This is a genomic window from Methylophaga sp. UBA2012, from assembly GCF_002335235.1.
Lineage (GTDB): Bacteria > Pseudomonadota > Gammaproteobacteria > Nitrosococcales > Methylophagaceae > Methylophaga > Methylophaga thalassica.
In genome coordinates this window covers 166,621-249,748 of the sequence record NZ_DDCG01000014.1, presented here as the reverse complement: position 1 = coordinate 249,748, position 83,128 = coordinate 166,621, and the positions used below count along the sequence as shown (strand labels likewise).

78 protein-coding genes and 1 pseudogene are annotated in these 83,128 nt (G+C 43.8%); 28 read left to right on the top strand and 51 right to left on the bottom strand.

Going from position 1 to position 83,128, the window contains the following annotated elements; all coding sequences use genetic code 11:
* Positions 1-178 precede the first annotated feature (178 nt).
* The 6 genes from B2248_RS11835 to B2248_RS14745 all read right to left on the bottom strand — a co-directional run bounded on the left by B2248_RS11835 (position 179) and on the right by B2248_RS14745 (position 5,396).
* The gene (locus B2248_RS11835) at positions 179-496 is read right to left on the bottom strand and encodes a hypothetical protein (protein WP_273179464.1); all 318 of its coding nucleotides are present in this window, start codon (positions 494-496) and stop codon (positions 179-181) included.
* 60 nt (positions 497-556) lie between these two features.
* A complete protein-coding gene (locus tag B2248_RS11830; RefSeq protein WP_273179462.1) occupies positions 557-2,302 on the bottom strand; it encodes a hypothetical protein in 1,746 nt (581 codons plus the stop codon).
* Between the two features lie 244 nt (positions 2,303-2,546).
* Entirely contained in the window at positions 2,547-2,981 is a 435-nt protein-coding gene (locus tag B2248_RS11825; protein ID WP_273179459.1) for a hypothetical protein, read from the bottom strand.
* A gap of 1 nt (position 2,982) precedes the next feature.
* On the bottom strand, positions 2,983-3,879 hold the full coding sequence (locus B2248_RS11820) for a lipid kinase (protein WP_273179457.1): 897 nt from the start codon (positions 3,877-3,879) through the stop codon (positions 2,983-2,985).
* Between the two features lie 16 nt (positions 3,880-3,895).
* Positions 3,896-4,690, bottom strand: coding sequence for a DUF1206 domain-containing protein (locus B2248_RS11815; protein WP_273179455.1), 795 nt, complete (start codon positions 4,688-4,690; stop codon positions 3,896-3,898).
* Positions 4,683-5,396, bottom strand: coding sequence for a phosphatase PAP2 family protein (locus B2248_RS14745; RefSeq protein WP_337955146.1), 714 nt, complete (start codon positions 5,394-5,396; stop codon positions 4,683-4,685). The genes B2248_RS11815 and B2248_RS14745 overlap by 8 nt, the downstream gene beginning before the upstream one ends.
* Before the next feature lie 191 nt (positions 5,397-5,587).
* Between B2248_RS14745 and B2248_RS11805 the strand changes: the two genes are divergently transcribed.
* Positions 5,588-8,644 carry an autotransporter outer membrane beta-barrel domain-containing protein gene (locus B2248_RS11805; protein ID WP_273179454.1) on the top strand — a complete coding sequence of 1,019 codons (3,057 nt, stop codon included), beginning with the start codon at positions 5,588-5,590 and terminating at the stop codon, positions 8,642-8,644.
* Between the two features lie 145 nt (positions 8,645-8,789).
* Here B2248_RS11805 and B2248_RS11800 read toward each other — a convergent pair whose 3' ends face one another.
* Positions 8,790-9,881, bottom strand: coding sequence for a M23 family metallopeptidase (locus tag B2248_RS11800; protein ID WP_273179452.1), 1,092 nt, complete (start codon positions 9,879-9,881; stop codon positions 8,790-8,792).
* A gap of 179 nt (positions 9,882-10,060) precedes the next feature.
* Positions 10,061-10,783: a hypothetical protein gene (locus B2248_RS11795; RefSeq protein ID WP_273179450.1), complete on the bottom strand. Its 723-nt coding sequence runs from the start codon at positions 10,781-10,783 to the stop codon at positions 10,061-10,063.
* A 231-nt stretch (positions 10,784-11,014) separates the two neighbouring features.
* Between B2248_RS11795 and B2248_RS11790 the strand changes: the two genes are divergently transcribed.
* Entirely contained in the window at positions 11,015-11,647 is a 633-nt protein-coding gene (locus tag B2248_RS11790) for an SDR family NAD(P)-dependent oxidoreductase (protein WP_273179449.1), read from the top strand.
* 30 nt (positions 11,648-11,677) lie between these two features.
* Here the strand turns inward: B2248_RS11790 and B2248_RS11785 are convergent, their stop codons facing one another.
* On the bottom strand, positions 11,678-13,951 hold the full coding sequence (locus B2248_RS11785) for a bifunctional diguanylate cyclase/phosphodiesterase (RefSeq protein ID WP_273179448.1): 2,274 nt from the start codon (positions 13,949-13,951) through the stop codon (positions 11,678-11,680).
* Positions 13,952-14,147: 196 nt separating this feature from the next.
* On the opposite strand from B2248_RS11785, the gene B2248_RS11780 reads away from it, so the two are divergent.
* Entirely contained in the window at positions 14,148-14,603 is a 456-nt protein-coding gene (locus tag B2248_RS11780; RefSeq protein WP_273179445.1) for a hypothetical protein, read from the top strand.
* 56 nt (positions 14,604-14,659) lie between these two features.
* Here the strand turns inward: B2248_RS11780 and B2248_RS11775 are convergent, their stop codons facing one another.
* The 4 genes from B2248_RS11775 to B2248_RS11760 all read right to left on the bottom strand — a co-directional run bounded on the left by B2248_RS11775 (position 14,660) and on the right by B2248_RS11760 (position 16,969).
* Positions 14,660-15,094 carry a DUF2214 family protein gene (locus B2248_RS11775; RefSeq protein ID WP_273179443.1) on the bottom strand — a complete coding sequence of 145 codons (435 nt, stop codon included), beginning with the start codon at positions 15,092-15,094 and terminating at the stop codon, positions 14,660-14,662.
* A 337-nt stretch (positions 15,095-15,431) separates the two neighbouring features.
* Positions 15,432-15,884 carry a GNAT family N-acetyltransferase gene (locus tag B2248_RS11770; protein WP_273179442.1) on the bottom strand — a complete coding sequence of 151 codons (453 nt, stop codon included), beginning with the start codon at positions 15,882-15,884 and terminating at the stop codon, positions 15,432-15,434.
* A gap of 93 nt (positions 15,885-15,977) precedes the next feature.
* A complete protein-coding gene (locus B2248_RS11765; protein ID WP_273179441.1) occupies positions 15,978-16,415 on the bottom strand; it encodes a hypothetical protein in 438 nt (145 codons plus the stop codon).
* A gap of 17 nt (positions 16,416-16,432) precedes the next feature.
* Positions 16,433-16,969, bottom strand: a complete 537-nt coding sequence (locus B2248_RS11760) for a hypothetical protein (RefSeq protein ID WP_273179440.1) — start codon at positions 16,967-16,969, stop codon at positions 16,433-16,435.
* Between the two features lie 355 nt (positions 16,970-17,324).
* Here B2248_RS11760 and B2248_RS11755 point away from each other — a divergent pair, with 355 nt between their 5' ends.
* Positions 17,325-17,981 (top strand): LysE family translocator, encoded by a 657-nt coding sequence (locus B2248_RS11755; protein ID WP_273179437.1) that lies wholly within the window; start codon positions 17,325-17,327, stop codon positions 17,979-17,981.
* A gap of 31 nt (positions 17,982-18,012) precedes the next feature.
* Here B2248_RS11755 and B2248_RS11750 read toward each other — a convergent pair whose 3' ends face one another.
* The gene (locus B2248_RS11750) at positions 18,013-18,411 is read right to left on the bottom strand and encodes a helix-turn-helix domain-containing protein (RefSeq protein WP_273179435.1); all 399 of its coding nucleotides are present in this window, start codon (positions 18,409-18,411) and stop codon (positions 18,013-18,015) included.
* 75 nt (positions 18,412-18,486) lie between these two features.
* On the opposite strand from B2248_RS11750, the gene B2248_RS11745 reads away from it, so the two are divergent.
* The 3 genes from B2248_RS11745 to B2248_RS11735 all read left to right on the top strand — a co-directional run bounded on the left by B2248_RS11745 (position 18,487) and on the right by B2248_RS11735 (position 21,875).
* Positions 18,487-19,086 carry a class I SAM-dependent methyltransferase gene (locus tag B2248_RS11745; protein WP_273179432.1) on the top strand — a complete coding sequence of 200 codons (600 nt, stop codon included), beginning with the start codon at positions 18,487-18,489 and terminating at the stop codon, positions 19,084-19,086.
* A 112-nt stretch (positions 19,087-19,198) separates the two neighbouring features.
* Positions 19,199-21,358 (top strand): TonB-dependent siderophore receptor, encoded by a 2,160-nt coding sequence (locus B2248_RS11740; protein WP_273179430.1) that lies wholly within the window; start codon positions 19,199-19,201, stop codon positions 21,356-21,358.
* 232 nt (positions 21,359-21,590) lie between these two features.
* A complete protein-coding gene (locus B2248_RS11735) occupies positions 21,591-21,875 on the top strand; it encodes a DUF3144 domain-containing protein (protein ID WP_273179428.1) in 285 nt (94 codons plus the stop codon).
* A gap of 81 nt (positions 21,876-21,956) precedes the next feature.
* Here the strand turns inward: B2248_RS11735 and B2248_RS11730 are convergent, their stop codons facing one another.
* Together B2248_RS11730 and B2248_RS11725 are read right to left on the bottom strand one after the other, a co-directional pair.
* A complete protein-coding gene (locus tag B2248_RS11730) occupies positions 21,957-22,166 on the bottom strand; it encodes a cold-shock protein (protein WP_007144101.1) in 210 nt (69 codons plus the stop codon).
* Positions 22,167-22,502: 336 nt separating this feature from the next.
* Positions 22,503-22,931, bottom strand: coding sequence for a MarR family winged helix-turn-helix transcriptional regulator (locus tag B2248_RS11725; RefSeq protein WP_273179425.1), 429 nt, complete (start codon positions 22,929-22,931; stop codon positions 22,503-22,505).
* A gap of 101 nt (positions 22,932-23,032) precedes the next feature.
* Here B2248_RS11725 and B2248_RS11720 point away from each other — a divergent pair, with 101 nt between their 5' ends.
* Positions 23,033-23,503, top strand: a complete 471-nt coding sequence (locus B2248_RS11720) for a DUF2798 domain-containing protein (RefSeq protein ID WP_273179423.1) — start codon at positions 23,033-23,035, stop codon at positions 23,501-23,503.
* Positions 23,504-23,684: 181 nt separating this feature from the next.
* Here B2248_RS11720 and B2248_RS11715 read toward each other — a convergent pair whose 3' ends face one another.
* A complete protein-coding gene (locus tag B2248_RS11715; protein ID WP_273179421.1) occupies positions 23,685-23,987 on the bottom strand; it encodes a hypothetical protein in 303 nt (100 codons plus the stop codon).
* 146 nt (positions 23,988-24,133) lie between these two features.
* On the opposite strand from B2248_RS11715, the gene B2248_RS11710 reads away from it, so the two are divergent.
* From B2248_RS11710 to B2248_RS11680, 7 genes are all read left to right on the top strand, one after another.
* Positions 24,134-25,084: a FecR domain-containing protein gene (locus B2248_RS11710; protein ID WP_273179420.1), complete on the top strand. Its 951-nt coding sequence runs from the start codon at positions 24,134-24,136 to the stop codon at positions 25,082-25,084.
* A gap of 203 nt (positions 25,085-25,287) precedes the next feature.
* Positions 25,288-28,335, top strand: coding sequence for a TonB-dependent receptor (locus tag B2248_RS11705; protein ID WP_273179418.1), 3,048 nt, complete (start codon positions 25,288-25,290; stop codon positions 28,333-28,335).
* Between the two features lie 80 nt (positions 28,336-28,415).
* The gene (locus tag B2248_RS11700; protein ID WP_273179416.1) at positions 28,416-29,144 is read left to right on the top strand and encodes a Slam-dependent surface lipoprotein; all 729 of its coding nucleotides are present in this window, start codon (positions 28,416-28,418) and stop codon (positions 29,142-29,144) included.
* 75 nt (positions 29,145-29,219) lie between these two features.
* Positions 29,220-30,728, top strand: a complete 1,509-nt coding sequence (locus B2248_RS11695; RefSeq protein ID WP_273179414.1) for a surface lipoprotein assembly modifier — start codon at positions 29,220-29,222, stop codon at positions 30,726-30,728.
* A 12-nt stretch (positions 30,729-30,740) separates the two neighbouring features.
* Complete coding sequence (locus B2248_RS11690; protein WP_273179412.1) at positions 30,741-32,048, top strand: tetratricopeptide repeat protein; 1,308 nt, start codon at positions 30,741-30,743, stop codon at positions 32,046-32,048.
* Between the two features lie 80 nt (positions 32,049-32,128).
* A complete protein-coding gene (locus tag B2248_RS11685) occupies positions 32,129-32,737 on the top strand; it encodes a biliverdin-producing heme oxygenase (protein ID WP_273179410.1) in 609 nt (202 codons plus the stop codon).
* 3 nt (positions 32,738-32,740) lie between these two features.
* Positions 32,741-33,139, top strand: coding sequence for a YbaN family protein (locus tag B2248_RS11680; protein ID WP_273179408.1), 399 nt, complete (start codon positions 32,741-32,743; stop codon positions 33,137-33,139).
* Here the strand turns inward: B2248_RS11680 and B2248_RS11675 are convergent.
* Positions 33,114-33,620, bottom strand: a complete 507-nt coding sequence (locus B2248_RS11675) for a sigma-70 family RNA polymerase sigma factor (protein WP_273179406.1) — start codon at positions 33,618-33,620, stop codon at positions 33,114-33,116. The genes B2248_RS11680 and B2248_RS11675 overlap by 26 nt on opposite strands.
* A gap of 251 nt (positions 33,621-33,871) precedes the next feature.
* Between B2248_RS11675 and B2248_RS11670 the strand changes: the two genes are divergently transcribed.
* Positions 33,872-34,537, top strand: coding sequence for a pyridoxamine 5'-phosphate oxidase family protein (locus B2248_RS11670; RefSeq protein WP_273179404.1), 666 nt, complete (start codon positions 33,872-33,874; stop codon positions 34,535-34,537).
* 37 nt (positions 34,538-34,574) lie between these two features.
* On the top strand, positions 34,575-35,012 hold the full coding sequence (locus B2248_RS11665) for a hypothetical protein (RefSeq protein WP_273179402.1): 438 nt from the start codon (positions 34,575-34,577) through the stop codon (positions 35,010-35,012).
* 91 nt (positions 35,013-35,103) lie between these two features.
* Here the strand turns inward: B2248_RS11665 and B2248_RS11660 are convergent, their stop codons facing one another.
* The 9 genes from B2248_RS11660 to B2248_RS11620 all read right to left on the bottom strand — a co-directional run bounded on the left by B2248_RS11660 (position 35,104) and on the right by B2248_RS11620 (position 45,967).
* Positions 35,104-37,524 carry a TonB-dependent siderophore receptor gene (locus B2248_RS11660; protein WP_273179401.1) on the bottom strand — a complete coding sequence of 807 codons (2,421 nt, stop codon included), beginning with the start codon at positions 37,522-37,524 and terminating at the stop codon, positions 35,104-35,106.
* A 77-nt stretch (positions 37,525-37,601) separates the two neighbouring features.
* The gene (locus B2248_RS11655; RefSeq protein WP_273179470.1) at positions 37,602-38,537 is read right to left on the bottom strand and encodes a FecR domain-containing protein; all 936 of its coding nucleotides are present in this window, start codon (positions 38,535-38,537) and stop codon (positions 37,602-37,604) included.
* Between the two features lie 4 nt (positions 38,538-38,541).
* Positions 38,542-39,054: a sigma-70 family RNA polymerase sigma factor gene (locus tag B2248_RS11650; RefSeq protein ID WP_273179400.1), complete on the bottom strand. Its 513-nt coding sequence runs from the start codon at positions 39,052-39,054 to the stop codon at positions 38,542-38,544.
* Positions 39,055-39,170: 116 nt separating this feature from the next.
* Complete coding sequence (locus tag B2248_RS11645) at positions 39,171-41,606, bottom strand: TonB-dependent receptor domain-containing protein (RefSeq protein ID WP_273179398.1); 2,436 nt, start codon at positions 41,604-41,606, stop codon at positions 39,171-39,173.
* Positions 41,607-41,712: 106 nt separating this feature from the next.
* Complete coding sequence (locus tag B2248_RS11640) at positions 41,713-42,651, bottom strand: FecR domain-containing protein (RefSeq protein WP_273179396.1); 939 nt, start codon at positions 42,649-42,651, stop codon at positions 41,713-41,715.
* Positions 42,652-42,654: 3 nt separating this feature from the next.
* Entirely contained in the window at positions 42,655-43,146 is a 492-nt protein-coding gene (locus tag B2248_RS11635) for a sigma-70 family RNA polymerase sigma factor (RefSeq protein WP_273179395.1), read from the bottom strand.
* 134 nt (positions 43,147-43,280) lie between these two features.
* Positions 43,281-43,742, bottom strand: coding sequence for a TerB family tellurite resistance protein (locus tag B2248_RS11630; protein WP_273179393.1), 462 nt, complete (start codon positions 43,740-43,742; stop codon positions 43,281-43,283).
* 46 nt (positions 43,743-43,788) lie between these two features.
* The gene (locus B2248_RS11625; RefSeq protein ID WP_273179391.1) at positions 43,789-44,916 is read right to left on the bottom strand and encodes a GNAT family N-acetyltransferase/peptidase C39 family protein; all 1,128 of its coding nucleotides are present in this window, start codon (positions 44,914-44,916) and stop codon (positions 43,789-43,791) included.
* Positions 44,894-45,967, bottom strand: a complete 1,074-nt coding sequence (locus B2248_RS11620; protein WP_273179388.1) for a DUF2817 domain-containing protein — start codon at positions 45,965-45,967, stop codon at positions 44,894-44,896. Before B2248_RS11620 ends, B2248_RS11625 begins: the two co-directional genes overlap by 23 nt.
* Positions 45,968-46,132: 165 nt before the next feature.
* Between B2248_RS11620 and B2248_RS11615 the strand changes: the two genes are divergently transcribed.
* Positions 46,133-47,608, top strand: coding sequence for a RimK family alpha-L-glutamate ligase (locus B2248_RS11615; RefSeq protein ID WP_007144126.1), 1,476 nt, complete (start codon positions 46,133-46,135; stop codon positions 47,606-47,608).
* A gap of 66 nt (positions 47,609-47,674) precedes the next feature.
* Here B2248_RS11615 and B2248_RS11610 read toward each other — a convergent pair whose 3' ends face one another.
* Positions 47,675-49,744: a TonB-dependent receptor gene (locus tag B2248_RS11610; RefSeq protein ID WP_007144127.1), complete on the bottom strand. Its 2,070-nt coding sequence runs from the start codon at positions 49,742-49,744 to the stop codon at positions 47,675-47,677.
* 162 nt (positions 49,745-49,906) lie between these two features.
* Here B2248_RS11610 and B2248_RS11605 point away from each other — a divergent pair, with 162 nt between their 5' ends.
* Together B2248_RS11605 and B2248_RS11600 are read left to right on the top strand one after the other, a co-directional pair.
* Positions 49,907-50,797: a DnaJ C-terminal domain-containing protein gene (locus B2248_RS11605; RefSeq protein ID WP_007144128.1), complete on the top strand. Its 891-nt coding sequence runs from the start codon at positions 49,907-49,909 to the stop codon at positions 50,795-50,797.
* Between the two features lie 18 nt (positions 50,798-50,815).
* Positions 50,816-52,195 carry a DegQ family serine endoprotease gene (locus B2248_RS11600; protein WP_273179385.1) on the top strand — a complete coding sequence of 460 codons (1,380 nt, stop codon included), beginning with the start codon at positions 50,816-50,818 and terminating at the stop codon, positions 52,193-52,195.
* Positions 52,196-52,235: 40 nt separating this feature from the next.
* On the opposite strand, the gene B2248_RS11595 is transcribed toward B2248_RS11600, so the two are convergent.
* Positions 52,236-52,823, bottom strand: a complete 588-nt coding sequence (locus tag B2248_RS11595) for a hypothetical protein (protein ID WP_273179382.1) — start codon at positions 52,821-52,823, stop codon at positions 52,236-52,238.
* 214 nt (positions 52,824-53,037) lie between these two features.
* On the opposite strand from B2248_RS11595, the gene gdhA reads away from it, so the two are divergent.
* On the top strand, positions 53,038-54,363 hold the full coding sequence (gdhA, locus tag B2248_RS11590; RefSeq protein ID WP_273179379.1) for an NADP-specific glutamate dehydrogenase: 1,326 nt from the start codon (positions 53,038-53,040) through the stop codon (positions 54,361-54,363).
* Between the two features lie 37 nt (positions 54,364-54,400).
* Here the strand turns inward: gdhA and B2248_RS11585 are convergent, their stop codons facing one another.
* From B2248_RS11585 to B2248_RS11575, 3 genes are all read right to left on the bottom strand, one after another.
* Complete coding sequence (locus B2248_RS11585; protein ID WP_273179377.1) at positions 54,401-55,321, bottom strand: DUF808 domain-containing protein; 921 nt, start codon at positions 55,319-55,321, stop codon at positions 54,401-54,403.
* Between the two features lie 130 nt (positions 55,322-55,451).
* Positions 55,452-55,775 (bottom strand): hypothetical protein, encoded by a 324-nt coding sequence (locus B2248_RS11580; RefSeq protein WP_007144133.1) that lies wholly within the window; start codon positions 55,773-55,775, stop codon positions 55,452-55,454.
* Between the two features lie 234 nt (positions 55,776-56,009).
* The gene (locus B2248_RS11575) at positions 56,010-56,879 is read right to left on the bottom strand and encodes a LysR family transcriptional regulator (RefSeq protein ID WP_273179374.1); all 870 of its coding nucleotides are present in this window, start codon (positions 56,877-56,879) and stop codon (positions 56,010-56,012) included.
* A gap of 101 nt (positions 56,880-56,980) precedes the next feature.
* Between B2248_RS11575 and B2248_RS11570 the strand changes: the two genes are divergently transcribed.
* Positions 56,981-58,159 carry an MFS transporter gene (locus tag B2248_RS11570; protein ID WP_273179371.1) on the top strand — a complete coding sequence of 393 codons (1,179 nt, stop codon included), beginning with the start codon at positions 56,981-56,983 and terminating at the stop codon, positions 58,157-58,159.
* A 30-nt stretch (positions 58,160-58,189) separates the two neighbouring features.
* On the opposite strand, the gene B2248_RS11565 is transcribed toward B2248_RS11570, so the two are convergent.
* The 5 genes from B2248_RS11565 to B2248_RS11545 form a co-directional block, all read right to left on the bottom strand.
* Positions 58,190-58,990 (bottom strand): DODA-type extradiol aromatic ring-opening family dioxygenase, encoded by an 801-nt coding sequence (locus tag B2248_RS11565; RefSeq protein WP_273179368.1) that lies wholly within the window; start codon positions 58,988-58,990, stop codon positions 58,190-58,192.
* Entirely contained in the window at positions 58,990-59,415 is a 426-nt protein-coding gene (locus tag B2248_RS11560; RefSeq protein ID WP_273179366.1) for a hypothetical protein, read from the bottom strand. Before B2248_RS11560 ends, B2248_RS11565 begins: the two co-directional genes overlap by 1 nt.
* A 12-nt stretch (positions 59,416-59,427) precedes the next feature.
* Entirely contained in the window at positions 59,428-59,790 is a 363-nt protein-coding gene (locus B2248_RS11555; protein WP_273179364.1) for a nuclear transport factor 2 family protein, read from the bottom strand.
* Positions 59,791-59,884: 94 nt separating this feature from the next.
* Complete coding sequence (locus tag B2248_RS11550) at positions 59,885-60,223, bottom strand: zinc ribbon domain-containing protein YjdM (RefSeq protein ID WP_007144140.1); 339 nt, start codon at positions 60,221-60,223, stop codon at positions 59,885-59,887.
* Positions 60,224-60,336: 113 nt separating this feature from the next.
* Positions 60,337-62,445: a TonB-dependent siderophore receptor gene (locus tag B2248_RS11545; protein ID WP_273179363.1), complete on the bottom strand. Its 2,109-nt coding sequence runs from the start codon at positions 62,443-62,445 to the stop codon at positions 60,337-60,339.
* Positions 62,446-62,800: 355 nt separating this feature from the next.
* Between B2248_RS11545 and B2248_RS11540 the strand changes: the two genes are divergently transcribed.
* From B2248_RS11540 to B2248_RS11530, 3 genes are all read left to right on the top strand, one after another.
* Positions 62,801-63,316 carry a sigma-70 family RNA polymerase sigma factor gene (locus B2248_RS11540; RefSeq protein WP_273179360.1) on the top strand — a complete coding sequence of 172 codons (516 nt, stop codon included), beginning with the start codon at positions 62,801-62,803 and terminating at the stop codon, positions 63,314-63,316.
* 6 nt (positions 63,317-63,322) lie between these two features.
* Positions 63,323-64,315, top strand: a complete 993-nt coding sequence (locus B2248_RS11535) for a FecR family protein (protein ID WP_273179359.1) — start codon at positions 63,323-63,325, stop codon at positions 64,313-64,315.
* Between the two features lie 72 nt (positions 64,316-64,387).
* The gene (locus B2248_RS11530; RefSeq protein ID WP_273179357.1) at positions 64,388-66,985 is read left to right on the top strand and encodes a TonB-dependent siderophore receptor; all 2,598 of its coding nucleotides are present in this window, start codon (positions 64,388-64,390) and stop codon (positions 66,983-66,985) included.
* Positions 66,986-67,097: 112 nt separating this feature from the next.
* Here the strand turns inward: B2248_RS11530 and B2248_RS11525 are convergent, their stop codons facing one another.
* The 4 genes from B2248_RS11525 to B2248_RS11510 form a co-directional block, all read right to left on the bottom strand.
* Entirely contained in the window at positions 67,098-67,742 is a 645-nt protein-coding gene (locus B2248_RS11525) for a hypothetical protein (protein WP_273179355.1), read from the bottom strand.
* A gap of 55 nt (positions 67,743-67,797) precedes the next feature.
* The gene (locus B2248_RS11520) at positions 67,798-68,160 is read right to left on the bottom strand and encodes a glutaredoxin family protein (RefSeq protein WP_273179354.1); all 363 of its coding nucleotides are present in this window, start codon (positions 68,158-68,160) and stop codon (positions 67,798-67,800) included.
* On the bottom strand, positions 68,157-69,152 hold the full coding sequence (locus B2248_RS11515) for a hypothetical protein (protein WP_273179353.1): 996 nt from the start codon (positions 69,150-69,152) through the stop codon (positions 68,157-68,159). Before B2248_RS11515 ends, B2248_RS11520 begins: the two co-directional genes overlap by 4 nt.
* Before the next feature lie 62 nt (positions 69,153-69,214).
* Positions 69,215-69,580, bottom strand: a complete 366-nt coding sequence (locus B2248_RS11510; protein WP_273179352.1) for a winged helix-turn-helix transcriptional regulator — start codon at positions 69,578-69,580, stop codon at positions 69,215-69,217.
* 190 nt (positions 69,581-69,770) lie between these two features.
* On the opposite strand from B2248_RS11510, the gene B2248_RS11505 reads away from it, so the two are divergent.
* Positions 69,771-70,184 (top strand): ester cyclase, encoded by a 414-nt coding sequence (locus B2248_RS11505; RefSeq protein WP_273179351.1) that lies wholly within the window; start codon positions 69,771-69,773, stop codon positions 70,182-70,184.
* 42 nt (positions 70,185-70,226) lie between these two features.
* Here B2248_RS11505 and B2248_RS11500 read toward each other — a convergent pair whose 3' ends face one another.
* From B2248_RS11500 to B2248_RS11490, 3 genes are all read right to left on the bottom strand, one after another.
* Positions 70,227-71,144 (bottom strand): sensor domain-containing diguanylate cyclase, encoded by a 918-nt coding sequence (locus B2248_RS11500; RefSeq protein WP_273179350.1) that lies wholly within the window; start codon positions 71,142-71,144, stop codon positions 70,227-70,229.
* Positions 71,145-71,285: 141 nt separating this feature from the next.
* A complete protein-coding gene (corA, locus tag B2248_RS11495; RefSeq protein ID WP_273179349.1) occupies positions 71,286-72,239 on the bottom strand; it encodes a magnesium/cobalt transporter CorA in 954 nt (317 codons plus the stop codon).
* A gap of 84 nt (positions 72,240-72,323) precedes the next feature.
* Positions 72,324-73,661, bottom strand: coding sequence for a ferredoxin reductase family protein (locus B2248_RS11490; RefSeq protein ID WP_273179344.1), 1,338 nt, complete (start codon positions 73,659-73,661; stop codon positions 72,324-72,326).
* Positions 73,662-73,867: 206 nt separating this feature from the next.
* Between B2248_RS11490 and bfr the strand changes: the two genes are divergently transcribed.
* Both bfr and B2248_RS11480 read left to right on the top strand, forming a co-directional pair.
* Positions 73,868-74,350, top strand: a complete 483-nt coding sequence (gene bfr, locus B2248_RS11485; RefSeq protein WP_273179338.1) for a bacterioferritin — start codon at positions 73,868-73,870, stop codon at positions 74,348-74,350.
* 1,193 nt (positions 74,351-75,543) lie between these two features.
* The gene (locus tag B2248_RS11480) at positions 75,544-75,870 is read left to right on the top strand and encodes a DUF1820 family protein (protein ID WP_273179336.1); all 327 of its coding nucleotides are present in this window, start codon (positions 75,544-75,546) and stop codon (positions 75,868-75,870) included.
* Between the two features lie 155 nt (positions 75,871-76,025).
* Here the strand turns inward: B2248_RS11480 and B2248_RS11475 are convergent, their stop codons facing one another.
* The 7 genes and pseudogenes from B2248_RS11475 to B2248_RS11445 form a co-directional block, all read right to left on the bottom strand.
* A complete protein-coding gene (locus B2248_RS11475; protein ID WP_273179334.1) occupies positions 76,026-76,877 on the bottom strand; it encodes an AraC family transcriptional regulator in 852 nt (283 codons plus the stop codon).
* Positions 76,878-77,659: 782 nt separating this feature from the next.
* A complete protein-coding gene (locus B2248_RS11470; RefSeq protein ID WP_007144158.1) occupies positions 77,660-78,499 on the bottom strand; it encodes an FRG domain-containing protein in 840 nt (279 codons plus the stop codon).
* Positions 78,499-79,866, bottom strand: a complete 1,368-nt coding sequence (gene glmU / locus B2248_RS11465) for a bifunctional UDP-N-acetylglucosamine diphosphorylase/glucosamine-1-phosphate N-acetyltransferase GlmU (protein ID WP_273179330.1) — start codon at positions 79,864-79,866, stop codon at positions 78,499-78,501. The genes B2248_RS11470 and glmU overlap by 1 nt, the downstream gene beginning before the upstream one ends.
* A 101-nt stretch (positions 79,867-79,967) precedes the next feature.
* The gene (locus B2248_RS11460; protein ID WP_273179328.1) at positions 79,968-80,396 is read right to left on the bottom strand and encodes a F0F1 ATP synthase subunit epsilon; all 429 of its coding nucleotides are present in this window, start codon (positions 80,394-80,396) and stop codon (positions 79,968-79,970) included.
* Positions 80,397-80,413: 17 nt separating this feature from the next.
* Positions 80,414-81,790, bottom strand: a complete 1,377-nt coding sequence (atpD, locus tag B2248_RS11455) for a F0F1 ATP synthase subunit beta (RefSeq protein WP_273179326.1) — start codon at positions 81,788-81,790, stop codon at positions 80,414-80,416.
* 30 nt (positions 81,791-81,820) lie between these two features.
* The gene (gene atpG / locus B2248_RS11450; protein WP_273179323.1) at positions 81,821-82,687 is read right to left on the bottom strand and encodes a F0F1 ATP synthase subunit gamma; all 867 of its coding nucleotides are present in this window, start codon (positions 82,685-82,687) and stop codon (positions 81,821-81,823) included.
* A gap of 14 nt (positions 82,688-82,701) precedes the next feature.
* Positions 82,702-83,128, bottom strand: a pseudogene (locus B2248_RS11445) (F0F1 ATP synthase subunit alpha); the annotation flags it as partial.

The following is an 83,128-nucleotide window of genomic DNA, read 5'->3' as shown; positions in this document are numbered from 1 at the left end:
TACAGACTCTGACCCTATTGATTTCGCAGCCAGAAATAATTGTTGAGAGAATAAAAATAGGCAGAAATTTTTTCATTATGAACTCTAACGATGCCAACACGGGCTGAGCGATAGCGAGGTCCAGCCCAATGCAGCTTTTTGCATTGGGCTACTGTACTTGGCTTTGTTAAGTTTTTTACTATTCGTCATACGGTGTAAAATTAATGTCATAGCCAAAAGGATTGTCTTTTGGTGCTTGCTCAGGCTCTGTTTCGTATATCTGAATTTCGCCTGTAGCCTCGAATCCTATTTGAGCACCGATAACTCTAAGCATATCAGCAGACTCATCCGCATCAGTTGCCCAGGTTTTTATTGCCATTATTGCTGGGCCTTTTTGACACTCAAAGCCATCAGCCAGGTCGCCAACCTGCCCATCACCTAAAGCAGTAAAATGCTTATAAGGTGTAGTTTCTTTTTCATACCTTAGTTTTAACTTCCAGTTTTTTTCGTCTTCCACGATATTCCTACTTGTGAAACTTAACGCCGCGTTCACCGGCTTGTCCGGTGCAACGCTTTGTTAGCCATCAACACACTCAATGAGCATTTTTCGAATCGTCAAATTTTCCAACTTTGCAACAATGGGACTGCTGTTATCAACATGTTCCCTAATGTGCATCCCTTCGTTGTAGATAACACCTAAGAGATACATCGCGTCGTCAACCGACACTCCACTTGACTCTGCCAGCTCCAACTTTTTTCTTGTGCCATTCTCATTCAAAAAATTCGCTTTGACGCCAAGATCCGGCAGTTTCATATAAACCCTTTCCTCTATCCTCACTCTTGCGTGGCAGCAAATAGCAAAAGGGTCATAATCATCTTGATTTGCCAGATACTTTTTCCATTCCGACTCAAGGTGGGCATGAAATATAGCCGATTCTCCCCAGGTTTCCTTAAGCCCTAGCGCCTTGAATTCGTTCCTCAAGTTAACAGCAGATGGCTCGAAATGCAGGTGATGCCGATCCACCCGCGGCTTGATGGATGGATCTGAGCGCTTAAGGATGAGTTTTTTGAAATGATCGTTTATTGAAGGCTGGTACTTCTTGAGGAAGTATACTTTCTGGTCTTTAAACGTGAAATTTTTGAAGTATAGCGGGTTCAGGTGCGTCAGAATTAAAGGGTAAACGCGACCGGCGATTGATTTCTTCTCTTTAATCAAATTGGAGATGTAGTACTGAACCGCCACCAAATTGGCATCGTCTAAATAATCAAAGACCTCGTCGATAATAACTATGCAGTCGCGAGAAGCAGGAGCAGCCGAGACTTTTTGCAACCACGCCGCAAAGCTTAGTGAGTCACGTTGTCCGTTTGAGATATCAACCGCCAATGGAAAATCAACCACAAGCTTTCCCTTATGCTCTTTTGGCTTGATATCTTTCCACGTCGTGTCAAAGGATCTAATGATTGATTCATGGCTATTCTTTTCTGCTAGATAATTGCTGTACCTGCATGCGCTTATGAACTTACTCCTATCCCTGGCATGCAGTTGAAATAGTTGAAATGCGCCTAACAGCTTGTCTAATCGCGTCGGAAGGCTTTTGTTAAAATTGGTCAGTGCGTCAGCGACAAGCCTGATAGGCTGGATTGACTCCAAATCGGCCTCTACGTTGGCTAACGACCAATTCAGAATCTGATCAGTCGTGCCAGTTTGGGCATTAATCTTACCTGCGGCATCATTCAACGCCTTCTGATTACGGACACCTGAAAGTTTTTTGATTTCGGGCTCAAGCTGCAATAGCTTATCGGCCATGTTGTGCTCACCCAAAACAGCGTCGATGCTCTTAAGGATTTTTCCGTTCTTTCCAAACGACTTCCGACATTCTGCAAGGCTATACCCAAATTGCACTTTTTGAGGAATTCGATCAACAAGGACAACTTGATCTATTTCTAGAGACGCCGAAACCGAGGTGAATCCCCCCATATTCCGTTTTGTGGCTTTAGCTCGTAAACGACTGCTTAGAACGTGGACATCGAATTTTGCCAAAATCTGATTTGAGTTTTCATCTGCAACAAGTGTTTCTGTCGCCCCGGCAGTTTCAACGACCATAGTCAACCGAGGTTTGTTTCCTTCAGTTCCGCGATGAAGACTTTCAGTGGGCAACTTGAGTCTTGCTGCGTTCAAGGAAGCAAAAGCAGTTGCGAAAGAACTTTTTCCAAAGCCATTGGGCGCTACTAACAGCGATGGCTTATTGGGAATGATGTCGAGCTCAAACTGCTGATGAGAAATTCCCTTAACGTTTTCGATCGTTATCGTTTTTAGTGTCAAAACTCACTCCCATGCTTCCTTGATGGATAACAGCATGTTTTATGAGGCCACAGGCCTCATAATAAATATTAAACAGGCGGCCTTATAATTCATTTTCGGAAAGTCTAACACGTTGATTATTAATGAAAGTCGTTTTTTATTTAGAGAATTATATGGCCAACAGTTTTTTGCAAAGGGTGAAAAATAGTGTCGGCATATTGTCATCCTCGGGTTCAGCTTTAATATCAAACTGTAGCGTTCTACTCTAATCTCCAGCTAAACGCGCTTTTGAACTTTTCAAATGTTGATTGAGTGCCTCTAGTTGTCGTTTGATATCTGTCGAGTGTTGGCCCAGTGTGGTGGTTTTCACGAGGTTGACGAGTAGCTCGTCCTTTTCAAGGCATTTATTTTCAATGGCACGTTTAGGGTCGTCAGCAAAAAGTTGGGTTAATTTTCCACCTATTTCTTCGATCCATTCTCTATCGGCATCTGGTGTCGATGGCAGGTCGCCCAGTTCTTTAATGACGTGTTGAAATGACTCGATAAACGTCTCGCGTTCATCTGCAATAACAAACAGTGAGTGTTGGATATTTTCTGCTGATAATTGCTCACCCATCGCACGGTAGAAGTCAGCTGTTTGTATGATTAATTTGAGAATTTCCAGGGCATCAGCCTGGGCATCTGTTCGTATTATCGACATATTAATCGGCTCCAGAATCGGTAGGTATGTCCCCGACAAGTGCGTCTATCGCATCAGGGATGATTTCAAATTCGGCAGGGGTTGAGGTTTTAGACTCGCCATCGGCTTCCAGCTCCTTGGGTTTCGAGGTGTGAATGCTAAATTTTTGGGCAGATTGACGCACGATATGATGCTCATTATCCTCCGCTCCCAGACGTAAATTCGGCCCCAATAATAACAACCGCCACCAGGGTCTCGGCTTGATAAAAAACAGGTGAAGCTGACCGTTTAATAAGGTTGATCGCTGATCAACAATATTACCCCCACCGTAATATCGACCATTGCCCACGGCAAGATGAATCACCCGTGTTGAGCATTGCCAGTCATCTGTTTTGATAGCCACTTTAAAGCTTTTGTTTTGTTTGATTGCTTTGAAAAAGGCACCTAAATAAGCAAACACACCAAACCATTTCTTGCTATCGGAGGTCAGTTCACGTGTCACATCCACGCCCAGCCCGATGTGTGCGACATTCACAAAGAAGTGATTATTCACCTTGCCCAGACTGATACGTTCGCGTTTTCCGTCAATAATAACTTGTGCGGCTGCGGATAAATCTTCTGACACCCCCAGCGATCGCGCCAAGTCATTGGCTGTTCCCATCGGGAGAATTGCCATGGTACGTTGATACTTGTAGATTGCTTCGAGTGCCGTACTAATCGTGCCATCACCACCAGCAAGCACTACCACGCCATCGTCACGTTCATAATTTTCAATGAGCTTCACCAAGTGAGACTCGCTTTCGGTTTCCTTAGCAGAGACTTCGATACCAGCAGATTCCAGATGTTGTATGGCTTTTTCCAAACCCTCTTCACTGCCATTTCGGCTGTGGGGGTTAATCAAAATCAAGGCATGCTGCATAACGTATTCCCTGTATTTAAGTCGCTTCATTCTCGATTCGGCGATATATGGCTTCAAGCAAACTATAAAGACCAAAGGCAAATAAACCGATGGCAATTATCATGGTGAGCGTGCTGCCAAATGGCGTTGTACGTAGCCATTCAAGCGCATCGCCAATGCCTTTATTTTCACTGGTGCCAGAGATAAATGCCGAACGCAGAATAATCCAGCCAATAATGCACCAAACCACCCCTCTTGAAATTAAGCCAAACTGGCAGACTTTTGTCATCCAGCCATAATGCGTATCTGGCATCGCCATGTATTTCTCAAACCGAGCTGTAAAACCTTTAATTAAGTGGGCAATCCCTACACCGACCAACACCACACCAATAAAACCAAAGACTAAGGCGGTGATCTCTGATCCCAGATATTCCGTTAGGTTATAAGATGCAGTCTGTCCTGAGGAATCATCTTGATAGGTCAGCAGTAAGGTGACGGTCCAATAGCAAAGAATGCTGTGAGTGATGGCACTGACAATCAACCCCGTTCGTATCATCATGCCCTTCCACGAAGGGCCGTGTTCATCCGTATCTTTGATGCCTTGAGTCAAGCGCCAAATAACGTAACCCACCAATCCGACAACAAGAATCACTAATAACGCCTTACCAAATGGCTGATGCTTTAAATTAAGAATAGCGCCTTTGCTGCTGGCTTCTTCATCTCCCAAACCAAGTACGGATAGAAATGCCAATGCGCCAATAGTGAGATAAATAATGCCTCTCGCGGCGTAGCCCATTCGTGCCAGCAACTGGTAGCCAGTTGAGTTAATCAATGTGCTGACTCACTGGTTCACTGTCGATTTTTTCATGAACAAACTGACGTGACAGATACCAACACATTAGTGCCCACGCCGAGCCAACCGTCCAGCCAGCCACCACATCAGTCGGCCAATGCACACCTAAATAAACTCGGCTGATACCCACCAGTAAGGTCAGTAACACAGAGGTGCAGATGATCAGCAACTTAACTCGCCAACTTGTCTGGAACTGTGCAAGCAAGGCACCAAGTGTGAGATAGGTACTGGCTGACAGCATAGAGTGCCCACTGGGAAAGCTTGATGTATAAACTAAGGTCGCATGCGTGACCAAATCAGGTCGGGCTCGATCAAAGCCGCTTTTCAGCATAAAGCTGGCGAGTAATGCACCACCAGTAGCCAACAGCACCACAAGGGCCAGTTTACGTTTATGAATCAGTAATAAAAAAATCATCACCCAGACACTGAGCAAGGTAAGAACGGTGTTTCCGCCCAATGCCGTGATGTCCTTACCGACTTGCTCCAACCAGGGAGGCCCAAGCAGATCTTCAGGATTATCTGGGTTACGCAATGACAGCAGAATCTTTTCATCCATGGCGAGCGTTTCGCCCTCTGTCACTTCATCGGCCACTTCCATAAACAACCACATTGAGCCAGATATCAGCAACAACACGATCCAAAAAGCGATTTCTCGTCGTCCTAACCATGTCAGTATCTTTTGCATACGCGTCCTTATCACTGCGAAAGTTCAGAATAGATACCCTATATGCAAATATGCACTTCGTCACTAACCTGGATAAAACTTAAACGTGATCGATATTAACAAGGTGATGACAGCGTTTGCGAAAATCGGATAGTCGATCTGCTCTCAAGTGCGTAACGTGAACCAATTTGTTCACTCACAGGTAATCTGCCATGGACCGACACTATCGGTTTATCAGTCAATCAGCTTTCATCAACTCGATTCCTATATCTGAAATCCTCCCACTATCAAACAAAGGACTCAGCGGCTCACATAAAACGGCCATCACATTATTGGCGACATTGATAATAGCTATGCCAGCTGTATCTGCTGATTTAAATTGGGTCGCTGGCACTGGCGACTGGGAAAACGACAGCAACTGGTCTAATGGCTTCGGTTCAATTGTTCCAGATGTGGGTGACTTTGTCTTTGTTGATAATGGCGGCACCGCACAGGTACAGACAACCGGCTCAATAGCGGAAAGTGTTGTTATTGGCAAAGTAAACAACGGAGCATTAGATATTTTTGGCGGCGGTCAATTGGAGAGTTATACCAATAACGTAATTGGCGGCAATGCTGGCAGCAGCGGAGCCGTGACGGTGGACGGAATTGGCTCTCTTTGGCAGCTTGCTGACGGAGCTGCCAACTTGAAGGTGGGATCTTCTGGTGAAGGTACTCTGACGATTACCAATGGCGGTGAAGTTCTCAATGCTGACTCCGTATTGGGCGTTACTATAGGGGAGAATGTTGGCAGTAATGGCACAGTGACCGTAGATGGCGCGGGCTCTAACTTGACCAATATTCAGTCCAGTGTAACCGTAGGCAACTCGGGAAACGGCACGCTTAATATCCTTAATGGCGGTACGGTCAGCAACGCCTTCGGTTCCATCGGCAGGACTGCAGGCGGTGAGGGAACAGTAACCGTGGATGGCGCTGGCTCCAGTTGGAATAATACCATCCAAATATTATATCTAGGCGAGTCAGGCAGCGGCACACTGAATATCATTAATGATGGGGTGGTCAATGTCGACAGCGGCTCGCGGACTGTTTTATTAGGACGATATGGTAGCGGCAGTGGCACATTGAATATCGGTAATGGTGGTGCGGCAGGCATTCTCAATGCGGCGGCAGTCAATGGTGGCCCAGGCACGGCCACACTTAATTTCAACCACAATGAAAGTAATTATTTTTTTACCAACGACGGTACTTCGGGCGGCGATACTATCCGAATAACGGGAAGTACTGACGTCAATTTTATTGGCAGTGGCACAACGTATATCAGTGGTAACAACACTTACACCGGCACCACTAATATTAGTAGCGGAAAGTTAGTCGTGTATAACGGCGGAACATTGGGAAACAACAGCGCGGTGACCGTTGGTACTGGTGCCATGCTTGAAGCATTATCAGATCTGACAATTGGCTCGTTAGCAGGCAATGGTACTGTTGATGTGGATACAGGGGCGGGTGGCTTTACACTGACCGTTGGTGGCGACAATACGTCCACTGTTTTTAGCGGCACAATTATTGACTTTAGTTTCTTAACTAAAACAGGGACTGGAACGCTTACCCTGTCTGGCAATAACACATACTCCGGCGCCACCATCATCAATGATGGACTGCTTGTGGTGAATGGATCCATTGCCAACTCCGGTATAACGGTCAATTCAGGTGGCTCGCTGGGTGGCAGCGGTACGTTCGGTAGTATCACACTTAGTGGCGGTACTCTCACCCCAGGTAACTCTATCGGCACAATGAACGTCTCCGGTAGTGTTGATTTCTCTGGTGGCGGTGTTTATGAGGTGGAAGTGGATGCCGCAGGCAATTCCGACTTGATTGATGCTACCGCCACAGCCACCCTCACCAACGGCACGGTGTTAGTGCGACCTGAAAGCGGAAATTATAATCTCAGCACCGATTACACCATTCTCACCGCAGCAGGCGGCCTGGGAGGCACAGCGTTTGATAGCATCAGCTCCAATCTCGCCTTTCTGACGCCAACGCTGACTTACGATACAAACAACGTTTTTCTCAACCTGAGCCGTAATTCTTCTGATTATGCATCTGTTGCAAATACACCAAATCAAACGGCTGTCGGCACCACAATTGATACTCTCGTTAGTAATGGCAGCAGCGGTGTGAGTAACATTATCAATAACCTCAACACGCTAACAAGCCAAGGTGCCCGACAAGCTTTTGACTCACTTAGCGGTGTGCAGCACACCCACAGTAATCTGATTGCCTTGCAGTCAATGAATCAGTTCCAAGGAGTGTTACTCAGCCGCTTACACAACACCCCACCCGCTCTGGCCAGTAATGGTCAAATACAGTTAGCCTACAATGACACCGGTGTAATGACCGATGCAGGAACTACGCTATTCGGAGACCCAAAGCAGAACCACGGCTGGTGGTTACGTGGCACGGGTAATTATGCTGATATTGATGACACCAGCAATGCCAGTGGTGCACATTACACATCGGCGGGTACCGCGGCAGGACGTGATATCTATGTAGAAGAAACCATAACGATTGGACTGGCTCTTGGTTATAACCGCACCGATGCCAGTGTCTTCCAGGGAAGCCTTAATGTAGACAGTTATCAGGCCGCTGTATATGGTCGATGGTTATTAAACGATAATTATTACGCCAGCGGTATCGCCGGTCTTGGCTATCATGATATTGAAAGTAAACGACGTATTAGCGTTGGTACATCGACTATGACCGCTCAAGCAGATTACCAGGCCTGGGCCAGCAACCTCGCCATTGAAGCAGGTCGAATGATTAACATCACCGACAATACTCGTCTCACCCCGCTCACCGGACTGGAATATGCCTATGTCAGTCGAAACAGTTTTGATGAGAAAAATGCCGATGCAGCCAATCTCAGCGTCAGTCGTGAGCAACAACAATCATTACGCTCTGTAATGGGTGCCCGTATCAGCCATCATTTAACAACCCAACACGGCTACTATCTAGAACCCATGGCAGAACTCATTTGGCTGCATGAGTTTATGGATAAGGAATCACAGATGCGAGCTGACTTTGCCGGTACTTCACTGGCACACTTTCAAGTGGATGGTCCCGCGCTTGACCGTAACCGAGCCAGATTGGGACTCGGCTTGAATATGCAAATGAATGAACTGACATCAATCCAACTGGGTTATCAAGGGGAATGGGCCAGCTCAGACCAACGCCATGATCTATCAGCTACGCTGAGAATGCAGTGGTGACAAACCTATCTAGTCAGTACTGAACCTTTAGGGAACGTTGGTTCTTTCTGACGAACTATTAAGAAATTTATACAACGTAAAAGAGCAAATCGTTATCCTTTTCCCACTATCACTCCAATTAGCAGGCTGAAAATCATGTTCAGCCTCAGTAATCAGTGGGTAATCTCGGCTCTGGTTTCAGAAATGGGGCAGGATCAACAGGTCCACCAGCGTAGATTCCAAAATGAAGGTGGGGTGGCGTGGTTCTGGCATTACCGGTGTTACCCACATAACCAATCACCCCACCTTTCTTGACCTTCTCACCAGATTCCACAGCGAATGAATCCAGGTGAGCGTAGTAATATCGGGCACTGCCCAAACCAAACATTCCACCTGATAACCAGATATGTTTGCCACCCAAGCCTCCGGTTCCAGTACGGGCATACCCATCAATGACGGCAGTAACCGGTGTGCCCTTTTTAGCAAAAATATCAACGCCGTGATGTTTTCTAGCACCGCCATCACGCGGGTCACCAAAGACACTGCCAATATCACGCTGCCTGGCACCTTCAACCGGAAAAGGTAATGAACCACCTGTAGCCATGGCTAAGGAATAGTCGACTTTGGCAAATAACTCGGGTTGTAACACAATACGATAATCGCCTGCTGCTGAGATAACACGACTCTTAGTCTCACTATTAGCATCAAGATCGGTGACAGTAGTCCATTCTTCGTTATTTGTTTTGCGTCGTTCCAGGCTGGCATATAAAAGACTGTCAGCCTTATCCAGTCGTGCGAGTTGCCATATCAGCTTTTCGCCCCGCTCTAGCGTCACCTGATAAATATGAGCTTCAACTTCATCTTCTTCAAAAGTGTCATTAGTGCGATATTGATCACCTGCTTGTATTGGTTTCTTACTGGTCAAGTCAACTGCATGTATCCAGCGTTGGCCTAGTGGGCTATCTAATAATCCTGCCACCCGTAAACGCCGTATAAATAGCTCTCGCGGTGACCAGCCCAATAGTTCGAAGGCGATGTAATCAACAGCCTGTTCACTACTATCAATAGCATTTTGTCGTAAGTCGTCACGAACAGTGAGCAGGACAAGCAAGAGTGATAACAAAGCAAAAAGTAACCAGCCACGTAGAAGCCTTTTGGATGACATGTTTACAGGCTGTTCATCAGTAACCTGATTTATCTGACTCTGATCTGACATAAACGATTGCTCGCTGTCAGATGCTTCGCTCGGATCATTCATACGGATATTTCACCTACTGTCTTGTGAACTCACTGTTAAGACAAACTGTAAGGTGAAACGCTCGCAAATGTATTGATGAAGGTTAAAGTACTGAAGTAAACCACTGACTCAAAAAGTTTGGCTAATTTCATACTTCAACATCAATAACGAATACCGTTCAAATCAACCCGAGGAAAAGATCACTGGTATTGATTGACTACCGCCGTCATATCTCTGAAACCTTTGGGTGGTTGATACTCTCTGAGCTTCTTGGTTTTTGTTTCTGACCACCTTGCACCATTACTATCGACATAATAAATAGTATCGCCCTCACGTTTTATCGCGTAATGACGATAGGCATCAGACAAGTTGGGGTTCGTAAAAACAAAGCCATTGACGATGTTTAACGGTACATCCTTATCGACACCTTGTTGATAACTGGCATAGCCAGTATTGACCTTCCACCAATAGAAATCATAGCGACTCGCCTGATTTTTGTACTGCATCGCCCGTATTTCCAGCGTATTCCCTTTTTTGGTTTCTTCAGCCCAGTAACCATCCAGCTCAGCGGCTTTGATCTCTGGTGCAGGAATAAATGTATAGCGATTATTATTGAGGCTAAGCACTGGCTCGTTCCAGTCAATCGTGGTGGTCATTGCTTTATGAAATGTGACACTGTCTTTGTTTGGCATCAGCGTAAATTTATTTCCATTAAGCTCGACCTGATATCGGTCATCCGCCTGCCAATCACCCTTTGGAGAAAAAGTGGCTGTATCGCCCTCAATCGCCAATACCCCTCTGCCTGATGTTTCCACCCAAAACCCATTCAGGTCTCTCTGTTGCTGCGATTCGGCAAACGCATTATGACTCACAGCTATCAACGTCAGACATGCTAGAACCAGCATTGTCACTCTTTCTCTCATACCTACTCCTGATGATGTTAAATCTAGTATTGTTTTATTAATCACTCTCGCTTAACCCCAACATGTTTATTTTCTGTTTTAATCTAAGGCGCCTTCAGCTTGGCTGATGCCGAGATTGTTAAGTGGTCATGACTTTTTCTATATTATTTCTACCGGATTGATACGCTAGGGTCACTGGTATTTCTTCCGTAATAAATAGACACTGATCACCTGTTCAGACTAGGAGAAAGTATGCAAACGGTTGTTATCTTCGGTGCCGCCAGTGGTTTAGGCGCTGCCATGGTGGAGTATTTTCATGATCAAGGTCTTCAAGTAATAGCTGTAGCCAGAGATCCGTCTAAAAATCCACGATTAGCTGAACTGAAATTACAGTCGCTAAGTTGTGATGCCACGATTCAATCGCAGGTAGAACAGACGGTTTCCAGCTTGCCAAAAGAGGCTTGGGTAATATCAACCATGGGCAGTTACCGTGCTGACGTGCCAGTGGATTATATCGGTCATCGCTACTTGATTAATGCATTGGAAACCCACGGTATTAAACGCTTTCTATTGGTGACATCACTGGGTTGTGGCGACTCATGGCAGTATTTGTCCGAACGTTCTAAACAAGGCTTTGGGGCAGCCGCAAGAGAGAAATCACTGGCGGAGTCCTGGCTACAAACCAGTACGCTTGATTACACCATTCTGCCTCCTGGCGGTCTGAAAGACGGTGATATCACTCACACCGGCCAGCTCTCACAACATCAAGAAGTCCATGGTTTAATTCACCGAAAAGAAGTGGCGAGACTGGCCCATGAGCTACTCGATACTAAACAGAGTTTGGGCCAGATCTATCAATGTATCGATCCGAAGCTAAGCTGGTAAATCAAACAGTACTCATTCGTCTAAACAACCTTACCACTGTGGTTTCCAACCCGCTATCCATTCGGGTATCAGCTCTGCTGGCATCGGTTTGGCAATACCAAAGCCCTGGGCTAACTCACAGCCCAGCTCTAATAACGCTTTTCCATGTTCGGCAGACTCAACACCTTCTGCTATTACACCGCGCTGGAAGGCATTTGCCAGGCCGATAACGCCTTTCACAATAGCCAGATCATCTTCGTCAATCAGCATGTCACGTACAAAGCTTTGATCTATTTTGATGATTTCCGCTGGTAAATGCTTGAGGTATGTCAGTGATGAATAGCCTGTCCCAAAATCATCAATTGCGAATTTCACACCAAGCTGGGCGCAGGCATTCATTGTATTTGATACATTCTGGATGTCTTCTAAGGCACTGGTTTCTAAAATTTCCAGTTCAATTTTATGCGGGTCTACTTCAGGATAAGCTTTCAGCAGAGAGGCTAATCTATCAGCAAAATTAGTCTGCTCAATCTGTAGAGCTGAAATATTAATACTGATCATATCTGGCATAGTGGCCTGCTCAGCTTGCCACTGGCTGATTTGTTTCAAGACTGCATGGATAACCCATTCACCCAAATTAACACTGATAGGATTGTTTTCTATGTAGGGCAAAAACGCACCTGGTGGCAACAAGCCTTCCTTAGGTGACTGCCAGCGAAGTAGAGCCTCTAAACCAATCACCGAGCCCGTTCTCATATTGACGATGGGTTGGAAGTGCATGACAAATTCATCGTTTTCCAAAGCTCGTTCGATATGCAACAACTGTTTTCTATGTGATCTGATGGCATCATCCTGATTCACATCAAATAGGTGATAGCGATTTTTACCCAACTGCTTAGCTGTATACATAGCATGATCAGCGTGACGCATGAGAATGTCGGCATCCACACTGTCTTCTGGAAATAACGTCACCCCGATACTGGCAGACACTGAAAAGGTTTTATCATCAATAGAAATAGGCTCAGAGGATGCCGTTAACAGACGCTCAATCACCGATTCACAGTCTTCAAACACATTCAGCTCGGTGAGTACGGCGATAAATTCATCCCCACCAATCCTAGCAAGGGTATCGCCCTCTCGTAACGCCGCTTTCATACGATTAGAAATAGTGACCAGAAGTTTATCGCCGACTTCATGGCCATAAGTGTCATTGACCTGCTTAAAGCCATCTAAATCAATAAAGGCCACCGCCAATAACTGTTGATGACGTTGGCAATGTGCCATGGATTGCTTGAGACGATCAGCCAGTAAGATACGGTTGGGCAGTGAGGTTAATGGGTCATAACTTGCCAGTCGCTCAAGTGCTATCTGTTGTGCACGAATATGTGTGATGTCTGAAAACAAGGCCACATAGTTAACGGCGTTACCATCTGCATCACGGATTTCACTGATCGTCAGCATTTCTATAAATGGCTGTCCATTTTTGTGTCTGTTTGAGACCTCACCAGACCAATAGCCTTCCGTCTTAATTGAATGCCACATCTCTTCATAGAACGTTGGAGAATGCTTACCTGACTGAAGGAGTTTAGGGCTCTTGCCGATAACATCTTCTCTGCTGTAGCCCGTGATTCTAGTGAAAGCGTCATTGACTTCGATAATCTTATTATCAGTATCAGTGACTAAAATCCCTTCATAAGCATGGATAAATACCGTATTGGCCAGCTTGAGTTTTTCATCTGCTTCTTTACGGGTGGTTATGTCAGCGTGTGTGCCGACAAGGCGTATAGGTTTCCCATGTTCATCACGAGTAATCACCAGTCCACTATCACGAATCCACTTGTAATGCCCATTTTTACAGCGTATGCGGTGCTCATTGATATAACAATCTGTTTTACCATCAAGGTAACGCTGTAAATCTTCCATCACCAATGCCAGATCATCCGGATGAACACGACTCGACCATTCATCAAGGCTGTTACTGAATTCCCCATCGGCATAGCCAAGCATTGTTTGCAGCTGCTTGGAGTACCACACCTTGCTTGAAGGCACATCCCAGTCCCAAACGCCATCACCAGAAGCATTCAGCGCATAGCGTAAACGCTCTTCAGCCTCATTCATATTCTTCAACTGGTGATAAACAAGGCAGAAAAGAATAAAACCCGTTGCGATGATGAAAAACCAACCCTTAAAGGTTTGCAACTCAATAATGCTTTGTTTATCAACAAAAAAATATGAAAGAGCCTTGTCAGACGTAATTATCCATATCACTCCAATAATCACGTATATGATGGATACTCTTAATGCCGACATCCATACAGTATTCATAAAAAACAACCACTCAATTCTTATGGAGAGCCGATAGCTTATAGATATATATATCGATGTAACAGGACAGATAACAGAATCGGAATAATTGATAACGCAATGCTAAATCAATGTTTTAAAACGCAAGAGTGACAGGCTCTGTTATTATCAAAATCAACTATTAACTCAGTAAAAAAACTTGATGTTGAGAGCCTATATGACTAACTACACCATCCAACGCTGGCTGCCTCTTCTGTTCTTGGTGAGTCTCATTTTGCAGACTTCGCTTGTGATGGCAAAAACGGGAACGGGGCTGGAAATAGATAATCCACAGCAAGTGTATGTGGTGTATACCGTTGAACCGGATGGTGTGGATCAGGGCGAGTTTGAGGCCATTATTGATAATCAATTATCTCAGGCCAATATTCAGCAAAGCCCACGTGATGATGCTCAGTTATTTTTGCGTGTCGAAGAGCATGCGGGGGAATATCTGCTTTACCTGGATTTCAATCGCACAATGCAATACAGCGTTGATGGAAAAAGCTACAACAAAGATGGGTTTGTCTGGGGCCGTTATGTGAAAGATATCGCGGATATCGACGAACTGAATGAAGATGTTGAATTCCTTATTAATGAGTTTATTGAAGAATATAGCAAGGCCAATAAACTCTGACGAACCACCTTAATCGATAACCTGGAAAGTATGATTGGATAGCTTCAAGTGAGTTCTTACGTGAGTCCATAGCCTTGAGCCATTAAGACGGCGAGTAACGGTATAAGCACCAGAAACAACAGCTCAACACGAATAAACATCGCAACAGCTTTAGGAACAACAATGACTGATGCTGATGATTTTCTGTTTTTCAGGAAAAATGCCGTTGGATAGATGGAAAGTAATCCAATCAGCAGAAACAGACCGACTTTTATGTGAAAAACAGGATTTGAAGAATAAAACCCAGACGGCTTACCGACCAGAAACCAAAGTGACAAACCGGCTGTAAGAACCACCAGAACCGAAAGCCCGTAGATTAAATCAATAGCTGAGATCTTTTTAAGATCAGCATTCGACATTTCTGGTTTAACTAACACATGCTCAATGACCAAGGTTGAAAACAAAACAAACACACCCAGCAGGTGCAGATACTTCACCAACACATATTCCATAAATTCATCCTTGTCTGTTTTACATGCTGATTTATTGAAAAAATAAACCGCTTTAGCCCAGTACAGTAAGCATTATTAAATAACATTTAATTAGATCAGAGAAAAAAATACGTTTGTACCGCTTTCTGATATCAAAATATGCCTGAAGCAACAGCAACATTTCAGACATTGTGAACCAGATTTTCTTTACATTGGCTCAGGGCGGAAACAGCTTTTATCTGACTTTATCAATAACCTGGAAATTATGACTGGTTAGTATCTGGCAAGTTAGTATCCCAGCCCATAAGCTCGCCTAGAGCAAACATCCACTACAGAGCTATCAAACGATATGTGATCACTAACTTTTTGTACCAAGCGTCATTGGTTGAAAGCTAATGCCATCTTTGACCCCGACAGGGCCTGATTTAGTGAAGCCAAATTTTAAATAGACGGGCACAGCATAAAGCGAAGAACGCAAAGCATAAGACTGTGATTTAGGCTGCATAGACTTTGCTTGTTGCCATAATTGCTTGGCAATCCCTTTTCCATGCAACTCTTCACTAACAAACAGGTGATAAAGATGCGATGCAGCCTTGATAGCAATATAGCCTTTTATCTCATCTGCTTCTTCATACACAAGATTTAAATAGTCTGGACTCTGGAGACGCGATTCAAATGAACCAGGCTGAATCGAGGATAAAAACCACTCCGGAAGTGGTCTATTTGGGTCCTCAAGATAGTAGTGTGAAAGTGAGCCAACGAGTTCAGCCAAATCATGTGCATCTTGTTTTGTTGCTATGCGTATACTCATTTTTTAGGCTCAGTACTAAGATCTCAAAGGTCTGACAGTTTATGCCAAAATGATAGGCAGCCAGACCACGTGTTATACAGATATTACTAAGCCCTATTTTACTGTTTCCCCCTCTTCAGCACATAGACTCGGTAATACGGCCACAGCCATATCGATCTGGAATGTGTCCTTTTGGTGTTCTTTCAGGAAAAATTGTTGAACACGGTAGGCCTCATGTTCAATGGCTATTCGGCTTTGGCAATCCATATCCTCAGGTTTTATTTCACCATTTTTATCTTGTAGAAAATGCACCATTTCATGCAGCAAAAAACCTCGGGCACCATCGTCGGTTTTCAGATCCATACGGTTGTCATAGAAAATCGTTTCGGTTTGGCTATCGTAATAAGCCACGGCAGTACAGTAATCTAAATCACACAGTTTTGTGGCGAGCGTTTCATGACTGACGGCTTCTATTTTTGGCAGATAGCCAGGATCATCGCACCCCGTCAGAGTGAGTGCCCACACAAGCAGACTTTGAAGTAATACGTCCATATCATCTCCCTCCCTGATTAAATAAGTTCAAACAATGTCTTCATCGCCTGCTCATGATCAATATTCTGTTGTCGTAGGTTGCTATAGTTTGCGATCAGCTCACCAAACACATATTTACCATTCACGGCCGGCAAATAATGGGCAAAATCTACCAGCAACTCGTCCTGATCTGCTTCTATGCCTTTATCTGCCAACTGCCGTGTCACTTGCACTAAGCGATTGCTGACAACCCGTTTATCCTCATGAACATGGGGCAATATTTTGTCCAGCAAAGATTGGTAATAAAACACATCACGATCAGGATCATGCTCAGGCTTTTGTTGATATAAGGACAATAGCCAGACTTCAGGTCGAGTAGGATCTGCCACCGACAGCATTTCTTTTGGTTTTTCTTCTGGCATACCAGACTGCAAATTAGCAGGTACAGGAACTACGGCAGTGAAGTCGCCGTCATCCTGACTAAAATCATCCTGCGAAAACTCATCATCATTGCAAGCAGCAAGTGTCAAAACTGACATAAAAACAATAACGAACGGTGTGAATTTCTTTCTCATAATTGGCCCTCCTTAGCTCAGATTTAGCTGCGTAATGTGAAATTTGTGTAGATGAAAAAAGGAAGAGATTAGGACCTATGCTGTGATGGCCTGAAGTGACGCTATTTCGTGGTCCAAAGCCAGTCTCAACATGACTATTTCATCATGAAATTAATGCCTTATTCATTAGCTCAGCTAGGTGTTGAAGGCCTGTGATCCGCTTAGTTTTATCTAAACATTCACTCACCTATTATCAAAGTAAATGATCTGTGACGATGGCATGGGGGAAAGTCGATAAGATAAACAGACATAATTTATTTGTGTTTTTAAAAGTAAATTTGTACCTTTCTAAACATCAAATAGAAAGATAATTTGCATGGATTTTGGTTTAGTTAGTATTTTTTTCGCGGTGGCAGTTGCTCATTTTCTTGCCTTATTAAGCCCCGGCCCGGACTTTGTCTTAGTGGTGAAAAGTGCCATGAAAGGTCATCGTAAAAAGGCCATCGGTGTAGCATTAGGCATTGCCACAGCCAATGCGGTTTATATTGGTTTATGTCTTGTTGGTGTTGGCGCCATCCTGGCTGCGTCGGTTTCATTGATGATGGCATTAAAAATTATCGGTGGCTTATTTCTGCTTTATTTAGCATTTCATGCTCTCAAAACCCCTAAGTCAGCCTATCAGGAGCTGACTATCTCATCAGCTAACAACACTGAATTAGTAAAAATCAGCTTTATCAAAGAATGCATCACCGGTTTTATGTCCGGCATACTGAACCCAAAAAACTTACTGTTTTATTTAAGCTTATTCACCGTGGCGCTGACACCAGAGGTTAGTCTTGGGTTTAAAATATTGCTAGGCGTGTGGATGACTCTGGTTGTGTTTTGCTGGGATGTGGCCATCATTTATTTATTATCCAAACAGACGGTGAGAAATAAATTCACCCGACTCTCGTTTTATATTGATAAAGCCACGGGCGTCATCTTGGGAGCCATTGGTTTTAATATCGTGAAGTCTGTTCTTATCAGGCAGTAAGTAATGACTTATTTACAGCGAGCATTACAAATTAAGCTTTTGGCCTACCCCATCTTTTAGTAGCAATGTTGAGCAAGCGACGAAAGGTCTTACACTCCAAGTGACTTGGTGCTTTACATGCTGCAGCATGGCGTAAGCCATCTCTCATCGCCGTCATCTGTTTAATTTTTTCATCTAATTCGCTTGCCCTTTTTAGCAACAATTCTCTATCAATATCCACGGTATCGTGTAGTAGCATTGAACGAATTTCATCTAATGATAATCCAGCATTTTGGCCTAAGGTGATTAATGCCAACCGCTCTAAAACATCAGGTGAAAATGTTCTGGTTAAACCTTTCCGACCAGTGGATTGAATCAGCCCCTTTTCCTCGTAATAGCGGATGGTAGAAGTGGGTAGATTGGTTATTTTTGCTACATCACCTATTTTCATCTGTTCGCTCTTGACTTCAAGTTGACTTGAAGTAATACCATCTCTTTCACACCTAGAGCAATAGATGGAGAAAGCATGATGTGGGATGAACGATACGATACCGATGATTATGTTTATGGCATTAACCCCAATGACTTTTTAAAAGACAATGTGCAAGCCATTCCCAAAGGGCACGTACTTAGTCTCGCTGAAGGTGAAGGTCGAAATGCCGTTTTCATGGCGAAACAAGGTTATACGGTTACCGCCGTAGACGCCTCAGCCGTCGGCCTGAAGAAAGCCAAACGGTTGGCAGAAAAAAACGATGTAAAGATTGAATGTATTCATGCTGACTTAGCTGACTTTGATCTCGGAAAATCTCAATGGGATGGCATCATTTCAATATTCTGCCCGCTGCCACCAGCCGTCAGAAAATCGCTTTATAAAAACGTCATACGTGGACTAAAACCAAACGGTGTATTTTTACTGGAAGCCTATACGCCTGAACAACTTCACTATGGTACTGGCGGTGGCTCATCTGTTGAATTGATGCAGACCAAACAAACGCTCATCAATGAATTACCTGGCTTAACTTTTCAGCATTTATCAGAAATCGAGAGAGATGTCACGGAAGGTGTTTACCATACTGGACTCGCCTCAGTTGTTCAGGCTATTGCAGTAAAAACCACCAAGAATTAATTTATTGATAATGCCCTGAAACAATCGTCAAGTTAAACAATAATGATTATCATTTGAATTAAGATTTCTTCTGAATTAGAATTCCCTGCAAAACAATTTCGGGGAAAACACAATGCAAGATAAATTCCGTCCACTTAGTTTCGCTATTGCAGTAGCTATCGGGAGCCTATCAACGACAGTGTTAGCAGAAGATCAAAACAAGGAAGATGAAAGATCCGTGGAACTCAATGCACTCACTGTTACGGGTGATTCGCAAACATCAACTGAAGGCACAGGCTCTTATACGACTCATTCCAGCAATACAGCCACTCGGCTTGGTTTATCTCTTCGAGAAACACCACAGTCTGTATCAGTAATTACACAACAAGTCATACAAGATATGGATCTCGAATCTCTGACTGATGTGGTTAACCAAGTAACCGGCGTGACATCCAAAGCATACGACTCTTCTCGTAGTGGCTTTTCCGCACGTGGATTTGATATCACTAACATACAAATTGACGGTGTTCCCACAGCTTGGGAAGCTGGATGGTCAGCTGGTGAGACACTTGCTGATCCAATCCTTTATGACAGGATAGAAATCGTCCGTGGGGCAAGTGGTCTGATATCTGGTGCTGGTAATCCCTCAGCAGCTATCAACTTAGTAAGAAAGCGGGCGGATAGTAAAGAATTTACTGGTTACACGACACTCAGTGCAGGAAGCTGGGATAAATACAATGGTACATTGGATGTTCAGTCTCCACTGAATGATTTAGGTACAATTCGTGGCCGCTTTGTTGCCAGTTATACGGATGAAAAGTCATTTGTTGATGTTGCCGAAAATGAGAAGTCAGTCTTTTTAGGTACGTTAGCTTTCGACGTCACTGACAATACACTAGTGAATATTGGTGCAAGCCAGCAACGTAACGAACCTAAGGGTACGCAATGGGGTGGTTTACCAGTATGGTTCAGTGATGGCAGTAGAACTGACTGGAGCCGTTCAAAAACCACCGCTCCAGACTGGGGTGAGTGGAGCTCAACCGTTACAAATTATTACGCCAACATTGAACATGCCTTCGACTCAGGCATAAAACTCTATGCCGCTTACAGCAAAACCATCAATGATGCAGACCTACGCTTAGCCTATTTGTCAGGCGCACCTGACAAAGTCACTGGTCTTGGTATGAGTGCAAGCAATTCCTGGTACGACAACCGACGTGAGCAAGACAATATCGATATTTATGTATCAGCCCCTTTCCAACTCTTTGACCAAGAGCATGAGGTTACCGTCGGTTTCATGCATAGCGATCAAGATCTTGTCACAAATAGACGATCAGCCAGCAACGTAGCATCAGTGGGTAATTTTTATGAATGGGATGGCTCCTATGCAGAACCTACATGGGGTGCGAAGGCTGAATACACTAATCAATACACTAAACAAGTTGGTGGTTATGCCGTAGCTAGACTGCGTTTGGCAGATCCATTACAACTGATCGTTGGTAGCCGTATTACCAATTGGGAAATCAGTGGTATGGAATGGAACGGTGACACATATAGATTTAACCACCATCAGGAAATCACGCCATACGCGGGGCTAATTTATGACATTAATGATGTCTACTCGACGTATGTGAGCTATACCGATATTTTTAACCCGCAAAATGCACAAGACAGAAATGGCGACTTTCTCGATCCTATCGAGGGCAAAAACTACGAAGCAGGTATAAAAGCTGAATATCTTGATGGCCGTGTTAATGCCATGTTTTCTGTCTTTCGTATAGAACAAGACAACCTGGCACAGGACGATGTTGGTTACTTGATTCCTGGCTCCATCAACCAAGCTTCGTATGCAGCAGAGGGAACGACAAGTGAGGGTTTTGAAATTGAAGTCACTGGTGCACTGACAGAGAATTGGAACCTTACCGCAGGTTGGTCACAATTCGTTGCCGAAGATGCTGATGGTGAAGATGTAAACACTCGCCACCCACGTCGTAAAGCAAACTTATTCACTACCTACAAAATCGACAAGTTATTGCTTGGGGGTGGTTTCACTTGGGAGAGTTCAAACTACACCATTGCCACCAACCCTCTCAGCCAAGCTGAAAAGTTAAAACAAGATTCATATGCTCTGGTGAACTTAATGGCAAAATACCAATTCAGTCCTGAGCTTAGTGCTCAACTGAATATCAATAATCTGTTTGATGAGGAATATTACAGTCAGATCGGATTTTATAGTCAACTCGCTTACGGTGCTCCAAGAAATGCGAATGTGACATTACGCTATGACTTCTAGTAATCATTTTTCTTTCCAATTATCAAAAAAAGCCGGTCACCTGACCGGTTTTTTTAATACTCTTTTGAAGCTAATTCTATAATTGTGGAGCATACATCTAGCGTGGCTGTGGTTTTATCGTGCCCCCTATCTGCTATGATGACCAGCGTTCAAATAGCTCAGATATAACAAATAAAACATCCTAGCTACTGACAATACATTTCAAATCAATAAAACCAATGAGAGAAAAAGAATGAGTGAAAATTCAAGCAAAACATTTCAAGAACGTGTTGATGAGTTCGTTGCTATTGCCAATGAGCAAGCAGCAGAAAGCTCGGTAGAAGACGTTAATACAGCGGTGCTATTTTCAGCCGCCCGCTTCAATGCCTTCAGCGTTGCCCGTTCTGTTGAAAACGCAGAAAACCTGCAAGCCGAAAAACAAGCCGCCATCGAATACTTCACTCAGCGTTATGCCGAAATGCTCAATCAAAATCTCGAAGAGTACATCGCCCGGTTTGATAGCTATACGCAGAAGTAATTGATCACAAACGCCATATAAACTTCAAAAAAAAAGGGCAAATCCTTGCGGACTTGCCCTTTTTTATGACCGAGAACGAGCTTATACGGCTACGATGTTCTCAGCTTGTGGTCCTTTTGCACCCTGAGTCACAGTGAACTCAACTTTCTGGCCTTCTGCTAGGGTTTTGAAACCTGAACTAGCAATAGCACTGAAATGGGCAAATACGTCTGCTCCAGACTCTTGTTCGATAAAACCGAAACCTTTCGCTTCGTTAAACCACTTTACTGTTCCATTAACTGTGTTTGACATAATAATTACCTGAATTTTGAATATAAAAAATGCCTCTAGAGGCTTGAATAGCGTGAAAACGAGCTGGAATCTAGAAACTTCAGGACGGGGAATTACGAATAAAACAACGAGATGGAGAGTATAAATAAAAGTCTTACTTTCGAGCTGGGTACACAGTATAGGGTTTCATTGGGAATGTACAGATATTAATTGAGTTTGGTCGAAATGATTACTATGACTCGATTTTGAACATCCGTTTATAAAGGCTTTATTGACCACAAAATCAAGCTGGCTGGGCCTAAGTGCCATTGACTGTTTGTAGAAAGCCATCAGCAGCAGTCGACGTCATATAGTCCTTTAATCCCCCCTCGTAAGATTTTTTGTCATTTTCTCCGCGACCATAACAAAGGTCTGTAAATCTTCTGAATCAATACCTTGCGTAATTTGCTTTTGCATTTCTTCAGAAACTCCCAGCAAACTTTCTTGCAAGGCCATGCCTTTGGAAGTCAACACAAGTAACTGGCTACGCTTGTCATCAGGGTTAGGTTGTTTTTTAACATAACCGTGATCAAGAAGCAGCTTAACTAGGCGCGTAATTTGCGCCTTATCGCGTTTAAAAAGCGCTGCAATATCCATAGCAGTGCAAGACTTGTTCTCATTAATAACCTTTAACACTCTAATATGCATGGGGGCAATACCCAGCTTTTTAATTTCAAGCTGATTGCTCAGTTGCTGCTTAATTGCATGCGTTAAATGAAATGTCGCTTCAAGGATATTTGCCTTCATATAAACCTCTATTAATTGTAGTTGACATTATCATCTATCATAAATTATAGTTGTTATTGTCAACAATTATTACTGCAAGGACAAAATTGTAGGTGAAAAACATGATAAAGAATACTGAAGCAACAAAACGGCCGTTATATATAAAAATTTTGGTGATCGCCTCCATCATGATGACTGTAGGAGGAACCTTGACCGCCATCATGACCTATAAAAATGTAGGTCTCACAGAAAACTTTATGACGCAGTGGTTATCATCGTTTGTTATCGCGACAGTGATCATGATGCCGATAGGGTGGTTATTTATGTCACTGATTGGCAAGGTCGTGCAATTTTTCATGTCTAATAGCAAAACCACACATCAGCAATTAGTCACCGGTTTATCAATGGCATTAATTATGGAAACTGTTATGGCCATCAGTACAACAGCAAATACGCTTGGTTTTTCAAATACAACAACATTTATTTCAGCTTGGGCACAGGCATTTATTACCGCGCTTCCTTTTGGCTTGTTCATGTCAGTAATGATGTCACTGTTTTTCAAACCGAGACTTGCTAAATTTCTGGCCAGCTAAGGAAAAAGGTAGAGACATGAAAAACCGTCTAAAAACAAAATCGAGCTACAAAGAAAAACACACTTTTGCATCCGGATATTGGAAAGCTTAAAGCTCACTAGACTAAGTGCACATGGTCTAAGAGAAAATATTTAATCACTGGACTCAGTTTGGTTGTGCCCAATATCACTATAAAACGACGCTAACGAATTCTTGGATTAAACGCTTGCCGTAAGACACGGTGAGCGATGGTGATAGATAAGGACATATGATCTTCCCCTTCTTGCAGGTAATAGTCACTTCGAAAACCATAGACTGATAGGGCTTTCATTCTGTCTGCCAGTAGCTCAATATCCTGCCGTTCCTGTACATCATCACCCCCTGCCACCAGCAGATACAGGCTTTTATCGACCAGTGATACTTCACCCGCTTTGACCTGTTTTATTAGGTCTTCCTGATCTAAAAGTGATATCGCACATGATTTCTTTTTACCCTCTGCCTTCAAAATTATTGCTGAGATATCAAAGGATCATAAAGCTTGATCAGCAGACGCTTAAACGATAATGTATCTCATTATCAAGTGTGAAAATATCCGCTTTCTACTCATGTCTCAACACGATCTTAAAACTTATTATTGAGAAAAACTGCTCCATGACACAGCCCCTCACTAAAACCGATCCGATCAATCAAGCTTGTATTTGGGCGGCACGACTGTGGGCAGATGATGCATCTGAGCAGGATAAGCATAACTTTCAGCAGTGGCTTGAAGCTGACCCTATTCATGAAAAAGCATGGCAACAAGTGTTAAACCTGCAACAGCAATTTAACGCGGTGCCCGACAGACATGTCGGCAGCAAAGTTTTACAACATCGTAGTGGTATCAGTCGTCGCCAACTGCTAACAGTGGCTGGTGTTGGCATCGGTGTCGGAGCAATAAGCATGGATCGCTGGTTGCTTTCACAGATGAATGGCACTTCTTATGTCACGGCCAAAGGCGAGATTCGTCATTGGCAATTAAGCGATGGCACCACATTAGCACTCAATACTGACAGTAAGGTTGATGTTCAATTTGACGCGGTCTCTCGTAAAATCATCTTACTTCATGGTGAAATCGCGATTGATACCGGTAAAGATGTCCGGCCTCTGTCAATTGTTAGTCGCGATGGTGTAATGGAACCATTAGGTACACGATTTAATGTGCAGCAATCAGCGCTGGATACACAATTAACGGTATTTGAAGGTCGGGTGAGAATCACACCAACAGAAACACCTGACTTACACACCATAGTTCCTGCTGGTGAAGGTGTTAACTTTTCAGCAGCCCAAATCGCTCAGCCGTTCCAGGCGGATCCTGTCTCGAGCTTATGGCAGGAAGGTAAACTCGCGGTAGCAGATATGCCGTTAAATGAGTTTGTCCAACAGCTAGCCAGATACCGCACAGGTATTGTTCGCGTTAGCCCCGAACTCAAACGTTTAACGATTACCGGTATTTTTTCTGTACAAGATAGTGATCGGGTGCTGGAACAGCTCACTGAAATTTTGCCTGTCAGAGTCAGCTACTTCACTCCTTACTGGGTCAGTATCAAACCACTGACGTCCTAATTTTTCTGTGGTTAACGACTTTCTTAGCTAATCACACTCGTTAAATTTCCCAAATAAAAACAAATGGATAACCACTTCACAGGGATCAGCTCGCCTAACAATCAGTTAATGCGAATAATTATTATTACGGATTTTCATTCCACGTTCGGTATTACAAGTACAAACCACTTTTACTGACCAATAAATACTGAAGGAACTGAAACATGCCGTTACGTCGTTTCTTGCGACTACCCACTTTATTCATAACGCTTAATATGTGTGCTGCCACAGGTTTGTTCGCCGGTGTCAGCCAATACGTTTATGCACAAGACAGCAACACGGATGTTCAGTCTTTTTCTTTATCTGCAGGCAGCCTGGATCAGGTTTTACGTCAATTTGGCCTCAATGCAGGCATCGCCCTGTATGTTGACTCCTCTTTGGTCAATCATCAACACAGCAATGGCTTGGTGGGTGACTATAGCGCTCAACAAGGTCTGCAAATCTTACTCGCAGGTTCTGGGCTGACCGCCATCCAACAGCCTGACGGCAGCTACCGTATTGAACCCGTCCCTACTCTGACCTTATCTGAAGATGAAAGCAGTGTGGATTTGGGAAAAATTGACATTGTGGGCGACACGATGCTCCTGACCAAGGACACCATTGGCTATAACGATGTGTATGATAAAAATATCTCCAGCACCTATGTCGGCAAACAAGAGTTAGAGCGATTTAAAGGTTCATCACCCGCCGATATGCTCAGTGGCATGCTCAATGTTTATAGTGCGGATGCGCGTAACAGTGGCGGGATTGATCCTAATATCCGTGGCATTCAGGGCCCTGGTCGTGTACCACTCACAATCGATGGCACCGAACAGGCGATTACTATCTGGCGTGGTTATAACGGTGCCAATAACCGAAGTTATATCGATCCGAACCTCATCGGTAATATCAAAGCGATAAAAGGCCCCAACCTTGAGCGTAATGTCCATAGTGGTATCGGCGGTGCCATTGTTGCTAGCACGCTTAGCGTGGATGACATTCTAAAACCGGGTGAAGCATTTGGCGGTGAGCTCAAACTCGAAGGCAGCAATAATGCAGTGGATGCAAATGTGCCCCGGTTATCCAGCGGTCAGTCCTACACAGATATTCCCGGTTTTGATGCTCAAGGTGATATCTACGATCCAACGCTTTATGTCGAACCTCATTCTGGTGGGCAAGACTACTTCGCTGACTATGCCTATCGCCTGGCCGTTGGTACGCGTCAGGAAAAATTTGATCTGATGGGGGCTTACGCTTACCGCAAAAAAGGTAACCATTTTGCCGGTAAACATCAGGATGGTTTCTACTCCCGCGGCTCAGATAATCTTCAAGACAATATGATTCCGGACCTGGCAAATATCTATAAGCCAGGAGATGAATTACCCAACACCTCCAGTGAAATGGAATCCTGGTTAGCCAAAGCCAAACTCAAATTCAGTGATGTTGAGATCCTGTCATTCGGATATCGGGATACCTCTACCACCTATGGTGAAATATTCCCGTCACGTATTTCATGGGAAAGAGCCGTCGATGAAGGCGTACCGCAATGGCCTTTAAGTGAGGTCAAAGCCAAAGCCTACAACCTCGAATACGAACTCAACCCTGAAACCAATCGCTGGGTCGACTTTTACGCGAGTGTCTGGAGAACGGATACCGTCAGTGATACCTATACTGCCGGCGGTTACCCCAACGAACCTTATGAGCGAAATGCCTCAGGTAATACCACTCTTCGTAATACAGCACTAAGGAATGCTAAAGAAGATCGTCAAGGTGTCACCTTGAGCAATACCTTTGCTTTGATGGAGAACCTTGATCTCACCGTAGGTGGGCGTTATCAACATGAAAAATTAAGCTCCGATGATCAATATGGTGACCCAGAGTTAGATAGTAGCTTCCGTATGTATCCCAAAGCTGGGCGTCGTCAGGAAAAAGAGATGAACTTCAACTTTGCCTGGAAACCCACACACTTTCTTAGTGTAGATGCCGGCATGCGTTATTCCTCTTTCTGGACGTTTGATGACTTTCGTAAAAGCCAATTGGATGCAGGTAAAACCAGCCTCAATAGTTATGCGCCTACGATAGGAAGAACCATCCACGTTGAATATGACAAAGTGATTACTCAGGCTGATGTCGATCCAGAAATACAGAATTGGGAGGATAACCGTGCCTTCTGGGAGTCAATGGGCGCTGACGTAGACGCATTCATCCAGCAGATTCAAGATACTGTAGGTACAACGGAAACGGCATCCTATGAGAGCGTCTGGAAAGTCGGTAAAGATGGAAAATATTATAGAAATAATCACCCCTGCTTAACGGCTGATGTCGATGTGACGGCTTGTCTTAACGGAGCGACCGTCATTGGCAATGTGCAAACCATTAAAAAGGTGAAACACCTTAAAGGTGATGGTTGGGCTCCGGTTCTGTCTGTTGCGATGGATCTGAATGATGATAGTCGTATCTATGCTCGCCATAGCCAAGCTTATCGTTTCCCCAGTTTATTTGAAAATACCATTAGCTTTTCAGCCTCACTGCCCAATCCAAATTATGAGTTAAAACCAGAGCATATTTATAACTATGAGGTGGGTTATGTTCATAACCTGGCGGGTATTTTTGATGCGGATTATGCCGATATCAAACTCAGTTACTTTTATAACCGCACTGAAAACGTTATCGAACGTGATCCTAATAGTCACTTCAGTAATTTGGAAAAACAAACACTGGAAGGCATTGAGTTTCAGGGACGCTATGACAACGGCGGTTTCTTCACCAACTTGAGCCTGGCCTATAACTTCGAAAATGAAGTCTGTGATGAATCCACTGCTGTTGTGCTCGATTATCGATCCACCAGTGATTGTGTTGAAGATGGCTTTGTCGGGGGTTATCTGGTGAGCATGGCGATGCCGGAATACACCGCAAACTGGACGCTGGGCGGGCGATTTTTCAATCGTAAATTAGAGCTAGGAAGTCGTGTCACCTATTACTACAAACACGAAGACAAGTTTGAAAGTAACTACCGTGATCCTTCAGCCATTAGTTACTACGCGAATACCCCCCTGTCATGGGACACCATTCTGCTATTTGATGCCTATGCCAGCTACCAGTTAAACGATGACATCAGTGTAGAACTGACCGGCACTAATCTCAGTAATGAATATTACATCGATCCGATGAGTCGTTCTGCTATTCCCGCCCCGGGACGCACATTCAAACTCAGCCTCACGGCTAAATTTTAATCATGAGACAAGGAGGTGGTTTCTCAAAAAAAGCAGTGTTATCGAATAACTAACTATTTTTTAAATACGAGGACAATATGATGAAAACAGTACAAAAACTATCCATTCTTGCTTTAGCGCTTAGTTTCACAGGCATGGCACATGCCACTGAATCGGGTCAAAGTTATTCAGGAACGATCACCGTTGGTGGCACCACCAGTACATCACCTGATCATCCGGGTACGGTTGGTGCGCCTGGTGTGGGCGTAAATGCCTTCTATGGTGGCACGATGATTAGTTTCTCTAGCCTGAAATCATTGGGTAGCGTCGACGCTAATAATATTTATGCCATTACTACCGCGATGATGCCCCCATCTCATGCTGCACTGGGGAATTTTGATTTTGCTCAGGTATCAGGACAGGAAGTCTATTTTGGTGAATGGTCACAAAATGGCACCACAAATGATCCAACTCGCGTGGTTTATTACTCTGGTGATGACACAGGCACTACCATGCCAACCACTGGTACAGCCGCCTACACTGTTAAAGGTATCAACAATTACAACGGCTCTAACTTACTGACCGGAACGCTGAATGCTAACTTTGGCACGGGTAACTTATCTGGAACAATGAGCCGAACTGGTCTGAGCATTGCTATCAATGCTTCGATTAATAGTGCTGATGCCAGCTTCTCAGGTGCCGCTGTAGCTAATAGCTCAGCGGTTGGTACATCTGAAGGTCACTTCTATGGTGCAGATGCTGCCGCTTTAGCAGGGATTGCTAAATTTGCTAATCGTGATTATGACACTGCTTTTGGTGGTGCGAAGTAATCATTGTTAGTGCAAGGATGAAACATGGCCAGATGCTTTCGGGCATCTGGCTTTTTCCTTTTCATGAGTTTCAACATGATTTTTGATGTATACCAATCTTATCGTTATCCCATATCAGTGTGGATAGCATTTTTGTGCCTGACCGTTTTATCGATCACCAGTCCGAACAGTTGGGCAGATGATAAAGACACGTCTCTCCGCTTAAACCAAGGAATCGAGTTACGCGCTGATCAACAAGAGCAGGAAATCCTGAAAGATGAGGACTATTTGCGAGGTGAACGGCCCAGTTTAATCATTGATGGTCAGTCATACACCGTTCAGCACAACAGTAATGACGTCGGCCGTGCCTTGTATGTGTCATTGCAGAAAAAACAGTGGTCGTCGGTGAAGTTTTTTCTGCAAGAATATGAAGAATTTGCTGATGCAGATCCTATGCTGCTCGCCTATGCACGAGGTGCTATTGCACGAATGGAAGGTAATCTGGAACGGGCAGAAACAGAATACCGCCAGCTTATCGACTTAAAACCCGACTTTTTGCCCGGTCAGTTAGAACTCGCACGCGTGCTGTTTGAAAATAGGAAAGATGCAGAGTCAGATCAGGTGTTTGGCAGCATTCAACAGACATTAAATCCTGCCGATGCACGTCAGCAAGGCGTTAGCACCACGGTAGATAGTTTTTTACAGGCTTTAGATAAACGCCAGTCATGGCAAGGTTCCTTTTCCATTGGCCCAACCTGGGTCGATAACTTAAACCAATCCTCTGAAAGCTACAGTTGCTTACTCTATTTTGGCAATGTCTGCTTTTACGAACGTGAGACACCCGAAGCGGTGAAAGCACATGGCCTGGATTACGAAGCCACACTGAATAAACGATTTGCTTTATCAGGCCATCATGGTGTGTTTTTCCGTTCATTATTATTTGGTCAAAGTTATAAAGATCATTCTGACTTCAATGAAAGCCAAATCACCTCACAGCTAGGCTATAGCTATCACGCTCAACGTAATCAGTTTTCATTCGCCCCTTCTTTTGATTTCTCACGTTATGGTCAGCGCTCCATGTACGGTGCCTGGGGTTTACATAGTGAGTGGTTACATTATGTGTCTGATCGTGTGCTGTTTAAACTCGAAGCCGACTACAAAGATCAGCAGTATCGACAAGAAGACTATGCCGCTTATAACGGTGATATCTGGTCAGCCTACGCCACCGCCTGGTATGTATTTCCTCACCGCTGGACTGTCTTTGGTGGTGTGGACTGGACGCAAAAACAGGCTGAAGTGGAACCCTATGCCTATCAGCAAATAGGCATCAGAGCTGGTCTGTCCAAAGAATTCAATGAAGACATTAACGCCGTGCTTTTTGCCTCTGTGCGTCAACGCAAACATGATGAATTTAATGCCTTACTGGGTGAGCAGCGTGAAGATATTGAGCAAAACTACACACTTATCGTGCGTTTCCCCGGACTGAGTTTTTATGGGCTGGAACCTAATCTCACCCTGAAACATCGAAAAGTGCATAGCAATGTGAACTGGCTTTATTCCTATGAACGTAATGCTGTGAGCCTCCGACTTGAGAAACAATTTTAATCGGGAAGATTTATGTCACGCATCCTTTTTTATCTGTTTTTATCGTTTTATTCTCTATATGCCAGCGCTGCCGATAATAGCTGGCAAACTCTACAAACACAGGCGACTGAAGCATTTAAAGCAGAAGATTATCAAACAGCTGAAACAACCATAAAACAAGCGATTGCCATTACAGAAAAAGCTGATAATGGGGCGGCCTATAAAGCCAGCAGTCTTAATTTATTAGCCTTTATTCAGGAGGCACAAGGTCAACATGAACAGGCAATGACAAGCTTATCAACCGCGGTGACCTTGGCAAAACAAGTCCTAGCCTCACCAGATGAGCAAATAGCCACCTTATTATTTAATCAGGGCGTATTACTGCAAAAAAATAATCAGTTAAATAAGGCTGATAGTGTGCTGGGTGAATCCATAGAACAGTTCCAGCTCAGTCACAGTGATGGTGGTGGTAAATTATGGCAGGCTATTTTATTAAGAGCGCAGATCTTAATATCACTTGGAAAGCAGCCACAGGCATTAAACCTGATTTCAGACACATTATCCGACGCAACGGATAAAGCAGATGATACCCCGTTACCGTTATCAATAGAAAGCGATTTAGTCTTATTAGCGGCTGATATCCAGCTAAATGAGGGTCAGTTATATCAAGCGATCACCTCGCTTGAACACATGAAAAAGAAGCTTAGTCATGACACAACATCAGCAGCCGAGAATTTGCCAGCATTGCTGAGTTTACTATCCAGAGCTTATGAGAAATCAGGCCAAGCAGATAAAGCAGCCGCCACCCGAGAACAATTTGTTCAATTACAAAATCAGGGCACACCTTCCATGACAATGGTGATGCAACTGAATGAGTTGGGGCTATACCAACAACAGCGAGATAACCTAAAACAAGCTGAACAGTATTACCAACAAGCCTTATCGCAACTATCCGCTTTGGGCAAACAACAGAGCATCGAACAAGCCACTATCCTAGGTAATCTGGGTAGCTTACAACTGGCTCAACATGACTTTAAAGCCGCTGAAACGTCATTAAAACAGAGCTTAGAACTGTACCGACACATTCGGGAACATCCCCTGCAAACTGCAGGTATAGCCGGTTATTTAGGCACGCTGTATTACAACCAGCGAGACTTTGCTAAAGCCGAAACCGCTTTCTTAACGGCAGTAGAAAACTTACAAAAAACGACTTCTGAAAACGATGGCAGTTTATTGCTGGCGTTACAAAATTTACAGTCACTCTATATCGCCTGGGGTAAATCTGAAAAAGCGGCAGCCTACAATCGAACCATCCAGGATCTTAAACAACGACTTCAATAAAAATCAGCGGATACATTACGGAAATTGGCAACTGCTTCGGTATATCAAATAACACAGACTTTTATTTACAGGATAAACCGATGACAGACCAACTCACTCTTTCAAACGCCTTACGTAGCGAAACACATGACTTACATGAAGTACTGGATAAGCGTGTGATGCAATTAAACCCGTTTGCAGATAGCGAACATTATCGGGGCTTTCTGCGTATGCAATTACGTCTTCATACTGCAGCAGAACCGCTATATCACAACAGCAATCTCTTAAACTTACTGCCTGACCTCAGCGGTCGCAGCCGTCTTAATGCTGTTTTAGCAGACTGTGAAGATGTTGAATTAAATAAAACGCTGCTCAGCGAAGATCAGCGTATTGCGAGCTATATCAGGATCGCAGATGAACATGAAGGCATTGGCTGGTTATATGCGTTGGAGGGCTCAACACTGGGCGCGGCGATGTTACTCAAACATGTCAAAAACCAACTGAACTTATCTGAAACCTTTGGTGCCAGCCACATGGCCGCACACTCGGACGGACGCGCCACTCACTGGAAACAGTTTAAAGCGATGCTAGACCAACTGGAGTTAACTCCAGCACAACGTGAAAAAGCAATAACAGGGGCAAAACAGGCTTTTATTTTTGTCACTGATGCCGTTAACGATGTAATGATAGATGATGCTATAGCGAGTTAAACCATGGTTATAACGTTATTGTGGCGCTTTTTCGCACTGATTTTTCTCGGTATTGCCTTCGCAGGCGTGATATTACCGGGCTTACCCACTACCGAGTTTCTATTGATGGCACTCTGGTGTTCGGCAAAAGGCTGGCCACAATTACACCACTGGTTAATACATCACCCACGATTTGGTCACATGATTCAGCAATGGCAGCAACATCGAGCAATCCCCCGACGCGCCAAAGTAATAGCGTTAGTATCGATGACGATAAGCTGCTGTTTACTGTTTTTAAGTGGACTGCCACTGTGGGTCAAATGCTTGAGCTCAAGCATGATGGTGGCCGTGTTGTACTGGTTAATTACCCGGCCAGAGCCATCAAATGATACAGAAGTTAGTCAGATGAAATTGAAGCAGTAAGACACGCCTGTAAGCCTTTGGCGATATATTTTTCCACTGAGGAGACAGAGACATTTAAGTGTTTAGCAATGTCCTTATAGCTCATGCCATCAAGTTGCCTCATTAATAAGGCTTGGCGCACATTGGCAGGCAGACGATGTAATAAGCTATCAATTTCGGTCAAGGCTTCTATCATCAACGCCTGAGTTTCAACCGAATGGGCTGTGTCCTCGGGTTGTTGTTTCAGATAGTCCAGATAGGCTTCTTCCACACGCCGACGGCGAAACACATCAATAACCAGCCCTTTAGCAATATGTGTGAGATATTTACGTGCATCTTTTTGCTCAGGTAGTCGACCACTTGTGAGTATCCGTAGATAGGTATCCTGAATCAGATCAGCCGTGGTCTCTGGACAACCCATTCGCCGCTGAATAAATACCGATAACCAACCACGGTGCTCCAGATACAGATTCTCGATTGTGTCTGTGTGGGTGGCACGCATGATGTTCTCCTTAAAATAGCTATATTTACAAATCTTAACGAGAATCATTATCATTTATTAAGTTTTAATTAGCAAGTCTTCCTTTAGCTTTTTCCTTTTTAATCAATTGCTAATCATAATTTAAACACCATTCACCAATGCCACTGTTCTTTGAAACCGGGCAAATTTCCCGCCTTATATGATGATTCTTGGTCGCCCTATTCATCTATGCTAATGTCTGCCAGATTCATCCATTCATTAAAGACACCATCATGAGCAGACTCTATAACGATAAACATCGGGCCCTTCAGGATCTATTCAATAGCCGAGACATGGCAGACCGGGTAGAAGAAGTCGCGCTTGTCACCGAAGTAGACGAGATGGCCCAAGGCTTTATCGAAAGCCGCGATATGTTTTTTCTGACGACGGTAGATGAGCGTGGTCGGCCAACCGTGTCTTATAAAGGTGGCGAAGCTGGCCGCTTTATCAAAGTGCTGGATGAAAAAACGATTGCCTTCCCCAGTTATGACGGCAATGGCATGTATTACTCTATGGGGAATATTCAGGGCAATCCTGAAGTCGGTTTATTATTTATTAATTTTGAGAAACCACATCGAATTCGTGTGCAAGGTAAGGCCATCGCCTCAAGTGACGATCCACTTATGGGGGAGTGGAAAGAAGCTGAAATGATCGTTCGGGTGACCGTATCTGAACTATGGCAAAACTGCCCGCGTTATGTTCACCGCTATCAGAAAGTCAAAGACTCACGTTATATTCCTAAACAAGAATGCAAAACACCAGTCGCCGCATGGAAACGCGTTGATATGATGCAAGATGTCTTACGTGAGCATGAGTTAAATCAAGTCGCCGATGAAGGTGGCACCATGCCGATTGAAGAATGGATGGGTTATATTCAGTCTGGGGATGAAAGAGCATAACATCTCAGCAACTTGATGCTGAAAGCAAAGTCCAAAGATGCATAGCCGTGATCATATTACACACTATGAAGATCACCATTCAGGTAAGTTGAGCAGGAAAGGTTTTAAATTAATGAAAAAAGTGGCCTTGTTGATTGCGTTTCTGTTGCTCATCATCGGAGCCTTAAGCCTGATGCCATCCAATGCGACCATCACCTACAATGGCGAGCAAGTTACTGGCCCCTTAAAACATCTCATCGAAGCCGGTGGCATCATTTTTGTGCCCATACTCTTACTTTGTATGGGTATATTATTGGCTCTTATGTTCACAGGCATTGGGCTTATCGTACTGGGTTTCCTGGTTTTTTTCTGTCTCGCCTCTTTTTCTATGGTCTTCCCTTTTCTTCTGCCATTACTCATCCCTTTGTTCATTGTCTGGCTCGTCTTTGCAATCACACTCAAAGATAAAACCAATGACACCGTTAACTCAAAATAGATAACAAGCTATCATCCAAGCTAGTTAGAAACTTCTATAAATAAGAACTCACCTGCCCAAGCACCGTCAGGCAGGTGATTTGAATACATTTTTACCAATTATAAGAAGCAGTAACCGTGGCTGAGCGCTCTACCCCATAAAAGCAGGCATAGCTACAGGTGGCGTACTCTTTATCAAACAGATTGTTGATATTCAGAGCCAACTTCCACTCAGGTGACAAGCTGTAATTGACCACAGCATCTACCACCGTATATCCAGGCACCTCAACAGTATTCGCAATGTTATAAGTTTCGTCGATATAACGAATACCCGCACCAATACCCAACCCTTTTAAGACATCAACAAATTGATAATCTGTCCAAAATGAAGCCATATGACGTGGGACATTGTTAGTGCGATTGCCTTCTGTCCCACTATTACTTTTTGTGACTTCATTATCTATGTAGGCGTAAGCTGCTGTGAAATTCCACTGTTCAAGACTGGCTTTCGCTTCCAGCTCAAAGCCTGTTGACTCTACTTCGCCTTCCTGAATAGAAAAACCAGGATTAGATAAATCAGTTGTAGACACATTTTGCTGTGTGAGTTTATACACAGAAGCAGAAACTGCGTATGGTGCACCTTCTGGCTGATAACGCAAGCCAACTTCATACTGCTCACCTTCCGTTGGTTTAAAGCTTGTACCTGAAGCATCTTGACCAGGCGCAGGTTCAAACGACTCAGAATAGCTCACATAAGGAGCAAAGCCGTTATCAAATAGATATACTAAACCAGCCCTACCTGTATATGCATCCTTACTCTGGCTTGCAGAGTCACCGGTCAGGTTATTATCTGTATCAGAATCAAAATTATCGTAACGGCCACCCAGCATGACCACCCATTTATCGGCGATTTTCACATGTTCCTGTACATAGAGGCCAAGCTTATTACTGTTTTCAGTAGTGCTTCTGGCTGGCGAACTGCTCATGACTATGGCAGAACCATAAACGGGGTTGTAAATATCAAGTGCAGCAACCGTCCCGTTATATTGAACTCGTTCAAACTGATTTTTCTCGTAATCCATACCGATTAAAGCAGTATGCTCGGTATTACCCCAGTCCCATTTGGCTTCCAGTTGGTTATCGATCGTAAACGTTCTATTTTCATCATAGCGGGTGTAAGCACCACGAGATAAAAGGCGTTGTGTTGAGTCTAGCGCACCGATATAAATATCACTGTAATCCGTTTCAGCATCAAAGTAAGTCACATTCTGACGGAAGGTGAGTGCATCATTAATCTGATGACTAAACAAATAACCTAAAGTCTGATTACGCGTATCAAACTCATTAAACCCCGGTTCACCAACAAATAAATCACGGTCGATATGACCATTAATATTATGTTCTACAGTGCCTTGTGAGGGTAAACCATAAACAAACACCGTTTCGTTATGCTGGTAGTTAGCCAATAATGTTAATGACGTATCTTCACTTGGTTGCCAACGTAAAGAAAACTGGCCGAACTTACGATCATCCGGCACATGATCGGTCATCGTATCACTGTCCCGATACAGGCCTGTGAAACGATAAGATAAGCTGCCATCATCTGTTAAAGCACCCGTAAAATCACCTGCTAACTGACGTCTATCAAAACTACCAGCCTGGAGTTTAAGTTCGCGTTTGGTTTCCGTTTCAGGCAACTTACTCACCATATTCACAATACCGCCTGGAGCAGCATTACCATAGAGTACGGAGGCAGGCCCTTTGAGCACTTCAATACGTTCCATCGCATAAGGCTCTGAGACCCCACTGAAAGTATTGCGGGGTAATTTGCTGCCATTGAGATAGATCGGTGATGACCCCGTCACATTGAAACCGCGTATAATCATGCCATCACTTGTTGTACTATCAGCCCCCATCGGAACAACACCGGGAGTATATTGCAATGCCTGATTTAACGATTCCGCATTATGAATTTCTATTTCATCTGCTGTGACCACATTGACGGCTTGTGGAGTTTCGATAAGCGGAATGTCTGCTTTTGCAGCCGTTATACTTCGTTTAGCAACATACCCCACCACAGGCCCTAAGCCGGTTTCATCAATGTAGTCACCAGACACACTCACTTTGGGTAACTCAACTTCATCAAATGAAGTACGGCGTTGGATGCGATAACTTTCAGCATCAATCATAATGGTCTGTAATCCCTGCCCAGCTAGCAAACGTTGTAATCCAGCTTCAACCGAATACTGCCCACTTAATCCACGGCTTTGTTTACCCGACACTAAGGCAGGATCAAATGACAGTGTGATTTTTGCCTGACTTGCAAATTGCTTAAGTACTGAAGATAAATCCCCGGCAGCAATTTTAAACGCTTGCACTTGCTGGCTTTGCTGAGTATCCGCCTGAACTACAGAAGAATATGGGAATGAAATGACCAATGATGCTGAAAGCAGAAAAGCGGCATTCAATTTGTTTTTTATAGGCTTTAGCGAAGCAGGTATCGCTAGAAACTCTGAGTGTGTATCTTTTTTCATTGAGCTACTCGTAGTTTATAAATGTAAATAGGATGTGTTTACATCTATAGCCGTAGCACACAAAAAAAGAGGCCAAATTAACTTCGTTTATCGACTTTAACCCAATAAGGTGTTCGATAGACCAGATTGATTGGTAAAGTATTCGCCAGATTTTTTAATACTTTATCGGTGTCATGCAGCTGAAATACGCCGCTGACTTTCAGATTCGCCACATCCGGGCTACAACGCAACCAGCCATGCCTGTAACGACTAATTTCATGAATAACCTGACTTAATTTCTCACCATCAACAATAAGTTGCCCTTCTACCCAAGCCGAGTCTGCTTTATTACTCTGCTTAAGATGACTAATATTATGTTGAGAAAAGACAACTCGCTGCCCCGCTTTCAATAGCTGCTTTTCACCTGATAGAGTAGTCACTTCAACCGTATCTTGCTGTACGCTGACTTCGATGCCATCGGAAAGTTGATTTAACTGGAACACCGTACCTAATGCTTCAACCTGACCGTACTGTGTTGTAACTATGAACGGACGTGAGAGTGAGTCTTTTGCTGTAGAAACCTGAATTTGCCCCTCGATTAAATAAATCTGACGGAGATGATCATCAAATAGAATATTTACCGCTGTTTGAGTGTTCATCATAATCCGGGAACCATCAGCCAGCATCTGTGTGTTTTGCTCACCAGTGGCGGTACTGAAATCGGCAGCCCAACTAGCAACAGGTAACGTTTTAAACGCGATCACACCTGTAGCGGGCACCACCAGCAAACCACTCAATAATTTGATTAATTGTCGCCGGTCTTTTTTTGATCTTTTTAAAACCGTATTGCCGAGACCAAGAGGTACGGACTCAAATGACAAGGCAAGCGTTTGAGCCATTCTCCAGGCTTTTTGATGATCTTGACTTTGATCATGCCAGCGATCAAATTGAGCCAGCTCCTGCTCTGTCAAAGGAGATTCTTGACATCGAATCAACCAATCGGCTGCTTCAGTAATAATTCTGCTTGGAGGCACTTCGTTATTCACTATCTTCAAACCAGCTAAGTGTTAAACAATGAATATAGGCCTGTTGCATATCTCTTTTGACCGAGCGGAGAGAAATTCCCAGTTTCTCGGCAATGACTGCGTAGGTAAGACCATCGAGTTGAGAATATAAAAACACGGATTTCACACGTTTTGGTAAACGGTCTATGAGCCTATCAAGTTGATCCAGTGTCTCTTTTAAAAGATAAAGCGTCTCTTCCGACAACTGTGTTAATTCTGGTATTTCGTTTAAGGCTTGTTGGTACGCTTGTTCAAGCGATTTTTTACGAAAGTAATCAACCACAAGCCCATTAGCAACAGTTCTCAGATAGGCTTTAGGTTGCTCTATTGTAAACTCTGTTTGCTTCTGTTGAGTTTGTAATAGGCGTACAAACGTATCGTGAGTCAGATCTTCTGCTCGGTGCTGACACCCCAGTTTTTTTACTAACCAATTGAATAACCAGGGTTGGTTATCTTTGTATAGAGAATCGACTGATGATTGCGGCATAATGCAACAATATAAAGATGATAATGAGATACATTACCATCTAGATGTTTTTCTAGCAATGCCTTTATTGATAAATGAAAAAAGCCACCAGCTATATGGTGGCTTTTTATTACATCCTAGAAATCTAGAGAATAACCAATAGTTAATGTACGACCTCGACCTTTAAAGTTACGAGTGTCTGAGCCATAACTGGTTTGTGATGAGTAACTGAAATAATCCTTGTTCAACAGATTGGTTATCCCAGCATGAATCTTACCGGTAGAAAGTTTGTATGCCATGGTGGCATCAATCAGGCCATAGGCTTTGAACTGTTCTTCGTCATCCCCGGCTTCTTCATCGAAGTTACGATCAAAGTTATAACTGGCTTGTACAAATGAGGTGAGTTTTGGTGTCCACTCTGCTTGCCAGCTGGCAATTAAACGATTAGGTGGAATATTTTGACCATTCAGATCGGTATCGACTTTGCCGTCATCATCACTGTCATAACGTCCCCGGATATAGGAATACGCTAGGTTTAGTTTGTGTTCATCATTCACTTTCCAACCTAAGTTGGCTTCGGCACCGTTAATTTCTTGTTTTTCACGGTTAACCATATATTGGGTATTATCTGCATTCGCCGACAGTCTGGAACCTAAGTCCGAATCAGATTCATAATAACTGACCTCAAAATCGACTGAATCCCAATTTAGTCGGATACCTACTTCTCTATTCGTCGTAATGATCGGTTCAAGATCAAGCAATCCGTCTACCGTTGCACCAGCGACATTTACCTCACGTAACACCCGACCAACATCCGGCATCCCAAAGCCTTCTGAGTAATTAGCAAATACACTCAGCCATGACAGTGGACTGACAACGATACCACCGTTAAACAATGTCTCACTAAAATCGGGACTACCACCTTTTACATCGGTACTACCTTTGTTATAAACCGTCGTAAAATCATCCACATCTAGTTCTGAATGTTCATAACGAACACCAGCATGTAACACAACCGCATCAATAGGCTGAAGTTGTAACTGTAGGAAAGGCGCGTAGTTTTTATATACCACTTCAGGTACATAACTACGGTTTGTCATAGCCAAGTTCTGTGAAGAGCTATCCTCAAGCAGATCAAAGCCCGTTGTAATTTTTAATTTGTCATCCAGCAAACCATCTTTGACCAGCGTGAATTTAGCGCCTTTTTTCACTGATTCAATTTGGGTTTGATCAATACTGTCAGGCGCTAATGTCGGATCATAAAAACTGCTAGATTCTAGTGAACCGAACAATGCTTCAAACTCTTGTCTGTATGCCTGGGCGGTAAATTCCATCCCAGCTAAATCATAATTTTGGTATTTCAGACTGGTGGTTAACACCCGATTGTATGGCGCCTCACCGACAGGGGTTCCTCTAACTGATGTAGTCGGTTCACCTTTTTCAATATCACCATCAACGCTGACATAATCATTGCCACCTTTGACCTGATAACGGTTGAGGGAAGCTTCTATGTGCTGATCATCGTCTATCCAGTAACCCAACTTGGTGAACAAGTCATAACTTTTCGAGTTCATAATGTCGCCCTGCACATTATCTACTCCAATTTCGGTGCCATCAGCATCCAGAAACACACCTTGTCTTTCATAACTCATACCAAGCGTATATTCAAAATCATTTTTGCTACCGCTCAGGTTGTAATCCGTGCGATACCCTGAAGTTTCATCACCAAACTCACCGGTAGGTGTCGTCATTTGCACATTCATGCTTTGTTTGAGTGTGTCCTGACTTGGGCGACGAGTAATAAAGTTGATAATGCCGCCTGTCGCACCTAAACCATGAATGGCGCTGGCACCATGAATCACCTCAACGCGTTCGACCATGGACATATCAATGGTGTGGCCATCACGCTGGCCGTCACGCAGAGGATTACTTTGCGGGATTCCATCAATCAGAAATAATGGCGAACGACCACGGAAGGTTTCACCACCACTGGTGAGCTTCTGACGACTTGGCGAGAATGAAGGCAACAAGTTACTCAGAATCTGAGAGGTGTCACTACTCATCTCCATTTGCTGTTCAATCTGCTCACGATTAATCACTGTGACCACTTGTGGCGAATCTTTTAGTTGGGTGTCAGAACGTGTTGAGGTGATCAACATATCGTCTAATTCAACACTTTGTTTTTGTTTGGGTGTGACGGCAACAGGTGCTGATTTTTTGCTAATGGAATAACTGCCATTGGCTAATAAGGTCGCCTGTAAACCAGTATCAGCTAAGAGCTGAGTGATTAACGTGGATGGTGCGGCCGACCCCTGAAATCGGTCGGCCTGAATACCGGCGACGACATCTGGGCTAAACGAGACCGTAATCCCACTTTGCACAGCAAACTGATTGAGGGCTGATTCAAGTGAGCCGGCCTGAATATTAAAGCTTTGTTGTTGAGTCACACTATCTGCATGACTGATGTTGATAATAAGATCGGTGCTCACCAAAGCCGTGGTTAGCATTCCTGCCATGACGAGTTGTCGACTTAATGGCGATAAGCTTAAGGGTAAGAAAGAGGCGTGTTTCATTCTTGGTCCTGTTAATTAATTTAGATAATACGGTTAGCGATAACGCTCTTATCTAACAGGCCGAACGAGAAACCAGAATCGTTAACCCCCTTAAACAAAAAAATAGTCAGGCTGGTTCAACTTGCGCCCAATAGCGGGTGAAATAACGGACTTTAACAGGTAGGGTACTACTGAGATTTTCTAATACAGATGACGTATTGTTGATATTAAATGCCCCGGAAATACGCAGAGAAGCCACAGCAGCATCACAGCGTAGTGCCCCTTTATGATAGCGAGCCAGTTCATTGATAAACTGATCCAATCGCCAATTACTGACAATCAACATACCCTGTGTCCAGGCATCCATATTCACTGGCATTAAATTTAACGGGCTATGTTTTAATGCATCAAAACTCATGCAATGTCCTGCCTGGACTTTGACCGCTTTATTGGCTTTTTCGGACTTCACTTCCACAGCATGTTTACTGACACCGACCCAGGTCTCTCCATCATTACATCGAACCTGAAACCGGGTGCCCAGCGCCTTCACTGATCCTTGTGCCGTTTTTACAATAAAATCTTGCGATGGCAAGCCTTTGCCAGTCTCAATAATGACTTCACCACGGTATAAGGTTAACTCCCTGACATTGTCACTGAAGTTAACGTCTAAGGCGGTACTTGTATTCAGATACACTTTGCTGCCGTCAGCCAGCTCTATGGTTTTACGCTCGCCTGTACCCGTGCGGTGTTGTGCAACCAGACTAGACAGTGCTCTCTGTTGATAAGCCACGCCTCCAGCACTTCCCACGGTTAATACCACGACCAGTGTTTTGATTAACTGGCGGCGCGAGTGACGCGCTTTTTCCAAGGTCTCATGTCTGATTTCCGTAGGCACTAATTGCAGTTGTTTCTGTAAACGTTCCACCCGTTTCCAGGCATCATAATGACGGCTATCGGCAACAAGCCAGTCCTGATGTGCTTGGTAGATGACATCTCCAGGCTTTGCATTGCGAAGATCCACAAACCAACTAGCGGCCTGAGTCAAAATATCTTCATTCAGCTTCATCGTTTAATCTTCAATCAGTAACAGGCACTGTGTCATCGCACGAATAAAGTGCTTACGAACGGTCGTTACCGACACATTTAGTTGCCTGCCAATTTCGGCAAAGGAAAGCCCATCCAACTGGGCCAGCAGAAATATTTGTCGCCCGCGCTCGCTCATCGCATCCAGCATTTTTTCGATCTGTAATAAGGTGTCGATAATGAGATGATGCTGTTCCGCAGAAATACTGTGTTGTTCTGGCTGAACTTCCAGCGCATCGAGATAGGCCTGCTCAACTGTGCGGCGGCGGAAAAAGTCGACCAGCAAACCACGTGCAATACTGCTTAAATATGCTTTGGGTGAGTTGAATTCATGCTCACGCCCCTTCATCAATACCTTGATGAAAGTCTCCTGCGTGAGATCTTGAGCTTGCTCAACATTATTTAATCGAGAACGGATCCAACTCTGAAGCCAATGATGATGCTCTGAATAAAGTGATTCCAGTGTTTGCACAGCCATTATTAATAGAACTACTTCACAAGTGATAATGAGATACATTATCGTTTTGGAAATTATTTAGCAATAGTGGTGTTATCTGTGCGTTTGATTTTTAAGAATTATTTTTAATAAAAAATAGCTGTAGCCTTTCAGTTCTAACTCGGCTCGCCAACCACTTTAAGTTTAGTAGCAATAAAGTCTTTATGAGAGACATAAAGCAAACTGGCGAGCTTACGAATCACATGCTCTTCTATATCTTGTAATTCGTGATCGGCCCAGGCAATTTGCCAGAGCATTTCAATCAATTCAATTTTCTCTTGCTCGTTGTACTGCTGATTGATATCGGCGGTGAAACGGTAAAAGTCGGTGGCTTCGCTGTGTGCTCTTTCAGCATTAGCAATCAGTTTCTCCGCATCGCTGTCTTCAACATCAAACTGACTGGCAAGGATCTGCCGTAACATGGCCTTTTCTGTTTCATGTTGCTCATTATCCACCGCAATGATTTCAATCATTAACGCGACGGCTGCCAACACTTTAGACTGCTGCTGATTCGCTAGATAAGCATCAGTGTTATCACCTAAGGTGGATGAAAATATCTGTTTTAGTTTTTCGATCATAGTTATCTCCTGCAAGCAAAACCGACTGCCCGCAGGTGAATAAAGTTCATTTTTTATTAGCCGGACTGACGATGACGGCAGCTTGATAGCGTGGTTTGCCGTAGCCAATCATGCGGTTAAACTCTTTGTGTGTGACGGGAATGTAACCACTGTCGGTGACACTTTTATTATCATCCCAATCCACATCCGGATCATGAAAATACACAAAGGTATCGGAGACAGACACCACCAAAATCCAATGAGGTGATTTACTCTGATTGAGGCGATAAGAACTAATCAGAACCAACGCTAATGAACCTTTGGAGAGGTACTCTCTTAGCAAAGCCGAATCCACTGGTGCTTTCACTTGTTTGATATCAGATCGCGCTATTTTTTCGATAAAGTCCTGATGTACACATTCAATGACAGACTTCTTTTCTTCGCTACGCACACCATTGATAAAAGGAATATCGTCTGAGTTACAAACCAAGGTAGTTTTCAAACCGCGCTCATTAGCAGCTAGTGCCAAACCTTGTGGACTGCAGCCACCATGACCTGAGGTCATAAAAATAGTGGTGGCCTCGCGCCATAATTGCAATTCAAGCTGACGAGTGAGGGCTAACTCCTCATCCATACTCTTCATCGCCATCATCAGACAGGCCGGTCCACAGGTAAAGTCAGTCGATTGAGAGTAATGTGAAACTTCAGGATGGGTCACTTCTGGTACATGATGCAGCACTTTCATCATGCGGATAGCATCTGCATGATCCTCATAGAAGTCGCTGACAATATCAAACGGCTGATAACCCAACTTCTCATATAGCTTGATAGCGCCAAAATTATCAGGACGAACTTCTAGACGCAGAAAACTTCGACCGTCATCCAGTGCCTGCGTCTCGGCTTCCTGCATTAATTTGGCAGCAATACCAGCTTTGCGATAATGAGCATCAACCGCTAATGAGTAAACACGGCCAAGCGATGTGCCTTGTGAGTAAAGTAACAACACATAGGCCACCAACTGCTCATTGCTTGTGGCCACCAGCAACAAATTGTGGCCTTTTTTGATCATCCATTTGAAGCTGCGCCTTGAAATACGATCTGTTTCAAAGCACGTTTCTTCTAACTTGCTGAGCGCGTTAACGTCATCAAGCGTCGCCTCGCGGAGTAAAAACTCAGCGGGCGTTATGGTTGGCATGTTCAGTGAGTCCATCTAATGCCATTTCGATAACCTGGCGGCCACGGAAAAGAACCAGTTCCTGCCATTGTTTTTGATCGGGGCAGAAAAAGTCCTGCATAGCATGTTTTACTTCCATGGTGGCATCATCAGACCAGTCAATTTTGCCTTTTTGTTGTAGTTTTTGATCATCAGATAACACCTGCAACATCTGCTGAGTACCAAACGTGCCGAACTCCAGCGTTAAGAAGCACACGTTATCACCTTGTTGATGCCAAAAGTAATCATGTAAACCTAATTTGGTACCTGAACTCGATGTACCTAGTGACGGTTCGGTGACCGTTGCACCAAATAACTCGACCGCATATTGATGCCCCTGACTGTCGACAGGATGATCGCAGATAAGCTCACCAAAACCGTAGGGGCCAAGACCACTATGAATATCAATCACAATCACTTGTTTACGTTTAGTAGGCTTAATTTGTGCTGCCAGCTGCTCAATAAGTTGACGTGACCATGTGGGTTCTTTGCCACCGAAGTAAGGGGCTGATGGTTGCTCGTATTGACCTTCAGATAGTAAATCAAATTTTTCCCTATCCTGAGCGACAGTCGCAATACCCGTTTTACCTTCTTCCAGCTCTTGCCAAATTTTTGCTGCTTTTGAAGCTGGTAAGTCACTGCCGAAATCAACAAAGTTGCGATTGACATCCACACCCTGCTCATCACCACGGCTGGCCCAGGCAAACCCCCAAGGGTTAATGGCATGAACAAGTATCACACACACATCGGGAGGAAGACGACGATAACGCGTGACAAAATCGGCTTGAATCGCAGAACCAGCACCACCTTCCACACCATGCAACCCAGACACTAACACGATGATATTTTCTGCTTTTGGATTGCCCGCCCAAGCGATGTCACAAAATAGCTTTTCGTTTTTAGGGCCTTTGAGTGGATGAGGATGATGCGTTAACCTTTCAATAATCGAGCTGGTTTCAACATTATTGATGAATTTATCTCTTGCGCTGGAATAGCGCTGCGAAAATACGCTTAAAACTGCATCTGCATACATTTTAACGGGCCTCCTGTGCAAAATTTTCGCGAAGGATATGTGAGTTTTGCCATTTTGACCAGCAAATAAAAAGGGATGCAAAATTTTTTATCACATCCCCTGTCTATTCACTTTATGATTCGCTTTTAAAAAGCACCACTATGCGACCAACAGTAAGGACAAGCCATGACTAAGCACTTGATAATAGTTGAAAATATTGACGACTGGAGTCCTTACTTCCCCAGCGAGCAAGTAATTGATGTCGATACCTATCTACAATCCCTGTCGCAAAATACACACTCACCTGCGCAAATCCTTAATTTATGCCGAAGTCTGGATTATCTCAGCCGCGGCTATTATTGCTCGATGGTGGCTGAAGCACGCGGTCATCGTGTATTACCCGGTCTACGGACCATTAACGACCTGTCCCGTAAAAGTCTTTACGCCTATGATCTGTCGGACTTATCCACACAATTGGATAAGCAGCTCAGTACCACCTCAGCCGAAAGTTTTGTATTAAAAATCTGTTTTGGACAAACGCCCGTCACCTCATTACAAAAACTAGCCCGACAAATATTTGAACAATTCCCTTGCCCGATTCTGGAAGTCGAGTTTAGTTTTAACGCCCACTGGATTATCAGCCAGATCAAAGCCGGTGCGATTAATAAACTGACTGAAACAGAGCAAGACTTCTTTGCTGAAGCGCTGGATAGCTTTAGTCATCGCTTATGGCGAAAACCTGCCAAACGCCGTCAATTTCGTTACGACATGGCCATTTTACATAACCCTAAAGAAACGATGCCACCGAGCGATATGGCAGCTTTGAAGAAGTTCATTAGCAGCGGTCGCCGTATTGGTATTGATGTGGAACTCATCACGCCGAAAGATTACATCCGTCTCGCTGAATATGATGCCTTGTTTATTCGTGAAACCACGGCCACACATAATCACACCTATAAGTTTGCCCGTCGCGCAGAAAGTGAAGGCTTGGTGGTCATTGATGATCCAACCTCGATCATTCGCTGTACCAATAAAATTTATTTAAAAGAACTGCTATCCGCCAACAATCTACCAATGCCGGATTCACACCTGCTATATCGCAATGATACGGCTGGTTTAGACAAACTCTGTGAGACAGCGACCTTCCCATTGGTAATGAAAATCCCTGACGGCGCTTTTTCAAAAGGTGTAATTAAAGTTAATAATGCAGATGAACTTCGGGAGCAGGCACCGGCGTTTTTCCAACAGTCGGCTATTATTCTGTTACAGGAATTTATGTATACCGATTATGACTGGCGTATCGGTATGTTTAATAACAAACCTATCTACGCCTGCCAGTACTTTATGAGTAAAGGGCATTGGCAAATCTACAATCACAACACCAAGAAAGGCACATCCAGTGGTAAATCTTCCGCTATCCCTATGAGCGAAGTTCCAGAAAAAGTGCTGAAAATTGCGACAAAAGCCGCGAAGTTGATAGGAAATGGTCTGTATGGCCTCGATATCAAACAAAGTGGTAATCGTATTGTGATTATTGAAATCAATGACAACCCCAGTATCGATAGTGGTGTTGAAGATAATTATCTCGGTATGGCGTTATACGATGACATTATGCGAGAGTTTTTAAGGCGGCTGGAAGAACGCCGGGCTGCTAGCCATTAAGCCCATTAGCAAACAAAAAAGGCGCTGAAATTCAGCGCCTTTTTTGTTTAACAAGCCGTTTCTAGCTTAGAAGCTATAACTTGCCCCGACATGAAGGTAACGTTTTTCACCAACGAAGTAACGATAGCCATCAGGGTTTACACCAGGAATTGGTCTGAAGTCAGCACGTTCGGCATATTCAGTATTAAATAAGTTTTGAACTCTTCCATATAGTTTTAGGTTTTCAGTTAATTGATGCGAGGCATGAAGATTAAACACATCATGTCCATCATACTTAGCAGTATTCCCATCATTAATATAATACTCACCCATATGTTCCCACTCTAACTCAGCACGACTTTTTGGCGTGAAATTCCAACCCAGTCTGACATTCGCCATCTGTTTAGGTGCTGTTACCAGATAGTTGCCGCTCTCAATGTTACTGTAGTCATCTGAGCTTGCTCTGTTGAAATCATATTCATGTTTAGCAAAGGTTAGATTAGCCGCCACATCGAACTGACTGTTAAAGGGATAGAACATACCGAGTTCGAGACCTGTATGTTTTGTCTTGCCATCATTGACGTTGATATCGTTGCTATCCGTAAAGAAATAATCTTTCTTTCTCATATGATAGGCAGTGATTTCATACTGGAACCCTTCCCCAACTTTTCTGACACCGACTTCGATACTGTCGATTTGTTCAGAGTCTGCTCGATCACCATTATTGTTCTGAATTCGATATAGATCGGTTGTCTGAGGAGCACGGTTACCTCGAGCATAGTTAATAAATGCAGAAGTATCATCCGTTAACTCTTGTACTAACCCTAATTTAGGACTCAGATTATTAAACGAGTCATCGCGTGATTCAGGGCGATAATATCGACTTGTTATCACACCAGATGTTGTATTGTTAGTGTAGTCGTATTTGGTGTATTCATAACGTACACCTGCTATTAGGCGTGTTTTATCTAAGATTTGCCATTCAGTATGGGCGTATGGCGCAATAACTGTTGCATCAACATCATAATCATAATGCACGCCTGGAATGAAGCCTCTGACCGTGGTTGAATTATTTTGGACTTCTTTTAATTGCCCTTCTGTGTACTCAAAGTCAGTACCCAAAATGATTTTATGACCACCATCCAGCTCTTTTGTATAGGAGCTTAACAAGCCAACACTACTGTGTTTATTGCTCTCAACTGGCTTACCCGGAGAGAGGAAATGCATCAAGAAATTCATCTCAGTATGTCGAACATAAGGTGTCAGCGTGAATGAAGATGTATCACTTAATTCATGAATCCACTCAGTAGATAAACGATACGACTTGGCGTCACGATAAGCTTCAGGATTGGGATTTTGACGAGACAAGCTTTCATCTTCATAGACCTTATATCCCGTAATATAACCAGCAGTTTCTTGATTCAGGTTGGTGTAGCTGAATAAGGTCTTGAAACTATCCACATCACCCAGATAATCATGCCGGAATGAGACTTTCTGCTGGTCGTAACCGGAGTCACTGACATAACCACCATCAGTGGTGCCATTCACGCTCAAACGGTAACCATGTCTACCAACGGTGTCACTTATCGTGGCTTTAGTTTGATATAAGTCATGTGGACCGATTGAGAAATCAATCTGACGTTCTAAGTCCAAAGAAGGCGCACGACTCAATACGTTTACCAGGCCATGAACCGCATTAGAACCATATAACGCACTACCCGGTCCGCGAACGACTTCAATACCACCCGCCTGTTCGTAGTTCACTTCAAATAAGCCATTCACATTAGCAAAACCAGCAGCACGAAGCGGGATACCATCTTCAAGAAACAGGAATGACCCCGCGCCAGCACCACCCGTTAATACTGGTGAGCGGATGGAAGTTAAATGCTCTTGTCCATTACCATGTTGGATATTGACACCACTTACGCGATTAAGAATTTCGCTGATGTGATCGGGGCGCACAAGATCAATTTCTTCTTCTGATATCTTGCCAGTATTCCCGGCTTGCTCCAGCAATGGTGTCTCTGAACGTGTTCCTGTCACTACCATGCCACCAAGCGATACTTCATTATCACTCGTTTCTTCGGCAAAGGCGGGTTGCCACATTGTCGTGGCTGCTGCAGCCACCATTAATGTCAGTTGTTTTTTTGAAAACATAATCCAATTCTCTCTTATAAATATTTATTAATCCCGTGATTGGGGAAAATTTTCCCATACAGGCTGTTTTAATTCATCAGAAAAATCCCTAAACCCATTGAAAACAGACATTCAAATCCCCAATTACATGATCAAGATCAATTTCAGGTACATAATCCATTTATGGAATACAAAGACTATTACAAAATTTTGGGTGTCGGCCGCGATGCTTCTCAGGACGAAATAAAGAAGGCCTACCGGAAGCTGGCCAGAAAATATCACCCCGATGTCAGTAAAGAAGCGAACGCAGAAGACAAATTTAAAGAAGTAGGTGAAGCCTACGAAGTCTTACGTGACGAACAAAAACGTGCTCAATACGACCAATTCGGCAGTAATTACCGTCACGGCCAATCATTCAATCCGCCCCCAGGCTGGGATGATCATGCCGGTTTTGGTGGTGGCAACTTTAGCAGCTTCTTTGAAAACATGTTTGGCGGCATGGGAGGAATGGGCGGCGGCATGGGAGATAACTTCTTTGCCCGTGGTGAAGATGTAAATGCCAAAATTACTATTTCTCTGGAAGATGCATTTAACGGTGCCACCAAAACAATTCGTCGTCCTGCCGGCGCCAGTCAGTCAGGCACGATTAATGTAAAAATCCCGGCAGGCATTGCCTCCGGTAAGAAAATACGCCTTTCAGGCCAGGGTAAATCAGGCGGTGGCGGCAAGTCCGGTGACTTGTATCTTGAAGTAAACATTGCACCACATCGTCATTTCCGTCTGGAAGACAAAGATGTGTATCTGGATTTACCTATTGCGCCATGGGAAGCGGCTTTAGGTGCCAAAGTTACCGTACCCACCTTAGCAGGAAAAATTAATCTGACCATTCCGGCTGGTGCTCGTAGTGGTCAAAAAATGCGGCTGAAAGGACGTGGATTACCGGGCAAAGAACCTGGCGACGAATTTGTGGTCTTGCAGATAATGGTGCCGCCTGCTGACAGTGATAAAGCGAAAAAGCTTTACCAGCAGATGGCAGAAGAAATGGCTTTTAACCCGCGAGAGTCGCTGGAATAATTTTTATCGGGAGGCGTTGTGAAGTTCAGCTTTAAATCATCCATTGTTTGGTTAGCCGCATTTGTTTTAATTGCCCAGGTCGCATCTGCAGCACTTCCACTTAACTGGTTTTCTGATAAAGGCGAGATGCCCTCTTTGGCGCCAATGCTTGATCGCACCAAACCAGCTGTGGTCAATATTGCCACGAAAAGTGAAGTCCGAGTTCAAGACAACCCTTTTATGAATGACCCTTTTTTCAGGCACTTTTTTAATGTGCCTGATCAACCCAGAGTCAGACAACGTCAAAGTTTAGGTTCTGGGGTCATTATTGATGCCAAAGAAGGCCTGGTTATCACCAATAATCATGTGATTCGTGGTGCTGATGAAGTTACAGTGTCATTAAATGATGGACGGACCTTCCAAGCTGAGATCGTTGGTAGTGATCCTGCCACCGATGTGGCACTTATCAAAATTCCTGCTGAAAACTTATCTGCCTTGCCACTGGCCGACTCAGACTCGCTTCGTGTGGGTGACTTTGTTGTGGCGATCGGCAATCCTTTTGGTCTGGGGCAAACGGTGACCTCAGGTATCGTCAGTGCACTAGGCAGAAGTGGCCTCGGCATTGAAGGTTATGAAAACTTTATTCAAACTGATGCTTCAATTAATCCCGGTAACTCAGGTGGTGCCTTAGTTAACTTGCGTGGCGAACTGGTGGGTATTAATACCGCTATTTTCTCTCCGGGCGGCGCCTCATCAGGCAATATCGGTATCGGCTTTGCCATTCCCAGTAATCTGGTCAAACAGATCACTGATCAACTGTTAGAGCACGGTGAAGTTCAGCGTGCCTATTTGGGTGTGCAGATGCAGGATATTACACCTGAGCTGGCTCAAGCCTTTAATATCCAATCTCAACAAGGTGCCGTTGTCAGTCATGTTATACCTGACTCAGCAGCTGCTGATGCTGGCTTAAAAGTGGGTGATGTGATCACCGCCGTTGATGGTACGCCACTAATGAACGCTGACAGCCTGAGAAATACCATTGGCTTGATGGTTGTCGGTCAAACAGTCAAGCTCGATATTATTCGAAATGGTAAAGCAAAAACCATTAAGGCAACGGTCAAACAGACACGTAAAACCGCTGCTGATGGGCTAGTACATCCGAAACTATCTGGTGCGACCTTTGGTGATATTGAGCAAGACTCACCTTATTACGGGCAAGTAGAAGGTGTGGTGGTTTATTCAGTAAAACGTGGGAGCCCAGCCTGGCAAGCCGGTTTGAGACCTGATGACATTATCACTTCAGTGAATCGCCAGCCGGTATCATCACTGGAGCAGTTCAAACCGATGGTCAGCGACGCTAAGGAATTATTATTTAATATCATCCGCGGCCGACGTGCGATGTTCTTATTACTGAAGTAAGCCAAATCATTAAGGAGCCTGAACACTTCAGGCTCCTTTTTTAATCTCTGGTCAAATTAAGCTTTTGGGTGAAAACATAGACACCATTCGTAAATAATGACCACTCTACATGTATTTCATCATCACTCGGTGCATCGATTGAAATCATATATTCCTGATAACGCACACCCGCGTCAGGACCATTAGACGCATACTCTCGCTGATTGGCTTCAATATGACGCCCGTTCACACTTAGGGCATATAAACTTTCCGTATTAATCAGCCCCAGAGTATCTGAACGACTGATTCGTTCAGCAGGAAACTCTTTTTCTAAGCGGGCTTTGAACAAAACAATGCTGCTTTCCTCTACATCCGCTTCAACATTCATGTTTTTATGAAGTTTTTCAGGGTTAGCATCTGAGCCTTTACAGGAAATTTCCTCGCCAGTCCCTTTCCATTTCCCTTTAAGTTTTTTCAAGAACTGCAGCTCTTCAGCGTTCTTATCCACACGCAGACTCTTGTCATTATTACGATACTCATCCTCTAGTGACTCAGATGTCGGTGAAGCTTGATAACACTCATAGGCGGCCGCTACTGGCGAATGTAAACACCAGCCCAAAATCAACATCAGAAGACAATATTTTTTCATTGCTGAACTTCCATTTATCACGTTATGAACTAGGATCAAATGCTTTTCAGTGGGGGTTGTCAAACTAAACTGACACATTGATGGCGTTTAAAGTGAATTTGCTAAAGTAGAAAACTCATCCGTATATTGGGTGTCACTAGCAGAAGAGCTCACTGACTATTAAATAAATAGTCACTGTTCACCAACCAATAAACAGGATATTAAGTCTAGAACAATGGAATCTATCTATCAGCAAATCATCAGCCGTAATCCAGGAGAACCAGAGTTTCACCAAGCCTTATATGAAGTGCTGGAAACCTTAACCCCGGTATTAGAACGTCATCCTGAATATCACGAACAAAAAATTATCGAACGCTTATGTGAACCTGAGCGACAAATTATTTTCCGTGTTCCCTGGGAAGATGATGATGGTCACATCCACATCAATCGTGGCTTTCGTGTCGGCTTCAATAGTTCGCTTGGCCCTTACAAAGGCGGCTTACGTTTTCACCCAAGCGTCACGCTGGGCACCATCAAGTTTCTCGCTTTTGAACAAACCTTCAAGAATGCACTGACGGGTCTGCCTATTGGCAGTGGTAAAGGCGGTTCTGACTTTGATCCAAAAGGTAAATCGGATCGTGAAGTTATGCGCTTCTGCCAAAGCTTTATGACCAGTCTTTATCGTCATATTGGTGAATCAACCGATGTGCCCGCCGGTGATATTGGTGTGGGTGCCAGAGAAATTGGCTATCTATTTGGTCAATATAAACGTATTACTCAACGTTATGAAGCAGGTGTTATTACCGGTAAAAGCCCAGGCTGGGGCGGCACGCTCATTCGTAAAAAGTCGACAGGATACGGCGCCGTATTCTTTTGTGAAGATATGCTCAGAGCGGTTCATGGAGAAGAACTAAAAGATAAAATTGCTCTGGTGTCGGGCTCAGGCAATGTGGCCACTTATGCAATGGAAAAGCTCCGCGCCTCAGGTGCAAAAGTCATTGCTTGTTCTGATTCGGGCGGTGTCATCATCGATCAAAAAGGCATCGATGTGGATGCGATTATCCGTATCAAAGAAATCGAAAGACAACGAATCTACACCTATCTCGATAGTCATCCAGATGCTGAGTACATCGAAAACGGTAATATCTGGGACATTCCCTGTGACATCGCTATGCCCTGTGCCACCCAGAATGAACTGGAAGCCGAAGATGCACAAAAGCTGGTCGATAATGGTTGTTTAGCCGTATGTGAAGGCGCCAATATGCCCAGCACGCCGGAAGCCATTAAGATTTTGCAGAAAAATAATGTCGCGTTTGCTCCCGGTAAAGCAGCCAATGCCGGCGGTGTCGCATCATCAGCTTTAGAAATGCAGCTGAATGCTACGCATAGTAGTAGCTATGAATATAGTGAAGATCGTTTGCATGAAATCATGAACCATATTCATAAAACCTGCTGTCAGACGGCTGAAGAGTTTGGTGAGCCATATAACTATGTGATGGGCGCAAATATTGCCGGTTTCAGACGTGTGGCGAATGCGATGTTGGCGTTTGGTCTTATATAGAAAAATGGACCAGTCCAAATTAGGCTGGCCCATTTATTTAAAACAATTTCTTAATGCCTGTCACAATGGACAACACAATCACTCCAGCAAGCAGGCCAACTCCACCATTAAATAATATGGGCATCACCATCGCCATCACTGCTCCCATTGAAGCATTCACCCCCTCTAATAGATGATGTAAAAAAGGGAGTCCATGCACCAGAATACCGCCACCCACCAAAAACATGGCGATCATCCCCACCACCGATAAAAACTTCATCAACTTTGGTGCAAGAAATAGAATGACCTGACCCAGCTTACGCTGGAAACCATCAAAGCTGCTACCGCCCTGTCCGGCCTTGACTAAAGCCAAACCGGCATCATCAAATTTCACAATACCAGCTACCAGGCCATACACACCAGAAGTCATGACAATAGCTATTAAAGACACCACGATGGCTTGCGTCAGTAGACTTTCACCCTGAGCAACACCAAGCGCGATCACAATAATCTCTGCGGAAAGAATGAAGTCTGTTCTAATCGCCCCTTTTATTTTTTTACGTTCAAATGCTTTGATATCAATATTTTCATCTGCCGTTGCTGCGGCCAGTTTTTTCTTATGCTCGTCATCACTTTCTTCATGGGGCAACCATTTATGAGCCAGCTTTTCCATGCCTTCGTAACAAAGAAATAAACCACCAAGCATTAATAAGATGGTTACACCAATGGGGAAAACGGCACTAATAACTAAAGCCAATGGCACTAAAATTAACTTATTTAAATAGGAGCCTTTGGCGACGGCCCACACCACGGGCAACTCGCGTTTGGGGTCTACCCCAGTTACTTGTTGTGCATTGAGAGCGAGATCATCACCTAACACACCAGCTGTCTTCTTGGCAGCAACTTTTGTCATCAATGAGACATCATCAAGTAACGATGCTATGTCATCCACCAGCGCTAATAAACCGACACTTGCCATCTTGTCTATCCCAATAAAATTTTGTTGCAATAGCCTATGTGTTTAGCAGACAGCTGTCTATGAGCTGCTAAATTGCGAGCAAAAAAAGCCATGACTTTCATCATGGCTTTCATGCTATAAACAGGGGTTATTAGGCTTCGACTTTACGTCTCACTAAAGCAAACAGGCCTAATGCTGGAGCCAATAACCACACGGCCGCAGGAGCCGGTACTGAAGATAGGCTTGGGGCAGGAGCGTCAAAAAGCTGAATGATCAGGTTCGAAGGCATCGTACCTTGATTCAATCGACCACCGAAATTTTCAATAATTGATGCAAGCCTTGTTGAGTCATTGGCAAAACTTGCAGAATTTGTAAGTGATAAATCAAAACGTTGCATGGGAATTTCTACCGACGCAGCTTGAGCTGTACCGATATTCATCAACAAAAATGTTGTCGCTAAAAGTATTTTCCTCATTATTTTAGTTCCTTCTTCTTTCAGCCCAGCCCTCTTATTTTTGGTAAGAACTGTGGCTTTCCATAACCTGGCTCACACCAGACTTGGTGTATTTCAAAATCACTTTGGCATTGTTTTCGAGGAGAAACCTCAGATAAATTTCTGCAAATATTAAAGTCGGTTTAATCAAATAAATGCTGAGTCAGCGTGCATAGAGCTGGCTTTCCGCAAAAACATAAAACTGACCTAGGCTAGCTATAAAAGTTCATGAATAAGTGACATAAACGCTTGGGCAGCTGGGCTCGGCCCTTTAGACCAGATCATATAGAGAGCGCGTTTTGGTGCCTCTTTTATCGGTATCGCTTTTATACCAGAAAAGTTTGCTGCAACAGGCTCCGGTACAATGCCATAAGCAAGGCCGCGAGCTACTAACTGTTCGATCAAACTGATGTGATCAACCACAAACTTTACATTTGAAGACAGCCCAGCACTGAGAAATGCCTCATCGGTCTGACGTCGGGCACTGCTATCTTTAGGGTAGTTCACCATCGGCTCTGAGGCCAATTGGTGAAGAGATAATTCTTTATGCTGAGAAAGGGAGTGGCTCATTGGCAAAACGGCAACAAGCGCTTCTTCGGCTATACGAATATATTCGTAACCTGATAGCACTTCATCCAGCCAAAGACCGATAAAGGCGACATCCAAGCGATGATTCAACACATCGGCAATTAGTCGTTCACTGCCTGCGGTTTTTAAGCCAACCTCGACATTAGGATAACGCTGATGGAACTGGGCTAATGAGGAAACGATATCCACCGCTGTCATCGCTGAAATCATGCCAACATTCAAACGACCTGAGACAAGCCCGGAAGTCGCAGTTACGTCCACATAGATTTTCTGTACAGCGTCTAAAGTCCGTTTTGCCTGCTCAACAAACGCCTGCCCGGCTAGAGTTAAAGAGACTTTTCTTGATGTTCGCTCAAATAAGACAACGCCCAGTTCTTCTTCCAGTTTTGCAATCTGATGGCTTAACGCTGACTGAACCGTATGACACCGCTGTGCCGCCAGAGTAAAGCTGGACTCTTCAGCGATAGCGACAACATATTCAATTTGCCTGAGATTCATTTATCTATCTCTTTTTAAGATGACTCTTATGATAACAATACATTTGAATCATCAATATGAACACCGCATAGTATGCCTAACTGACTTAGTAAATGATCTTTATGACAAAGCAACAAACCGTATTAACTCAAGGTCTGGTTTTACTCATGGCAACGGCTACCGGTATTGCCGTAGCAAGTAATTACTACGCCCAACCACTACTGGATACAATCGCTTCTGAGTTTGGGTTAAGCCACTCATCAGCCGGCAATATCGTAACTACGGCACAGCTCAGTTATGGCATTGGCTTACTATTTCTGGTGCCTTTGGCGGACAGGTTAGAGCGCCGCAAGCTCATCATCGTGATGAGTCTATTTGCCACTATCGGCTTGCTTATCAGTGGCTTTTCAACCAATCTGCCATGGTTATTACTTGGTACTGCGATAACCGGTCTCAGCTCCGTTGTTGCTCAAGTTTTACTTCCATTGGGAGCAACGCTGGCCTCGGATCAACAGCGTGGCAAAGTGATTGGCACCATTATGGGTGGATTATTATTAGGCATACTGCTAGCTCGGGTCGTTTCCGGCGGTTTGTCCAGTATGGGTAGCTGGCGTTATATCTATTGGTTTGCATCTGTAGCTATGTTCATCACAACATTAGCTTTAGCTCGCTTTCTACCGTCTTATCACAATAACAATGATATGAGCTATCGGCAGATATTAGTGTCTGTGTTTGGTTTATTTGTGAAAGAACCTATACTCCGTTATCGCTCAATTCTCGGCATGTTGTCATTCGCTCTTTTTAGTATGTTCTGGACGCCTCTTGCCTTCTTATTAGCCAAGCCACCTTATGAATATAGCGATGCCACCATCGGTTTATTTGGGCTTGTCGGCGTAGCAGGAGTATTTGCTGCCACATGGGCCGGAAAGTTAGCAGATGCTGGTAAAGGTGATCTGGGTACACGGCTGGGTTTACTGAGTTTATTAGTGAGTTGGGTAATTCTTTTCAATGCACCAATGTCACTTGTTGCTCTTTTAATCGGCGTATTACTTCTGGATTTAGCAGTACAGCTAGTCCACGTAAGTAATCAAAATAAGATTTATGCTCTACATCCAGACATTCGCAACAGACTTACCTCTGCATATATGACTTGTTATTTTATTGGTGGTGCATTTGGTTCCTGGTTTTCTGTGATGCTGTATCAACATTATGAATGGACGGGTGTAGTGATGGGTGCAACGGGGATCGCACTGATTGCCTGTATTCTGGATTTCACGGTGCGAAAGCATACTCCGAAGTAAGCACTTACCATGAATTTAATACTTGGTTGTTTAGATATTAGATGACCATAAATACAGACTCGCTTGTTTACCCAGTATCGAGAGCGAGTAAACGGAATCACAGGCTCTGCGAGCCGCACCATAACAAACATGCAACGGTAATAGATGTTCTTCTCTCGGGTGACAATAGCGAGCATAGGGCGCTTCATCCCAGAGTTGAAACCGCATTCTTCTCTCTTCTTCAGTCATATTCTGACTGGAGCATGTTTCCATCAGCCAATCTTCAAAAGATTGATTCATTTGTTGATGCACTAGATCCTCTTTTGTGAAAAATGCGCGCATATTATGGAATGAAAAACCGGAGCCAATAATTAATACATCTTCATCTGCATAATCAGCAATAATCTCACCGATCCTTATATGTAGATCTGGATCCAACCCTTTCACTAAAGAGACTTGAATACAAGGAATATCTGCTTCGGGATACATAATCATCAAAGGCACAAACACCCCGTGATCGAGTCCCCTTTCATTCTCTAACTCAGCATCGATATGCGCTTTTTGTAGTGTACACACTATTTTTTCTGCTAACTCAGGTAGGCCATTACAAGGATATTTGAAGTTATAAGACTCTTCAGGAAAACCATAATAATCGTAAAGTAAATCCGACTTTTTTTGATGAGTTACCCTGACATGGTGGGCTTCCCAATGTGCACTGACCACAATAATCGCTTTTGGCTTTTTGAGCCGTTCAGTAATTTGAGTGAGGGTCTCCACCAACTGATGATGCGTTGGATCACCTAATAAAGGTAAAGGACCACCGCCGTGTGAAATAAAAACAATATCCGCCATCACTCAACCTCAATAAACCATTTTGGCTTCATTCTGCCAAAGTCTGTTCTGATGGGTGATTTCAAACGTTGAGCTGAATCAATCACAATAGCATCGTTGCCTTGGCGTATAAAAACGGCCCAATGCCAGAAGGCATTTCCCGATTTTTCACGCCATTTCAACGCAATTAGTGCTTTTTCAGGTAATTTATCCCATGAATCAAAAGCTGTTTGTTTCTCGCTGGCAGCGATATTTAACGCTGATAATAACTGTCTGATATGGGCCGTTTCAGACCATAATGTTTTATCCTCAGCATAAATGCCGAGCGAATTTGCAAGTTGCTTAGCCTCGGCATAACTTATCTGAGCAAGATTAGCGCAGGCGGCGATACCACAGCCAGTGGATTCTTCCTGCACGATGGCCCATGGATTTTTATCTGAGTTCAAACTGGCCTCTTATCACTTTTCATCAGGAAGGTAATGAGCATAAGAGCGACACACCTTTCCAGACGGACCAAATTGTAGAACCTCAGCTGAAATACCACTGATACCATCGTAAATAAGTGTCAGGCTGTACGCGCCACATAAAATATGCTGAAGCTTAAAATGTAATGACGGATATTTTTCCAAGCCTTTCGCCCAGTAATCACCTATCACTTTTTTCCCCTTAAGCTTACCCGAGGGTTCCCCTATTAATTTCACAATCAACGGTGACGTCATTTCAAAATCGTCATCATAATGCGATAAAATTTGCGTCAGATCGTGACTATTCCATGCCGCAATCCACTCATGTGCAAATTGCTCAGCAGCGTTTTTATCCATCAGCTATTCCTAAATTGACCTGTGAAGCAGCTTGGACAAAAAGGATAGAAGAAAAATTGCCCTGTCAGAATAAACAGGGCAATAAATGTATGAATTAGGCTTTTTTAACAAACTCAGATTTGAGTTTCATCGCGCCGATACCATCAATTTTACAATCGATATCGTGATCACCACCTACCAGACGGATATTTTTCACTTTGGTACCCACCTTCACCACCGCAGAAGATCCTTTTACTTTCAGATCTTTAATGACCGTGACGGTATCGCCATCCTGCAGAACATTACCGTTTGAATCACGAATGACACCTTCATCAGCAGAAGCACTACTCTCGGCTTCCTGCCACTCATGGGCACACTCAGGGCAGACAAACATGGCTTGATCCTGATAGGTGTATTCAGAACCACAGGCAGGACAATTAGGCAGATCGCTCATAAAATTTCCAGATAAAAAAAAGGGTTATTCTAACCGATATCAGACCAAAAACCTGATTTATCTGCATAAAAAAAGGCCCCTTTTCGGAGCCTTTCATTCTCAAACAATACTATTTAGAAATGATAGCGAACATTACCCGTAATGTTACGACGCTCTGCATAACCACAATCTTGTCCGGCACCACGACACCAAGCTGTATACACTTCATCGGTCAAATTATGTGCATTAACGGTAAAGTCCCAGTTTTTATATGTATACCCTACCATTGCGTCTACAAGAATTTCTGATGGAATATATGGTGTACCGAATCTACCAGTTCGACTACCCAAGTAACGTACGCCAGCACCTAAACGCCAATCAGTTCCTATATATATTTTGTTCCACCATGAAGCATTTCGTTCAGCAACTGACGCAAGACGGTCTCCATTGCCATCATCAGCATGAAGTTGAGTATAAGCTACCTGTGTTTCAAAATTGTCCCAGCGTTTATTAGCTTGAATCTCCCAACCGTCGACAGTGGCGCCAGTTTGAGAAACCCCGCCAGGTGTTGAACCCTGCTCTACACGATTTTGTTGAGTAATATCAAAGTAAGCGGCTGTGATAGCTAAACTACGGTCATCTGATAAATATTTAACACCATATTCACGCTGCACACCCGTTGTCGGTTCTAAGGTCCCGCCAGCCCCATCAGTACCCAAGTTCATCACAAAGGCTTCGGTATAACTGGCATAAGGTGAAATACCATTGTCGAAACGATACATTAAACCTACCCGACCTGTATTCACTTTCTCATTACTTTCTGTGTCCGGACCGGTCTCGGCTAGAGAAATATTTTTTGCCCAGTCGTGGCGTAATGCAGCTGAAACAACTACTGGACCAATCTCCATTGAATCAGCTACATAAACACCGGTTTGTTCAATTCGATTATCATCGGGATTAGAGTAAGAAATAACGCCACTTTGTAAATTACCGTATTGCGGGTTGTAAACATTAATTGTGCCACCCAACCCCAATCTTAAGTTACTATCATACCCATAAAAATAATTATCTTCTTCATAGGTGGCTTCCTGGCGATCTAGTCCAAACACTAAGGTATGTTTCGTTATACCCAAATCAAAAATACCTTCCAGCCTTGCATCAAAATTCAGTGCACGCACCTCTTTATCGACCGTGTAGATAGTGCGATTTACGGTACCGTCCGCTGCCGGCACAGATGGAATATCGACCCAGTGTTCACGAGTCCAGCTTTGTGACTCTAAATAACGAGCAACGGCAGAAAACTTCCAGCTGTCATTAAAGCGATGATCAAACATTGTCGTAAATGAGGTCATCTCGGTATCGTATTTATCCCAGCCAGGTTCCCCAACGAAAGTATCAGTATCAATATGACCTAATGGGCCGTCGTATAAAGTACCTACTGAGGGTAAAAACTGGGTTGAGACAACGCTATCTGTCTTCTGACGAGTAAATAACACAGATAAATTCGTATCATCATTAATTCGCCAAGTGAGTGAAGGCATAATTAAAAAACTATCATCATTTACATGATCAACCTGTGTATCACTATCACGGGTAACACCCACAAATCGATACAAAAGTTGACCATCTTCATCAACCGGGCCAGTCACATCAACACCCAATTGTTTACGATTATGAGAACCATATTGCGCCCAGACTTCACCTTGCTGTTCAGCTTTAGGCATTTTTGAGTTCATATTCACAATGCCGCCTAAGTCACCTTGACCATAAAGCGTTGCTGACGGACCTTTTAATACTTCAATGTTTTCCAATGCATAAGGGTGGATACGCACGGTATTGTAATAACCATAGTTGTAACGCAAACCATCAACATAGGATGACGGATCTAATCCTCGAACTTTGGCTGAATCAATACGCGTATCAAAACTGCCGCCAACATAGATACCGGAGGTATAACCTAATGCATCCTGAATCGAGTTAGCCCCAAGATCTTCCATGAAATCATCTGATATCGTGGCAATAGAAAAGGGTGTATTTTCTGCTGAAACACTCATTTTCCCAACCTGGGGTTCTTTTTCCAGATCAATATAACCATTCTTTTGTTTATATTGACTCGAGGTCACTTCCACGCGAGGCAGATCAACACTGTCTTCAGATTGAACAGGTAAACTCGCCAGAATCAGGCTGCTTAACAATAGAAAAGAGGAGCCAGGCCGAAGAGCCGTGCTATTGACTTGTTTCATATTAATTTTCCGTAAACTAAATAACAATGATTATTATTTATATTAATTTACGGAATTTAACGTTTTCTGTCAAAGTGAAATATGACTATTACAAAGTTGAGCTCGGTTTTGTTAAGTGATGATTGCTCACCTCCGATCTATTTAGGACCTCTCAAGCTGAGGCTGTCCCTTCTATTTTTCAGCCTTGCCTGCAAACACCTTGTCCTGTCCTATTCAGCCAACTGAGGTCTTTGCTCAAGGACAGCAGCACTGACTACCATAATTTATGGTGTATTTTACCTGCAAATAAAAATAGTTCTCATTATAATGTAGACTGTCTGTAAATTTATGATCTGAGTCGCAGGTGAAAGACACTATGAATCATCCAAGCTCTGCCATTGACTATTTATATGTAGATAATCTCAGCTGGCTGAGACAATTGATATATCGGCGTATGGGCTGTAACGAATTGGCTGCTGATTTAGCACAAGACACCTTTCTACGGCTATTACGCAAGCCCCAAGAGTTCGATAGTCAGGAAGGTATTCGCGCTTGGCTGAGTCGGGTTGCTCAGGGTTTATGTGTGGATCATTGGCGCCACCAGGAAGTGGAAAGAACCTGGTTGGAAACCCTTGCCGCGCAGCCCGAAGTTCATGCTTTATCTGCCGAACAACAGGCCATTCTCGTTGAGACGATATATGAACTTGATTCCATGCTGAGCAGGCTGCCAGAAAAAATTATGCAGACCTTTCTGTTATCGCAGTTGCACGGCAAAACCTACCGCGAAATTTCTTCTGAAATGGGCATCTCAGAACGAACCGTAAAAAATTATATGGCAAAGGCAATGTCACTTTGCTTACGTGTTCAACTTGAATTAGAAACCAGCCAATAAACTGAAATGAGCCAGTTCAACGTTGAAAACGAATTACCAGACTTCGACATACTGGAACAAGCTGCCAGTTGGTTTGCACATCTGGAATCAGCAGAAGCCACTGAAGAGGATCACCAGCGTTTAAAAGCATGGCTGTCAGAAAGCCCTGCCCATCAACGTGCCTGGCGTTATGTTGAAAAAATTAGTCAACGCTTTTCCATTATTCATCAAGAGAATCAAGTAAATAACACTTCTAACACGCTCTCAAAATTACAGCAGCATACACTTGGAAGACGTGCCCTGCTTCGCAGCCTGTTATTTGCCGCTATAGTGGGTGGCACCGGCTTAGTCAGCTGGCAATATCCACCGCTGTCTTCTATGGCTCGGGCAATGCGTGCCGATTTCCGTACTGGCATTGGCGAGCAAAAAGACATTGTTTTAGCCGATGGTAGTCATATTTGGCTCAATACTGATACTGCCATCAATATCGACTATAACAAGCAGCAACGACATATAGAACTTGTTCAAGGCGAAATCCTGATAGAAACAGCCCCGGATCGTCAGCAGCGTTCTTTTTGGGTTAGTAGCCAACAAGGTCAAATGCAGGCGCTTGGCACACGTTTCAATGTCTATCAACAAGCAACAGAAACCCAATTAACAGTTTATGAAGGCCGCGTTGCAGTGAAGACTAAAACACAGCAGCACATTCTGGCTGCAGGCAAACAAGCTACCTTCGCTGATACCGGTGAACTTCGGCTATCAAACGCGAACATTCAGCAAAGTGCCTGGATTACAGGGGTGATTGTTGCTGATCAAATGACGCTGGCTGAACTCGTCGACCAGCTTGGTCGATACCATCGTGGTCATATTGGGGTTTCCCCGGATGTCGCCACTTTAGCCGTTGTTGGCAGCTTTCCTACCCAGGATCAGGCACGTGTTTTATCGATGCTAACAGCCTCTTTACCCATAAAAGTTCGCTCACTCTCACCATGGTGGGTCAGTATAGTGCCTGCAAATTAATTATTAAAAAATTTGCCCTTTTTTCAGACTCATTCGTTTCCTCTGTTAATAACAACCTTAAAGAGGAACACTATGCCTGCTAAACAACGTTTCATATCATCAAGCCTCAAGGCTTTACCGCTACTCATCATGCTGGCATCTGCTTCTGTTATGCCTTCAACAGCTATAGCTGATGATGTAGCCGAACAACAAACAACCCCAGCAAAATTAATTCATTTTAATATCCCGGCAGATAATTTAAGTAAGAGCCTGAACCTTTTTTCAGCTCAGTCAGGTATTTTCCTGAGTAGTGATGGTGCTCTCACAAAAAGCAAAACAAGTGCGCCGGTTAATGGTCAATATACGGCTGAACAAGCCTTGCAAGCGCTTCTTGCGGGTACACAGTTATCTTATCGTTTTATTGATGATAACACTGTGACGCTGCTTGAACAGCAACAACAAGAACAGGCTGTTCATGATTTAGCACCGCTTGTTGTTATGGGAACGGACCTTAATCGTTATGAATTCGATATCGCCGGCTCTGCGACTGGCTTTGATACGGACGTGAATGAGTTGCCTCGTTCAGTACAGGTGTTACCAGAGCAACTTATTCTGGATCAAAACGCCACTCATCTGGATGATGTGTTACAAAATGTGGCGGGCATTACTCGTGCTCATGGTTTTGGTGGCGTTGAGACTCAGGTCAATATTCGTGGATTTACCAATAACCGTCTATTTGTTGATGGAAACCCGGTGAGTAACCGCCATAACGTCGATGTAGCCACCATTGACCGTGTGGAAGCCATTCTCGGGCCTGCATCTGTTTTGCATGGTCAGGTCAGTCCCGGTGGTTTAATTAATATCATTACTAAAAAGCCACAAACAATTAAAAGCAACAGCCTTCAAGCTGATTTTGATGAACATGGCCGCCGTAAACTGACCTTGGACAGCACCGGACCACTGAATGATGTTCTCCAATATCGCTTGATTGTGGCAGGTGAAGACTCAGAAAGTTTCCGTGAAACACAAACTGTAACCGGTGATCATCGTGCTGATATCAGAGGCCTGACTATCGCACCTTCATTTAGTTATACCCCGGATGCAAACAATACCTTTACCTTGAGTTTATTACACGTTGATCAAACATTACCGATTGACCGTGGCACGGTTGCCGTCGCCGATGCCAGTGGTGAATTGCACATTGCGAATCTTCCAGAAGAGCGACGACTGGGAAGTCAGTTTGATGAGCGTGACAGCACAGAAAAACAAATTCAGTTTGATTTTGACCATGAGTTTGATAATGGCTGGAAAAACCAATTAAAGCTGGGTTATTACCAGAAAAAGTTTGATGATTACCAGGCACGACCATTACGTGGACTGAATGATAGCTGGACTTTAGGTACTGGGCCAGTTGATATAAGTAATCTATCTGCAATTAGAACTTCCGCTAATGGCTCGGCTGTACAAGCAAACGGCCTGCTGATTCGTACGGCTGATTCCAATCTGAATGTCACAGAAGATGACTTCTTTATTTCTAATAGTCTGACCGGTGATTATCGTTTTGGCGATATTGATAATACACTTTATATCGGTGCAAACCTGCACAAACGCAATATCCGTCATACTGATGGGTTTGCCATGCAAAATATATCCGGTAGCCTGTATGCACCCTATCTTGATGTGATTGATATCTATAGCTCAAATAACCCAGCCTATACTAAACAATCACAGACTAGCGTCAGTAAAAATGATGCGGAATATACCGAGTACGGACTGTCTATTCAAAACCTGGCTTATTTGACTGACCGCCTGAATCTACTAGCAGGGCTTCGTTATGATCGGTTTGAAATTGAACGTAATGACAAAATTTATTACCAACAAGGCACCAACCTACTCTTCACTAAACTCGATGATCCTTTAGCAGTAAATATCAAAGGCGATAATCATAATGTGAGTGGTCAAGTAGGCCTGTTATACCATCTCACCGATGCCTTTTCTGTATATGGTTCCTGGTCTGAGTCATTTACCCCTAACTACCCTGATGTCACCGCAGGTCAGATCAGTGGTGAAAATAGCATGGCACCGGAAGAAGCCACGCAATATGAACTGGGTATTAAATCGAGCTTTTTGGATGACAAAGTGCGAGTTACGGCTTCGCTGTATCAATTAACACGTGAAAACGTAATGACATTCGAGAACCTGCAAGCCAGACTCAACGGGGAAGAAAAAACCAAAGGCGTCGAATTAACCACGACCATGCAATTTATACCTGGTCTGAATATTCTCGCCTCTTATACACACATGGATAGTGAAATTATCAACGATAATGATGATACAAAAACGTTAGAGGGTAATTGTCCATACGGTATTCCTCAAAACAAAGCCCGAGTTTGGGGCTCTTATGAGTTTCAGCAAGGCATATTAAAAAGTTTCGGTTTAGGCTTAGGTGCAGAATACGTCGGAGCTCGTTATGGTGATGATGAAAACAGCTTTAAAATACCGAGCTATACCATCGTCGATACTGCAGCCTGGTATTACATTCCAATGGGTAAAGACAAGCAGTTACGCTTACAGGCAGGCATCAAGAACCTCACCGATAAAACCTATTATCCGGCAAACTTAGGCAGCCCTTATCGTATTAATGTAGGCGCTCCCAGAACAGCCTACATCTCAGCACGACTTGAGTTTTAAAAGGGACTAGGCAAAACGATATAAGGTTAGCAAACCGGCAGGCACGCTCCCCCGAAAAAAGAGGGAGCGCCCTGCCGGTTTTATAGTTTTAAACAGCTTTCAGCTTTACCAGCTATGCCATGGCATCCGTTAACTTGTTATAAAAGCTCATATTCTTTTGATACTGCTCAAATGAGATCATACTGTGGTTATATTGATACTCCACACTTTCGATAATCTCTGAAACCGCCGCACCATAATCATAGTCTGCACTGGCATAAGGGTTAACCCAATTAGGGTCTCCAGGTTCACGGCCAATGTTGGCCAAACCCACCGCAAAAATCATATGGGTAGGAATATCCATTATCGATAGTCCATCAGAGGCTTCTTCCCAAGCCGCTTTAAATGAAGCGGGTGCATTGTCAGGAGGGAAAGTAAACATATTACCCTCACCAATTGTGGTTAGGCCGTCATTATTTAAATCTCGGGTATGACCTGGAGCAGTCAATAGATTAGCCGCCCCTTCATCAGATAAAACCGAAATGTTAATAGGCTCAGCCAGGCTATGAGCCTGTCTGACCACATCCAGCTCGTCAGCAGATAAACTTCTTAATGCCGTTTTAGGATCAGAGGCTTGCTGTACTTTTTGCAGAATATTCTGAAAAGTTTCTACGTCTTTATCAGACATTTTTCGCTGGTGCATCAAAGCAACGGATTTGTCTGACAAGACGGCAATATTTGCCGTTAGATCGCGTGCTGCTGGGTTTGAAATCGTCATCTTATGTCCTCATCCTGGAGTGCAATGATGAGATAGCAATCTCAATGCCAGAACATTAATCCTGAACAGTACTCGCCGCCAACTCGATGGCATCCAGATGGTGTAAGACGAGGTTCGGATTGTAGCCACGTACAACTTGTTTATTAACGACTAATAAAGGTACACCGCCACCGCCTAAAGCTTCAAAATTACGTTTGGCTTGTGCTGACTTTTCAATATCCAGATCATCATAAGCAATATTTCTTCGTGCCATAAAGACACGCATTTTTGCACAGTAACCACACCATTCTGTGGAATACATCGTCACATAAGTGGCGGGTAAATATGAGTAATCTTTAGGCGGATAAAGGACATCTTTTATCGTGGGCCACTGCTGGAAGAGTAGAAAAACAGCTACAAACAGCAGAAACTTTTTCATTGAATCACTGGCACTTTAGCCTGCCAGCTCGCAGGTAAACGTATCACTAGCTGGTAACGGACTTTGTGCCAAAAACCAGATAAAAGTAATAAAGAAAAACCAATAAAAACACCGACATAAGCAAAACTGTCGCCGGCCAGACCATAGGTATCTAATAGCTTCGTTAATGCCACCAGCACATAGACCAACGCAGACACCATAAATGCCCGGCGATCGATCACCAATGACACCAATGTCAGCAGAATATATAAGCCCATAATCAATGCCAGAGTAGCAGTGCTGTGTTGACCATCAAAAATACCCAAAGTAGAGAATATTGGATGAACAATCAGTGGGGCCGCGGTCAGATGTAACCAAAAGGCGACATCGGATTTACCGGTCACACGTTTTAAATCTGCCGAGTCCCATTTCATAGCCACCATAAATAGCACCAGGCCACCACCGAACATTAACCAGCTTAAATAATTCTTCAATATCGGGAAAAGAGAAACCAACAGCGAGACGATAAAGACAACTGCGGATGCTGTGCCAGCAGCGACCGTTATCGGCACTTTAAACCGCTTCCAATGACACCATGCTGCAATAGCGGCAATCGAGCCCGCCAGCATAAAACCATTCTCTGAGGGTAATCCCAGTGCTAAAACAACGGCAGCAAATATACTGCCGACAAAGCTCACTAACAAAAAGATACCGGGCAGCGCCATTTTTCGTTTTAATACAAAAAACTCAGCCAATCCCCAGGACAACACCGCTACCACCACCGCAGCTAATGGCGCACTAATGCCTTGTAAAACCCAGCCCGTCGACAGCAATAATAAAGCACAGGCCATCAATACAAAGATATCGTTAAAACTCGACACCAGTTTGAAATCTTCTTCATCGGCAAAGTGCGTATTACGCCGTTGCAGTGCATCCTGGCGAAATTGTTCAACAGCTGAAGCAGTAAATATTCCTTTCTCTACCGCTTGTTCCAGATCATTATCGGTGTACATTGTTTTCCTTCATTGTCGCGCTAGGTTCTGCTCTAAAGCTGAAAATAAACTAGTCAAATCGATTACTGAGTGGCTTGTTCATCATAGGCTTGCTGGGCTTCGATAACATGCTCTATATTGCTTTCCGACCAATTCCTTATGCCCTCCAGCAATTCAATCAACGTTTTTCCAAGTGAGGTTAATGAGTATTCCACTTTCGGAGGCACTGTCGGATATACCTGACGACTCACCAAACCATCTCGTTCCAGTCCACGTAATGTCTGGGTCAGCATTTTCTGAGAAATACCGTCCAGTTCGCGCCGTAACTCACCAAAGCGTTTTGTTTCTTCAGCAAGTGCACCAACAGTGAGCACTGTCCACTTATCAGCAATACGATCGAGTACTAAACGGGTCGGGCAGTGTTGATTATAAACATTCCATTCAATCATAAATCATTGTTTCTCTTAATTAGTTACTTTTTTGTATGTATATAACTATAAAGTGCCTTCTTGCGGAAAGATACTGTCAAACATAATATTTGTCCTGTCAATGAAATGCAACTAAGAGGACATCATTATGCAACGCTATTTCTTACACATTCTCATACTAACAACCTTACTTTTTAATGGAGCAAGTGCCATGGCTCACACAGCAACTAAAGCAAACTTAACCTTACTGAGCAATTTTGCTGGCGAGGTTTTTGTTAATAAAGATCTATCAAACCTTAATAAATACATGAAAAAAGATTATATTCAGCATAATGCAGCGGTATCACAGGGCAGTGAAGGATTTAAAACGTTTTTCAGTAACTGGTTCACAGCTATTCCGGACTTTAACTACGAGTTAAAAAACATCATTGCAAATGATGAGTATGTTTGGGTATACGGCACATATTCTGGAACACATGATAATGAATGGTTAGGTATTCCAGCGACACATGCCAAGTATAAGTTTGATGCGATTGATATTTTCAGAGTCGAAGATGGTCAATTAGCAGAGCATTGGGATGTTATGGACTTACATACCTTATTCACTCAGTTACAAGTTAAGTAGTCTTATAAAAAAGCAGGGCCTGGGCTCTGCTTTTTTCTTTTTTTAATTGAGCTTATGAGCGACTAATCTATTTCGACCTTGCTGTTTCGCCTCATAAAGTAACTCATCGGCTTTGGCTAAAATTTCTAGCTCATTCATTCCCTGGGGATGTAGGCTGACCAGGCCAATACTGGTAGTTAAGATCGGCTTGGTAGGTGAGTGTTCATTTACAATCTGTAATCTCTCTATTTGTATGAGCAATTCTTCTGCTAATTTTACCGCTTCCGTATGCTCGATATCTGTCCATATCAATGCAAATTCCTCACCGCCATAACGTGCGCACAGATCACCTGGTCTTCGGCAAAAATCACTCAACACGGCAGAAAACTCGACTAGTACCTCATCTCCCTTTTGGTGACCATAGGTATCGTTAAGTAATTTGAAATGGTCAATATCCACCATGGCTAGGGTAAAAGGTGTTTGAGATCGTCTACAACGACGCCACTCTGTTTTCAGAAAGGTATTGAAATATCGGCGATTGGCTATTTGTGTTAACGCATCTGTTCGAGATAATGAGCGCGCCAGATCTTCTGAGCGTTTTCTCTCTGTAATATTGTGGTGTGTGAGTAGTAAGAAGTCCGCATTTTGAAAATGGAACATGACAACACGTAACATAAACCAGCGTTTTTCAGTCGGGCTGTGGCAAGGATATTCATAATAAAACGTCGGCTCCTCACCATGAAGAACAGAATAAATCCCCTTACTGACGTCTTGTCCCATCTTGTCGCCATTTCGGCCTGAGGTATTACAAACGTCTAAGTAGTTCAACCCTACCCAGTCGGTGATTTCTGAGCCATTCTGTTCAGCAAATGTATTCCAGTATTGATTACAAAATACAATCTCTCCCTGCCTGTCGAGCACCACAATTTGCTCAGGCAATGAATCTAGAACCGTTTTAAAAAAATCAGAGTTTTCAATCACTCATATTGCCCTCAATACTAGCTCAGGGTTGTACCGAGACACACATGGCAGTTACCTATCAGCAAGATAATGAGATAGTAGTCTTAGCTTTACGAACGCACAACGCCTCTGGGATATTAGGGGCGTCTTTATTAGCATGAATTACAACCAACCTTTACGTTTGAAATACAGGTAAGGTGCCATACCCGCAGCAACCATCAGACCAATCGCCATAGGATATCCATACTGCCAATCCAACTCAGGCATCACATGGAAGTTCATGCCATAAATACTGGCCACCAGCGTTGGCGGTAAAAATACTACCGCTGCAATAGAGAAGATTTTAATAATCTGAGCTTGTTGAATATTGATAAAGCCCTGTGTCGAGTCCATCAGGAAGTTGATTTTATCGAACAGAAAGGTGGTGTGAGACATCAAAGTCTCTAAGTCGCGTAAAATTTCATACAAGGTTTCACGAGACTCAGTTGCCTCACGTAAATTTCTGAGCAAGAAGGAAATATCGCGCTGGGTATCCATCAGACAGAGACGGATTTTCCCATTACTATCTTCCAGTCTGGCCAGTTGGCTGATGCAGTCTTCCAGATCAGCCGCTTCATCTTCCAACACTAAATGACTGACCCGTTCCAATTCACGATGAATATCTTCCAGATTATCGGCATGGTTTTCGACTTTCTGTTCCATCAGGGTAATCAATAACTCACGTGGTGTTTTACAGCTAATTTGTCCGCGACGCGCACGCATTCGTAACAGACGGAAATCACTCAGCTCACCATCACGAATCGCCACCAGCCGATCTTCCTGCAAGATAAAGGCAACAGAAACTGTGTGATGTCGCCCCTCTGAATACCCCAGAAATAGAGAATGCACGTGCAGACCATCCTGATCGGTAAAACAGCGTGCAGACGCTTCAATTTCTTCGACATCATCCACATCAGGCACTTCATCACTAAACAATGTCCCAAGCAAAGCACGTTCATCATCGTCCGGTTCAAGCGCATCAATCCAATCAGCTTCTCGTAATTGGGAAGCAGAAATATCTCCTTCAACAGGGATTTCTTTGATCAGACCTTGTGCGATTTTGTACAGACGAAGCATGCGTACTCCTCATTGCTTGTATTAAGGCGGGTGAGAGAGAAGCATTGTAACGTAATGCATGCTTAATGCCGATGACTTATCTATTTATCGCAACTTAAATAACTCCTGATGGAATTGGTCCGCTCGAAAGCCATGTTTGATAAAGTCTTTACGGATAGCCTCACCCAATGCCGGCGGCCCACAAAACCAGATGCTGGCAATACGCCAATCAGGCACCGTCTCACGGATACGCTCGGTATCCAGTAAGCCATCTTTTTCATCAATCAGTAAATGTAAGTTCACCTTTGATGCTTCTACATCGGCTGATAGCTTGTCTTTGATGGTAGCGTTGATATGCATCGTAGGATGAAAGAAATCGATAATTTTACCGTCAGGCTGGTCTACCAGTCGTTTCATGCGGGCAATAAAAGGCGTCATACCAATGCCAGCCCCCACCCAGATTTGACGTTGTTGATCATCATTAAAATCAAACTCACCATACGGCCCTTCCATGGTGATCGGCATGCCAATAGTTAAACGTTCACTCAAGCGACTGGTGTGATCGCCCAAAGCTTTGATAACAAATCGTATCAAACGGGTATCAGGATCCCAGGCAGAAGCAATCGTATAAGGATGCGGCCCTTCTTTTTTATCCGACATTGCAAAGGCAAACTGCCCTGCTTTATGCCCAGGCCACCCTTCATCCATTCTCACCGTCACTTCCATCAAACGCATGTCTTCATGATGTTCAAGAGAAGTGATCTCACCATTAACTTTACGTTTGGCGCCAACCCGCCCCAATAACACCCATATCGCAGAAAATGTTCCACTTGCCAGCAATACCGCCATTAACCAACCAATCGGTTGAGACCAGTAATCGAAATTGAGCAAAATAATGGCATGAAAGACAAACAATAAATACGTAACAGCCAACAATGTATGTGTTTTAGCAAACCAGCGATAAGGGAAGCGCTTAATTAATGCTAAAACGATCAGCAATGCAGCCGCGTAAAAAGCCCACTCACCAATGGTTTCCGCCAGCCCTCGTTGTGAACGAAATAACCCTTCCCAAAAACCCAAGTCCGGACCATTTCCTCGGGGTCGACGCTCTGGTCGTTCAAGCCAGCCCCAGCCGACCATCCACTTGGTACCTTTTGCGAACCACCAATGCGACACCGCAAACACTAATGCACTAATCCCCAACCACTTGTGCAGACGGTACATTTTATCCAGACCATTAAAATACGGCTCAACCCATTTCGGCCTGAGAGCAAGCAACATGGCCACGCTCATCACCACGATGGCAATTACACCGCTATATTGAACAAATACCCTGCGAAAAGAAAAATAGCTGAAGGGATCAGGTAACAAGGTATCAGCCAATAACCACAACCCTGTGGGCACCAACAAAATTATCAGTAAGGCATATTTAATCTTTTTCATAAAACTCAATCATTCGTTAAGTCAATCGCGCGAATATAAACGAGGCAAGGTTAAGGGAACGTTAACAAGAACCATTATTATTTATAAATTATGTAAATGCATTGATCTAAATCAGACGATTCACTCAGCAAAATAGCGTCAGCTTTATTACAATGGTTCAATTCACGCATCAGCGTGCTCAATAGAAAACAACATAGGATCGACACATGAAAGGCAGCCCAAAAGTTATTGAGTTACTCAATACTCTACTCGCAGGCGAACTGACGGCTATGGATCAATACTTCATTCATTCACGCATGTATGAAGACTGGGGCCTGACTCGCCTCTATAACCGCATCGCCCATGAAATGCAGGACGAAACAGAACACGCTGACCAAATGATCAAACGTATTCTGTTTCTAGAAGGCATGCCTGACCTAAGCCACCGCGAGCCACTTCATGTCGGTCATAACGTCAAAGAAATGCTGCAAAACGATCTGAATCTCGAATACTCGGTCGTTAAAGCCTTACGCGATGCTATCGCGTTGTGTGAAGCAGAAAAAGATTTCGAAACTCGTAAAATGCTCAAACAACAGCTGGAAGATACCGAACTGGATCACACCCACTGGTTAGAACAACAACTCGGCCTGATTGAGAAAATGGGTCTGGAAAATTATCTACAAGCCATGACACTGGCAGAAGCGGAGTAATTCTCGGCAGATTGAGCAAGTTTCCAATTTGAAGCTATGTTCTTTTTATCAGCGAAAACAGGTAGTTTAAAAATAAGCTTTTGCTGGGAGCAATCGAAGCGCCCTTTGCGCAGCCGAGCATCGGAAATCAGTTTGGATCAAACACGACGAGTGTCTGAGCGCAGCGAGTTTTCGTCGTGTTCCAAACTGATTGAGAAGCGCAGGGAACCCGATAGGGCAAGCTTTGGGCTGGCCTTTTTTGGTTCGTTTTTTGGCCACGCAAAAAATGAACGCCCCAGCGGCAGCGCCTGAAAGAAAGTAAACGATCATCAATACACGAAGATTTATCTTAGCTCTAAAGCCATTAGTTTCGTCTTAATGACGAGTCAGGGAAATGTTTGCCCATTTCCCTAACAACCCTAGGGCACCCCACCGTGCTGGCCTACGGCTCCACTGCGTTGCTCACTTTATCTGGTGATTGGTCAAAACTCCCTTCGGTCAGACACTGACCAATCATGATCCAGATAAACCTCCGCTACTCGTCAGCACAAACGGGGAATTTGAAAAGCTCCCAACCTTCCCGTGTTATTGCCGCCAAAAATTGAGCTTGGTTGATGGATTAAGTGGTCGAGTGTTTGACCGAAGGGAGTTGTCGACCACGCCATCAAACAAGGTTAATTTTTGGATCAAAGGCAATATCGGGTGCCCTTTTGTTTGGTTCGTTTATTTTGGGCATGCAAAATAAATGAACGCCCCGCGGCAGCGTCTGAAGTTGAATAAGATGAAGGTTCTAATAATTTTTACATTCACTCTAAATATTGAGGTTTATCTTAAGTCTAAAAGCCATTAGTTTCGCCTTAGTGGCGAGTCAGGGAAATGCGTGCCCATTTCCCTAACAACCCTAGGGCACCCCACCGTGCTGGCCTAAGGCTCCACTGCGTTGCTCGCTTTATCTGGTGATTGGTCAAAACTCCCTTCGGTCAGACACTGACCAATCATGCTCCAGATAAACCTCCGCTACTCGTCAGCACAAACGGGGATTTGAAAAACTCCCCTTCTTACTATTGATCGCCGCTCACAATTAGAGCCTTATTAGGTTTCCCCAACCACACTTGAAAACCTCATCATTAACCCCATTTAACTCTCACTCAACTGAAACAAACAGTTTCCACTAATATCAGTAAATAATAGCCACAAAGCTAAACGAAGAAACCATGAGCAAAAAAGAACTCTTATATCGTGTCGAATTTATTCAAGCCGGCCAACGTTACGAACTCTACGCACGCGAGCTCAGCCAAGGCGGTTTATTTGGTTTTATCGAGATAGGTGACTTCGTGTGGGATACCCACACCTCGGTAGTATTAGATCCCAGCCACGAAAAACTCAAAGACGAATTTGCTGATGTGACTCGTACCTATATTCCAATGCATGCGGTATTAAGAATTGATTCGGTGACAAAGAAAGGTTTAGCCAAGATCACCGAATTTGACGGAAAAGTGACTCACTTTCCCAGTCCGATTTATACGCCAACCAATAAATAGAATGATTTAAAAAGTAGGTTGGGTTGAACCTATGAAACCCAACAAACCCTGCGTCTTGATATATGTTGGGTTTCGTTCCTCTAGCCCACCTAAAAGTGGCACAAACGGGGAAGAAGATTCAATTTTCTCCCCGTCTATTACCGTTAAAAATGCCTTTATTTCAAAGGTAAATAAATATCCGTAATCAACTCATGCTCATCTACTTCTGGGAACATATTGATATAGTGAAAAAACACTGGGAAATCACGTAGCTCTTCATCTGTTTCCGGTAACCACTGACCATAGAGATAATAAATCGGTGTATCAATATCATCCCGTGATCCCAAATGTCTGACTCTGGCACATCGCCCAGCCGGAATCGTTTTTGTTATTAAACCTTGTTTATTTTCTGGAATATCAGCCAGTACAGAACCACAAAGATCAAACTCAAACTCATCAGCACTGACAACATTGGGATCATTATATGGCACACCATATGTGTCACTGGTCTTTACCGGTGATAAACCACTTTGATTACGCCAATCAATAAACGTTTTAATCGACTCATTCAGCAGATTAGGAGAACCACGATGCTCCAATACTGCCACTTTTGTTTCCACAAACTCTACCACTTCAACATTCATCATCATTTGCCTCTCAATTCTGGTTAATTTAATCAGTTCATTCCAAATGTCCCACTTGGGCATTTGTTTGAATTGAGAAGGACTCTGCTGACAGTAGTTTTTGAATGCACGCGAAAATGATTCTGGACTTTCAAAACCTGCTTGTAAGGCGATATCAATCACACGTAACTTGGGCTCAAACACTAACTGATAAGCCGCACGCTTTAATCGTGAAATCTGAATGTATTTAGCGACATTAATGCCCACAAAATCAGCAAACTGACGGTGAAAGTGATACCTAGAGAAATATGCAACCTGACTGAGCTTATCAAGAGATAAATCATCATCAAGATGTGACTGAATATAATCACACACCTTTATCATTCTGTTTGCATACACACTCATGCTTTACCGGCCTCCCCAATTCGAGAGACAGTATCGTGTTTTTTTAGATGCATAACCTGACCATAATTGCTCTTTTATGTAGGTTGGGTAGAGGAACGAAACCCAACATAGATCAAGACACAGGATTTGTTGGGTTTCTCAAGTTCAACCCAACCTACGTGAGTTTATGCTGTCATTATTTCGCCTTGATGGCGAGTCAGGGAAATATTCACCACTTCCCTGTGACTCACCTGCAAGCAGGTTGCTTCGCAATTCAAAATCGTTCCCGACGATTTTGTGCATGCCCATTTCCCTAGCAACCCTAGGGCACCCCACCGTGCTGGCCTGCGGCTCCACTCGTCATAACATTGATTCAGGCGGTCGGCTAAAACTCGCTTCGCTCACAAATTTGGACGCCGCGGGCGCCCAAAGGGTGAGTGGCATGGATGCCTCGAATCAAACACTAGCCGCTCTCAGACCTGAATAAATATTATTTCTCGTCAGCACAAACGGGGAAGTAGGGATCGCTTTTCGTCCCGTCTATTGCCGCTGAACATTCGCTGTATTTTATGGATTAAGTGGACACGTGTTTGAGCGTAGCGAGTTGGTGTCCACGCCATAAAATGCAGTGAATTTTTAGAGATAAGGCAATATCGGGTGCCTTTTTCTTTGGTTCGTTTCTTTTGGGCAAACAAAAGAAATGAACGCCCTGCGGCAGCATGTGATTTTAAATCAAGAAACTACCCGTTGGGTTTCGTTCCTCAACCCAACCTACCGTGCTAAATATTTAACTTTGAGGAAGATTACTTTTGAAGAAACCTTTTATCTGCGAGAGTCTTGATCAAAGACTCTTCACTTTGAAAGAGTGTAAAGTGATTAATATTAAAATCATTTAGATTCTTTAACATTTCACTCCTCAAACTGCCAGGAATAACGATCTTAATCAGTACATCCTGTTCAATAATGCTCGGTCGCTGAGTTTGATTATCAAAAACTGATTCATGAGAGCAAAAATAATGTCTTTCTCTCTCATAATCCCATTGCGTTGCGACTGTATACCAAGCCTTTTGAGCGAAATGCCTTTTATGAGTTCTAACAAATGGGCCTTGTAACGTTATTTTTGGTTTACTTCCCAATCCACCCTTTACACCATGCGGCCTCTCTATATAACAATATATTGCTGCTGGCTCAGTACATCGTTCAATCAATGCAAAGTATGCCGCAATGAATGGTGATTCTGACCAATCTAAAAGAGGCGATGGGTAACCATGATGTCTTAGATATACCAGATACTCATATGCTGGTATATCTACTTTAAAATGATCAATATTGTCATTTAGGTCTTTTTGGAGTTCTTCATGAGTCGGCAACTTCCAATTTTTTTCTGTAAATGCTTCTATTTCATGTGACTGCTGAATAGCACCAAAAACATAATCAAATACATGAAACTGTTTTTTCGTGGCTCTTTCGAGAGTTGTTTCTAACTTCCAGTTAGTGTTTGCCTGACCTCGAAACAAAATAAGATTATTACGTTCGTATCTTTTTCCGTTATCTAGTTCTTTTATTGTCTTCGAATAAATACTACGAACTTCATCTATAGCTTTTAGAAAGCCTTTCCATGTTCGTATATGTTTAGTAATCATTATGATTTCTTCTTTACCGGCCTCTGCCACCCACTAACCGTCTTCTGCTTAGACACCGTCAACGTCAACTCACCAGCAGGAGCATCCTTCCGAATCGTAGACCCAGCCCCAATAGTCGCCCCATCCTCAACAACAACAGGCGCTACCAACTGTGTATCCGACCCCACAAACACCCGATCCCCAATCACAGTACGGTGTTTATTCGCCCCATCATAATTACAAGTAATAGTGCCAGCACCGATATTTACATCAGCCCCCATATCGGTATCACCAATATAACTTAAATGATTGATTTTAGAACCTAATCCGATATTGGCGTTTTTAATTTCAACAAAGTTGCCGACTTTGGCTTTAGCAGCTAAACGGCTACCCGGACGTAAACGGGCATAAGGACCTACCGAACAGTTAGTACCCACTTCAGCATTCTCAATAATGCTATTAGGCAGAATTTCAGCCCCTTCATGAATGATGCTGTTGATGATGATACAGTTGGCGCCGATAGTGACATCATTTGCCAGCGTATTATTGCCTTCGAAAATCACATTCACATCAACGGTAATATCTTGTCCAACCGTCAGTTCACCACGAATATCAACACGAGCGGGATCACGCATGGTGACACCTGCCATCATTAGTTCTGTGGCTTTTTTCTGCTGATAATAACTTTCCAGTTCGGCCAGTTGTACCCGGTTGTTTACACCAGCCACTTCCTGCTCATCTTCACAGGTGATGGAGTCGATCTCGATGCCTTCTTCCACTGCTTTGGCAATCAGATCCGTCAGGTAATATTCACCTTGGGCATTATTGTTATCAAGTTGTGATAAAGCACTGTTTAACCATTTTGCTGGAATACACATAATGCCAGTATTCACTTCGTTGATTTCACGTGTTTCTTCGTTGGCGTCTTTTTCTTCGGTGATCATTAGCATACGTCCGGTGACATCACGCACGATGCGGCCGTAACCTGTTGGATCATCCAATACCGTGGTCAACACTTTGAGTGTATTAGCATCACCTTCATGAATTAGTGCCTCAAGGGTGTCTTTTTCAATGAGAGGTACATCACCATATAACACCAGGACTTGGTCACTCTCCTGATAAAAGGCTTTGGCCTGCTCAACAGCATGGCCTGTTCCCTTTTGCTCTAGCTGCATAGCGGTATCAATACCTTGTTGCTGCAGGTAAGGCACGACGTCATCTGCACCACTGCCACAGACCACAGCAAGTTGGCTGGGATTGAGTTGTTTGGCGGTATCAATCACATGTTGGAGTAAAGGTTTGTTAGCGAGTGTGTGCATGACTTTCGGTTTAGCCGATTTCATGCGAGTGCCTTTACCGGCAGCGAGGATGATAATGCTCAGGCTCATAGGGTGTTCCATATTGGTGATAATGGGGTTAAGTTTAGCAGACAATAGATAAAAAAAAGGCCGTCACGAAGACAGCCTTTTTTATTTTTTACAGTGAAAGACTAACGTCCTTTACTGTTCGATCTCAGTCGTTCGATTGCACGCAGTTGCGCCATTGCTTCAGCCAGTTCTTTCTGAGCTTCAGCAAAGTCACGTTTCGCTGTGCCATCGTTGATTGCTTTTTCTGCATCTGCTTTCGCTTGTAATGCAGCCGCTTCATCAACGTCAGCAGCACGTAATGCGGAGTCAGCCAACACAGTCACAACGTGTGGTTGAACTTCCAGCATGCCGCCAGAAACGTAGTACTGCTCTTCTTCGCCGTTCTCTTTTAAGACACGAACTTCACCTGGTTTAAGGCGAGTCAGCATAGGTGTGTGACGTGGGTAAATACCCACTTCACCCAACACAGCTGATGCAAAGACAGCTTGTGCCAGACCTGAAAAGATCTGTTTCTCTGCGCTTACGATATCAACATGGATAGTCATAGCCATGTTTACCTCCCAGGGGATTAGTACTTCTTAGCTTTCTCGACAGCTTCTTCGATGCTACCTACCATGTAGAACGCTTGTTCTGGTAGTGAATCGTAGTCGCCATTCAGAATGCCTTGGAAGCCAGCAATCGTGTCTTTCAGAGAGACGTATTTACCAGGTGCACCAGTAAAGACTTCTGCTACGAAGAACGGTTGTGACAAGAAACGCTGAATCTTACGAGCACGTGCTACTGTCAATTTATCTTCTTCTGACAGTTCGTCCATACCCAGGATCGCGATAATGTCTTTCAGTTCTTTATAACGTTGCAATGTTCCTTGAACGCCACGAGCCACGTTATAGTGTTCGTTACCCACAACTAATGGATCTAACTGACGTGAAGTTGAATCTAACGGATCGATCGCTGGGTAGATACCTAATTCAGCAATTGAACGTGACAATACAACAGTCGCATCTAAGTGAGCGAAGGTCGTTGCTGGTGATGGGTCAGTCAAGTCATCCGCAGGTACGTATACCGCTTGAATAGAGGTGATAGAACCTGTCTTAGTTGAAGTAATACGTTCTTGCAGAACACCCATTTCTTCAGCCAGTGTTGGTTGGTAACCTACCGCAGAAGGCATACGACCTAACAACGCTGATACTTCAGTACCGGCCAATGTATAACGGTAGATGTTATCAACGAAGAACAGTACGTCACGGCCTTCATCACGGAAAAATTCCGCCATAGTCAGACCCGTTAAAGCAACACGCAGACGGTTACCAGGTGGCTCATTCATCTGACCGTAAACCAGTGATACTTTGTCGATAACGTTTGAATCTGTCATTTCATGATAGAAGTCGTTACCTTCACGAGTACGTTCACCTACACCCGCGAATACTGAGTAACCGCTATGCTCGATCGCGATGTTACGAATCAGTTCCATCATGTTAACGGTTTTACCTACACCGGCACCACCGAACAGACCGACTTTACCACCTTTAGCGAATGGGCAAACCAGGTCGATAACTTTGATACCTGTTTCCAGTAATTCATTACTGGCTGCTAATTCGTCAAATGACGGTGCTTTACGATGGATACCCCAACGCTCTTCTTCACCGATGTCGCCTTTTTCGTCAATAGGATTACCTAAGACGTCCATGATACGACCTAATGTTTTTTTACCAACCGGTACGCTAATCGCTTTACCTGTGTTGGAAACTGCTAAATCACGCTTCAGACCATCTGTTGTACCCATGGCAATTGCGCGAACAACACCGTCACCTAGTTGTTGTTGAACTTCCAGCGTTAAGCCAGCTTCATCAACCATGAGGGCGTCATATACTTTAGGCAGGCTGTCACGTGGGAATTCCACGTCGACGACCGCGCCGATAATTTGAACAATCTTTCCAGAGCTCATCTCGCTTCCTCTTAATATCTTCTATATCAGTTATACCGCAGCGGCACCTGCAACAATCTCGGAGATCTCTTGCGTAATCGCAGCTTGTCGAGCTTTGTTGTAAACCAATTGCAAGTCATCAATAAGATCACCTGCATTGTCGCTCGCATTTTTCATTGCGATCATTCGAGATGCTTGCTCGCAGGCAATATTCTCGACAACACCTTGGTAAACTAATGATTCGATGTAACGAACGAGCAGGTCGTCAAGTACATCTTTTGCATCAGGTTCGTAAATGTAATCCCAGTGATGGGAAAGCTCTTCGCTCGGCTTCTCAGGCTTGGCCGGTAACAACCGTACAATTTTGTTGTCTTGAGTCATGGTGTTCACGAACTCGTTATAAACAAAATATAGGCTGTCAATCTGACCTTCGTTGTAAGCATCCAGCATAACCTTAACAGTACCAATCAGTTCATGCGCTTGTGGCGCATCACCTAATTGCACTTTCTGACTGACAAGGTTGACGGGCAGTCGTTTAAAGAAAGTAGACGCTTTCTGGCCGATAGCACAGACATCTACTTCCAAACCTGCATCCAATTTTGTTTTGATATCTTTCAAAACGGATTTAAACAGGTTGTTATTCAGACCGCCACAAAGTCCGCGATCAGACGAAACCACAATATATCCAACACGTTTCGTTTCTGCACGGTCCTGTAAGTACGGATGTTTGTACTCTGGATGTGCAAAAGCTAAATGCTGAATAACGTTGTAAATCTTGTCTGAATAAGGACGTGTCGCTGCCATGCGATCTTGAGCCTTACGCATTTTACTCGCTGCAACCATCTCCATAGCAGAAGTAATTTTCTGCGTATTTTTGATGCTGCCAATTTGAGTCCGTATCTCTTTACCGCTAGCCATGACTTATGCTCCGATTACCAGCTACCAGTTTTTTTAAAGCTCTCAATTGCAGTTTTCATTTGCACTGCAATGTCGTCATTAAAGTTACCGGTTTCGTTAATAGTTGCCATCAAGTCAGCTTGGTTTGAATGCATATTCGCTAATAAAGCGGCTTCAAAGTCGCCCACTTTATTCACGTCAACGTCATCCAGGAAACCTTCGTTAGCTGCGAATAGCGAGACCGCCATTTCAGCTACTGACAGAGGTTGATATTGTTTCTGTTTCATCAGTTCAGTAACACGTTGACCACGGTTAATCTGTGCACGTGTCGCTTCATCAAGGTCAGAAGCAAACTGAGCAAACGCTGCCAATTCACGATACTGAGCTAAGTCTAGACGAATACCACCGCCCAGTTTCTTGATGATTTTAGTCTGAGCCGCACCACCAACACGAGATACCGAT

Coding starts and splice junctions, on each gene's coding strand:
- B2248_RS11610 (WP_007144127.1), bottom strand. CDS start 49,744: ATGTTTTCAAAAAAACAACTGACATTAATGGTGGCTGCAGCAGCCACG.
- B2248_RS11735 (WP_273179428.1), top strand. CDS start 21,591: ATGAGTGAAAATTCAAGCAAAACATTTCAAGAACGTGTTGATGAGTTC.
- B2248_RS11730 (WP_007144101.1), bottom strand. CDS start 22,166: ATGTCAAACACAGTTAATGGAACAGTAAAGTGGTTTAACGAAGCGAAA.
- B2248_RS11460 (WP_273179328.1), bottom strand. CDS start 80,396: ATGGCTATGACTATCCATGTTGATATCGTAAGCGCAGAGAAACAGATC.
- B2248_RS11690 (WP_273179412.1), top strand. CDS start 30,741: ATGTCACGCATCCTTTTTTATCTGTTTTTATCGTTTTATTCTCTATAT.
- atpG (WP_273179323.1), bottom strand. CDS start 82,687: ATGGCTAGCGGTAAAGAGATACGGACTCAAATTGGCAGCATCAAAAAT.
- B2248_RS11505 (WP_273179351.1), top strand. CDS start 69,771: ATGGCTCACACAGCAACTAAAGCAAACTTAACCTTACTGAGCAATTTT.
- B2248_RS11765 (WP_273179441.1), bottom strand. CDS start 16,415: ATGGACGTATTACTTCAAAGTCTGCTTGTGTGGGCACTCACTCTGACG.
- B2248_RS11740 (WP_273179430.1), top strand. CDS start 19,199: ATGCAAGATAAATTCCGTCCACTTAGTTTCGCTATTGCAGTAGCTATC.
- B2248_RS11770 (WP_273179442.1), bottom strand. CDS start 15,884: ATGAGTATACGCATAGCAACAAAACAAGATGCACATGATTTGGCTGAA.
- B2248_RS11825 (WP_273179459.1), bottom strand. CDS start 2,981: ATGTCGATAATACGAACAGATGCCCAGGCTGATGCCCTGGAAATTCTC.
- B2248_RS11565 (WP_273179368.1), bottom strand. CDS start 58,990: ATGGCGGATATTGTTTTTATTTCACACGGCGGTGGTCCTTTACCTTTA.
- B2248_RS11520 (WP_273179354.1), bottom strand. CDS start 68,160: ATGAAAAAGTTTCTGCTGTTTGTAGCTGTTTTTCTACTCTTCCAGCAG.
- B2248_RS11540 (WP_273179360.1), top strand. CDS start 62,801: ATGAATCATCCAAGCTCTGCCATTGACTATTTATATGTAGATAATCTC.
- B2248_RS11760 (WP_273179440.1), bottom strand. CDS start 16,969: ATGAGAAAGAAATTCACACCGTTCGTTATTGTTTTTATGTCAGTTTTG.
- B2248_RS11545 (WP_273179363.1), bottom strand. CDS start 62,445: ATGAAACAAGTCAATAGCACGGCTCTTCGGCCTGGCTCCTCTTTTCTA.
- B2248_RS11580 (WP_007144133.1), bottom strand. CDS start 55,775: ATGAGGAAAATACTTTTAGCGACAACATTTTTGTTGATGAATATCGGT.
- B2248_RS11750 (WP_273179435.1), bottom strand. CDS start 18,411: ATGAAAATAGGTGATGTAGCAAAAATAACCAATCTACCCACTTCTACC.
- B2248_RS11510 (WP_273179352.1), bottom strand. CDS start 69,580: ATGATTGAATGGAATGTTTATAATCAACACTGCCCGACCCGTTTAGTA.
- B2248_RS11570 (WP_273179371.1), top strand. CDS start 56,981: ATGACAAAGCAACAAACCGTATTAACTCAAGGTCTGGTTTTACTCATG.
- B2248_RS11515 (WP_273179353.1), bottom strand. CDS start 69,152: ATGTACACCGATAATGATCTGGAACAAGCGGTAGAGAAAGGAATATTT.
- B2248_RS11550 (WP_007144140.1), bottom strand. CDS start 60,223: ATGAGCGATCTGCCTAATTGTCCTGCCTGTGGTTCTGAATACACCTAT.
- B2248_RS11635 (WP_273179395.1), bottom strand. CDS start 43,146: ATGGCTGTGCAAACACTGGAATCACTTTATTCAGAGCATCATCATTGG.
- B2248_RS11710 (WP_273179420.1), top strand. CDS start 24,134: ATGACACAGCCCCTCACTAAAACCGATCCGATCAATCAAGCTTGTATT.
- bfr (WP_273179338.1), top strand. CDS start 73,868: ATGAAAGGCAGCCCAAAAGTTATTGAGTTACTCAATACTCTACTCGCA.
- B2248_RS11685 (WP_273179410.1), top strand. CDS start 32,129: ATGACAGACCAACTCACTCTTTCAAACGCCTTACGTAGCGAAACACAT.
- B2248_RS11790 (WP_273179449.1), top strand. CDS start 11,015: ATGCAAACGGTTGTTATCTTCGGTGCCGCCAGTGGTTTAGGCGCTGCC.
- B2248_RS11615 (WP_007144126.1), top strand. CDS start 46,133: ATGACTAAGCACTTGATAATAGTTGAAAATATTGACGACTGGAGTCCT.
- B2248_RS11535 (WP_273179359.1), top strand. CDS start 63,323: ATGAGCCAGTTCAACGTTGAAAACGAATTACCAGACTTCGACATACTG.
- B2248_RS11525 (WP_273179355.1), bottom strand. CDS start 67,742: ATGACGATTTCAAACCCAGCAGCACGCGATCTAACGGCAAATATTGCC.
- B2248_RS11725 (WP_273179425.1), bottom strand. CDS start 22,931: ATGAAGGCAAATATCCTTGAAGCGACATTTCATTTAACGCATGCAATT.
- corA (WP_273179349.1), bottom strand. CDS start 72,239: ATGCTTCGTCTGTACAAAATCGCACAAGGTCTGATCAAAGAAATCCCT.
- B2248_RS11755 (WP_273179437.1), top strand. CDS start 17,325: ATGGATTTTGGTTTAGTTAGTATTTTTTTCGCGGTGGCAGTTGCTCAT.
- B2248_RS11480 (WP_273179336.1), top strand. CDS start 75,544: ATGAGCAAAAAAGAACTCTTATATCGTGTCGAATTTATTCAAGCCGGC.
- B2248_RS11645 (WP_273179398.1), bottom strand. CDS start 41,606: ATGAAACACGCCTCTTTCTTACCCTTAAGCTTATCGCCATTAAGTCGA.
- B2248_RS11780 (WP_273179445.1), top strand. CDS start 14,148: ATGACTAACTACACCATCCAACGCTGGCTGCCTCTTCTGTTCTTGGTG.
- B2248_RS11705 (WP_273179418.1), top strand. CDS start 25,288: ATGCCGTTACGTCGTTTCTTGCGACTACCCACTTTATTCATAACGCTT.
- B2248_RS11650 (WP_273179400.1), bottom strand. CDS start 39,054: ATGCCGCAATCATCAGTCGATTCTCTATACAAAGATAACCAACCCTGG.
- B2248_RS11625 (WP_273179391.1), bottom strand. CDS start 44,916: ATGCCAACCATAACGCCCGCTGAGTTTTTACTCCGCGAGGCGACGCTT.
- B2248_RS11775 (WP_273179443.1), bottom strand. CDS start 15,094: ATGGAATATGTGTTGGTGAAGTATCTGCACCTGCTGGGTGTGTTTGTT.
- B2248_RS11805 (WP_273179454.1), top strand. CDS start 5,588: ATGGACCGACACTATCGGTTTATCAGTCAATCAGCTTTCATCAACTCG.
- B2248_RS11470 (WP_007144158.1), bottom strand. CDS start 78,499: ATGATTACTAAACATATACGAACATGGAAAGGCTTTCTAAAAGCTATA.
- B2248_RS11700 (WP_273179416.1), top strand. CDS start 28,416: ATGAAAACAGTACAAAAACTATCCATTCTTGCTTTAGCGCTTAGTTTC.
- B2248_RS11785 (WP_273179448.1), bottom strand. CDS start 13,951: ATGAATACTGTATGGATGTCGGCATTAAGAGTATCCATCATATACGTG.
- B2248_RS11490 (WP_273179344.1), bottom strand. CDS start 73,661: ATGAAAAAGATTAAATATGCCTTACTGATAATTTTGTTGGTGCCCACA.
- B2248_RS11475 (WP_273179334.1), bottom strand. CDS start 76,877: ATGAGTGTGTATGCAAACAGAATGATAAAGGTGTGTGATTATATTCAG.
- B2248_RS11640 (WP_273179396.1), bottom strand. CDS start 42,651: ATGAAGCTGAATGAAGATATTTTGACTCAGGCCGCTAGTTGGTTTGTG.
- gdhA (WP_273179379.1), top strand. CDS start 53,038: ATGGAATCTATCTATCAGCAAATCATCAGCCGTAATCCAGGAGAACCA.
- B2248_RS11670 (WP_273179404.1), top strand. CDS start 33,872: ATGAGCAGACTCTATAACGATAAACATCGGGCCCTTCAGGATCTATTC.
- B2248_RS11820 (WP_273179457.1), bottom strand. CDS start 3,879: ATGCAGCATGCCTTGATTTTGATTAACCCCCACAGCCGAAATGGCAGT.
- B2248_RS11595 (WP_273179382.1), bottom strand. CDS start 52,823: ATGAAAAAATATTGTCTTCTGATGTTGATTTTGGGCTGGTGTTTACAT.
- B2248_RS11660 (WP_273179401.1), bottom strand. CDS start 37,524: ATGAAAAAAGATACACACTCAGAGTTTCTAGCGATACCTGCTTCGCTA.
- B2248_RS11585 (WP_273179377.1), bottom strand. CDS start 55,321: ATGGCAAGTGTCGGTTTATTAGCGCTGGTGGATGACATAGCATCGTTA.
- glmU (WP_273179330.1), bottom strand. CDS start 79,866: ATGAGCCTGAGCATTATCATCCTCGCTGCCGGTAAAGGCACTCGCATG.
- B2248_RS11795 (WP_273179450.1), bottom strand. CDS start 10,783: ATGAGAGAAAGAGTGACAATGCTGGTTCTAGCATGTCTGACGTTGATA.
- B2248_RS11695 (WP_273179414.1), top strand. CDS start 29,220: ATGATTTTTGATGTATACCAATCTTATCGTTATCCCATATCAGTGTGG.
- B2248_RS11680 (WP_273179408.1), top strand. CDS start 32,741: ATGGTTATAACGTTATTGTGGCGCTTTTTCGCACTGATTTTTCTCGGT.
- B2248_RS11605 (WP_007144128.1), top strand. CDS start 49,907: ATGGAATACAAAGACTATTACAAAATTTTGGGTGTCGGCCGCGATGCT.
- B2248_RS11665 (WP_273179402.1), top strand. CDS start 34,575: ATGCATAGCCGTGATCATATTACACACTATGAAGATCACCATTCAGGT.
- atpD (WP_273179326.1), bottom strand. CDS start 81,790: ATGAGCTCTGGAAAGATTGTTCAAATTATCGGCGCGGTCGTCGACGTG.
- B2248_RS11620 (WP_273179388.1), bottom strand. CDS start 45,967: ATGTATGCAGATGCAGTTTTAAGCGTATTTTCGCAGCGCTATTCCAGC.
- B2248_RS11575 (WP_273179374.1), bottom strand. CDS start 56,879: ATGAATCTCAGGCAAATTGAATATGTTGTCGCTATCGCTGAAGAGTCC.
- B2248_RS11530 (WP_273179357.1), top strand. CDS start 64,388: ATGCCTGCTAAACAACGTTTCATATCATCAAGCCTCAAGGCTTTACCG.
- B2248_RS11800 (WP_273179452.1), bottom strand. CDS start 9,881: ATGAATGATCCGAGCGAAGCATCTGACAGCGAGCAATCGTTTATGTCA.
- B2248_RS11675 (WP_273179406.1), bottom strand. CDS start 33,620: ATGCGTGCCACCCACACAGACACAATCGAGAATCTGTATCTGGAGCAC.
- B2248_RS14745 (WP_337955146.1), bottom strand. CDS start 5,396: ATGCAAAAGATACTGACATGGTTAGGACGACGAGAAATCGCTTTTTGG.
- B2248_RS11720 (WP_273179423.1), top strand. CDS start 23,033: ATGATAAAGAATACTGAAGCAACAAAACGGCCGTTATATATAAAAATT.
- B2248_RS11555 (WP_273179364.1), bottom strand. CDS start 59,790: ATGGATAAAAACGCTGCTGAGCAATTTGCACATGAGTGGATTGCGGCA.
- B2248_RS11745 (WP_273179432.1), top strand. CDS start 18,487: ATGATGTGGGATGAACGATACGATACCGATGATTATGTTTATGGCATT.
- B2248_RS11630 (WP_273179393.1), bottom strand. CDS start 43,742: ATGATCGAAAAACTAAAACAGATATTTTCATCCACCTTAGGTGATAAC.